At 35.3% G+C, this 98,836-nt stretch carries 78 protein-coding genes, 1 tRNA gene, 1 other RNA gene, 3 pseudogenes, 1 riboswitch and 1 other annotated feature; of the genes and pseudogenes, 52 read left to right on the top strand and 31 right to left on the bottom strand.

Features of this window, described 5'->3' with window-relative positions; all coding sequences use genetic code 11:
• Window positions 1-217 precede the first annotated feature (217 nt).
• Genes WKT09_RS04460 through WKT09_RS04450 form a run of 3 tightly spaced genes read left to right on the top strand, consistent with a single transcriptional unit; the run spans window position 218 to window position 2,278 of the window.
• Window positions 218-1,015: an SDR family NAD(P)-dependent oxidoreductase gene (locus WKT09_RS04460; protein ID WP_340414890.1), complete on the top strand. Its 798-nt coding sequence runs from the start codon at window positions 218-220 to the stop codon at window positions 1,013-1,015.
• A 53-nt stretch (window positions 1,016-1,068) separates the two neighbouring features.
• Window positions 1,069-1,803 carry an SDR family NAD(P)-dependent oxidoreductase gene (locus tag WKT09_RS04455; RefSeq protein ID WP_340414889.1) on the top strand — a complete coding sequence of 245 codons (735 nt, stop codon included), beginning with the start codon at window positions 1,069-1,071 and terminating at the stop codon, window positions 1,801-1,803.
• A 58-nt stretch (window positions 1,804-1,861) separates the two neighbouring features.
• The gene (locus WKT09_RS04450; RefSeq protein ID WP_340414888.1) at window positions 1,862-2,278 is read left to right on the top strand and encodes a MarR family winged helix-turn-helix transcriptional regulator; all 417 of its coding nucleotides are present in this window, start codon (window positions 1,862-1,864) and stop codon (window positions 2,276-2,278) included.
• 43 nt (window positions 2,279-2,321) lie between these two features.
• Here the strand turns inward: WKT09_RS04450 and WKT09_RS04445 are convergent, their stop codons facing one another.
• From WKT09_RS04445 to rbsK, 7 genes and pseudogenes are all read right to left on the bottom strand, one after another.
• On the bottom strand, window positions 2,322-3,290 hold the full coding sequence (locus WKT09_RS04445; RefSeq protein ID WP_340414887.1) for a tRNA dihydrouridine synthase: 969 nt from the start codon (window positions 3,288-3,290) through the stop codon (window positions 2,322-2,324).
• Window positions 3,291-3,509: 219 nt separating this feature from the next.
• Window positions 3,510-4,910 (bottom strand): alanine/glycine:cation symporter family protein, encoded by a 1,401-nt coding sequence (locus WKT09_RS04440; RefSeq protein ID WP_340414886.1) that lies wholly within the window; start codon window positions 4,908-4,910, stop codon window positions 3,510-3,512.
• Window positions 4,911-5,129: 219 nt separating this feature from the next.
• Window positions 5,130-5,384 (bottom strand): LPXTG cell wall anchor domain-containing protein, encoded by a 255-nt coding sequence (locus tag WKT09_RS13775; RefSeq protein WP_445323979.1) that lies wholly within the window; start codon window positions 5,382-5,384, stop codon window positions 5,130-5,132.
• 9 nt (window positions 5,385-5,393) lie between these two features.
• Window positions 5,394-5,558 (bottom strand): annotated as a pseudogene (locus WKT09_RS13770) (hypothetical protein); the annotation flags it as partial.
• Between the two features lie 51 nt (window positions 5,559-5,609).
• A pseudogene (ggt, locus tag WKT09_RS04430) lies at window positions 5,610-7,817 on the bottom strand (gamma-glutamyltransferase); the annotation flags it as partial.
• 179 nt (window positions 7,818-7,996) lie between these two features.
• Window positions 7,997-8,923 carry a nucleoside hydrolase gene (locus WKT09_RS04425; protein WP_340414885.1) on the bottom strand — a complete coding sequence of 309 codons (927 nt, stop codon included), beginning with the start codon at window positions 8,921-8,923 and terminating at the stop codon, window positions 7,997-7,999.
• Window positions 8,924-8,928: 5 nt separating this feature from the next.
• On the bottom strand, window positions 8,929-9,852 hold the full coding sequence (gene rbsK, locus WKT09_RS04420; protein ID WP_340414884.1) for a ribokinase: 924 nt from the start codon (window positions 9,850-9,852) through the stop codon (window positions 8,929-8,931).
• Window positions 9,853-10,207: 355 nt separating this feature from the next.
• Here rbsK and WKT09_RS04415 point away from each other — a divergent pair, with 355 nt between their 5' ends.
• A complete protein-coding gene (locus WKT09_RS04415; RefSeq protein WP_340414883.1) occupies window positions 10,208-11,689 on the top strand; it encodes a malate:quinone oxidoreductase in 1,482 nt (493 codons plus the stop codon).
• 189 nt (window positions 11,690-11,878) lie between these two features.
• Here WKT09_RS04415 and ffs read toward each other — a convergent pair.
• Window positions 11,879-12,145, bottom strand: an RNA gene (gene ffs, locus WKT09_RS04410) — signal recognition particle sRNA large type.
• A gap of 216 nt (window positions 12,146-12,361) precedes the next feature.
• Here ffs and WKT09_RS04405 point away from each other — a divergent pair.
• Window positions 12,362-13,054, top strand: a complete 693-nt coding sequence (locus tag WKT09_RS04405; protein WP_340414882.1) for a hypothetical protein — start codon at window positions 12,362-12,364, stop codon at window positions 13,052-13,054.
• A 3-nt stretch (window positions 13,055-13,057) separates the two neighbouring features.
• Here the strand turns inward: WKT09_RS04405 and tadA are convergent, their stop codons facing one another.
• Window positions 13,058-13,525 carry a tRNA adenosine(34) deaminase TadA gene (gene tadA / locus WKT09_RS04400; RefSeq protein WP_340414881.1) on the bottom strand — a complete coding sequence of 156 codons (468 nt, stop codon included), beginning with the start codon at window positions 13,523-13,525 and terminating at the stop codon, window positions 13,058-13,060.
• Window positions 13,526-13,599: 74 nt separating this feature from the next.
• Between tadA and WKT09_RS04395 the strand changes: the two genes are divergently transcribed.
• Window positions 13,600-14,886, top strand: coding sequence for a glycoside hydrolase family 18 protein (locus WKT09_RS04395; protein ID WP_340414880.1), 1,287 nt, complete (start codon window positions 13,600-13,602; stop codon window positions 14,884-14,886).
• Between the two features lie 33 nt (window positions 14,887-14,919).
• On the opposite strand, the gene proC is transcribed toward WKT09_RS04395, so the two are convergent.
• The 5 genes from proC to WKT09_RS04370 form a co-directional block, all read right to left on the bottom strand.
• Entirely contained in the window at window positions 14,920-15,738 is an 819-nt protein-coding gene (gene proC / locus WKT09_RS04390) for a pyrroline-5-carboxylate reductase (RefSeq protein WP_340414896.1), read from the bottom strand.
• A 310-nt stretch (window positions 15,739-16,048) separates the two neighbouring features.
• Window positions 16,049-16,756, bottom strand: a complete 708-nt coding sequence (locus WKT09_RS04385; protein ID WP_340414879.1) for an ABC transporter permease — start codon at window positions 16,754-16,756, stop codon at window positions 16,049-16,051.
• Window positions 16,753-17,601 carry an ABC transporter ATP-binding protein gene (locus WKT09_RS04380; protein WP_340414878.1) on the bottom strand — a complete coding sequence of 283 codons (849 nt, stop codon included), beginning with the start codon at window positions 17,599-17,601 and terminating at the stop codon, window positions 16,753-16,755. Before WKT09_RS04380 ends, WKT09_RS04385 begins: the two co-directional genes overlap by 4 nt.
• 240 nt (window positions 17,602-17,841) lie before the next feature.
• Complete coding sequence (locus WKT09_RS04375) at window positions 17,842-18,843, bottom strand: LytTR family transcriptional regulator DNA-binding domain-containing protein (protein ID WP_340414877.1); 1,002 nt, start codon at window positions 18,841-18,843, stop codon at window positions 17,842-17,844.
• An 80-nt stretch (window positions 18,844-18,923) separates the two neighbouring features.
• A tRNA-Ser gene (locus WKT09_RS04370) sits at window positions 18,924-19,016 on the bottom strand.
• A 131-nt stretch (window positions 19,017-19,147) separates the two neighbouring features.
• On the opposite strand from WKT09_RS04370, the gene WKT09_RS04365 reads away from it, so the two are divergent.
• Window positions 19,148-21,478, top strand: a complete 2,331-nt coding sequence (locus tag WKT09_RS04365) for a BCCT family transporter (protein ID WP_340414876.1) — start codon at window positions 19,148-19,150, stop codon at window positions 21,476-21,478.
• A 198-nt stretch (window positions 21,479-21,676) separates the two neighbouring features.
• Here the strand turns inward: WKT09_RS04365 and WKT09_RS04360 are convergent, their stop codons facing one another.
• The 12 genes from WKT09_RS04360 to dnaA form a co-directional block, all read right to left on the bottom strand.
• Window positions 21,677-21,904, bottom strand: a complete 228-nt coding sequence (locus tag WKT09_RS04360) for a hypothetical protein (RefSeq protein ID WP_340414875.1) — start codon at window positions 21,902-21,904, stop codon at window positions 21,677-21,679.
• A 134-nt stretch (window positions 21,905-22,038) separates the two neighbouring features.
• Window positions 22,039-23,310, bottom strand: coding sequence for a serine--tRNA ligase (gene serS / locus WKT09_RS04355; protein ID WP_340414874.1), 1,272 nt, complete (start codon window positions 23,308-23,310; stop codon window positions 22,039-22,041).
• Window positions 23,311-23,355: 45 nt separating this feature from the next.
• Window positions 23,356-23,566 (bottom strand) — a binding site (T-box leader).
• 47 nt (window positions 23,567-23,613) lie between these two features.
• On the bottom strand, window positions 23,614-24,462 hold the full coding sequence (pdxS, locus tag WKT09_RS04350; RefSeq protein WP_340414873.1) for a pyridoxal 5'-phosphate synthase lyase subunit PdxS: 849 nt from the start codon (window positions 24,460-24,462) through the stop codon (window positions 23,614-23,616).
• Window positions 24,463-24,478: 16 nt separating this feature from the next.
• Window positions 24,479-25,786, bottom strand: coding sequence for a D-alanyl-D-alanine carboxypeptidase family protein (locus tag WKT09_RS04345; protein ID WP_340414895.1), 1,308 nt, complete (start codon window positions 25,784-25,786; stop codon window positions 24,479-24,481).
• 35 nt (window positions 25,787-25,821) lie between these two features.
• Window positions 25,822-27,288, bottom strand: coding sequence for an IMP dehydrogenase (gene guaB, locus WKT09_RS04340; RefSeq protein ID WP_340414872.1), 1,467 nt, complete (start codon window positions 27,286-27,288; stop codon window positions 25,822-25,824).
• A gap of 216 nt (window positions 27,289-27,504) precedes the next feature.
• Window positions 27,505-29,973, bottom strand: coding sequence for a DNA gyrase subunit A (gene gyrA / locus WKT09_RS04335; protein WP_445323978.1), 2,469 nt, complete (start codon window positions 29,971-29,973; stop codon window positions 27,505-27,507).
• A gap of 186 nt (window positions 29,974-30,159) precedes the next feature.
• The gene (gyrB, locus tag WKT09_RS04330; RefSeq protein ID WP_340414870.1) at window positions 30,160-32,082 is read right to left on the bottom strand and encodes a DNA topoisomerase (ATP-hydrolyzing) subunit B; all 1,923 of its coding nucleotides are present in this window, start codon (window positions 32,080-32,082) and stop codon (window positions 30,160-30,162) included.
• A gap of 38 nt (window positions 32,083-32,120) precedes the next feature.
• Complete coding sequence (gene remB / locus WKT09_RS04325) at window positions 32,121-32,366, bottom strand: extracellular matrix regulator RemB (RefSeq protein WP_340414869.1); 246 nt, start codon at window positions 32,364-32,366, stop codon at window positions 32,121-32,123.
• A gap of 7 nt (window positions 32,367-32,373) precedes the next feature.
• Window positions 32,374-33,507: a DNA replication/repair protein RecF gene (gene recF, locus WKT09_RS04320; RefSeq protein ID WP_340414868.1), complete on the bottom strand. Its 1,134-nt coding sequence runs from the start codon at window positions 33,505-33,507 to the stop codon at window positions 32,374-32,376.
• A gap of 13 nt (window positions 33,508-33,520) precedes the next feature.
• Window positions 33,521-33,745 carry an RNA-binding S4 domain-containing protein gene (locus tag WKT09_RS04315; RefSeq protein WP_340414867.1) on the bottom strand — a complete coding sequence of 75 codons (225 nt, stop codon included), beginning with the start codon at window positions 33,743-33,745 and terminating at the stop codon, window positions 33,521-33,523.
• Between the two features lie 371 nt (window positions 33,746-34,116).
• Window positions 34,117-35,253, bottom strand: a complete 1,137-nt coding sequence (dnaN, locus tag WKT09_RS04310) for a DNA polymerase III subunit beta (protein ID WP_340414866.1) — start codon at window positions 35,251-35,253, stop codon at window positions 34,117-34,119.
• Window positions 35,254-35,431: 178 nt separating this feature from the next.
• Complete coding sequence (gene dnaA / locus WKT09_RS04305) at window positions 35,432-36,784, bottom strand: chromosomal replication initiator protein DnaA (protein ID WP_340414865.1); 1,353 nt, start codon at window positions 36,782-36,784, stop codon at window positions 35,432-35,434.
• Between the two features lie 955 nt (window positions 36,785-37,739).
• Between dnaA and rpmH the strand changes: the two genes are divergently transcribed.
• The 23 genes from rpmH (at window position 37,740) to ribH (ending at window position 58,450) form a co-directional block, all read left to right on the top strand.
• Window positions 37,740-37,874 (top strand): 50S ribosomal protein L34, encoded by a 135-nt coding sequence (gene rpmH, locus WKT09_RS04300; protein ID WP_336267772.1) that lies wholly within the window; start codon window positions 37,740-37,742, stop codon window positions 37,872-37,874.
• 79 nt (window positions 37,875-37,953) lie between these two features.
• Window positions 37,954-38,295: a ribonuclease P protein component gene (gene rnpA / locus WKT09_RS04295; protein ID WP_340414864.1), complete on the top strand. Its 342-nt coding sequence runs from the start codon at window positions 37,954-37,956 to the stop codon at window positions 38,293-38,295.
• Window positions 38,296-38,327: 32 nt separating this feature from the next.
• Window positions 38,328-39,104 carry a YidC family membrane integrase SpoIIIJ gene (gene spoIIIJ, locus WKT09_RS04290; protein WP_340414863.1) on the top strand — a complete coding sequence of 259 codons (777 nt, stop codon included), beginning with the start codon at window positions 38,328-38,330 and terminating at the stop codon, window positions 39,102-39,104.
• Window positions 39,101-39,718, top strand: a complete 618-nt coding sequence (jag, locus tag WKT09_RS04285) for an RNA-binding cell elongation regulator Jag/EloR (RefSeq protein WP_340414862.1) — start codon at window positions 39,101-39,103, stop codon at window positions 39,716-39,718. The genes spoIIIJ and jag overlap by 4 nt, the downstream gene beginning before the upstream one ends.
• Window positions 39,719-40,138: 420 nt before the next feature.
• A complete protein-coding gene (gene mnmE, locus WKT09_RS04280) occupies window positions 40,139-41,512 on the top strand; it encodes a tRNA uridine-5-carboxymethylaminomethyl(34) synthesis GTPase MnmE (RefSeq protein WP_340414861.1) in 1,374 nt (457 codons plus the stop codon).
• Between the two features lie 19 nt (window positions 41,513-41,531).
• Window positions 41,532-43,415, top strand: coding sequence for a tRNA uridine-5-carboxymethylaminomethyl(34) synthesis enzyme MnmG (mnmG, locus tag WKT09_RS04275; RefSeq protein ID WP_340414860.1), 1,884 nt, complete (start codon window positions 41,532-41,534; stop codon window positions 43,413-43,415).
• Window positions 43,416-43,436: 21 nt separating this feature from the next.
• Window positions 43,437-44,153: a 16S rRNA (guanine(527)-N(7))-methyltransferase RsmG gene (rsmG, locus tag WKT09_RS04270; protein WP_340414859.1), complete on the top strand. Its 717-nt coding sequence runs from the start codon at window positions 43,437-43,439 to the stop codon at window positions 44,151-44,153.
• 167 nt (window positions 44,154-44,320) lie between these two features.
• Entirely contained in the window at window positions 44,321-45,175 is an 855-nt protein-coding gene (gene noc / locus WKT09_RS04265; protein WP_340414858.1) for a nucleoid occlusion protein, read from the top strand.
• Window positions 45,176-45,201: 26 nt separating this feature from the next.
• Window positions 45,202-45,975, top strand: a complete 774-nt coding sequence (locus tag WKT09_RS04260) for a ParA family protein (protein ID WP_340414857.1) — start codon at window positions 45,202-45,204, stop codon at window positions 45,973-45,975.
• Window positions 45,956-46,792, top strand: coding sequence for a ParB/RepB/Spo0J family partition protein (locus tag WKT09_RS04255; protein ID WP_340414856.1), 837 nt, complete (start codon window positions 45,956-45,958; stop codon window positions 46,790-46,792). The genes WKT09_RS04260 and WKT09_RS04255 overlap by 20 nt, the downstream gene beginning before the upstream one ends.
• Window positions 46,793-46,885: 93 nt before the next feature.
• Window positions 46,886-47,593, top strand: coding sequence for a DUF554 domain-containing protein (locus tag WKT09_RS04250; RefSeq protein WP_340414894.1), 708 nt, complete (start codon window positions 46,886-46,888; stop codon window positions 47,591-47,593).
• Between the two features lie 35 nt (window positions 47,594-47,628).
• Complete coding sequence (locus WKT09_RS04245) at window positions 47,629-47,829, top strand: DUF951 domain-containing protein (RefSeq protein WP_340414855.1); 201 nt, start codon at window positions 47,629-47,631, stop codon at window positions 47,827-47,829.
• Between the two features lie 171 nt (window positions 47,830-48,000).
• Window positions 48,001-49,101: a redox-regulated ATPase YchF gene (ychF, locus tag WKT09_RS04240; RefSeq protein WP_340414854.1), complete on the top strand. Its 1,101-nt coding sequence runs from the start codon at window positions 48,001-48,003 to the stop codon at window positions 49,099-49,101.
• Between the two features lie 124 nt (window positions 49,102-49,225).
• Window positions 49,226-49,516 (top strand): 30S ribosomal protein S6, encoded by a 291-nt coding sequence (gene rpsF, locus WKT09_RS04235; protein ID WP_340414853.1) that lies wholly within the window; start codon window positions 49,226-49,228, stop codon window positions 49,514-49,516.
• Between the two features lie 16 nt (window positions 49,517-49,532).
• The gene (gene ssb / locus WKT09_RS04230) at window positions 49,533-50,057 is read left to right on the top strand and encodes a single-stranded DNA-binding protein (RefSeq protein WP_340414852.1); all 525 of its coding nucleotides are present in this window, start codon (window positions 49,533-49,535) and stop codon (window positions 50,055-50,057) included.
• Between the two features lie 483 nt (window positions 50,058-50,540).
• A complete protein-coding gene (locus WKT09_RS04225; protein ID WP_340414851.1) occupies window positions 50,541-50,840 on the top strand; it encodes a DUF3784 domain-containing protein in 300 nt (99 codons plus the stop codon).
• Between the two features lie 17 nt (window positions 50,841-50,857).
• Complete coding sequence (locus tag WKT09_RS04220) at window positions 50,858-51,628, top strand: CPBP family intramembrane glutamic endopeptidase (RefSeq protein WP_340414850.1); 771 nt, start codon at window positions 50,858-50,860, stop codon at window positions 51,626-51,628.
• Window positions 51,629-52,077: 449 nt separating this feature from the next.
• The gene (locus WKT09_RS04215; protein WP_340414849.1) at window positions 52,078-53,280 is read left to right on the top strand and encodes a lactate 2-monooxygenase; all 1,203 of its coding nucleotides are present in this window, start codon (window positions 52,078-52,080) and stop codon (window positions 53,278-53,280) included.
• 32 nt (window positions 53,281-53,312) lie between these two features.
• Window positions 53,313-54,278, top strand: a complete 966-nt coding sequence (locus tag WKT09_RS04210) for a 2-hydroxyacid dehydrogenase (RefSeq protein ID WP_340414848.1) — start codon at window positions 53,313-53,315, stop codon at window positions 54,276-54,278.
• Window positions 54,279-54,726: 448 nt separating this feature from the next.
• Window positions 54,727-54,871: riboswitch (FMN riboswitch) on the top strand.
• A 135-nt stretch (window positions 54,872-55,006) separates the two neighbouring features.
• Entirely contained in the window at window positions 55,007-56,122 is a 1,116-nt protein-coding gene (gene ribD / locus WKT09_RS04205) for a bifunctional diaminohydroxyphosphoribosylaminopyrimidine deaminase/5-amino-6-(5-phosphoribosylamino)uracil reductase RibD (RefSeq protein WP_340414893.1), read from the top strand.
• On the top strand, window positions 56,107-56,757 hold the full coding sequence (gene ribE / locus WKT09_RS04200; protein WP_340414847.1) for a riboflavin synthase: 651 nt from the start codon (window positions 56,107-56,109) through the stop codon (window positions 56,755-56,757). The genes ribD and ribE overlap by 16 nt, the downstream gene beginning before the upstream one ends.
• A 21-nt stretch (window positions 56,758-56,778) precedes the next feature.
• Window positions 56,779-57,972, top strand: a complete 1,194-nt coding sequence (locus WKT09_RS04195) for a bifunctional 3,4-dihydroxy-2-butanone-4-phosphate synthase/GTP cyclohydrolase II (protein WP_340414846.1) — start codon at window positions 56,779-56,781, stop codon at window positions 57,970-57,972.
• Between the two features lie 13 nt (window positions 57,973-57,985).
• Entirely contained in the window at window positions 57,986-58,450 is a 465-nt protein-coding gene (ribH, locus tag WKT09_RS04190; protein WP_340414845.1) for a 6,7-dimethyl-8-ribityllumazine synthase, read from the top strand.
• A 201-nt stretch (window positions 58,451-58,651) separates the two neighbouring features.
• On the opposite strand, the pseudogene pdxR reads toward ribH, so the two are convergent.
• A pseudogene (pdxR, locus tag WKT09_RS04185) lies at window positions 58,652-60,064 on the bottom strand (MocR-like pyridoxine biosynthesis transcription factor PdxR).
• Window positions 60,065-60,208: 144 nt separating this feature from the next.
• On the opposite strand from pdxR, the gene WKT09_RS04180 reads away from it, so the two are divergent.
• From WKT09_RS04180 to rpsR, 3 genes are all read left to right on the top strand, one after another.
• Window positions 60,209-61,168: a proline dehydrogenase family protein gene (locus tag WKT09_RS04180; RefSeq protein WP_340414844.1), complete on the top strand. Its 960-nt coding sequence runs from the start codon at window positions 60,209-60,211 to the stop codon at window positions 61,166-61,168.
• A gap of 232 nt (window positions 61,169-61,400) precedes the next feature.
• Window positions 61,401-61,574 (top strand): hypothetical protein, encoded by a 174-nt coding sequence (locus WKT09_RS04175; protein WP_340414843.1) that lies wholly within the window; start codon window positions 61,401-61,403, stop codon window positions 61,572-61,574.
• A 289-nt stretch (window positions 61,575-61,863) separates the two neighbouring features.
• Window positions 61,864-62,088, top strand: a complete 225-nt coding sequence (gene rpsR, locus WKT09_RS04170; protein ID WP_336267751.1) for a 30S ribosomal protein S18 — start codon at window positions 61,864-61,866, stop codon at window positions 62,086-62,088.
• Between the two features lie 71 nt (window positions 62,089-62,159).
• On the opposite strand, the gene WKT09_RS04165 is transcribed toward rpsR, so the two are convergent.
• Entirely contained in the window at window positions 62,160-62,642 is a 483-nt protein-coding gene (locus WKT09_RS04165) for a DUF1189 family protein (protein ID WP_340414842.1), read from the bottom strand.
• Between the two features lie 222 nt (window positions 62,643-62,864).
• Here WKT09_RS04165 and WKT09_RS04160 point away from each other — a divergent pair, with 222 nt between their 5' ends.
• The 5 genes from WKT09_RS04160 (at window position 62,865) to WKT09_RS04140 (ending at window position 69,711) form a co-directional block, all read left to right on the top strand.
• Window positions 62,865-63,815, top strand: coding sequence for a YybS family protein (locus WKT09_RS04160; RefSeq protein WP_340414841.1), 951 nt, complete (start codon window positions 62,865-62,867; stop codon window positions 63,813-63,815).
• Window positions 63,816-63,835: 20 nt separating this feature from the next.
• A complete protein-coding gene (locus WKT09_RS04155) occupies window positions 63,836-65,809 on the top strand; it encodes a DHH family phosphoesterase (RefSeq protein ID WP_340414840.1) in 1,974 nt (657 codons plus the stop codon).
• A 3-nt stretch (window positions 65,810-65,812) separates the two neighbouring features.
• The gene (gene rplI, locus WKT09_RS04150; protein ID WP_336267744.1) at window positions 65,813-66,259 is read left to right on the top strand and encodes a 50S ribosomal protein L9; all 447 of its coding nucleotides are present in this window, start codon (window positions 65,813-65,815) and stop codon (window positions 66,257-66,259) included.
• Window positions 66,260-66,350: 91 nt separating this feature from the next.
• Complete coding sequence (gene dnaB / locus WKT09_RS04145) at window positions 66,351-67,715, top strand: replicative DNA helicase (RefSeq protein ID WP_340414839.1); 1,365 nt, start codon at window positions 66,351-66,353, stop codon at window positions 67,713-67,715.
• A gap of 709 nt (window positions 67,716-68,424) precedes the next feature.
• On the top strand, window positions 68,425-69,711 hold the full coding sequence (locus WKT09_RS04140; RefSeq protein WP_340414838.1) for an adenylosuccinate synthase: 1,287 nt from the start codon (window positions 68,425-68,427) through the stop codon (window positions 69,709-69,711).
• Here WKT09_RS04140 and WKT09_RS04135 read toward each other — a convergent pair.
• Entirely contained in the window at window positions 69,708-69,956 is a 249-nt protein-coding gene (locus tag WKT09_RS04135; protein ID WP_340414837.1) for a hypothetical protein, read from the bottom strand. The genes WKT09_RS04140 and WKT09_RS04135 overlap by 4 nt on opposite strands.
• Window positions 69,957-70,174: 218 nt before the next feature.
• Between WKT09_RS04135 and yycF the strand changes: the two genes are divergently transcribed.
• The 7 genes from yycF to WKT09_RS04100 all read left to right on the top strand — a co-directional run bounded on the left by yycF (window position 70,175) and on the right by WKT09_RS04100 (window position 77,398).
• Window positions 70,175-70,882: a response regulator YycF gene (yycF, locus tag WKT09_RS04130; protein ID WP_340414836.1), complete on the top strand. Its 708-nt coding sequence runs from the start codon at window positions 70,175-70,177 to the stop codon at window positions 70,880-70,882.
• 5 nt (window positions 70,883-70,887) lie between these two features.
• Window positions 70,888-72,720 (top strand): cell wall metabolism sensor histidine kinase WalK, encoded by a 1,833-nt coding sequence (gene walK, locus WKT09_RS04125; protein ID WP_340414835.1) that lies wholly within the window; start codon window positions 70,888-70,890, stop codon window positions 72,718-72,720.
• Window positions 72,717-74,006, top strand: a complete 1,290-nt coding sequence (locus WKT09_RS04120; protein WP_340414834.1) for a YycH family regulatory protein — start codon at window positions 72,717-72,719, stop codon at window positions 74,004-74,006. The genes walK and WKT09_RS04120 overlap by 4 nt, the downstream gene beginning before the upstream one ends.
• Window positions 74,006-74,914, top strand: a complete 909-nt coding sequence (locus WKT09_RS04115) for a two-component system regulatory protein YycI (RefSeq protein WP_340414833.1) — start codon at window positions 74,006-74,008, stop codon at window positions 74,912-74,914. Before WKT09_RS04120 ends, WKT09_RS04115 begins: the two co-directional genes overlap by 1 nt.
• 13 nt (window positions 74,915-74,927) lie before the next feature.
• Window positions 74,928-75,713 (top strand): MBL fold metallo-hydrolase, encoded by a 786-nt coding sequence (locus WKT09_RS04110; RefSeq protein ID WP_340414832.1) that lies wholly within the window; start codon window positions 74,928-74,930, stop codon window positions 75,711-75,713.
• A 78-nt stretch (window positions 75,714-75,791) separates the two neighbouring features.
• Entirely contained in the window at window positions 75,792-77,111 is a 1,320-nt protein-coding gene (locus WKT09_RS04105) for a S1C family serine protease (protein WP_445323976.1), read from the top strand.
• Between the two features lie 65 nt (window positions 77,112-77,176).
• Window positions 77,177-77,398, top strand: a complete 222-nt coding sequence (locus WKT09_RS04100; protein WP_340414831.1) for a cysteine-rich CWC family protein — start codon at window positions 77,177-77,179, stop codon at window positions 77,396-77,398.
• Window positions 77,399-77,496: 98 nt separating this feature from the next.
• On the opposite strand, the gene WKT09_RS04095 is transcribed toward WKT09_RS04100, so the two are convergent.
• Window positions 77,497-78,045 (bottom strand): GNAT family N-acetyltransferase, encoded by a 549-nt coding sequence (locus WKT09_RS04095; RefSeq protein WP_340414830.1) that lies wholly within the window; start codon window positions 78,043-78,045, stop codon window positions 77,497-77,499.
• A 270-nt stretch (window positions 78,046-78,315) separates the two neighbouring features.
• Between WKT09_RS04095 and WKT09_RS04090 the strand changes: the two genes are divergently transcribed.
• The 6 genes from WKT09_RS04090 (at window position 78,316) to WKT09_RS04065 (ending at window position 96,327) form a co-directional block, all read left to right on the top strand.
• Window positions 78,316-85,242 (top strand): collagen binding domain-containing protein, encoded by a 6,927-nt coding sequence (locus WKT09_RS04090; protein ID WP_340414829.1) that lies wholly within the window; start codon window positions 78,316-78,318, stop codon window positions 85,240-85,242.
• A gap of 200 nt (window positions 85,243-85,442) precedes the next feature.
• Entirely contained in the window at window positions 85,443-86,594 is a 1,152-nt protein-coding gene (locus tag WKT09_RS04085; RefSeq protein ID WP_340414828.1) for a response regulator, read from the top strand.
• Window positions 86,595-86,768: 174 nt separating this feature from the next.
• Window positions 86,769-93,848, top strand: a complete 7,080-nt coding sequence (locus tag WKT09_RS04080; protein WP_340414827.1) for a Cna B-type domain-containing protein — start codon at window positions 86,769-86,771, stop codon at window positions 93,846-93,848.
• A gap of 267 nt (window positions 93,849-94,115) precedes the next feature.
• Window positions 94,116-95,153, top strand: coding sequence for a hydroxymethylglutaryl-CoA lyase (locus WKT09_RS04075; RefSeq protein WP_445323975.1), 1,038 nt, complete (start codon window positions 94,116-94,118; stop codon window positions 95,151-95,153).
• Between the two features lie 185 nt (window positions 95,154-95,338).
• The gene (locus WKT09_RS04070; RefSeq protein ID WP_340414891.1) at window positions 95,339-95,908 is read left to right on the top strand and encodes a helix-turn-helix domain-containing protein; all 570 of its coding nucleotides are present in this window, start codon (window positions 95,339-95,341) and stop codon (window positions 95,906-95,908) included.
• A 29-nt stretch (window positions 95,909-95,937) separates the two neighbouring features.
• Window positions 95,938-96,327, top strand: a complete 390-nt coding sequence (locus tag WKT09_RS04065; protein ID WP_340414826.1) for a rhodanese-like domain-containing protein — start codon at window positions 95,938-95,940, stop codon at window positions 96,325-96,327.
• Between the two features lie 62 nt (window positions 96,328-96,389).
• Here WKT09_RS04065 and WKT09_RS04060 read toward each other — a convergent pair whose 3' ends face one another.
• The gene (locus WKT09_RS04060; protein WP_340414825.1) at window positions 96,390-96,863 is read right to left on the bottom strand and encodes an Hsp20/alpha crystallin family protein; all 474 of its coding nucleotides are present in this window, start codon (window positions 96,861-96,863) and stop codon (window positions 96,390-96,392) included.
• A gap of 176 nt (window positions 96,864-97,039) precedes the next feature.
• Between WKT09_RS04060 and WKT09_RS04055 the strand changes: the two genes are divergently transcribed.
• Complete coding sequence (locus tag WKT09_RS04055) at window positions 97,040-98,755, top strand: ABC transporter ATP-binding protein (protein WP_340414824.1); 1,716 nt, start codon at window positions 97,040-97,042, stop codon at window positions 98,753-98,755.
• Window positions 98,756-98,836: the final 81 nt, after the last annotated feature.

Raw genomic sequence — 98,836 nt, 5'->3', positions numbered from 1 at the left:
CTCATTTTTCGTGGTACATAAATACTAAAGGAAATAAAAGACTATTTACATGCACGAATTATCATATTTTTTCACTACATTATCATAATAAGAAGGATGGATACAACAATGTACTAGGCATATTTTTTGAAAAGATAAAGGAACTATCATATCATTAGATTGAGAATAGTTAGATGTCTAATAATTTTTAAATTAAAATATAGGAAAGGTGGTAAATATGGGTAGAGTTGATCAAAAAGTAGCATTATTAACAGGAAGTGCTTCAGGAATTGGGCTCGCTTCTGCAAAATTGTTAGCAAAAGAGGGAGCTAAAGTAGTGCTAGCAGATTTTAATGAAGAAGGAGCTAAAAAAGCCGCAGCAGAAATTAATGCACAAGGTGGAGAGGCAGCAGCAATTTTCTTAGATGCTGGAGATGGCGAATCCATCCAAACAGCCATTGACTTCACGATAAAAACATTCGGTAAGATTAATATTCTTTTTAATAATGTGGGAGTAACAAATATTCAAAAAGATTTGGATGTCGTTCATATCGACTTAGAGGAATGGGACCGTTTGTTAAATGTTAATGTAAAAAGTGTCCTACACGGATGTAAATATGCTATTCCACATATGATAGAAGCTGGTGGTGGTTCCATTATTAACACTGCTTCCATGGCTGCATTTGCAAGTGATGCAATTCGTGTTGCATATGGGGCATCAAAAGCTGCTGTTGTCAATTTAACAAAATATGTTGCCACACAATATGGAAAAGATAATATTCGTTGTAATGCCGTTGCACCAGGGTTAATTTTAACGCCTGCTGCAAAACGAAATATGTCAGAAGAATTATTAAATACATTTGCAAAATATAATGCTCTACCATATCACGGTGAAGCAGATGATGTTGGATATACGGTCTTATTTTTAGCATCAGATGAGGCTAAATTTATTACTGGACAGACCATTCAAGTAGAGGGTGGTCATTATTTAGGTAACCCTACAATCCCAGACTTTAGAGAAATGATGGGTATGTAAATAATTTATATAGAAGTAGTATGATCATTTCAATATGAAAAGGAGCGATTTACATGGGTAAATTAGATGGAAAAGTTGCAATTATAACAGGTGGAGCTTCAGGTATTGGCGCTGGCATGGTCGATGTATTTCGTGCAGAAGGGGCAACCGTCATCGCTGCCGATATTAATGAAGAAGCATTAGCAAAAGCGAGTGAAAAAGAAAATGTTCACGGTATGAAACTAGATGTTTCTTCAGACGAAGCTTGGAAAACATTCGCACATGATATCAAGGAAAAATTCGGATCCATTGATATTTTAGTCAATAATGCTGGTGTTTCCTCCGAAAAGCCGTATACAGATATTGAGAAAGAGGATTGGGATTTTATGATGTCGATTAATGGATTCGGTCCTTTTGCTGGGATGAAACATATCGCACCAATTATGGCGGAACAAGGAAAAGGTTCCATCGTGAACATTTCATCCTATACAGCACAAATTGGACAAGGGTTTAGCCATTATTCTGCATCTAAAGGAGCTGTTCGTGCTATTTCAAAAGCTGCAGCAATACAATTCGGTCGTCAAGGTGTTCGTGTGAATGCATTATTCCCAGGTATTATCGAAACACCGATGACACAAAGCTTAAGTACATCAAAAGATTTATTAAAGCAGCTTATTCAAGCCACTCCTTTACAACGTTTAGGTCAACCAGAAGATATTGCAAAAGCAGCATTGTTTTTAGCTTCTGATGATTCTAGTTATATTACTGGAGCTGAGATTGTCATCGACGGTGGATTTTCTGCACAATAATGTAAATAGAATCAACTTACAAAACTTGCTATAATTAGGTGGTAGAGGAGGGAAGGCATTGCAAGATCAAACGATTTTCAAAATCTTACACAATATGGATAAGTTTACGAACGGTTTAATCATTCAATGGAACAAAACATTTAATGAAGATTTAGGTGTTTCTCACGTTCTTACACTTGGCTACTTATATACCAATGGACAATCACGCCCTTCTCAAATAGCGAGAGAGCTTGGACTTACACCACCAACTGTTACACATTTATGTGAAAAACTAGTAAAACGTGGTTTAGCAGTGCGTTCGTTAGATGATAAGGATCGACGTATTATTTTATTAGATATTACTGAAAAAGGGACAAACTTACTCATACGTGCAAACGAAGAAGGCCATAAATTACGTGAGGAAATGTTTTTAAAATTGACGAAAGAAGAATTAAACCAATTATTAAATATTTATCAAAAATTAAACGAAACATAAAGAGAGAGGTTGCTACCGCTTATTAAAGTGATAGCAACCTCTTTTATATGCCTGCATCCATATATGGTTGTATAATTTGTCGTACTTCCTCTGTAGAGTTGGTGCTCATTAAACGGTGACGCAATTCACTTGCACCATGGAACCCACGTATATAAATTTTGAAAAATCGAAGCAATGGTTTAAATGGTCTCGGTTCAATTTTTTCATATTGATCATGTAAATCAAGTTGTAACATCAATAATTGCAAATGTTCTAATGCCGTATGTTGTTTCGGTTCTTTTTCAAAACAGAATGGATTTGTAAATACGCCACGGCCAATCATTACGCCATCCACACCATACTTTTCCACCAACGCTTGTCCCGTTTGACGATCAGGGATGTCCCCATTAATCGTAAGTAACGTATTTGGTGCAATTTCATCTCTTAATTGTTTTATTTCCGGAATTAATTCCCAATGTGCCGCTACTTTACTCATTTCTTTTCGGGTACGAAGGTGGATAGATAAATTAGCAATATCTTGTTGGAGTATATGGGTTAGCCAAGTACGCCATTCCTCTATTTCCGTATAACCTATACGTGTTTTCACACTTACTGGTAGCCCACCCTCTTTAGTAGCTTGAATAATGTCAGCTGCCCGTTTTGGATGATTAATTAACCCTGCACCACGGCCTTTCGCCGCTACGTTTTGAACTGGGCATCCCATATTAATATCGACACCTTTAAAGCCCATTTCTTTCATTCCGATGCTCATTTCACGAAAATAGTCCGGGTTATCTCCCCAAATATGAGCAACAATTGGTTGCTCGTCTTCGGTAAATAATAAACGACCTCGCACACTTTCTGTACCATCTGGATGGCAATAACTCGTCGTATTTGCAAACTCTGTAAAAAATACATCTGGACGACCTGCCTTCGCTACTACATGACGAAACACTACATCTGTCACATCTTCCATCGGTGCTAATATAAAAAACGGCTTCGGTAAAGCTAGCCAAAAATTGTCCGTACTCATGTTTCAATCTCCTTTAATAAACGTATACCTAGTCGTTTATTATACCGTAAAAGATGTAAGAATACTTGTAAAAAAACTTATCTTCCAAGCATCCGTCTTTCACTCGTACGAATGTTTCCTCCCATCATCGTACCATCAAGCTCATAGACTAAATGATCATCAGCAGCAGTTGTTTCCTGTAAATAGGCTAGTTTGTAAACTAACTTACGTCCCCATTATTTATTTTTTATCTTCCCAACATTCCGCACCTTTTAATCCCGGAATACTTGATGCTTTAAATACTGGGTTTAGTCCTTTTTTACGTTGTACGGTGAAGTCATCTAGCACTTGGGAGGCCACTTTTCCTAACAACATGATCACTGTTAAGTTTATTATTGCCATCAGTCCCATAAATAAATCTGCCATGCTCCATACTACACTTACTTGTGCTAATGCACCAAACATCACCATGACTAATACTAAAACACGATAAACGTTCATCCATGCTTTGTTTGCATTGATAAACTCGATATTCGTTTCACCATAATAGTAATTTCCAATAATCGAACTAAAGGCAAAAAATAGAATGGCAATAGCTACGAAATATGGTGCCCATACTCCTACATGTAATTCCATGGAAGCTTGCGTTAAAAGAATACCATCTTTTTCACCTGTTCCATAAATGTCCGCTAAAATAATAATGAAAGCTGTTGCCGAACAGACGATGATTGTATCAAAAAACACACCTAAACTTTGCACTAATCCTTGTTTGGCAGGGTGTGAAACATTCGCTGTCGCAGCTGCGTTAGGCACACTTCCCATTCCTGCTTCGTTAGAAAATAGCCCACGACGAATTCCTTCCATCATCGCTGCACCAATTCCACCACCGATAAATTCTTTCATTCCAAATGCATGGCTTATGATTAAATTAAAGACAGCGGGAATTTGTGAAATATTCATTACTACGATAAAGAGTGCTATTAAAATATAAAATGTTGCCATGATTGGTACGACTAATTCTGTCACTTTTACAATACGTTTCACTCCACCAAAAATAATAATTCCTGTTAATACGACTAATATTAAACCAATTACCCAATTTGGAATACCGAAGACATCTCCGAATGATTGGCTTATTGTATTCGATTGAACGGAATTAAAAATAAATCCAAATGATAACGTTAACAGAATTGCAAAAACAATTCCAAGTTTACGCATACCTAATGCCTTTTCCATGTAATAAGCTGGTCCACCACGGAATGTGTCACCATCTTTTACTTTGTACACTTGAGCTAATGTACTCTCTATAAATGCGGTTGCCATTCCAATTAAAGCGATAATCCACATCCAAAAAACAGCTCCAGGTCCACCAACCCCAATTGCAAGAGCCACTCCTGTTACATTTCCTGTCCCTACTCGTGAAGCGGCACTAATAGTAAATGCTTGGAAGGGAGAAACTCCATCATCATTTTCTTTCTTCTCCACAATAAGACGAAACATTTCTTTAAACAAACGAATTTGTACAAATTTTGTTCGTACCGTAAAATACACCCCTAAAATTAATAAAACCGCGATAAGTATATAAGTCCATATAAAATCATTTAGTGGACCGACTAACCAATTTAAAAAATCCAATATCATAACGCTTACATTCCTTTCGAGAATTTTTTTGTACATGTTTTTTCATTCTACTAACATTTAAAATAATTATCAATTATTAAGAATTAGAGGGATTTTTCAGAATATTGTTCATTTTATTTGTGTGAAAGTTTACTTTATTCTGTTATATTAAAAAAACCTAAGATAAAGCGTTAGTTATCCATTTCTAACACTTTATCTTAGGTTTAAAATAAATACATCCTATGAAACGTTTCTTTTACGAATCACGAATAAAATTATACCAACTACTAGGAGAACAGCACCAATCAATAATATATTAAACATTGTTGTGCCTGTATTCGGTAGAATTCCACCTTTTTTATTTGAATCATCGTTGTCATTCTTTACAATGGTAGTTTCAGCATTATTTTCATCTGTTATTGGTTCATCGTTATTTAAGTTTGAATCTCCTTTATCTGCTTCCCCATTCGTTTCCTGCTCATCTTTTAGCTTCAATTGTTTTACTGCTTCTTTAAGTGCCGTTAACGCTTCATTTACTTCTTCCTCCGTTGCTTGTTCCTTTTCTAAAACAGTTTGAGCACTTTTTAATACTGTTTGAAATTTTTCCCAGCTATCTTTTGTGTAATCTGATTCATTTAACTCTTCCGCTTGTTTGATTTCTTTTTCTAATGTTGATTTATCTACCTCTTCTACCTCTTCCTGTTTTTTCTCCAGTTCATTCATCGCTTCTTTTACCTTTTCGAATGTTGCATCCACATCTTCTTGTGTTTTTTCTTCATCTGATAAAAGTTTTTCAGCAGATTTTATCGCAGCGTCCAACTTCTCCCAGCTTTCTTTCGTATAATCTGATTCATTTAATTTTTCGATGTCTTTTAATATTTCTTCTAATTTCGTTACATCTATTTCTTCCGCATAGTCTGCTTCTGTAAGGCCAATTGCTACCCCTTCTCTAGTAGAATCTGCTGCCCCATAATACTTATTATCTTTTATTAATAAACTGTTTACATTTCCGATTTCTACATTTTGTTCTTCCCATTCATGGCCCATCTCAACCATTTTTTCCCTTACGTCACTTGGAACACCGTACTCCCAACGTATGGATGGATATGCACTAGAAAACAATCTTGGTTCTTCAATCGCATCTTTCAATTCTTGTTCATACCCAATTACATTTAAAATAACTTGCGCGACAGACGTAATAATGGTCGTTCCTCCTGGTGAGCCAACAGTCATAAATGGTTCGCCATCTTTCAATACAATGGTCGGACTCATACTACTTAATGGGCGTTTATTCGGCTCCACTTGGTTCGCTCCACCTGGTGTTGCATCAAAATCCGTTAATTCATTATTTAACATGACCCCGTATCCCGGAATCATCATACCAGAACCAAATACTTGTTCAATTGTCGTTGTAAAGGAAACCATATTCCCCCACTGATCTGCTACGGTGAAATGTGTTGTTTCTCCTTCCACTCGTCCTTCCTCTTCTTCTTGATTATTTTCAACACTTATTTCACCATTGTTCGTAGCATCTTCCTTTTCTTCTTGATCATTTTCTACTTTTTCTTCCTCTGTTTCATTTGATTCATTTGTTTCATTTGTTTCATTTGACTCATTTGTTTCATTTGTCTCATTCGTTTCCTCTTTTTCATCTTCCTCATTATTCACTTCTGTTTCCTCTGTAGATTTCTTTTCACCTTGTTTCTCTTCATCTACCGAAGCATAATCTGCACATACGTCATCTATTTCATCTGTTTCAAATTCACACGGATTTCCCGGCTCTACATCATCATTTGCTTTCTTCGGATCAATGAGAGAAATGCGTTTTGCAATATATTCCGGATGTATTAATCCATTTTTTGGAACATCGATATAATTTTCATCTCCCATATATTGTCCACGGTCTGCATAAGCTAAATGATACGCTTCAACTAAATGATGATATTTTTCCGTAGAACGAATATCCCACTGTGTTAAATCTAATTGTTCAAACATAGATAATAATTGAATAACGACTAACCCCCCTGAACTTGGCGGAGGCATGGAATAAATATCATATCCTTTATAATTTCCTTTTACTGGTGTTTCCATGTCTGTACTATATTGTTCTAAATCTTCCATATTCATAGAACTACCATTATCTTGCACTTCCTCAACTAACGCCTTTGCAATTTCTCCATTATAAAAAGCATCCGTTCCATTTTCCTTAATTAATTTAAACGTTTTCGCTAAATCCTCTTGTACCAATAAGTCTCCTTCTTTTAAAGGTTGTCCATTAGGTACAAATACCTTTCCTGCTTCTGTTTTAGAAAGTTTTGTTGCATTACTGTCAATCGCATTTGCTAATGCCCAGTTAACCTTATGTCCTTCTTCAGCCAATTCAATTGCTGGGTCAATTAACTCCTCTAATGACATCGTTCCCCACTTTTCTAAACCATCTTCTAAACCTTTTAAAGTTCCAGGTACTCCAACAGATAATCCACTCTCCACTCTTTCAGCAAAAGGAAATGGCTTACCGGTTTCTGGATCCATAAACATATCTTCCGTCGCACCACCTGGTGCCTTCTCTCTACTATTTAAAACAGACACTTCTTTCGTTTCCGCATCATAATACATAATAAATCCTCCACCACCAATACCTGACATTTGTGGTTCAACCACATTTAATGCCAGTTGAATAGCAGCGGCAGCATCCATAGCATTTCCACCTTGTTTTAACACTTCTACCCCTATTTCAGTCGCTTCTGGATGGGCAGTTACGACCATTCCTTTTTCTCCTGTATCTGTTTGTTCCTCTTTAATACCGGGATTATCAGGTGGATCACCTTCCGTATTTGTTTGTGCATACGTTATATTTGGTGAAAAACTGAAAAACAATAACATAATTATTGCAATAATACTCCCTAATTTGTAACCTCGATTTCGCATCATATTCCTCCCTTATGTTGTATACGCTTACATACAGTAGCGTATCATACTTAACCTTTTTCACTCAATAGTACGATTGGCGTATTTTTTCAATTGTTTGAAAATTAGCTGTCTACCTTTCTTTTAACATGTATAAAAAAACAGCAACTTCAAAGAGAAATTGCTGTTAATGTATCTATTTAAAAGTTTATTGTCTGTACAAAATGATCTAAAAATCGATGAACATCTACTTCTAAACTAACAGATGTATTTTTCGTTGATTTTTCTGTTTCAAACGTATTTCCACGTAATGCTTCATCTAAATGGACATCTACATTCATCGCTTTCGTTTGAACGAACGTAGCATCAATTGCTCTGCCAATTGCTAATGGATCGTGTAAGCCACAACCACCAATTCCAGGGGAAAAACTTTCATAAAAATCAATATAATAATTTGTTATGTTAGCAAAAAATTTCGACGCCGCTGAATCTGTTTTTTCCCATTTTTTCACTTCATCACGTGATAACAATGTTTGCATAGTAACATCTAAGCCAACTAAAGTAATTGGCAAATTCGATTGTAAAACGCGTTTTGCTGCTTCAGGGTCAGAAAATATATTTGCTTCCGCATGTGGACGAACGTTTCCAGGCACTGTCACAGCACCACCCATTACAATAATTTCTTTCACGAGCGTTGCAATCTCAGGAGCCTGTTCATATACTTTCGCTAAGTTTGTCAATGGCCCAACAAAAATTAATGTTACTTCATTTGGGTATTTTTTTACTGTATCAATAATAAATGAAATTGCTTCTCCTGTTTTTCTTTCCTCTGTAACGACATCATATGCTTCTAATTGATTCGCTAACCCATCGATACCATGCACTTTTTGTGCCACTGCTAAATATGGTTCTTGTTGATTTAATGGTCTATCCGAACCTTCATAAACAGGAATGTCCTTTTCTAACATTTGTAAAATAAATTGTGTATTTCTTGTAGCATCTTTTACTTGAACATTTCCAAACGTCGTTGTTAATCCTAAAACATCTAAATCTTTTGATTTTGTTGCATAAGCAATTGCTAATGCATCATCAATTCCTGTATCTACATCTAAAATTACCTTTTTCATTTTATTTATGCTCTCTCTTTCATGAAGTTTTCTACCATTTCTTTTGTAGGCATTGCTGCTTGTGCACCAACCTTCGTCACGGTTAATGCACCGACAATATTAGCATAAGAAACACTTTCTTCTACCGTTTTTCCAGCTACAATTTGTGAGATAAAAGCACCGGCAAATGCATCTCCAGCACCTGTCGTATCAACTGCTGTTACTTTTTCACCAGGAATGTATCGTTCATTGTCATTCGAACAAATCACTACACCATCTTTTCCTAATTTTGCAATCACTGTTTTGACACCTTGTGCTAGTAGTTTTTTACTCGCTTCGATCGCCGTTTTTTTATCTTTTACTTCCATATTTGTAATTTGTGCTAACTCTGTTTCATTCGGTAAAATATAATCAACATTTTCTAGTACGTTCTGTGGCAACTCTCTTGCAGGAGCTGGGTCTAAAAAGACTAATACGCCATGTTTTTTCGCTAATGTAACAGACAACTCTACTGTTTCAAATGGTATTTCCAATTGCAGCAGGATTGCTTTTGCATTTTTTATATAAGCCTCATATTCTTCTATAAGTGCTGGAGTTACTTCTCTATTTGCAGCAGGTGCGACGATAATACTATTTTCTCCTTTTTCATCTACCGTAATAAGCGCTACACCTGAAGATTCATTAGGGATTTGTTTGATGCATGTCGTATTTACCCCGACCTTTTCTAAGTTATGTAATAACTGTTCTCCAAAAACGTCCTCTCCAACAGCACTAATCATGGCAATATCTCCACCTAAATTCGCACAAGAATATGCTTGATTAGCACCTTTTCCACCAGGGTTTGTAAATAAACGATCACCTAATACCGTTTCTCCACCAGCTGGACGCTCCTTGACATTAATTACTAAATCCATATTTGTACTACCTATTATGACAATATCATTATACATGACATGATTTCCCTCCACTTTTCCTTCTATTTTCATAAAAAATTAGCCAAAATTGCGTACACATATTGTAACATTTACGCAAATTATGTGCTATTTGTTACTTCTAAAGGTCTATGTTCTACATTTCACATACTTTATATGACAAACTAGTCGAGTTTATTATAAAATAATTATAATAAGGTACATGTTAATGTAAAGTATTTTTGAATTATGTTACACTGTTTATTGGTATAGAGATAGTATTCAAAATTTAAGAGAAATTTGCGACAATTGCGTCCTTTTTATGGAAGTGGCGCTTAATCTTGTGTGCGCAATTTTCTAAAAAAATCTAAAAGATAAGGATATGGTGACGACTATGAGTAATTATGAATCAAAAACTGACGTTATCCTAATCGGCGCTGGAATTATGAGTGCGACGCTTGGAACCCTTTTAAAAGAATTAATTCCTGAATGGGACATTCAAGTGTTCGAAAAGCTCGACAAACCTGGAGAAGAAAGTTCTCATGAATTAAATAACGCTGGAACAGGTCATGCTGCTCTTTGTGAATTAAACTACACAACAGAAAATGAAGATGGCACGATCGATATTTCAAAAGCGATTAATGTAAATGAACAATTCCAAGTTTCATTACAATTTTGGTCTTATTTAGTAAAGAAACAATTAATTAAAAACCCTGAAGATTTTATTATGCCATTACCGCATATGAGTATGGTACAAGGGGAAGAAAATATTGATTATTTAAAACGTCGCTTTAAAGCGATGAAAGAAAATCCATTATTTAAGAGTATGGAATTTGCAGAGGATGCTGAAACATTAAAAGAATGGATTCCATTAATAATGCAAGACCGTGATGTAAATGACCGAATTGCTGCTACAAAGGTAAATAATGGAACAGATGTCAACTTCGGTAATTTAACACGCATGTTAATAGATCATTTAGAAAATCAAGATGTTGCAATGCACTACAATCATACAGTGAACAATGTGAAACGTACTCCTGAAGGACTTTGGGAAGTAAAAGTGAAAAACACACAAACAGGTAAGGTAGAAAAGCACCGTGCCAACTTCGTGTTCATTGGAGCTGGTGGGGGAAGTCTACATTTACTACAAAAGTCTAGTATTCCAGAAAGTAAGCAAATTGGTGGATTCCCTGTCAGTGGTATTTTTATGGTTTGTAAAAACCCTGAAGTGGTGGAACAACACCATGCAAAAGTTTATGGAAAGGCTGCGGTTGGTGCACCACCAATGTCTGTACCACACTTAGATACTCGTTATATTGATAATGAAAAATCATTATTATTCGGACCTTTCGCTGGTTTTTCACCGAAGTTTTTAAAGACTGGTTCAAACATGGATTTAATTACGTCTGTGAAGCCAAATAACGTGTTTACAATGCTTGCTGCTGGTGCAAAAGAAATGTCTTTAACAAAATATTTAATTCAGCAATTATTGTTATCGAAAGAACAACGTATGGAAGAGTTACGCCAATTTATTCCAAACGCTAAAAGCGAAGATTGGGATTTCATTGTAGCTGGACAACGTGTACAAGTAATTAAAGATACAGAAGAAAATGGAAAAGGAACATTACAATTCGGTACAGAAGTCGTATCAAGTATGGATGGATCCATTTCCGCATTATTAGGGGCTTCTCCTGGGGCTTCCACAGCTGTCAAAGTTATGTTGGATGTTATTGAAAAATGTTTCCCAGAAAAAATGCCTCAATGGGAAGATAAAATTAAAGAAATGATTCCTTCTTACGGTAAGAAATTAGTGGATCATCCTGAATTATTAGATGAAGTCGTTGCAGAAGCAGAGAAAAACCTCGGGTTACGTTAAGAATATAAATAAGGAGCTAAGTATATGATCATATGCTTAGCTCTTTTTTTAATTGATTGTACAAAGAATTGTTTCTACTTATCAAATTTCCAACAAAAAAGACTTTCGTATAACATACGAAAGTCTTTTAACATATGTAAAGCTAGGTATCCCTAACTTTTCCTTCGGCTTTTAAATATAAAATAAAAGCCGTGCACCCAACATCGATATGACGTCCCTATGCGTTACTTAAGTGCATAGCTCGGTCTAGGTTGCCCCACGGCACACAAGAATGACCACTTACTGCTGCTTCCTTCCGGACCTGACAGGGTTCATGGGTTCCTGTTGCGTGAGATCTATACGTCAACACTAATTCCTTAAGGCAGACCATAAAGTCACCATACCTAAGAAGGGAATTCAGTCTTGCTATAGCGGATTGCAAGTGATAGGGCACCGCTACCTCCCCACCTAGCACGGCATTTATTATTATACGTGTTTGACAGATAAAATGCAATGAATACAAACATTCCACCTTTTTCCACTTATTTATTCCTATAAAACATACTTGTAAATATCTAATCTATCCTATTATATCTCACACTAAAGTATTATTTTTCACAAAATCTATATTCATAATACGTAATGTTTGTTACACTAAAAAACATCTCGGGAATTTAAAAAGGGGTTACATACATGACAGGACAATTTGCAGAAGCACTCGTAGATTATAGTATTTATTTAATCGGATTTATCGCCTTATTTTTAATTTTTGGTATTTTTGCCTTTTTATCTAAATTTGCTATATTTCAATTCGCTGGTCGTACAATTTTATACGCCATTCAAATTGTTTTCAATATCATTGTAACAGGATTATTAATCGTTATCATTACAGGCGTGTTTATCGGACTTATTCTTTTAGGTTCCTACCAATTTGATCTATTTTTAGTAAATGGAGAAAGCCTCATGTTTGGCGATCAGATGTTAGTTCCAACCGCAGCTATTTTAGCAGCATGTTGTGTCATAGGTGGGGTGTTAGGATCTATTATTTTTTCCATGTTACCATTATCAAGCATTTCATTCATGGCACTCGTTTATGGAGCAAGTGTGTTTTCTTTAGTTGCCATTGGACCAATCTTTTTAAAAGAATATGTACCAGCAGTGGAATTTAGTTCTCTACATTTACTTCTATTAAGTCTTGCCTTACCTGTCGTTATTTTTGTCTATGCCATTGCATCTGGACAAAAACGTAAAGAAGCACTACGTGAAATGAATTATAAGGAACGACAACAATATTTAACAGAAGAAAGAAGAAGAAATGAAAAAAACAAAGGGCTTATTTTCTCTTGGATTACGTATCGAAAAAGAGCTCAGAAAAAAACGTCGTAATCATTAATACGACGTTTTTTTCTTGCGTAATTGTTTAAAAAAATCTTGCAACAAAACACGACAATTTTCCTCTAATACACCTGAGGTGACTTCGACTTGATGATTAAATCTGGATTCATCGAGCAAATTCATTAAAGTACCAGCGCAACCACCTTTTGGATCTATCGCGCCATATACAACTCGTTTCATTCGGGATTGAACAATCGTACCAGCACACATCACACATGGTTCTAATGTGACATATAGTGTACAATCCTCCAAACGCCAACTACCAATTACTTTATTTGCCTGTTCTATTGCTACTAGCTCTGCATGAGATAAAGTTGTTTCACTTTCCTCACGAATATTAGAGCCTCTGGCAATAATTTCATCGTTATAAACGACAACTGCTCCAATTGGTACTTCATTTCGTAAAGCCGCTTTTTTTGCTTCTTCTAATGCTTCTTTCATAAATTTTTCGTCTTTATTCATCTTTTGTCACTTCTTTTTTTTATTCATTTTCATATATTAACAATAGCATATTTTTCAATGAGGGGGAGTTACTTTTGCAAATTCATGTCGTGCAACAAGGTGAAACATTGTTTTCTATTGCAAATTTGTATAGTACTTCTGTTTTTTCTATATCAGAGGCAAATGAATTACCGACACCAAATTTATTAGTCGGGCAAGCACTTGTCATTCCGATTTTTGGGCAATATTATTTTGTCCAGCCGAATGATTCTTTATATACGATTAGTCAACGTTTTCAGTTATCTGTTGAACAATTAGCTCGAATGAATCGAGTACAAATAAATATGCCGCTTCCTATTGGATTTCGCTTATATATTCCACCAAGGGAAAAAAGTGTACTGACATCATTCGGGTATATAGAACCGATAGGAGATACCGTCTCCCAACCTTTAGAAATTGCAGCCGAAAACAATAGTGAGCTTTTAACCTATTTAGCACCATTTAGTTATCGTGCCAATCGTGATGGATCGCTTACGGCACCACCATTAAATCGTTTTATAGACATTGCCAAACAACATCATACAAAACTTGCTTTTGTTGTTTCCAATATTGAAGATGGGGCATTTAGTACAGAACTCGCTCATATTTTGTTAACCGTACAAGCTGTACAGCAAAATTTCATAGACCATATCGTAAACAGTGCCGTAAAAGACGGATTTCAAGATGTACATATGGACTTTGAATTTATTCGTCCAGAAGATCGCGAAGCATATAATAATTTTATGGAAAAACTACAAAGTCGTTTACATGAAAAGGGGATTACACTGTCTGTTGCACTTGCACCTAAAACAAGTTCCACACAGCAAGGTTTATTATATGAAGCACATGATTATCAAAGACAAGGGGAAATAAATGATTTTGTCGTCTTAATGACATATGAATGGGGGTATAGTGCAGGACCACCTCTTCCCGTTTCACCGATTAATGAAGTAGAAAGGGTCCTTCAATATGCCTTAACGGAAATACCGAAAGAGAAAATTTTACTCGGACAAAATTTATACGGATATGATTGGACATTGCCCTTCGTTCAAGGAGAATCATTTGCACGAGCATTAAGTCCCCAACAAGCATTACAAATTGCGTTAGAACATAAAGTACAAATACAATATGATACAACAGCACAAGCACCTTTTTTTGAATATGTAGATGAAAATGGACGGGAACATATTGTTTGGTTTGAAGATGCGCGAAGTATTCAAGCTAAATTTAATTTGATTCGTCACTATGGATTACGAGGAATTGCCTATTGGAAGCTTGGTTTAAGTTTTCCACAAAATTGGTTATTGTTAGGGGATCAATTTATCATTGAAAAAGAAAACTAGCGACCATTTCCTGTTGGAGTCGCTAGTAGAAGTTTATTGTTCTTTTCCTAATTGCTCTGAACGTTCTTTCGCTCGATGTACACAGGCGATGAACCCTTCATCTACTTTATATGCTTGTAATGCTTCTAAACCTGCAGCAGTCGTTCCATTTGGACTTGTAACATTGATGCGTAGTTGACTTGGGGAAAGCTCACTTTGTTGTAACATATTTCCTGCACCAATTAAAGTTTGGGCAATTAATTGTTGGGCCGTTTCTTTCGTTAACCCTGCTTCCATTGCTGCTTTTTCCATCGCTTCAACAATATAATACATGTACGCTGGACCACTACCAGATATCGCTGTTACAATATGCATTTCCTCTTCCTCTACGACGGTAACTGTTCCAATAGAAGCAAATATTTTTTCAGCAATCTGAATATCTTGATCTGTAGCAAACGCTCCTTTTGCAATTGCTGTTGCGGATTGCCCAATCGTTGCGGACGTATTTGGCATAGAACGAATTACTGCTACTTCTTTTCCTAATACTTCCTGTATAAATGATGTCGATTTTCCGGCAATAACAGAAATAAATAATTGATCTGTTTCTACATAATCCTTTATTTCGATTAAGGCATGTTCCATATCATGTGGTTTCATCGCTAAAAATACGATATCCGCATCTTTTATCGCTTCTTTTTTGTTGGTCGTTCCATTGACACCATATTTTTGGCGAATTTCTTCTAAACGTGCCTCATTTTCTTTATTCGATACGTAAATTTGTTGTTTATCGATAAAATTCGTTTGTATTAATCCGGCAAACACCGCTTCTGCCATTGAACCGGCTCCGATAAATGCAATTTTATTCATCTTTATCCTCCAATATAAATTTAAAAACCTCTATAACGTCCTAAAAATATAGGACGGATAGAGGTTGTTTTTTATCCGCGGTACCACCTAAATTGACAAATATGTCCACTTCATTATTTGTTAACGCAATATTTCTTTGCGGTTAGTTTTTCACTAACGACTCCAAGGTAGGGTTCAAAAGATATCTATACCGCAAAATTTTTCAGCCTTTGAATTTTACTCTCTTTGGTCGATATACTTTTTACTCGTCTCTTCATCATCTTTTTTGAATATTTATATCATTTAAAATATATGGTTTTATTCATATTTTGTCAAGTTAATCGACCATTCGTTTTTTATATACAATAACAGTAACAATCATCGCAACGATAGACCAAAGTAAAATAACACCTAACTCAGGTAAGACGTTAACAAAGCCTTTACCAGCTTCTACCTTTAACGCAATATCAATCAATTGAATATTCGGTAAATAATGGGCTATTTTTAACATAGGATATTGTTCTGAAAACAAACGAATGAATGTTCCTACAGTGAATATTCCAATTGCAGGGAAAGAATAAACAGAAGCTTCCATCACTGACTTAGCAAATAATCCAATGAATGTCCCTAATGCAATATAAAACAATGTTGAAAGTAGCATTGCTACGGTAATAATAGATATATTGGCAGGGCGATAATCAATTAAAATGATACATACCATCATCGTAAAAAAAGTAGTACTAAATGTAAATAAGCTTTTTCCTAATAAAATCTCTTGAACATTTGCAGGGGATAGTATTAATGCCCGTAATGTATTTTTTTCCCTTTCTTCGGCAATTAAACAACTTTGTACATATGTCGCGACCATTACGAATGTCATATTAAATATGAAATAATAACTGTCAATCGTATTTTCTCCTACTTTTCCATAAAATAAAGAAAGCAATGGGGTCATTAATATAACGATCGAAATAGACATATTACGTGAAAATTCCTTGTAGTCTTTCATAAAAATTGCTTTCACGCGTTTCATTGAAATATTCATACTAATTCCCTCCCAGTTACATAAACGAAAATATCTCCAATTGTTGGCTCATTCGAATGAATCGTGACGATTTCTTCCTTTTTCATATAATTATATAAAATTTGTGCATCTTTTTTACCTTTACTTAATGTGATACGATTCCCATTTTTTAATTCGATGTCCATTTCATCTTTAGCAAATTGTTTCTTTAAAGCATCCGGTGTATCGAGTAATTGAATTTCCCCGTCATGTAAAAAAGCAATTCGGTCACATAAAGAATCAGCTTCTTCCATATTATGTGTCGTTAAAAAGATAGTGGTTCCACGCTCATTTAACTCGCGTAAACCTTTATAAATAAATTGAGTATTTACAGGATCCAAAGCAGATGTTGGTTCATCCAAAAATAATAATGCTGGTTCATGTAGAAGTGTTCTTGCTAATGTTACTCGTTGACGCATTCCTTTTGATAGTTTTGCTACTCGTTTCTTTTTCTCTTCTCTCAATTGTACCACGTCTAATACTTCATCGACTTTTTTAGTCGGAACATCATATAACTCACAATAAAATAATAAATTATCTTCAACAGATAGTTTGTCATATAAACCACTATTATCTGTTAACACCCCAAAACGTTTTCTATTTTTGGACTTCTTTAATTGCATGACATCTTCGCCAAATACTTGAACAGACCCTCTCGTATAACTCATTTGACCTGTTAAAATTTTGATTGTCGTTGTTTTTCCAGCACCACTCGGTCCTAAAAAACCAAAAATTTCTCCTTTTTTCACATGAAAATTCACATTCGTTAAAGCATGCTCATTTCCAAAAGCTTTTGCTAAGTTTTCGATTTCAATCACATTTCCCATTCATATTTCCTCCTCGGTTGCTTTGCTATATCCAATGTATATGTAAGTCGAATATACCGCATTATATTCTCGATGAAAGGAGTATAAAGAAAGATGAACGAAACCATTTCTTCGACAAATGATCCATAAAAAAAGCATTATTTCCTGGGAAATAATGCAAATACAATGTAAAAGGGTGCCTTCATATATAGGAGAGATGGCTATGAATGACCTATCGTATGACATATCTTCATTACAAACTTACATTCCTAACATTTCTTTCAATGTAGCCATTTTGGACTTTGAAAGTGGGATGGTTGTCTTTTTTTCATCATCTAAGATCAAACTATAACTATTTCTCGTCCATGTAATCACTTCACGAACTTTTTGTAAATTGACAATATAGGACCGATGACAACGGAAAAAACCGAACGGGAATAATTTAATTTCTAGCTCTGCTAATGTAGAGGTAGAAGGAAAAGCATCTCCATTTATATACAAATGTGACACACCGTCATTACTTTCAATATAATCTATTTCAAATGGATCGAATAATATGATTTTGTCGTCAATTTTCGATGGTATTTTTTCTAATGTAATGGGAATTGCTTCATTATTTATTTCCGCTTCTTTTTCTTCGTGCTTCATTTCCACTTCATGTAATCCTTTATCGTCGATTCGAAAAACGATATCTCCATAATTTAGTGCACTTTCCATATTCGTCGTCAACAAACAGATAGTTTTTCCAAGTTCTTTTAAACGTTGCAACACTTTCATTAAAATTTGTTTCGATTCAAGGTCAATATTTTGATCTGGCTCTTCCAGCATCAGCACTTTTGCATCTTGTAATAATAAATAAGCGAATTGCAATCTTTTTCGTTCTGAAAATTGTAACCGATGTACTCGTGTATTTGCCTTTTCTTCTAATGATACGAAAGATAATAATGCATCAATACGTTCTGTTGTATCTATCATTCGATGTAGAAATTGTAGCATTTCCTTCACTGTTAAATGATCATATAACATATCGTGTAAAAAATGAATATAAATTTGACGTTTGTTTTTCTTTGTTAGTGGTGCTCCATCAATGAAAATGTCACCTGAAGAAGGGGAGGTGTTCATCTGTAATAATTGCAATAATTGTTCTCGTATATTTACAGTTGAATAAATGGCATAAATTTGACTTTGTTCCATCGTACACGAGAATGTAGGGAGTAATGTCATATCATTCTTACGCTTTTCTATCTTATGGAATGTCAGCATCATAATCCTCCGTATCCGAATGAATTTTTTCGATTAAAAAAACCAGTATCATGATCGATACTGGTTTTATATGCAATATATGGAGGAGGAAGAGGGATTCGAACCCCCGCGGGCTTTGACACCCCTGTCGGTTTTCAAGACCGATCCCTTCAGCCAGACTTGGGTATTCCTCCATAACAACATTTATTATAATACATGAATTTAAAATGGATGTCAACAGTTATATATATCTTTTTTTAAATGTTTAACTTTTTTTATTCGTGGGTACAGTATAAAATATTAACAACATGAAAGGAAGAATTACATGAGTACGTCGAGTGACGACAATAATAGGAAAAGTGAAAAAAAGTTAGGAGCAGTCTTTTATGTTTCTACAATTATTATCGCATTGTTCGTAATTTGGGGAGCTGCATCACCTAGTTCTCTAAATAGTATAGCTGGTGATGCATTAGAATGGATGATTACAAGTTTCGGTTGGTTTTATATGTTGATTACTGCATTTTTTGTTTTATTCGTAATTGTACTTGCAATCAGCCCATTCGGTAATATTAAATTAGGGAAGGACGATGATGAACCAGAATTTTCTTGGTTATCATGGATTGGAATGCTGTTTGCCGCAGGTATTGGGGTAGGATTCGTCTTTTTCGGGGTAGCAGAACCACTGCTATATTATAATGACCCACCCGTAGGAATTGAACCTGGAACACGTGACGCTGCATTAGCTGGTCTGCGTTATGGAGCATATCACTGGGCATTTCACCCTTGGGCAATTTTCTCCATTGTTGGTTTAACATTGGCATATGTACAATTCAGAAAGGGGAAACCAGCATTAATTAGTTCCGCCTTTTATCCTTTCTTAGGAAATAAAACAGATGGTAAAGTCGGAAAAACAATTGATACTTTAGCAGTACTTGCTACTTGTACTGGTGTCGCAACAACATTCGGTCTTAGTGCAATGCAAATGACAGGTGGATTATCTTATTTAACACCTATACCAAATACGACTTCCGTCCAATTAATTATTATTGCAATTGTAACGGTTTGTTTTATGATTTCTGCTGCATCTGGACTTGATAAAGGGATTAAAATTTTAAGTAATACGAATATCGTGGTTGCTGGAATTTTAATGGTATTTATCATTATCTTTGGTCCAACATTATTTATTGCAGAAAGTTTTGTAACGACATTAGGTGGATATATTTCAAATGTGGTTCCAATGGCTTTAACATTAACACCATTTTCTGAAAGTGATTGGCTGGGGAAAAACACCATTTTCTTCTGGGCATGGCATATTTCATGGGCACCATTTATGGGATTATTCATCGCGCGTATTTCAAAAGGACGTACCGTACGTCAATTTATCTCTGGAGTATTACTCGTTCCAACTGTGATTGCTATCCTATGGTTTAGTGTATTCGGTGGAACAGCATTAAATATTGAAATCAATGGTGCGGGTGGATTAGCGACCATTGTCGATGAAAACGTTGAATTAGCATTATTTGCGATGTTAGAACATTTACCGTTTGGACTAATTACTAGTACAATCGGAATTATTTTAATCTTTATCTTCTTTATCACATCTGCAGACTCTGCAACATATGTATTAAGTTCCATGACATCAAAAGGTTCCCTTACGCCACCAATGAAAATAAAAGTCATTTGGGGATTATTAATTGCAGGAACAGCTAGTATTTTACTCGTCAGTGGTGGTGGCGGATTAGATGCATTACAAACCGCTTCACTCATTGCTGCATTGCCATTTGCGATCGTCATGATCTTTTTAATCGTTAGTATTTTCATTATGTTCAAACGAGATTATTCATTGCAAAAACGACTACAAACCAATGCAGATCGTGAAGAAGTAAAAGAAGAATTTCGTGATGAATTTCTTGAAGAAATAAAAGAAGATGCGTTAGATGCATTAGAAACTCCTTCAGAGGAACAAATGGCAAAGGTAACAGATGAAATGAAAGAACAATTTGTTACAACAGCAAAAGAAGAATGGTATGACGAAGTAAAAGACGAAGTATACGATAAATTTAAAGATGAAGCATATGATGAAGTGAAAGACGATATTTATGACGAAGTGAAAGATAAGGCATATGAAGAAGTAAAAGATGATGTATACGATAAATTTAAAGATGAAGCATATGATGAAGTGAAAGATGATGTGTACGATAAATTTAAAGATGAGGCATATGATGAGGTAAAAGACGATGTATACGAGGAAATAAAAGATAAAGCGTATGAGGAAGTAAAAGACGATGTATACGAAGAATTAAAAGATAAAGCATATGATGAAGTAAAAGACGATGTATATGAGAAATTTAAAGATGAAGCATATGACGAAGTAAAAGACGATGTATATGAGAAATTTAAAGATGAAGCATATGATGAAGTGAAAGATGATATTTTCGAGGAACTGAAAAATAAAGCATATCACGAAGTAAAAGATGATATCTTCGAGGAATTGAAAGATAAAGCATATGAAGAAGTAAAAGATGACATTTTCGAAGAATTAAAAGATAAGGCATATGAGGAAATGAAAGATAATTTATATGACGAAATGAAGGAAGACTTAATCAATGACATCGTTCGTAATATAAATGAAGACGATAAGGAAGATAAGCGATAATAATAGGCCCAAATGGTTGAAGAGATTTCAATCATTTGGGCTATTTTCATCTATTGACATCTTTTTCTAATGATATGTCATCACGTACAGTTTTTAACAATTAGAAGAAAATTATCCAGTTAGGGGACTCGCTCCAACAATAGACACCTTTATAATTCGCGGAGTACCTACAGGGACATTTGGTGAGGAAATAACTTATCAGTTGGATTCTTGCAACTTTGAGTTGCATTCTTGCAACTTTGAGTCGTATTCTTGCAACTTTGAGTCGTATTCTTGCAACTTTGAGTCGTATTCTTGCAACTTCGAGTTGGATTCTTGCAACCTCGAGTCGGATTCTTGCAACTTCGAGTTGGATTCTTGCAACTTCGAGTTGGATTCTTGCAACTTCGGGTTGCATTCTTGCAACTTCGAGTTGGATTCTTGCAATTATCTTATCATGATAAGTGGCATTTTTTATACCACGCAAAAAGCTATCTGGAACCTCTGGCATAGCAAAGAATTTTCAAATGCATAATAAAATGACAAGTAGTGTCGTACAACTACTTGTCATTTATTTTCCTTTATTTAATTACCTCTACGCCACCCATATATGGACGTAATACATCCGGAACTACGACCGATCCATCAGCTTGTTGGTAATTTTCGATGATTGCTGTTACTGTACGGCCTATTGCTAAACCAGATCCATTTAATGTATGCACATATTCTAATTTTCCTTCCTTATTACGGAAACGAATACCTGCACGACGAGCTTGGAATGATTCAAAGTTTGAGCAAGAAGAAATTTCTCGATACGTATTTTGAGCTGGAATCCAAACTTCAATATCATATTTCTTTGCTGCGGTAAACCCTAAATCACCTGTACACATGCTCATCACACGATAAGGTAATCCTAATAATTGTAACACTTTTTCAGCTTGTCCAGTTAACTCTTCTAATGCTTCATAAGAATCCTCTGGTTTAACAAACTGTACTAATTCTACTTTATTGAACTGGTGCTGACGAATTAAACCACGTGTATCGCGCCCAGCAGAACCAGCTTCCGAACGGAAACATGCACTATATGCGACATATTTTGTTGGTAAATTTTCCTCTACTAAAATTTCATCCCGATGAAAATTTGTTACAGGTACTTCTGCAGTAGGAATGAGGAAATAATCTTCTTCTTCAATTAAAAATGCATCTTCTTCAAATTTAGGTAATTGACCTGTTCCTGTCATACTCGTACGGTTTACTAAATATGGCGGTAACATTTCTTCATATCCATGTTCATCGGCATGTAAATCCATCATAAAGCTAATTAATGCACGTTCTAATCGAGCCCCTAACCCTTTATAGAAAACGAAGCGGCTTCCAGCTACTTTTGCTGCACGTTCAAAATCCACAATGCCTAAATTGGTTCCAATATCCCAATGTGCTTGCGGTTCAAATGCAAATGAAGGAATTTCTCCCCAAGTGCGAACCATCACATTATCTTCTTCATCTTCACCAACTGGTACGGAGTGATGTGGAATATTCGGAATAGCCAACATAATAGCTTGTAGTTTTTCTTCTATTTCATTTAATTCTGTATCCAGTGCTTTAATATCTTTTCCAACTTGTTGCATTTCTTCAATGACTGCTGATGCATCTTGTTTTTCCCGTTTCATCGTAGAAATTTGTTTAGATACTTCATTTCTTTTTGCTTTTAATTGCTCTACTTCTGCAATGACTTCACGACGTCGACGATCTAGCTCACCAAAATGTGTTAATTCTGATAAGTCTTCACCTCGTTTTTCTAACTTTTGTACAATTTCATCAAAGTTTTGGCGTAAAAACCTTATATCTAACATACCATTTCCTCCTTTTATCCATAAAAAACTCCCATCCCTAATAAGAATAGGGACGAGAGTATTTTTTCCCGCGTTGCCACCCAAATTGAAGATATATCATCTATCTTCCAGCTTAAATGGATAACGGCCAAGTACCGAACTTATTCCTCATAAGTCTGTTTAAGGATGGATTCATAGCTATTTTTCATCGATTTACACCAACCATCGACTCTCTAAAGAAAACATCACTATTACTATTTCCTATCATTACATTTATATATTACCTATAGATTACCGTTTCAAACGGTAAAAATCAAGTACGAATTATTCACTACGATCTGCCATACGATCGAAACCAGTTAATGTACTCATTTCAATTCCTTTCATGGCAGTTCCTAAATCTTTTGATAACTCCGCGATTAATTTATAATCTGTATAGTTTTCTGTCGCCTGAACAATAGCACGAGCAAATTTTTCAGGGTTGTCCGATTTGAAAATTCCTGAACCAACAAAAACTCCGTCCGCGCCTAATTCCATCATTAATGCCGCATCTGCTGGAGTTGCTACCCCACCTGCAGCATAGTTGATCACTGGTAAACGACCTTTGTCACGAATATCCATTAAAACATCATATGGTGCTTGATTGTCACGTGCAAATACCATTACTTCATCTGCACTCATCGATACTAAACGTTGAATATCTGCATTTACTTGACGTAAATGACGAACCGCTTCGACAATGTTTCCAGTTCCAGGTTCTCCCTTTGTACGTAACATTTGCGCTCCTTCCCCGATTCGACGAGCAGCTTCACCGATGTTACGACATCCACATACAAATGGAACAGAGAAATCTGATTTTTTAATATGAAATACTTCATCTGCCGGTGTTAATACTTCACTTTCATCAATACAATCGATACCCATTGATTCTAATACTCGTGCTTCGATAATGTGCCCGATACGGCCTTTTGCCATTACTGGAATAGAAACAGCATTCATAACTTCCTCTGTAATAGTTGGATCTGCCATTCTAGCAACTCCACCTTCTTTACGAATATCAGAAGGTACTCTTTCTAATGCCATGACTGCTACAGCACCTGCCGCTTCAGCAATTTTCGCTTGTTCTTCATTTACGACGTCCATAATGACGCCGCCTCGTTTAAAATTAATCACTTCGTTATCCCCCTAGTTAGAATAAATCTGTTATTTTTGTAAAGAGACTTGCAAAAAATGAGCCAATACCACTCATTAATAAACTAAACCAATTTTTCTTTTCTACATCTTCTGTTGCAACGATATCTACTGTAAATGTTTTGTCTTCGTTAATATAACCAGGATCATTTTCACCTTCATATATTAATTTAGCTACTCCAACTTTATCGCCTTTTTTAATTGGTGCTTCTAATTGTCCATCTTTGTTCAATAATGATTCATCTATTTCATAGGAAACGTTATAATCTCCCTCAGTTCCTTTTTGAATTGGCGCAGAGATTTTTTCAGCAATTTCAATGCCTACTTTATCTTCTTTTCCTTTCGAAACATCTAATGTTTTTTCTGTTTCTAATTGGTACCCAGCTGGGAATAACTCTGCTTCACCGAATTCTTTGAAACCAAAATCTAATAATTTAGCTGTTTCTTTAAATCTTTCTTCGACACTTTTCGTTCTCATTACAACCGTAATTAAACGTTGTCCATCTTTTTCAGCGGTAGAAGTAAATGCATATCCAGCTAAATCTGTATGACCTGTTTTTAAACCATCTACACCTTCATAATAGAATTGTTTTAAGTTTTGTGAGTCATGTGGCAACATCCAGTTGTAATTTGTAATTTCTAATCCATCGAATGTTGTATTCGTTACACTTGTCGTTTCTAATACTTCCGGATAATCGGATACTAAATGGTAGGCTAATAATGCAGCAGACTTCGCTGATAAAAGGTTTGTGTCATCTGCCTTCGTTCCTTCTGGATGTTTTCCATCTAATAATTTATTATCTAATCCATTAGAGTTAACGAATTTAAAATCAGTTAAACCTAATTTTTCACCTGTTTCATTCATCAGTTCTACAAATTTACCTTCTGTTCCACTAATTAATTCAGCTAATGCAATCGATGTCGCATTATCCGAATAAATAGCCATTGCTTCGTATAATTCTTTTACTGTGTAATCTTTATCTTGGGTTAATCCAACACCAGAGAAGTTATTATTAGCAGAAATTTCATATGCATAATCACTAATCTGTGTTTTATCGTCCCAATTAAGTTCTCCTGAGTTAATCTTATCTAACACGATATACTCAGTCATCATTTTTGTCATACTTGCTGGAGGTAATGCTTCATTTTCATTTTTAGCATACAATATTTTACCTGTTTCCACATCTACAATAATGGCAGATTCTGCCTTTGTTTTCATACTTTTTGCCTCTATCGTATTTGGTGCAACAATAGATAATATCATTGCAAATACAATAAGAGAAAATAATACGGTTCTTTTATACATCTTACTCACTACTTTACCTCCATCACCTATCTACATTAATTAATTGAATAGTTTGGTGCTTCCTTCGTAATTTGGACCTCATGTGGATGGCTTTCTCTTAACCCAGCATTTGTGATACGGATAAACTGTGATTCTTCTCGTAATGCTTGTAAATCTTTTGATCCGCAATAACCCATACCAGCACGTAAACCACCAACTAGTTGATCCATCGTATCTGCTAAAGATCCTTTATAAGCAACTCGTCCTTCGATACCTTCTGGAACAAGTTTTTTCACATCGTTTTCTGCTTGGAAGTAACGGTCCTTTGATCCAGCTTTCATCGAAGCTAATGATCCCATACCACGGTAAACTTTATATTGTCTTCCTTGGTAAATTTCCATTTCTCCCGGGCTTTCAGAAACTCCAGCAAACATACTACCTAACATTACTGCACCTGCACCTGCTGCGATTGCTTTTACAATGTCTCCTGAATATTTAATTCCACCATCTGCGATTACAGGCACACCATGTTTTTTCGCTTCCATCGCACAGTCATGTACAGCTGTAATTTGTGGTACTCCAATTCCAGCAATTACACGTGTCGTACAAATCGAACCAGGTCCAATACCAACTTTTACAATATTTGCTCCTGCTTCAATTAAGTCTCTCGTTGCTTCTGCTGTTGCAACATTACCAGCAATAATATTTAAATCTGGGTAAGTTTCGCGTACTTTACGAACTTGGTCAAGCACACCTTGAGAGTGCCCATGTGCTGTGTCGATTACAATAACATCAACATGTGCTTCTACTAATTTCTCCACACGAGTCATCGTATCAGTTGTGACACCTACAGCTGCTCCAACAATTAAGCGACCATGTTCATCTTTAGCAGAATGAGGATACTCTGCTACTTTTTCAATATCTTTAATCGTTATTAATCCTCGTAAAACGTTATTATCATCTACGAGAGGTAATTTTTCGATTTTATGTTTTTGTAAGATTTTTTGTGCTTCATCAAGTGTTGTACCTACTGAGCTTGTAATTAAATCTTCGCTCGTCATGACATCTTTAATAACAATTGAATAGTCTTCAATAAAGCGTAAATCACGGTTCGTTAAAATACCGACTAATTTTTGCTCTTCGACGTTATTAACGATAGGTACGCCAGAAATTTTATATTTTCCCATTAAATGTTCTGCATCATAAACTTGATGTTCAGGTGTTAAAAAGAATGGGTTTGTTATCACACCACTTTCAGATCGCTTTACACGGTCTACTTGTTCCGCTTGTTCTTCAATCGACATGTTTTTATGAATGACACCAAATCCACCTTGACGTGCCATCGAAACTGCCATATCTGCCTCTGTTACTGTATCCATTCCTGCACTAATTAACGGTGATTTTAATTTTAAAGTAGGGGATAACTCAACCGATATATCTACTTCTCTCGGTAATACTTCCGATTTTGCTGGAACTAATAAAACATCATCAAAGGTTAAACCTTCCTTTGCAAATTTACCCATTATTAAATTTCCTCCTCTAGTTGTTGCTTTTGCTTGAATTGTTAATTAAAATCATAACTCATTTTTTCATAAAGATAAAGAAGATACTGTCGATTTTTCGTTAAGTTTTCATAACGAAATAAAAATAGTATTTTTCATTTCCTTATCTTTCCATAAAAGAAAAAGAACTACATTAAAATTAGCTCTTTTTCTTTTCAAAAATTTTATTACATCATATTATTCTGTTTGATCATCTAATGATTCATCTGTTGCTCCTGAAGTTTCCGGTGTTTCTAAAGCTTCTAGACTTTCTTCATCCTCGATTTCTTCTTCATCAATTTTGGCAACAGTTGCTACTTCTTCACCGTCTTGAACACGGATGAGGCGAACGCCTTGTGTATTACGACCTGTTACAGGGATCCCTTCTACAGGAATACGAATTAAGACACCATCAACCGTCATAACCATTAAATCTTCATCACCGTGGACAACTTTCACTTTTACAACATGGCCAGTATCTTCTGTTAAGCGACAAACATAATAGCCTTTTCCTCCACGATTCGTTTTACGGTATTCAGATTCGATTGTTCGTTTACCAATCCCTTTACTCGTCACATGTAAAATATAACCGTCTTTTTCAACGATTTCCATGGAAACAACTTCATCATCTCCACGTAAGAAAATCCCTCTAACACCTGCGGCAACTCTTCCCATCGAACGGACAACATTTTCGTCGAAACGAATAATATAACCGTTTTTCGTTGCGATAATGACATCTCTTGTTCCATCTGTCGAACGTACCGATATTAATTCATCTTCATCTTTTAAAGTGATAGCAATTAATCCACCACGACGAATATTTGCGAAGTTTTGTAATGGGACACGTTTTGAAATACCTGTTTTTGTCGTAAAGAATAAATATCCTTCTTCTTCAAAGTCTTTTACTGTAATGACTGTATTTATATATTCATCTTGTTCGATTTGTAATAAGTTAATTATCGGAATTCCTTTTGCGGTTCTATTGAACTCAGGGATTTCGTATCCTTTTAGACGGTATACTTTCCCTTTATTCGTAAAGAATAGAACCGTATCATGTGTAGATGTTGTAACTAAATGTTCGACAAAGTCATCATCATTCGTTCCCATTCCTTGTACACCACGTCCACCACGATTTTGTGTACGATATGTCGAAGTAGGGAGACGTTTAATATAGTTTTTATGTGTTAATGTAATAATAATATTTTCTTCAGGAATTAAGTCTTCATCTTCAAAGAAATCTGCGCCACCGACTGTTATTTCAGTACGGCGATCATCCTTAAATTTCTCTTTAATTTCCATTAATTCTTCACGGATTATTTCTAACACTTTTTCTTCATCCGCTAAAATTGCTTTTAATTCTTCGATTAACTTTAAGATTTCCGCATATTCTTCTTCGATTTTTTCACGTTCTAAACCTGTTAAACGTTGTAAACGCATATCTAAAATTGCTTGTGCTTGTTTTTCAGATAACTTAAATCGTTCGATTAATCCTGTACGTGCAATATCCGCTGTTTTTGAATTACGAATGAGTGTAATCACTTCGTCTAAATGATCTAACGCAATTCGTAATCCTTCTAAAATATGTGCACGTGCTTCTGCTTTTTTCAAATCGAATTGTGTACGACGTGTAATAATGTTCATTTGATGTTCTAAATAATGCTCTAAACATTCTTTGATCGTCAATACTTTCGGTGTACCATTTACTAGTGCTAACATATTGATTCCGAATGTTGTTTGTAGGGCCGTATATTTATATAAATTATTTAAAATAACATTCGCATTTACATCTCGACGTAAACGAATAACAATTCTCATCCCATTTCGATCTGATTCATCATTTAATTCCGTAATACCGTCGATTTTTTTATCACGAACAAGTTCCGCAATTTTTTCGATTAATTTTGCCTTGTTTACTTGATATGGAAGTTCTGTCACGATTAATGTTGTCGTTCCATTTTTATTTTCTTCGACATCAATTTTGGCACGTAGCGTAATCGAGCCACGGCCAGTTTCATAAGCTCGACGAATACCGCTTCTTCCCATAATAATTCCCGCAGTAGGGAAGTCTGGACCAGGAATATATTCTTCCATCAATTCATCGATTGTAATATCAGGATTTTTACTTAATGCTAAAACGGCATCGATCGTTTCTCCTAAATTATGTGGGGGAATATTCGTCGCCATTCCTACCGCAATACCTGATGAACCATTTACTAATAAATTTGGAAAACGTGCAGGTAAAAACACCGGTTCTTTTTCAGATCCATCATAGTTATCTTGATAATCAATCGTATCTTTTTGAATATCTCGTAATAATTCCATCGCTAATTTAGACATTCTTGCCTCTGTATAACGCATCGCAGCAGCAGAGTCACCATCTACAGAACCGAAGTTCCCATGTCCATCGACTAATAAATAACGATGACTAAAATCTTGTGCCATACGTACCATTGCTTCATAGATAGAGGAGTCACCGTGTGGGTGGTATTTCCCCATAACATCCCCAACGATACGTGCAGATTTTTTATATGCTTTATCTGCATGCATTCCAGATTCATTCATCGCATATAAAATACGACGGTGAACTGGCTTTAATCCATCACGAACATCTGGAAGGGCACGCGAGACAATAACACTCATCGCATAATCCAAAAAGGATGTTCGCATTTCTTCGCTTATATTAATTTGTTCAATATTTGATTGTTGTGATTCCACTTCATCAAAACCTCCTACATGCATTCAAAATCCTGTGTCTCTAAACATTGTGATAAAAATGTTGTTCATGAAACATGTATTTCCTTTGCAACATCCTTATTTTCACATCATTTCAGACATTATTTACAGTTCATCAAATTAAATATCTAAATTCGCATACTGTGCATTTTCTTCAATGAAATCTCGACGTGGTTCTACTTTATCACCCATTAAAACATTAAAAATTTCATCTGCGTCAATTGCATCTTTTAATTTCACTTGCAACAATGTACGTGATTCAGGATCCATCGTCGTTTCCCATAATTGGTCTGCATTCATTTCCCCTAAACCTTTATAACGTTGAATGGACGGTTTCGGTGTTGCAGGTAAACTCGCTAATTTCTCTTCTAATTGACGATCACTATATACATAATTTAACGATTTTCCTTGTTTAATTTGATATAAAGGAGGTTGTGCAATATAAACATAGCCATGTTCTACTAAAGGTCTCATATAACGATAGAAGAACGTTAATAATAATGTTCGAATATGTGCACCATCTACGTCCGCATCCGTCATAATAATAACTTTATGGTAACGTGCTTTCGTAATATCAAACTCTTCTCCAATCCCTGTACCTAATGCGGTAATCATCGTACGTACTTCATTATTGGACAAAATACGATCTAAACGTGCTTTTTCAACGTTTAAAATTTTACCACGTAACGGTAAAATTGCCTGGAAGTGTCGATCACGGCCAGATTTTGCCGATCCACCTGCCGAATCCCCCTCCACGATAAACAGTTCACTAATTTCAGCATTTTTAGAAGAACAATCCGCTAATTTACCAGGTAAGTTGGAAACTTCTAAACCGCTTTTGCGACGTGTTAATTCACGTGCTTTCCTTGCTGCTAAACGTGCACGTGAAGCCATCATTCCTTTTTCAACGATAATTTTTGCAATCGATGGATTTTCAAAAAGGAATTTAGAAAATGCTTCACTGAATACAGCATCTGTTACAGTACGAGCATCATTATTTCCTAATTTCGTCTTCGTTTGACCTTCGAATTGTGGGTCCGTATGTTTGATAGAAACGATAGCCGTCATTCCTTCACGCACATCTTCACCACTTAAGTTTTCATCATCTTCTTTAAACAATTTACTTTTACGAGCATAATCATTGATGACACGTGTTAGAGCGGTTCTAAATCCAGCCTCATGTGTTCCACCTTCATGTGTATGAATATTGTTCGCAAAAGAAAATAAATTCGTATTATAACCATCATTATACTGAAGCGCTACTTCTACAGAAATATCATTTTGTTCTCCTTCCGCATAAATCGGTTCATGTAATACTTCCTTCGTACGGTTCATAAATTCAACGTACGATCTAATTCCACCTTCATAATAAAAAGATTCACGTTCATTTTTCGTTTCTTCACGTTTATCTTCCAGTGTAATCGTAATTCCGCGATTTAAGAAAGCTAATTCACGTAAACGATTTTTTAATACCGCATAATCATATACTGTCGTATCAGTGAAAATTTCCGGATCTGGTTTGAATTTTATCGTTGTTCCTGTATGATCTGTCTCACCAATCGTCTTAATTTGTCCGATTGCTTCTCCACGTTCAAAACGTAAGAAATGGATTTTTCCATCACGGTGTACATACACTTCTAAAAATGTCGATAAAGCATTTACGACCGCGGCACCAACTCCGTGTAATCCACCAGATACTTTATATCCGCCACCACCGAACTTACCTCCAGCATGTAATACCGTTAAAATAAGCTCTACAGCAGGTTTTCCTGAATCTTCATGAATATCTACCGGAATTCCACGTCCATCATCTTGGACTATAATACTATTATCTTCCTCGATAATGACATCAATCTGGTCACAATACCCAGCTAATGCCTCATCAATACTGTTATCTGTAATTTCCCATACAAGATGGTGTAATCCTTTTTCATTCGTTGAACCAATATACATACTTGGACGTTTTCTTACTGCTTCTAGTCCTTCTAATACTTGTATTTGGTCTGCATCATACGATTGTTCATTGATTAAATTTTCTTCCAAAAAAATCACCTACATTTCATAGTTAAAAATAAAGCTTCTTAAAATGTTTCATATATCTCATCACGATTTTTTAATGTAATCGTTGAAAAGGGGCTATAATAAATTGCATCCATCGTAATTATTATGGCCTTTGCATCCGTTTCTGAACCATAAACTTTTTCGAGTTGCACATGTTTATCAATGACTTCATTCAATCGCCTCGAAGATTCCGTTAATGCATAATCTAAAATCGCGATTATTCGATTGGACTCTACAACTAGTTCATTTCCAATATAAATAAACATCGTATCATCATTCCTTTACATTCGTTAAAGGGGTTAATGTTCCTTGTTCAATCTCATAAATGGAGGCTTTTTTTAATGTATCATGAAAAATTCCATCGACAGTCGTTGTAGAAACGAATGTTTGTACTTTTCCTTGAATCGTACTTAATAAATGTGACTGCCTAAAGTCATCTAATTCACTTAACACATCATCCAATAATAAAATTGGATATTCGCCCATATGCTCATAAATTAAATCTATTTCTGCTAATTTTAAAGATAATGCGGTCGTTCGTTGTTGACCTTGGGAACCAAATAATTTCACATCTTTTTCATTGATAGAAAACATCAAATCATCGCGATGTGGACCGACGAGCGTTGTACCACGGCGGATTTCATTTTTCATCACTTTTTCAAATGCATCCCGGCATTTGTTTTCTATCGTTTCCTCCTCATCTTCTTCCAATACTTCCACAGAAGAAATATAAGAGATTTCTAACTCTTCTAGTTCACGACTTATTTGATAATGAATCGGGATAGCCCATTTTCGTAAACTTTGTAAAAAATGAAATCTTTTCTTTAATATAATCGCTGCATGTGAAATTAATTGTTCGGTTAAAATAGATAAAAATGTCGTATCAGGATCGCGTTCCATTTGTAACTGTTTTAGCATATGGTTCCGTTGTTTTAATATGCGCTGATATTGCCCTAAATGATAAATATATACAGGTTCAATTTGACCTAATTCCATATCAATAAAGCGCCTGCGCACTTGAGGGGATCCTTTTACTAAAGATAAATCTTCTGGTGCGAACATGACGACATTTAAATTACCAATATATTCACTTAATCGTTCTTGTTCTAATCGATTTACTTTTGCTTTTTTACCATCTTTATGAAAAATTAACTCAAGTGGAATTTGTTGGGCATTATTTTTTTCAATCGTTCCTGTTATTTTGGCAAATTCCTCATTCCAAAAGATTAATTCCTTATCATTTGTCGTTCTGTATGATTTTGTAAAAGCTAATATATAAATCGATTCTAATAAATTCGTTTTTCCTTGGGCATTTTCACCAATGATGACATTGACTTTATTATCGAATGTTACGTCTAGTGAGTTGTAATTTCGATAATTTTTCAATTGTAATTGTTTTATAAACATACGTATTCCTCATTTATTGTACTGTAGTAGATTTTACGATAAATGTTTCTCCACTCATTAAACGAATGATATCTCCGTCATATAGTTTTTTTCCACGACGAAATTCTAAGTCGTCATTGACATAAACACCTTCGTTTTGAATATACATTTTAATAAAGCCACCTGATTCAAAAATATTTGTATATTTAAGGAATTGGCTCAATGTAATAAATGGTGAATCAATTTGAATTTCTTCCATGTATAGAACACGATCCTTTTCTTTAAAAATAGTGGGGGACAATAAAAGGAGTGAAAACAATATTTCAACTTTCATACTGATAAAAAGTAGTATCTGCAAAATCTTGTTTTCGTTTATTTTTCCATCTTAAAAAATGTACAGAGCAAAATGACTCATTTTTTCTTTGTCCTAAGTCTATTTTTATGCTTTATGTTTCTTAAAATGCCTTATAACCTATTTTACTATAGTTTTCATCGTTTTGGTAGGATGGACCATTATTTATTCATTTAGACGCTAAAATGTACGTTAAAATCATTTTAAAGCTATAAAAAAATAAAAATAGAGGTTAAAACGAAATGGAAAATTCCATCTGTTTTAACCCCTATATAAAATTAATATGTTCGAACAGGTAAAATAAGTTGTAAAATCTTTTTTTCTTCTGGTGTACGAATGACGAATGGTCGCATTGGTCCCGTAAATTTAATCTGTACACGATCACTATCAATTGCTTTTAATGAATCTAACATATAGCGTGCACTAAATGAAATTTTAATGGATTCCCCTTCGATCGAAATAACATCTAATAATTCTTTTACATTTCCAATTTCAGGAGAATGACCTGAAATCTCAATCATATTATTGTCTAAAGTATCTAAACGAATGACATTATTTTGATCACGACTTGAAAGTAATGCTGCACGTTCGATGGTATGAATTAAATCTTTTGTAAAAATATTTAATGTTGTTTGGCTCTCTGTCGGTATTAAACGGTCTGTTTCTGGATAATTTCCACTTAATAAACGGGATAAGAAGTACGTATTTTCTGTATAGAATAATACTTGGTTCTTTAAAATTGCCATATAAACCGTGTCATCATCATTATCAAAAATTTTATTTAACTCTTGCAAACTTTTTCCTGGAATAACAATATTATTTGCTTCAAAGTTTTTATCATCGATTTTGATGCCACGTAAAGAAAGACGGTGACTATCTGTTGCTGTAAATGTTAATTCTCCATCTTCAATTTTTACATGTACTCCTGTTAAGATTGGACGTGTTTCCATTGGGGAAACAGCAAAAACAGTTTGTTTAATTAATGTTTTTATATCTTTTACTTTTATTGCTAAAGGTTCATCATCTTGATTAAATAGTACTCTTGGATATTCTTCACTGCTCTGACCATAAAGGGTGAACACAGCTTTTCCTGATTTAATGACGGTTTTATAGTTTTCTTCTACCGTTATATCCACGATATCTTCAGGTAATTTACGAATGATATCAGGGAAATGAGGAACAGGTAATACGATAGATCCTTCAGAAATATTTGTAATCACTTCTTCGCCATCATCTGTTGTTGGAATATGTGATTGGATCGTAATATCTGAATTGCTTCCTGTTAAAATAATTTTCTCTGTTGTGACATCTATTTTCATTCCTGACAATATGGGAATAACTGTTCTAGATGAAATAGCATTTGATACTGCTTGAATACTATTTAGTAAATATTTTTTTTGTATTTTAAACTTCATGTTGTCCTCCTTTAATTATATATATTATTAATAATAAAGTAATAATAGTAATAGGGCCTGTGAATTTGTGGATAACGATAATTATCATAGATGTAATGAGAAAGTTAAGATGTTATTAACATGTGCATAACTTTTGTGCAAAGAATTACTTATACACATGTTAAAATCACCACTATTTTTATATTTTATTTTTCAATTCTTCCATGTATGTTTTTACTTCTAATTGTAATTCGTTATCTGTTTCTAATGATTCCTCAATTTTTTTATGGGCGTGAATGACTGTCGTATGATCTCTTCCACCGAACTCTTGTCCAATTTTTGGTAAAGATAAGTCAGTAAGTTCACGACTCATATACATCGCAATTTGTCTTGGATAGGCAATGGATTTTGTTCGTTTTTTCGATAAGATTTCATCGACTGTAATATTGTACTTCTCTGCAATTAGTTCTTGTATTAATTTGACAGTAATTTTTCTTGGACGAGCATTCGGAATAATATCTTTTAATGCTTCTTGTGCTAGCATGACATCTATTTCACTATTAACTAATGAAGCATAGGCAATAACGCGAATAAGTGCACCTTCTAATTCTCGAATGTTCGTATCGATTTGATTTGCGATATAATGCTTTACCTCATTTGATATATCATTTAATCCTTCCGCTTTTGCCTTTTTTGATAAAATCGCTATTCTTGTCTCTAAATCAGGAGGAGATATATCTGTAATTAATCCCCATTCAAAGCGAGATCGTAAGCGATCTTCCAATGTTGGAAGATCACGCGGCGGTCTATCACTCGAAATAATGATTTGTTTATTTTCTTCATGTAACGTATTAAACGTATGGAAAAATTCTTCCTGTGTTTGTTCTTTTCCAGCTAAAAATTGAATATCATCGACGAGTAAAATATCTACATTACGATATTTATTACGGAAACTTTCCGCTTTATTGTCCATGATGGCATTAATAAATTCATTCGTAAATTTTTCAGAAGATAAATAAATAACACGACGATCGGGATGATATTCTTTCACATAATGTGCGATCGCATGCATTAAGTGCGTCTTACCTAATCCAACACCACCATAAATGAATAATGGATTATATGATTTTGCTGGCGCTTCGGCTACAGCAAGTGCTGCAGCATGAGCAAATCTATTTGCTGCACCGACGACAAAAGTATCGAATGTATACTTCGGGTTTAGCATATGTTTTAAGTCATTATTGTTGACGATTTGTTTTTTTGCTTCTTCTATGGCAATTTCTTCTTTTTCTTCGTCTAGCGCTTCATCTTCAATTAGAAATTTAACCGATAGCTCCACACCCGTTTTTTCTAGCAAAATAGTATTAATGACTTTAGTGTAATGCTGATCAAGCCAGGTCTTCGTAAATTCATTTGGCACGAAAACAGATAATTTATTATTTATTAATCGATGTACTTTCGTATGACTGAACCAAGTATCGTAACTAGGTTTACTTAATTTTGTCTGCATTTCCTGCAAAATCGAGTTCCATAGTTCCTCAATATTTTCCAAGCATTCCACCTCTTTACCGTAATCAAATTTTAAGCATAAAAATCCTTTCACTATTCTTGTAATGGAAAATGAGAAAGATAGGAAAGGAATCATATTTATATGTACTATTGGAAATTTTTCAATGTAGAAAATGTAAATTATTTATTCACATGTAGATAGTTATTTCACAGTAGAATAAAAATTGTTAACAAATTATCCACAGAACTGGGGATAAGTTTATAAAATAAAAGTTATTCACAACGTAGAGCATAATATACATTATCAAAAAATGTAATAATATGCAAAGATTTTATGCAGTTATTCATATGTTATTCAGAACGTGAATAAAATTTATCAACAAGTGTAAAAATTGTGGTTAACTTGTCGATAATTGTAGAATAACTTTTTGACAAAAAGTAGAGCTGTTTTTAAAATGTGAATAATTTTACGTGGAAAGAAACAAATATTGTGGATAAAAATGATACGAAAATAAATTTCGAATTAGAAAGAGAAAATGGAAATTTTTTAGCAAGAAGAAAATTAAGAGGAGGGATAAATGAATGATCAAAAATAAAAAGCGAAGGAAAATATAATGCTCCATTTTTCGTGGTGAGAAAAAGAAGTACATATTTTTTGGTGATCGCTGAAAATATTCCCCCTGGATCTGTTTCGCTCCAGGTTGAAATGTAGAAAACAGTAAAAATAATGCTAGGTTCTTTATTTGGACATAAATAATATGGAAAGAAAGAGAAATATGAATTATTTTTGGATGGACGAAGGACTTTTTCGGTGAAAGAGCGAAAATAGTAATATAGATTGTTGACTATTGTTTCGTTATTACGTATAATTATCAAGAAAGTTTTAGGATGGAAACAAGTGAGTAAAAATGTAGGTTTTTTAGAGAGTATTTCCTAAATTTATATGCTTTACGTTTCTATATGATGAAATACATTTCCAGTTGGAGGAGGTGGAAGAAATGAAAAGAACATTTCAACCAAACAATCGTAAACGTAAGAAAAATCACGGATTCCGTGCACGCATGGCAACTAAAAATGGTCGTAAAGTTTTAGCACGTCGTCGTAGTAAAGGAAGAAAAGTATTATCGGCATAGGCCACTGAAAGCATATCAGTGGTCTTTTTAAGTTATGTACTTAACACAGACGTAAGTTGTACAATATTAGGTGATAGATTTGAAAAAAGCGTATCGCATAAAGAAAAATAGCGAGTTTCAACAGATTTTTAAAACAGGAAAATCGTTCGCAAATCGGGAACTCGTTATTTATTATAAGAGGAAAGAAGATCAAGAACATTTCAGAATCGGCATTTCAGTTGGAAAGAAAATAGGAAATGCAGTTACTCGGAATCGTGTAAAACGATGTGTTCGTGAAGCTTTTATTCAGCTTGAACCATCTGTAAAAAACGATGTAGATATCATCATCATTGCAAGAAAACCAGTTGTAAATATGGATTGTAATGATATAAAGCGTAGTATAGAACATTTATTAAGAAAACAACGATTATTTTTAAAATAAATTAATTTTTTATCGTGTTAGGAGGAAGACGATTGCGTAATAGAAAGTTAATAACTGCTCTATTATTAATTGGAGCTGTTGCATTACTTTCTGGATGTACTCAAATTAATGAGCCAATTTCTTCTGAAAGTACAGGATTTTGGAACTCGTACTTCGTGTATCCATTATCATGGGTTATCATTAATTTTGCAGAGATGTTTAGTGGAAATTTTGGATTAGCTATTATCGTTGTAACGATCATTATTCGCTTAGTTTTATTACCATTAAATATTAAGCAATTAAAAAGTACACAAGGAATGCAGGCAATTCAACCAGAATTAAAAGAATTACAGAAAAAATATAGTTCTAAGGACCAACAGACACAACAAAAATTACAACAAGAAACGATGGCATTATTCCAGAAACACGGTGTAAATCCACTTGCTGGGTGTTTCCCGATTTTAATTCAAATGCCTATTTTAATTGCGATGTACCATGCCATTATGCGTACTGATGAAATTAAGCAGTCAGGAGATTTCTTATGGTTTACATTAAGTTCTCCAGACTATATATTACCACTTATTGCTGGTGCGGCGACATTTTTACAACAGAAATTAATGATGGCTGGTAACCAAACAGCTGCTGAAAATCCACAAATGAAGGCAATGCTTTATATGATGCCAATTATGATTACAGTGATTGGATTTTTCTTACCATCTGCATTAGCATTATACTGGGTTGTAGGGAACATCTTTATGGTAGCTCAAACATTATTTATTCGTAAACCGATGATGGATAAAGAAGCAAGTACTGGGGGCGACAAAAAGTGAGAGAAGTAACTGCTAGTGGTCAAACAGTTGATGAAGCGGTGGAGTCAGCTTTAAAGCAGTTAAATATGTCACGAGAAGAAGTCGAAATCGATATAATCGATGAAGGTAAAAAAGGTTTCTTAGGAATATTCGGTTCTTCTCGGGCGGTTGTTAAAGTGAGAGAAGTACAAAATCGCGTAGAAGATGCAAAAAACTATTTAATTAGTATTGCGAAAAACATGGATGTAGACATCGATGTCATCGTAGAAGAAACAGAAAAAGTTGTTACTTTTACGTTGGAAGGCGATAAACTTGGCTTACTCATTGGAAAAAGAGGTCGTACATTGAACTCTTTACAATATTTAACACAGCTCGTTTTAAACAAAGACGGTCATAAATTCCAATCTGTTATCGTAGATGCAGAAGGATATCGAAAACGTCGAGAAGAAACATTAATGGAATTAGCATATAAAATGGCAGAAAAATCGATTCAATTAAATAAGAAAATTTCTTTAGAACCGATGCCAGCATATGAACGCAAAGTCATTCATAGTGCATTACAAGAAACGAATACCATTACAACATTTTCAGAAGGAAGAGAACCACATCGTTATATTGTGATCAAACCATCTTAAAATGTTTCAAGAGCTTGGGTCAAAACCCAGTGAAATGAAAAAGGTAATTTTAGTAAATTGATTTTTACTGAAATTACCTTTTTTTATTTGAATGATTACGTCTTCGCGTTCTGTGGATCTACCTCAACCAACAGAGAAAGCAGTTCGCTTTCTCTAATCGATTTCGGAACAAAAAAAGACGTATAAATGACGTATAATAAGGTAAATTTAGTTGTTTCGGTTATCCACATGTGCATAACTTTTATCGAAGGAATAAAAAAATCACAAAAAGTTCGTCATTCTATGTTGTGGATAACTTCCAATTTGTCCTATTTTGTGCTATTCTATTATATTAGTGACGATTTTTATCTTCACATAAATAGAGAGAAAAATGTTGGACATATATAGATAAATTTTTTTGTATTAGGAGGTGGAATGTGAATGGATTTTGATACAATTACAGCAATTTCGACACCAATAGGAGAAGGTGCCATTTCGATTGTTCGATTAAGTGGGGAAGAAGCTATTGCTATTACAAATAAATTGTTTCAAGGGAAAGACTTAACAAAGGTGGATTCACATACATTGCATTACGGTAAAATGATGGATCCTAAAACAGATACAGTTTTAGATGAAGTCATTGTTTCCATTATGCGTGCACCAAAAACATTCACATGTGAAGATGTAGTAGAAATAAATTGCCACGGTGGTTTAGTTGCTGTACAACGAGTGTTACAATTAGTACTAGATGAAGGGGTACGTCTAGCAGAACCAGGCGAATTTACTAAACGTGCATTTTTAAATGGAAGAATTGATCTTTCTCAAGCGGAAGCGGTAATGGACGTAATTCAATCCAAAACGAATGAAGCGATGAATGTAGCGTTAGGACAATTGGATGGAAAGCTATCAAAGCTTATTAATAAATTACGCCAAGAATTAATTGAAACAATCGCACATGTAGAAGTTAACATCGATTATCCGGAGTATGATGATGTAGAAGAAATGTCGCATGAAATGATGGAAGAGAAAACATCGTACGTAAAGGAGGAAATTGAAAAATTACTCCAAGTTGCTAAACAAGGAAAAATCCTTCGTGAAGGAATAAAAACAGCGATTGTCGGTCGACCAAACGTAGGGAAATCATCCTTAATGAATTCACTCGTTCAAGAGGAAAAGGCGATCGTAACAGATATTCCTGGAACAACCCGTGATGTCATAGAGGAGTATGTGAATGTTCGTGGTATTCCATTACAATTAATCGATACAGCTGGAATTCGTGAAACAGAAGATATTGTCGAAAAAATTGGAGTAGAAAGATCTCACAAAATTTTACAAGAAGCTGATCTCGTTTTATTTATGCTCAATTATAATGAAGCATTATTAGAAGATGACCGTAAAATTTTTGATATGTTAAAAGATATGAATTATATCGTCATTGTAAATAAAACAGACTTGGATCAACGTTTGGATATGGAAGAGATACAACAATTAGCTAAAGGTCAAGTATTAACTACCTCTTTAGTGCATGATGAAGGTGTCGACCAATTAGAAAAAGCTTTATCCGATATTTTCTTCCAAGGAAATATTATGGTCGAAAACAATATGGTCGTGTCTAATGCACGTCATATTCAATTATTAAATCAAGCACAACAGACATTAGAAGACGCTAGAAATGCCTTACAAATGCATTTACCATTAGATATGGTACAAATTGATGTCACGAGAACGTGGGAGTTATTAGGAGAAATAGTTGGAGATACTGCGAGTGAAAGTTTAATCGATCAGTTATTCTCCCAATTTTGTTTAGGAAAATAGAGTAGAAAGGGTGAAAAAAATGACATATTATAATGCAGGACATTATGATGTTATCGTTGTTGGAGCAGGTCATGCAGGATGTGAAGCAGCAGTTGCAGCAGCAAAAATGGGCTCAAAAACATTACTTTTAACATTAAATTTAGATATGATTGCTTTTATGCCTTGTAACCCATCATTAGGCGGACCAGCAAAAGGTATTGTTATTCGTGAAATTGATGCACTTGGAGGTGTGATGGGGAAAGTTATTGATAAAACACATATTCAAATGCGTATGTTAAATACAGGAAAAGGCCCTGCAGTACGTGCATTACGTGCTCAAGCGGATAAACCTTCCTACATCGTTGAAATGAAACGTTTAATTGAAGAACAAGAAAATATTACGTTAATGCAAGCGATGGTAGACGATTTAATCATTGAGGATGGAGTATGTAAAGGAGTTGTGACAGAATCGAAAGCAGCTTATTACGGAGATTCTGTCATCATTACGACTGGAACATTTATGCGAGGAAAAATATTAATCGGTGATGTAGAGTACGAAAGTGGTCCAAATAACCAACGTGTGACAGTGAAACTTGCTGAAAATCTTGAAAAATTAGGATTAGATTTAATTCGTTTCAAAACGGGGACACCACCGCGTGTAAATAGTAATACGATTGATTATGATAAAACAGAAATTCAACCAGGGGACGAAAAGCCACAAGCTTTCTCTTATGAAACGACAGAATATATAACCGATCAAATCCCTTGTTGGTTAACACATACAAGTGAAAAAACACATCAAATTATTAATGATAATTTAACATTATCTGCGATGTATTCTGGCATGAAACGTGGAACAGGACCAAGATATTGTCCTTCTATTGAGGATAAAATCGTCCGTTTTCATGATAAACCACGCCATCAAATTTTCTTAGAGCCAGAAGGAAGAAATACGGAAGAAGTATATGTACAAGGTTTATCGACTTCTTTACCACAGTTTATTCAACATGAATTATTAAAAACAGTTCCTGGACTTGAAAATGCACAAATGATGCGTGCTGGTTATGCAATTGAATATGATTCTGTCATTCCTACACAATTATGGCCTACATTAGAAACGAAACAAGTGGAGGGATTATTTACTGCAGGACAAATTAATGGTACTTCAGGATATGAAGAGGCTGCAGGACAAGGGATCATTGCTGGAATTAATGCAGCATTAAAAGTCCAAGGAAAAGAACCATTTATTTTAGACCGTTCACAAAGTTATATCGGAGTTTTAATTGATGACTTAGTGACAAAAGGGACACGTGAACCTTATCGTTTATTAACATCACGTGCAGAACATCGTTTACTTTTAAGACATGATAATGCTGATATTCGATTAACAGAATTAGGGTATGAATTAGGCCTTATCTCTGAGGAACGTTATGCAGCTTTCCAAGAGAAATTACGCTTAATTGAAGAAGAAAAAGCATTTTTACACGGATTTATCGTAAAAGTATCGGATGATGCACAACGAGCATTAGAAAATGTACATTCAACACCATTAAAGGACGCGATTCGTGCGTTAGAATTATTAAAACGTCCTGAAGTTACATTTGAAACGATTGAAGAAATAGTAGGTGTAAGAAATATTCCTGAAGATGTAAAAGAACAAGTCGAAATCCAAGTGAAATATGAAGGATATATTAAAAAAGCAACAGATCAAGTAAAACGTATGTTAAAAATGGAAAACAAAAAAATCCCGGAAAATATTGATTATGATGCGATCCATAGCTTAGCATTTGAAGCACGAGAGAAATTAAAACAGATTCGTCCTATGTCGATTGGTCAAGCATCACGTATTTCAGGAGTAAACCCAGCAGATATTTCGATTTTACTCGTTTATATCGAACAAGGTAATGTGAAAAAAACTAGTTAGAGAAATAAAGGAGAATAGAACATGAATTTAGATACATTTATTACAGCTTTACAAGAGCATCATATTCATTTAAATGAGACACAAATTGCACAGTTTGAGACTTATTTTGAGGAACTCGTTGCTTGGAATGAAAAAGTTAATTTAACAGCTATTACGGAAAAAGAAGAAGTATATGTCAAACATTTTTATGATTCTATTTCTCCTAGTTTTTATTTTGATTTTAACGAAGTACAAACCATTTGTGATGTTGGGGCAGGGGCTGGTTTCCCTAGTATTCCTTTAAAAATTTGTTTCCCACATTTACAAGTTACGATTGTGGATTCATTAAAAAAGCGAATTAACTTTTTAGAACACTTATCGAATTCATTAAAATTAGAAAATACAACCTTTGTACATGCACGTGCGGAAGATTTTGGTCAACATAAAGATTTCCGTGAATCTTTTGATGTCGTTACAGCAAGAGCAGTAGCGCGAATGTCCGTTCTATCTGAATTATGTTTACCATTAACAAAAGTAAATGGCGTATTTTTAGCATTAAAAGGTGCTAGTGCGGCGGAAGAGTTAGCAGAAGGAAAAAAAGCTATTAAAGTACTCGGTGGGGAAGTAGTAAAAATGGATACATTTTCATTACCAGTAGAAGATAGTGAACGAACTATATATACGATTAAAAAAGTGAAGAATACTCATAAAAAGTATCCACGTAAGGCAGGTACACCTGCAAAAAGTCCAATTTCTTAGAAAATAGGAAGAAACAATACTTTTTCATACTTTTTTATGATAAACTTAACTATATAAGGTTAAGTTTTTTCTTACTTTATGAAAATAATCGCTTCTTTTTTCGGTACAATTTTAAATTGTTCCACGTGAAACATTTTTATTATTATGGTTAAAAAGGTGATGTTAATATGTTGCAGTCTTTTAATCGACTTTTTACTAGTGGGAATAAGACAGATGATAAAATAGTAAATAATCAAGAAGATGTCGTTCAGTTAGATGTTGCACAAGTTGTGCCTAATGAATATCAACCTAGAACGTTATTTGATGATGAGAAAATTAAAGAATTAGCTCAAACTCTTCAAACGCATGGGATGATTCAACCGATTGTGGTGCGCAAAAAAGATGAAGAAACATACGAGGTAATCGCTGGTGAAAGAAGATTAAGAGCAGCAAAATCATTAGGCTGGGGAAAAATATCTGCAATTATCCGTAATTTAAGTGATACAGAGACAGCTTCCATCGCTTTGATTGAAAATATTCAGCGTGAAGAATTATCAGTAATTGAAGAAGCGAAAGCATATGAACAATTGCTTGCAATGCATGAATTAACACAAGAGGCTCTTGCACAACGTCTAGGGAAGAGCCAATCAACCGTTGCGAATCGTATTCGTTTACTTAGTTTACCTGAACGTATTCAAGAAGCGTTAATGGAGCGTGTTATTACAGAAAGACATGCGAGAGCTTTAATGAAATTAAAAGAAGAAGCATTAATTCTAGTTTATTTTGATCAAGTAATTGAAAACCAGTTAAATGTACGGGAAACAGAAGAACTAGTAAATGCCCATTTTGAAACGGATGAAGAAGTAAAACCGAAAAAACGTCGTAAAGCAAAATTTGTTAGTAAAGATATTCGTATTGCGACTAATACGATCAAACAATCATTAAAAATGATTAAAGATACAGGGATTGACGTTGAGTCGGAAGAAGAAGAATTAGACGACTACTATCAAATAACGATACGAGTCAAAAAAGAAAAAAACTAAAATGCTTGCAATAGGTAGGTGCCATCATGGGTAAAATTATAGCAGTGACAAACCAAAAAGGTGGGGTTGGAAAAACAACTTCAACAGTGAATCTAGGCGCAAGTTTAGCACTTTTAGGGCAAAAAGTGCTTTTAGTTGATATAGATCCACAAGGAAATGCAACAAGTGGAGTAGGAATTAATAAAGGTGATATGGATCAATGTGTATACAATATTTTAGTAGATGATATAGATGCTAGAGAAGTATGTGTACCAACAGACGTCGAAAATCTATCTATTATTCCAGCAACTATACAATTAGCAGGGGCAGAAATAGAATTAGTATCTGCAATGTCTAGAGAAGTACAATTAAAGAAATCATTAGAAGATATAAGGGATGATTATGATTATATATTAATTGATTGTCCTCCATCATTAGGATTGTTAACAATTAATGCTTTAACAGCTTCAGATAGTGTCATTATTCCAGTACAATGTGAATATTACGCATTAGAAGGGTTAAGCCAGTTATTAAATACAATCCGACTGATTCAAAAACATTTAAATAAACAGTTAATGATTGAAGGTGTATTATTAACGATGTTAGATGCGAGAACGAATTTAGGTTTACAAGTAATCGAGGAAGTAAAAATGTATTTCCAAGATAAAGTTTATAAATCTATCGTTCCGCGTAATGTACGTTTAGGGGAAGCGCCGAGTCATGGGAAACCAATTACCGTTTATGATCCTAAATCAAAAGGTGCAGAAGTATATCTTGAGTTAGCGAAGGAAGTGATGGAAGTTGGCGAAAAGGTTAGGTAAAGGTTTAGGTGCCTTATTTAATGAAGTAGAGTCAACAGAGGATCATATGGTTGAAATGGTCGCATTAAAAGATATGCGTACAAACCCTTATCAACCAAGAAAGACTTTCGATGCAGATGCGATTGAAGAATTAAAAGTATCGATTTTGGAATACGGCATCATTCAACCTTTAATCGTACGACAAAGTATTAAAGGATATGAAATTATCGCAGGAGAAAGACGTTTTCGTGCAGCAAAAGAGGCTGGTTTGACGGAAGTTCCAGCGATTGTGAAAGAGTACGATGATAAGAAAATGATGGAAATCGCATTGTTAGAAAACTTACAACGCGAGGATTTAACAGTCATTGAAGAAGCAGAAGCATATAAAAACTTAATGGATGAATTAGGACTAACTCAAGAACAATTATCACAGAAATTAGGGAAAAGTCGTTCACATATTGCAAACGTCATGCGTTTACTATCGTTACCTGAAGATATCATCTTGAATATTAGCAATGGAGAGCTATCAATGGGTCATGGACGAGCATTACTAGGATTAAAAAATAAAGAACAACTTTATCCATTAGTAAACAAAATATTAACGAATAATTTAAATGTCCGTCAAGTTGAAATGATGATTACAGAGCTAAATAAGGCGAAGAAAAAAGAGAAACAAAAGAAAAAATCTGACCCATTTTTAGAATCACAAGCAACGAAATTACGTGATGTATTAGGGACAAACGTAAAAATACAGAAAAATAAACATAAAGGTAAAATAGAAATTGAATTTTATAACGATGATGATTTAGAAAGATTAATTACGTTATTGCAAAAGTAAAATTCAGTAGACTGACACGGTGAACGAATGTAGTCAGTCTTTTTATTTGAAGTAATGTTCCACGTGGAACAATTGGGAAGAGTTGGTGGCATAATGGTGTTGTTTGGAACACTTGTTAATGTGTTATGTATCGTTGTTGGGAGTGTATTCGGGTTGTTTTTGACGAATATACAAGAAAAATATAAAGAAACAGTCATGCAAGGGATTGCATTAGTCGTTATTTTAATAGGCTTGCAAATGGTATTTCAAGCTGAATCGATTATTACCGTTCTAATTAGTATGTTAATAGGTGGATTTATTGGTGAATTTTTAAAATTAGAAGCTGGTTTGAATAAGTTAGGGTATTTCATTGGAAGTAAATTTAGAACGAAACAAGGGGAAGATAATAATATTGCACAAGCATTTGTGACAGCCTCTCTCATATTTGCTGTTGGTGCGATGGCGATACTAGGTGCTTTAGATAGTGGAATAAGAGGGGACCATGAAGTGCTTGTGACAAAAGGAATGCTTGATGGTTTTACAGCATTCGTTTTAACGACTAGTCTAGGCATAGGAGTTGCCTTTTCAAGTATTCCCGTCTTGTTATGGCAAGGAACGATTGCATTACTCGCCACACAAATCGATCGCATCATACCAGATGCATTATTTCAAAGCTTTATTACAGAAATAACTGCGGTCGGTGGGTTGTTAATCGTAGCAATTGGGTTAAATATATTAAAAGTAACCAATATACGTGTGACAAACCTTCTACCAGCAATTGTAATGGTAGGTATTGTCATTTGGGTCCAACAATTATTTTAAAAATATGATGATAAATGAAAAGAGGGGGATGACGTATGAGTGATAAAGAATTTGGTTTAAATGATATTGTAGAAATGAAAAAACAGCATCCTTGTGGTGAAAATCGTTGGAGAATTATTCGTATGGGGATGGACATCCGAATTAAATGTTTAGGGTGTGGTCGTAGTATTATGATTCCGAGAACAGAATTTACGAAAAAACTCAAAAAAGTAATAGAAAAGGCAGAATTAGACTAGTTTTTTGGGGATATTCGTAGTTTTGGCTAGAAAAATAGATGGAAAATGCAGTTTTTCATGAATATGAGGTCAAATAGTAGTACATTTGTGAAGTTGTATAAATATTGAATAACGTTTATAATACATATGATTATGATGTGAACGTTATATAAAAAGAGAGGAAATGAAGAAATGTCATTAACAGCAGGAATTGTAGGATTACCGAACGTTGGGAAATCAACATTATTTAATGCAATAACAAAAGCAGGTGCAGAAGCCGCAAACTACCCGTTCTGTACGATTGATCCAAACGTAGGAATTGTTGAAGTACCAGATGAACGTTTATTGAAGTTAACGGAGGTTGTACAACCAAAAAAGACGATTCCAACAGCATTTGAATTTACGGATATTGCTGGGATTGTAAAAGGTGCGAACAAAGGGGAAGGGTTAGGAAACCAGTTCCTATCGCATATTCGTCAAGTAGACGCTATTTGTCAAGTTGTTCGTTGTTTTGAAGATGAGAATATTACACACGTTTCAGGTAAAATCGATCCAATCGATGATATTGAAACAATAAATTTAGAATTAATTTTAGCCGACTTAGAAACAGTAACGAAACGATATGAACGTACAGAAAAATTAGCACGTCAGAAAGAAAAAACAGCTGTACAAGAATTTAATGTGATGAAAAAACTAAAAGAAGCATTAGAAGCTGAACAACCAGCAAGAACGGTTGAGTTTTCAGAAGAAGATCAAAAAATTGCAAATCAATTACATTTATTAACGGCAAAGCCAATTTTATATGTAGCAAATGTTGGGGAAGATGAGATTGCGGATGTAGACTCGAATGAGTATGTAAATAAAGTAAAAGAATTTGCACAAAATGATGGAGCGGAAGTAATCATCGTAAGCGCAAAGATTGAAGAGGAAATTGCTCAATTAGACCAGGAAGAAAAAGAAATGTTTTTAGAAGAATTAGGGATTGAAGAATCTGGTTTAGACCAATTAATTAAAGCATCATATGATTTATTAGGTTTAGCTACTTATTTTACTGCTGGGGAGCAAGAGGTTCGTGCTTGGACATTTAAAAAAGGAATGAAAGCACCACAATGTGCTGGAATTATCCATACAGACTTTGAGCGTGGGTTTATACGTGCGGAAACCGTATCTTATGATGATTTAATGGATGCTGGATCAATGGTACAAGCACGTGAAAATGGGAAAGTCCGATTAGAAGGAAAAGAATATATCGTCCAAGATGGAGATGTTATCCACTTTAGATTTAATGTATAATGTAATGAGGCTTGAAAGTTCTATTTTAAAGTGTTATAATTTTTAGATGTGAGTAATTTATTTTAATTGCTCCTTGCTCTATTGTTTCAATAGGGCCGCATAGACCAAAAGGAGGTGTTCAAGAATGAGAAAATACGAAATTATGTATATCATTCGTCCGAACATTGAAGAGGAAGCTCGTAAAGAGGTTGTTGAGAAGTTCGACAACATTTTAACTTCAAATGGCGCGACGATTGAAAAAACAGAAGAATTAGGTTCAAAACGTTTAGCGTATGAAATTAACGATTTCCGTGATGGATACTACGTATTAATCAACTTCGAAGGAAACGAAGACGCTGTAAACGAGTTTGATCGTCAAGCGAAATTCAGTGAAGATATTATTCGTCACATCGTAATTCGTGTAGATGAACAATAATTAGGGAGTGATGTTGATGTTGAATCGTGTCGTTATCGTAGGAAGACTAACGAGAGATCCCGATTTACGTTATACACCGAGTGGAGTAGCTGTTGCCAACTTTACGGTTGCAGCAAATCGTCCGTTTAGAAATCAGCAAGGCGAACAAGAAGCAGATTTTATTAATTGTGTTTCTTGGCGTAAACAAGCTGAGAACTTGGCGAATTATATGAAAAAAGGTAGTTTAATTGGTGTCGATGGTCGTATACAGACACGCTCATATGAAGGGCAAGATGGTAAGATGGTTTATGTGACAGAAGTGTTAGCTGAAAACATTCAGTTTTTAGAGCCACGTTCTTCACAGCAACAAAGACCTTCTGGTTATAATCAGAATGACCCTTATCAACATCAGGCACAAACCCAAAACTATGCTCCACCACAACAGCAACAGTATCAACAAGGTGCTCAGCAACAAGACCATCAAGGTCAACAATCGTCGAGCAACCCTTTTGAAAGTGATGGACAGCAAATTAATATTTCAGATGATGACTTGCCGTTTTAGAGAAAAGTTAGTGTGTAGCTTTTAACTAATGGCGTTCGATCCCAAATAAGGGGATGTATAAATAAAAGTTTATTTATGTGTGTAATAAAAACCGTTTTTATCATTGCTAGTGTGTGGCGATGATAGAAACGGTTTTTCGTTTATGCCCTGAGTACTCTAAGGGACACCAACACTATTTGATAAAAAGTCGTAAATTAATGCTATAACGGGATAATTAATACATAGTGTATAAAAGACTAATATTAAAACAAATGTAGTCATTTTAAAATGAAAGTGATTATATGAATCCAAATCAATAAGATACTTGAAATTAATTAACTATAGTAATACGGTATTGAATATAAGTTAGTTTTTATCATTAACGGTTATATTATCTACAATAATTAACTATAGTGAAATCAGGGTCATTTATAAAACAGAGTAGATTTTTAAAGTGTTTTATGAAAGGCCTTTCCTATATAAAAAGGAGGGATATAAATATTATTGGAATTAATAATTGGTTTTGTGTTAGGACTATTATTGATTTTGGCTGGTTATTTTGTCCAGACTCAAAAGGCATTTGTTTTCCTTGCTGGTTTTGGGGATACGTGGGAACCGGTAAATAAAGACAGGTTAGGGAAAAGAGTAGGATTTCTTTTATCTACCCTTGGGATAATTGCTATCCTCACATCAATTTTTACAATATGGTTTGGATCAACAGCAGGGAAAGTTTCTGCAATTTTAGCTGTTGTTGATATTATTTTTATATTAGCTGCTATTGTTTTAGATAGAATTGGTTTTTAATAAAGGAGAATATTTAATTGGGAAAATGGAGATTAAAGTTAGTCTTACTCTTAACATTATTAAATATTATAGGAATTCTTACTATAATTCCCTATGAATATGCTTTAATGAGCAAAGAGTCAACTCCGGGTAATATACCGAATTATTTAATAATTGTTATTAACTCGATTACACAAGTTATCTATATGTTTTTAATGATATTGATCGGTCTAAGGCTTCAAAAACGAACAGGATTAAATACATCTATCTTAAATGGTCTTGTTTATCCTGAATATAAAGTACATATTTCAAAAAAAGGTTTAATAAATAGTATTGGTGTAGCACTTATGGGGAGTTTAATTGTAGTTCTTCTTGATGTCTTTATATTTAGTCCCTTAATAGGAGATCCTATAAAACAACTACCATCCCCTAATTGGTGGCAAGGATTACTTGCTTCAATTTATGGCGGGATAACGGAAGAAATTTTGCTTCGATTATTTGGTATGACTTTAATTGTTTGGTTACTAGCTCGAATCACCAAAAAGAAAGGTGATAGTATTCCAAATAGTTTTTATTGGATAGCGATTTTGTTTACAAGTTTACTCTTTGGAATAGGTCATTTACCCGCTGCAGCACAAGTATTTGATGGTTTATCAGGAATGATTGTTATCAGAACATTGGTGTTAAATGGCATTCTAGGTTTATGGTTTGGTTATGTGTATTGGAAAAGAGGTCTAGAATACGCAATCATTGCACATATGTCAGCTGATATCTTTATTCACGCTTTAATAACTCCATTATTTTATTAGCGAGACTTTTATTTATAGATACCTTTATCATCAGTTGTATGAAACCCGCTATAGGGAGGTTACAAGATATAATTATAAGATGTTAATCAATACAGATCATTATTAAGTGTCGCTTAAGCGAAAGTAAAAACGGGTTCTCGCTCTAGCAAGCGAAAACCTTAATAATCCAATCAATGGAAAGAAGTATATTTTTCTTACCTCTGTTTTTAATACAATGATTTGGTCAGATTGTAAAGATGAATATTTAATAAGGTTCTCTTTTTGTTTATACTTTTTAAAAGAAGAAACATGTTGAATCCATGGCAGTGAATTCGACATGTTATTTTTTTGGGTGTTATTAAAGTTTTTCCCCAGCCTCTTTTCTTATTTTATACTATTACACGTATTGACGAAACAGTCAGAAAAGTATACACTACTTTGAAAGCGGTTACTTTAGAGGGGGATAGGTAATGAATAATATTGGTAATATGATTCAGTTTCAAATTTATCAAGAAATGTTAAGTCCGGAACCTAATCCAAACAAACTTCCAGTTGTGTATGAAGAGTGGGGAGAAAAGGCACGAGAAGTATTAAAGGATGGTCCATATTATTATGTAGCAGGAGGGGCTGGTAGTGAAAGGACGATGGATGCAAATTTGGAAGCGTTCAACCGTTGGAAATTAGTACCCAAAATGTTTCGCAATGTGGAGAATAGGAATCTATCAGTAACTTTATTCGGACATACAATTCCATACCCTGTATTATCTGCTCCCATTGGCGTACAGTCAATTATCCATAAGGATGGGGAGTTAGCCTCCGCTCGAGCATCTGCAGAATTAGGTGTACCTTATATAACGAGTTCAGCTTCTACCATTCCAATGGAAAAAATAGCCGAGGCGATGGGTGATGCACCTAGATGGTTTCAACTTTATTGGAGTAAGGATCCTGATATAGCAAAAAGCTTTGTACAAAGAGCGGAAGCATCGGGATATTCTGCAATTGTTGTTACATTAGATACACCAATGATGGCTTGGCGCGAATATGATTTGAAAAATGCGTATTTACCGTTTTTAGCAGGAGAAGGTGTTGGAAATTATTTTACAGATCCAGCATTTTGTGCCAAGCTTGACCAATCTCCAGAGGAAGATCCGTTGTCAGCAATTATGCATTGGACACAAGTGTTTGGCAATGCTAGTTTGACGTGGGATGATCTAGCTTTTTTACGTAAACATACGAAACTACCAATCATATTGAAAGGGATTTTACAACCAGATGATGCAAAACTTGCGCTTGAACATGGAGTAGATGGTATCATCGTATCCAATCATGGTGGTCGTCAAGTAGATGGAGCAATCGCAGCACTTGATGCACTTCCACTTGTGTGTGAAGTAATACAAGACCAGATTCCAGTATTGATGGACAGTGGAATCCGCCGTGGTTCAGATATTATAAAGGCAATGGCACTTGGAGCAAAAGCTGTACTTGTCGGACGTCCTTGTATGTACGGTCTTGCTGTTGCAGGAGAGCAAGGTGTCAAGGAAGTTTTGCAAAATATGATTGCTGATTTGGATATTACAATCGGACTTTCCGGTGTAAGTTCTGTACAAGATTTGGATGAATCGATATTAACGAAAGAGGACGATAAGAGGATATTGCGTCCGTCACAAATTTAATAAGTGCTAAGAAGGGATGATTATGATGGGAGATGGTTATTGCCTACATCTATTTGCCAGAGCTTATTATTAGTCAGATAGAAGAATATTGTGAGGTTGTTTCGTTTCATTCGATTCAGATTGAGAAGGAAAGGTTTTTAAATGAATTAAAGGATTGTGAAGGTCTCATTGGTGCAGAACTTCCAATTACGGAGGAACTTTTACAAAAAGCACCGAAACTTAAAATTGTGAGCAATATATCGGTTGGCTATGACAATTTTGATTTAGAATCCATGACGAGGCATGGAGTTATGGGGACAAATACACCTGGTGTTACGGAAACAACTGCAGATGCGATGATGGTGCTTTTGCTTGCTGCTGCGAGAAGGATTCCCGAGCTTGATCAATTTGTCAAAGAAAAGAAATGGACGAATTTAATTGGGATGGAGCATTATGGGATTGATGTTCATAACCGTACACTCGGTATTATTGGTATGGGGAAAATTGGTTTTGCTGTGGCAAAGCGCGCTCATTTCGGTTTTGATATGAACATTTTGTATCATAACAGAAGCCAAAATAAAGAACGAGAAGAAGCGGTTCATGCAACATATTGTGAGCTTAATGAATTGTTAAGAAAATCGGACTTTGTTTTAATGATGGCTTCTGCAAATGAGGGGACTAGACATCTTATTGGAGAAGAACAATTTTCGCTTATGCAACCAAATGCGATATTCATAAATGGATCACGTGGGCAAAATGTAGATGAAGTTGCACTTGTGCAGGCCTTAAAGAAAGGACATATTTATGGTGCGGCATTGGATGTATTTGAAACAGAACCAATTTCGCCAGATCATGAACTCTTACAGTTGAAAAATGTTGTAACTGTGCCACATATTGGTTCTGCTACATTTGAAACACGACAACGAATGGTTCAGATGGCGATTAGTAATTTAATACAAGGTATTAAAAGTGAAACTCCAACTAATTTACTTAATCAGGAGGTATTAAAAACGCACTAACGTATAATTCTAATTATTGTTGTTTAGATGTGCTTACACTATAATAGTTACACATATATAAAAGCCTCATCCAAATTCGGTTGGATGAGGTTTTTATCGTTGATTTGAACATCCATCGCTAATGATATAATCTCTCTATCAATTTCACACTCTAGAAACCATTGAAAAATAGGCAATACTTTGATCATAAACTCCTAAAAGGATTGCCGTTAACAAACATAACCAACTATTTTCACTCGTCTTATCTCTAGAACTTTCTTTTATTTGTTGAAGTCCATATGCTTCCACTTATAACATAAATATAAACTTTTACGATAACGGATAAAGATGGTGATGATAGCTTTAAAGCCATGTTTGTTTACTGAAAGATTCTTCCATCACAGATCCATTTTTAGCGAATGATTGTACAAAGAAAAAATCTTTGTTATAATCATAAGTAATTCAATAGGGTTTTCTTCGGGGTCGGGTGAAATTCCCAGCCGGCGGTGATGAGGTAAGCCTCTCAGTCCGCAACCCGTTTTATGAAGCATAAAACGGTGGATTTGGTGCAAGTCCAAAGCCGACAGTGAAAGTCTGGATGGGAGAAGAAACATAGTTCGTTAAAAAAGCTATTTTTATAGCTGTTTTTAGCGTTTATTTGAAATGCCTTTTTCTCCCTTGCTATGTATAGTAAGGGAGTTTTTTGTTGTAATGGAGAATAATTTATGGAAGGAGTGCATGTCTTTTATATGGATGATCACACATATATGAATATAGCGCTTTCATTAGCAAAAAGTACAGTTGGTCAAACGAGTCCTAATCCACATGTCGCAGCAGTAATCGTCAAGGATGGGCAAATCTTAGGAACGGGTGTGCATACGAAAGCAGGAACACCACATGCGGAGGTGCATGCGATAAATCATGCTAAAGGGGCTACGGAAGATGCGACAATGTATGTCACATTAGAACCGTGTAGCCATCAAGGCAAGACTGGCCCTTGTACAACAAAGATTATTGAAAGTGGTATTAAAAAAGTAAACGTAGCAATGTTAGACCCAAACCCACTCGTTGCAGGGAAAGGTGTAGCCAAATTACGAGAAGCTGGAATTGAAGTGGTTGTCGGGTTAGGTGAAACAGAAGCAAGAACATTAAATGAAAAATACATTCATTTTATGAAAACAAATACTCCATTTATAACGATAAAAGCAGGAATTTCATTAGACGGAAAAATAGCAACGAAAACCGGTGATAGTAAGTGGATCACCTCTATTCAATCACGACAAGATGCACATCAACTTCGTCATGAACATGATGGCATTTTAGTTGGAATTAATACAATCTTACAAGATAATCCCCTTTTAACTACCAGAAGCCCCCTTGGTGGAAGGAACCCCATTCGAATTATATTAGACACGAATTTAACTATTCCGTTGTCTGCAAAAGTCATTCAAGACAAATCTTCAAAAACAATTATATTTACAGGAAAGAACATTTCAAATGATAAAAAACTAGCCATTGAAAAGCTAGGTGTAACAGTCATAAGTCAAACAGAGGAAAAGCTTTGTTTACAAAGTGTGCTACATCATTTAGGGACATTACATATTATGTCTGTACTTGTAGAAGGTGGTGCTCAGATACACGCATCGTTTATAGAAGCAAATGCTTTTCAACAAATTATTGCGTATGTCGCACCGAAAATAATCGGTGGGAAAGAAGCCATTTCGTTTATTGGTGGAAATGGTACAAATGATGTGATAGATGGAAAAACATTACATTTTACTGAAATAAAACAAATTGGTCCAGATATAAAAATAACGGCAAAATGTATCCAAGAAGAGGAAGGTGTTTTATGTTTACAGGAATAGTCGAAGAGTTAGGGACATTACAATCTGTCAAACATGCAGGGAACACATTACAATTATCGATTGCTGCAAAAAAAGTGCTAGAAGATATTAGCTTAGGCGATAGTATTGCAGTCAATGGTGTTTGTTTAACGGTAACGAGTTTTTCAAAGGAAACTTTTTCTGTAGATGTGATGCCCGAAACATTTCATAGTACGTCATTGCATGAGCTGGCAAAAGGCTCTTACGTTAATTTAGAAAGAGCGATGAGCGCTAATGGACGTTTCGGAGGTCATTTTGTAACAGGACATGTAGATACAGTTGGGGAAATTATTCAAAAGGAATATAAAGAAAATGCTATTTATGTGAAGATTGCATTTTCTGAAAATGAGATGCATGTATTACTTCATAAAGGTTCTATTACAGTGGATGGTGTTTCTTTAACGGTTTTTGGAGTAGAGGATGGGCTTGTTACGATATCAATTATTCCTCATACAGCAAAAGAGACCGTTCTTGGTATAAAGGAAGTTGGCGAAAAGGTTAATTTAGAGTTTGATATGCTTGGAAAATATGTTCATACATTTTTACGTTCACAACAAGAAGGTCGTGAACAAGACCAGCTTTCCGTAGAATTTTTACAAGAAAATGGATTTTTATAAAATGAAAAGGAGTTTTCATCTATGTTCCATACGATTGAAGAAGCGGTAGAAGATTTAAAGCAAGGGAAGGTCATTATCGTTTGTGATGATGAAGATCGGGAAAATGAAGGTGATCTTGTTGGTTTAGGACAGTTTGCGACACCTGAGATGATTAATTTTATGGCAACAGTCGGTAGAGGACTTATATGTACACCTGTATCTCCTGAAGTCGCACATACATGTCAGTTAAGGCCAATGGTAGACAAAAATACAGACCCGTATGAAACAGCGTTTACGATTAGTATTGATCATAAAGATACGACTACAGGTATCAGTGCTTTTGAACGGTCTTTTACCATTCAAAAATTATTAGAATTAGACGTATCTATCGATGATTTCAAACAACCGGGACATGTTTTTCCGCTTGTATCAAAGGCAGGTGGGGTATTGGAACGTCCTGGACATACAGAAGCGACGATTGATTTAGCACGGTTAGCTGATGCAAAACAAGTTGGTGTCATTTGTGAAATTATGAAAGAAGATGGAACGATGGCACGTGTCGATGATTTAAAGAAACTTTCTGAAACGTATAATTTAAAGATGATTACCATTAAAGATTTAATTGCTTATCGGATGCAACATGAATCTTTTATTAAAAGAGAAGTAGAAATCAGTTTACCGACAGAATATGGGCAGTTTAAGGCAATTGGTTTTACAAGTTTATCAGATGGCAAAGAACATATAGCACTTGTAAAAGGTGATATACAAGACGAGATGCCTGTTTTAGTCCGAATTCATTCCGAATGTTTAACAGGAGATGTATTTGGCTCTAATCGATGTGACTGTGGTCCACAACTACATAAGGCGTTGGCGCAAATAGAGCAAGCTGGAAAAGGTGTTTTATTGTATATGCGTCAAGAAGGAAGAGGAATTGGGTTAATGAATAAATTAAAATCATATAAACTCCAAGAAGAGGGCCTTGATACGGTGGAAGCAAACAATGAATTAGGCTTTGCAGACGATTTACGTGATTATACGATTAGCGCACAAATTTTACGTAATTTAGGTGTGGATCAAGTTCGTTTATTAACGAATAATCCAAGAAAAATTTATGGTTTACAAGATGCGGGCATTGATGTCACAGAACGTGTTGCACTCGAAATGCCGATCAAAAAAGACAATGAACGATATTTAAAAACAAAACAAGAAAAACTAGGACATTTATTAACTTTTTAAAGGAGAGAGAATCATGAAGAAAGTATTGGAAGGGCATTTAGTTGGAAATGATTTGAAAATAGGAATAGTTGTAGGACGGTTTAATGAATTTATTACGAGCAAATTATTAGGTGGGGCAGAAGATGCGTTAAGAAGGCATGGGGTAGAAGATGAAAATATTACGATTGTTTGGGTACCAGGTGCATTTGAAATTCCTTTAGCGACAAAAAAATTAGCAGATAAAGGAGAGTTTGATGCAATTATTACGTTAGGAACAGTCATAAGAGGATCTACCCCACATTTTGATTATGTATGTAATGAGGCCGCAAAGGGCATTTCGAAAGTTGGAATGGATGCTAATATTCCGGTTATTTTCGGTGTGTTAACTACAGATACGATCGAACAAGCAATTGAGCGTGCAGGAACAAAAGCTGGCAATAAAGGATACGATGCAGCAGTAAGCGCAATTGAAATGGGTAATTTATATAAAAGTTTCTAGAATGTCATAATGTATGATGAAGTGGCAAAATAAATACGGTTTTAATCATTTGAAACGAATATGGAGATTTTTCCAAAAGGGTATTTTAGCGGAATGAAAAAGTGCTTTGCAGCGGTCATAAACCGACAACTGCAAAGCACTTTTTACGTATATATAACTATCCGAAATCATATGAAAATTTTTCGATATATTTTTACGTATTCAGTCGATATGATGAATGATGCCTTGTTTGAATCTATCAATACCTTCTTCTATCTCTTTGAAAGTTAAATTTCCGTAACCTAATATTATTTTATGTTTATGTTTCCCTTTTTCGATAGTATGCAGTTCTACTGGATATACTTGCACATTATATTTTTGGGATAGTTCTTGAATGATTTGTGTTGAAAACTATACTTTTTGAAATTCAGCTACTAAATGTAATCCTGTGGAGTCACCTAAAATGTTTACGTTCCTTCCAAATTCTTTTGTTAAACATTTTTTAATATGATCTCGACGGCTTTTATAAACTTTCTTCATTTTTCTAATATGACGTTCTAAATGTCCTTCATCTATGAACCGTGCAATAGTTAGTTGTTGTAATGTTGGTGTATGAAGATCCATGAACCATTTTAAGTTTCTACAACTTTTTGCTAAAGATGGAGGGAGAATTAAGTACCCTAATCTAAGTGCGGGTGATAATATCTTACTAAATGTTCCAATATAAATTACTTTATCTGGGTCGAGTCCTTGTAATGAATGGATGGGACTTCCTTGGTACCGAAATTCACTGTCATAATCGTCTTCCACAATAAAACAGTCTGCTTTTCTAGCATATTGAATTAGCTGAATTCTCCTTTGAATCGATAAAGTTCCTCCAATAGGGAATTGGTGTGACGGTGTTACAAAAATGAAGCTAGGTTTTTTCTTTGATGGAAGAGAATCAGTTTTCATTCCATGTTCATCTACTGGTATAGGGCATAATGTTGATCCGGGAGTAGTAAAAATGGTTTGAATTTCATGTGTGATAGGGTCTTCAATTAGTACTTCGTCGCCTTCAGATAGCAATAAGTCGGCGATAAGTGATAAGGCTTGGGTTGCGCCAGAAGTAATCACTAATTGATCGGGATGACAGTGAACTCCTCTTGTCCTTTTTACATAACGGGAAAGTATGTGACGTAACTCTACTCTTCCTTCTGGACAATCATAACCGAATACAGAGTTGGAAGTTTCTTCACAAATTTGTTTGGAAATTTTCCCCCATATTTTTCTCGGAAACATATCTAATGAAGGGATACCTGGGCGAAAATCAATAAGATCCGTCGTTTCTTCCTTAGCTTCATGCATGTCCGAAAAAGACGGTGTGTGAGATTTCTCCGTTAAATGTAAGGTTGCTCCTTCTGCCACATACGTACCTGAACCTTGTTTTCCTTCTATATAACCTTCTGTAAATAGTTGTTCATATGCTTCTAATATGACATTTCTGGATATTCCTAAGTTAGAAGATAGTTCACGTGTAGACGGTAGACGTTCACCGGCTGTAAGTTCTCCTTGTAATATGCGCTTACGAATTTGTTCATACACTTGATGAATGAGAGGCATTTCTATCGTTTTATCAATTTGTATCCACAAGATGATTTTCTCCTTTTTTCAAAGTGGTACTATAAAATTATGTGATAAATGGTCCTTATAAAAACCATTTTATCATGGTAGATTGTGAATATACATATAATCTTTATGTTGTAGTACATCATATTAAAATGAAATGGTGGGGTTCAAATGATAACAAAAGAAGAGAAACAATTCGCTGAAGCATTGAAATCCGTATCAAGAAATTTAAAAATTAAAGAATATATCCAGCAATCTCCTGAACTTTATCCTTTGTTTCAAAGGGCAGCGAAACGATTTGTAGCGGGAGAGGCAAAAAAAGATGGAATCGCTATTGGACAGAAGCTTACGGATTTGGGATACCGTATTTCTCTGGAGTTTATTGGTGAAAATACGATGAGCAGGGAAGCGTGTATACAAGCAAAGGATGAATTTTTAAGATTAATTCAAGCATGTGGAAAACAAGGATTACATACACGTATTTCTTTTGATTTATCGCATATTGGTTTAGTCATTGATCCGGAGTTTGCTTTGCAAAACTTATTAGAAATGGCGAAAGAAGCAAATAAATATGGTTTATCACTCATGATTAGTGCTGAGGAGTCTAATAAAGTCGAACGAGTGTTATCCGTCTATAAAAAAGCTGTATCTCAACATGAACATATCGGTGTAACCATTCAGGCGCAATTATATCGCTCCTTAGAAGATCTTAAGGAATTGCTAAACTATCCTGGCACCATTCGTTTAGTGAAAGGTGCGTTTCAAGAACCAGCAGATATTTGTATACCACGTTCTGATACTTTAAATGAACGGTATCTTGAATTGGTGGCTCTATGTGTACAAGCGAATCATGCTGTTTCCATTGCTACACACGACGAAACAATATATAAAAGAATAATAGAACAGGATTATTTTACAAAGCCATATGTAGAAGCGGAAATGCTCTATGGTGTACGCCCAGATCTTTGTAACCAGCTAAAAAGCGAAAAACGGCCAGTCCGAGTTTATGTAACATATGGAAGTGAATGGTATTTGTATTTCACCCATAGAATTGCAGAATATCCCCCGAACATGTATGTTGCAGTGAGAGATATGATTGAAGGGGCGGAAAATACTTTTGAATATTACTAAACATAGTGTTTGTGGTTATTTTGCAAATGAATGAACAGTATCATGCGTTTTTTATGTTAAACTATATGTAATAATATTTAGCAAATAGCAAATTAAATTGACGGAATCTTCAAACTAAGAGTGTTTGAAATGAATGGTTATGGATAAATGAGATGAAAAAAGTCGCGATAATAACAACATAATTTAAATTGTTTTTGAGGAACATAATTGGGGGAGAGAGGAGGAAAAGGGTATGATTCAAAAGTGGTTGTATCGTATTTTATCTATGATAGTTTTTATGGCATTATTTTTAGTTGATATAGTGGTGGTTGCTCCGTTTGCGACAAACGAGATAGTTGCTTCAGCTCTTGTGTTTGTGTTTTATCTGTATCTTATATATCTTATTAGTTTTCGTAAAGTTTTTTAGGAGGATTCGTTTTGAGCTCGGAATAATACAATTATTATTCCGTTTATTTTATTTCAATATAATCGTGAAAAATCTACTTTTATTATTGACAAAAAAATGTTTGTTTTATATGATAGAGGTTGCACATAAATAACATAAAATACACACATTTAGAATATTATCGTATGTTACACACACTTATAAGTATGATAATGTATTCTAAAACATTCGATTTTAAATGAGCAGACCACATTTGTGCGAAATAATGTGGCGATATAAAAATAAAATATAGTGCAAAGGAGAGATATTCATGAGACGTGGTCGTCCTAGACGTCGTAAAGTGTGTTATTTCACAGCAAACGGAATCACACATATCGACTATAAAGATGTGGAGTTATTAAAGAAATTTATTTCTGAACGTGGTAAAATTTTACCTCGTCGTGTAACTGGTACATCTGCTAAATACCAAAGAAAATTAACTATCGCAATTAAGCGTGCACGCGCTATGGCTTTACTTCCATACGTGAGCGAATAATAAAGAAACGGTTGCCTATTCATGTAGGACAACCGTTTTTTGTTCTTCTAACAATATTAATGAAATGTAATTTATTTTCTCCTCTTTGGATAAATCAGTATAATTTTTATCATGACAAACGTCATATAAACGAGTGCTAAAAAGACAAATAGAAACGTTAATGGATAAAAAAACGACAAAATAGTGAATACAAATACTGGAATAGTAATCGCAAAAGCAGACATCTTCCACATAATTGCATATGTTAACTTACGATCTAATAAACGTGCCGTAATCGTCATAATATAAGCAAATACAGATAATCCACTAAAAACAAGCACGACCAGTACTAAATAATAGAAAATAAAAAAGTAAATAAGTTTAAAAAATAACTGAATTTGTACACCATAGTCTGCCATCGTAATTTGGTCGATTAAGGCAGGTATAGATGCAATCGCTAATATAATAAATAGATAGATAACGGTTATATCCATTCCGATTCGGTTTAGTGCAAATGTATCTTTTTTCTTTGGTAACTTCAAACTATGATTACAAGCTTTTATAAATACATTCATCTATATTCTTCCTTTATGAAAAGTTATTCGTAAAATACTATATCACGTATTATACTTTACATACAGAAATAGCTCCCCCGTTGCATACTTCCAAAAAGAAAAACATGTCAAAATCTGCTATGATATTAGGTAGTGATGATGTCTAAATTGCTATATAAAATATAAAAATATGGCTTGGATATCGTCAAGGAAAGTTTTTGGATAAAAATGAAGAGGTGTTATATGAATAAATCAAATAAATTAACAGAAGGAGCATTATTGACGGCGGTATATATCGTCATCTTATTGTTTTTTGTTTTCGTACCGATCGTTGGACCAATTGGTATCTTTTTGTTACCAATTCCATTTGTCTTATATACAGAACGATATGGAGCGAAATCAGGCTTTTTCATGCTTATTGGTGCATTAATTTTAAGTGTGATATTTGCAACGATTATTGCACTTCCGATTACGTTGTTTATAGGTATTGGTGGTATCGTCATTGGATCTGCGATGAAACGAGGATTAAGACCATATGAGATATGGGCTCAAGGAACATTAGGCTTTATTATCGGCATTCTATTATTGTTTGCTTTTGCAGAAGTCGTTTTAAATATAAATATATATGAACAATTTGATGCAGCGCAAAAAGATTCCCTTCAAATGATGCAATCCATGGCTAATCAATTTGGAATTGTCGGTAATGATCTACAAATCGTGTTAGATCAGACGAAGGAACAACTAAATATGATGAAAGATTTAATTCCTGCGATGATTGCGATTATGGCTATCTTTTTAGCTCTTATTACACAATGGTTATCGTATAAAGTAATGAATCGATTACGTAGGGGAACATATCATTTCCCACCATTTCATCAATTTAATTTACCGACAGTCATTTTATGGTTTTATTTATTATCACTTATCGTTAGTCTTTTAGTAGAACAAAGCAGTTCCTTAGGGATTATTACGTTTAATATGATTACGTTAGGTTCTGTCTTACTAACGATTCAAGGAATATCGTTCATCTTCTTTTTCGCCAATATAAAGAAATTCTCCAAAGTAGCACCGGTTATTGTTGTTATTTTGACAGTTATTTTACCTTTTATCATGATGTTTATCATGCGATTTATTGGTATACTTGATTTAGGATTGTCGATGAAAAAGAGAATGGCGGAATCGAATAAAAAGTGAACGTATAGGGGTTGAACGAATTGAAGCGTTTTGAATTAAAAGATAAAATACGTCACTCGATGTGGGCGATTTTAGTTTTTACAATAATCATCTTACTGATTCTCTTTTATTATAATTGGGTCATTGGAATTGTGATGACGGTGTTCGCTGCTATCGTTTATTTTATGGCGAAAAGAGAACAAGAACAGTTGGATCAATTATATCGATCACATATGAATCAGTTAAGTTATCAAGTAGAGCAATCTGGAAAAGCAACCTTTTTACAAATGCCAATCGGAATCGTTATTTATAATGATGATTTCGATATAAAATGGGCGAATCCTTATATGGAAACATTATGTAAAGAGGAAGACTTAATTGGAAAGTCATTGTATATTTTTGGAGAGTCCCTTATTCATAAAATAAATCAAAAAGAAATGGAGACGATGCTAACCATTGATCCGTATGAAGTACATGTAAAAATTGCATCGGAAGGGCAAACATTGTACTTCTTTGATCGTACAGAGGAAAAAGCGTTAGAAAGGCGTTACGATGATGGATTGTTAGTACTCGCAAATATCTATTTAGATAATTATGAAGAAATCTCTCGTAATATGGATGATAGTTTAAAAAGTCGCCTAAATTCACTTATAACCGAAACGTTAAACCGCTGGGCTGCGAAACATAAATTTTATATAAAGCGAACATCTCAAGAACGTTTTATTGCAGTATTAACGAAAAAAGGTTTGCATGAGTTAGAAGAAACAAATTTTGATATATTAGATGAAATTCGTGAAGTGCGTGCAGAGGAAGGGCAGCAAAATCCAATTACAATTAGTATTGGAGTTGGAACCGGACATATGCTTATTCCTGAATTAGCACGTCTTGCACAATCGAGTTTAGATCTAGCTTTAGGTCGTGGTGGGGACCAAGTTGCGGTTCGTGATGAGTCTGGAAAAGTCCGTTTTTATGGCGGGAAAACGAATCCAATGGAAAAACGCACACGAGTGAGGGCACGCGTTGTTTCTCACGCATTGAAGGACCTTGTGGAACAAAGTAATAATGTCATCATTATGGGACATAAATCACCTGATATGGATTCATTAGGAGCAACGATAGGTGTTTTAAATATCGCACAGTCTAATGGTGTACCTGGTTATATTGTGTACGATGAAAATGATGTTACGACAGGGATTGAAAAAGTAGTAGATGAAGTAAAGAAAGAAGAAAATTTATGGAAGTTTTTCATTGGACCGGAAGAGGCAGAAGCAATTTGTACCGATAAAAGTTTAGTCGTCGTTGTAGATACACATAGGCCATCGTTAACAGCTCATGAAAAACTACTTCGTATGGCACATTATATTGTCGTTATAGACCACCATAGGCGTGGAGAGGAGTTTGTAGATCAACCGACTCTCGTCTATATGGAACCATATGCGTCATCGACTGCGGAGCTTGTAACAGAGTTAATTGAATATCAACCGAAAAAGAAAAAGTTGACAGCACTTGAAGCAACAGCGATGCTTGCTGGAATTATTGTCGATACAAAAAGCTTTGCCCTTCGAACAGGTTCACGTACATTCGATGCGGCATCGTATTTACGTTCAAAAGGAGCAGATCCTGTATTAATTCAACGGTTCTTAAAGGAAGATTTAGCAACTTTACGAAAACGAAATGAGTTAATTGAAAAGGCAACCGTGATTCATGATACAATAGCAATAAGTAAAGCAGATGCTGAAAAAACATATGGACAGATCGTTATCGCACAAGCTGCAGATACACTTTTAACCGTAGATAGTGTGACAGCATCATTTGTTATTGCACGCATTAACGAAGATACGATTGCCATTAGTGCACGTTCGTTAGGGGATGTGAATGTACAGCTAGTGATGGAAGCGATGGACGGTGGTGGACATTTAACAAATGCCGCTACTCAACTTGAAGGAATGTCCATTGATGAAGTAGAAGAGAAATTATTAGCCGTAATAAATGATCATATGGAAGGGAGAACATAAACGATGAAGGTAATTTTCTTACAAGACGTAAAAGGTAAAGGAAAAAAAGGCGAAGTGAAGGATGTACCAGTAGGGTATGCGAATAACTTCCTATTAAAAAATAAATTAGCAGAAGAGGCTACACCGGGAAATTTAAAGAAATTAAAAGCACAGGAAAATAAAAAGGCACAAATCGAAGCAGAAGAAAAACAAGAAGCAGAACAATTAAAAGCAACATTAGAAAAAGTAACAGTGGTCATTAAAGCAAAAGCAGGAGACGGTGGCCGTTTATTCGGATCGATTACGAGCAAACAAATAGCAGAAGCATTAAAGAAGGATCATAAAATTACAGTAGATCGTAGAAAAATCGATTTACAAGATCCAATTCGTGCTTTAGGACATACGAATGTACCGGTGAAGTTACATAGTGATGTAACAGGTACCATTCAAGTACATGTACAAGAACAATAGATGATGGCAAATAGGGACATAATAAAGTGATTATATGAAAAACTACTCACATTATGTCCCGATTTTTTTGTAAAGAGAGGTGGACAAAGTGATGGAACAACATGGTAGAACCCCACCACATAATATAGAAGCAGAACAAGCAGTAATAGGTGCTGTTTTTTTAGAGGCGGAGGCTTTTTCAACAGCTGCTGAGCGACTTACATCGAAGGACTTTTTTCGAGCGAGTCACCAAGTTATTTTTCAAGCGATGTATGAATTGTTTGAAAAGGGAGAACCAATTGATTTAGTTTCGGTGACAATTTTGCTTACAAACAAAGGAGAAATCGATGTTGCAGGTGGAGCGGTTTACTTAACAGAAATCGCAGAGTCTGTTCCGACAGCTGCGAATATTGATTATTATGCTCGTATCGTTGAAGAGAAGGCATTATTACGTCGTTTAATAAAAACAGCGACAGATATTGTGACGGAGAGTTTTGATAAGGAAGATTCGGTCGAAGCGGTATTGGATACTGCGGAAAAGAGTATTTTAGAAGTTGCGAACAAAAAGAATACGGGTGCGTTTAAACCGATTAAAGATGTCCTTATTAATGTATATGAAAATATTGAACAATTACACCATCAAGAAGATGAAGTTACAGGAATTCCTACAGGGTTTAAGGATTTAGATCGAATGACAGCGGGATTCCAACGAAATGATTTAATTATCGTAGCTGCTCGTCCATCTGTTGGGAAGACGGCATTCGCTTTAAATATTGCTCAAAATGTGGCCGTTCGCGCGAATGAAAATGTGGCGATTTTTAGTTTAGAGATGGGTGCAGAACAGCTTGTCCAACGTATGTTATGTGCAGAAGGGAATATTGATTCACAACGTTTACGAACTGGGAAGTTAGAGCAAGAAGATTGGGGAAAACTAACGATGGCGATGGGGAGTTTGTCCCATGCAGGTATATATATTGATGACACACCAGGCGTACGTGTGACAGATATTCGTTCCAAATGTCGTAGGTTAAAACAGGAACATGGTTTAGGCATGATTATCATCGATTATTTACAATTAATCCAAGGTAGTGAAGGTTCTCAAGAAAACAGGCAACAAGAAGTATCGGAAATTTCTCGTTCCTTAAAAGGACTTGCTAGAGAACTAGAGGTTCCACTTATTGCATTGTCACAGTTATCCCGTGGAGTAGAATCACGTCAAGATAAACGTCCGATGATGTCCGACTTACGTGAATCGGGAAGTATTGAGCAAGATGCGGATATCGTTGGTTTCTTATACCGTGATGATTATTATGATAAAGAGTCTGAACAACAAAATATTATCGAGATCATTTTAGCAAAGCAACGTAATGGTCCAACAGGAACGGTAGAACTTGCTTTCGTAAAGGAATATAATAAGTTCGTTGACTTAGATCGACGGTATGATGAAAGCAGTGTACCGCCGCCAATTCCTGTCTAAAGTTCAACTTTTCGTTTATTAGGTAGCTATTTTCATCAAATAGTTGAACAACCGCGAAAACAGATGCAATAATCAAGATTTGGATGCAACAACCGTGAAAACAGATGCAATAATCAAAATTCAGATGCAACAACCGCGAAAACAGATGCAATAAACAAAATTTAGATGCAATAAACGTGAAAACAGATGCAATAATCAAAATTGAGATGCAACAACCGCGAAAACAGATGCAATAATCAAAATTCAGATGCAACAACCGTGAAAACAGATGCAATAATCAAAATATGGATGCAACAACCGTGAAAACAGATGCAATAATCAAAATATGGATGCAACAACTGCGAAAACAGATGCAATAATCAAAATTCAGATGCAACAACCGTGAAAACAGATGCAATAATCAAAATTGAGATGCAACAACCGTGAAAACAGATGCAATAATCAAAATTGAGATGCAACAACCGCGAAAACAGATGCAATAATCAAAATTGAGATGCAACAACCGCGAAGACAGATGCAATAAACAAAATTGAGATGCAACAACCGCGAAAACAGATGCAATAATCAAAATTCAAATCCGAACAATTACAATAAAAATGCTATAAATGTTCGACTTTTTATTGACTTGTTATAGAAATATTGATAAACTTACAGATGGATTTAATAGAAAAATTAAAATGAAATTATAAATTATTAGCGGAGGTGCACGATGTCCTCAGTAGTTGTAGTTGGTACGCAGTGGGGCGATGAAGGGAAAGGGAAAATTACAGATTACCTTTCACAAAACGCAGAAGTAGTTGCTCGTTATCAAGGTGGAAATAACGCAGGTCATACGATTGTATTTGGTGGGGTAACATACAAGTTACACTTAATCCCATCTGGAATTTTTTTCTCTGACAAAGTTAGTGTATTAGGGAATGGAATGGTTATTGATCCGAAAGCTTTCATGGAAGAAATTAAATATCTTCATGATAAAGGTGTTTCTACTGATAACTTAAAAGTAAGCAATCGTGCTCATGTTATTTTGCCATATCATTTAAAATTAGATATTTTACAAGAAGAAGATAAAGGTGCAAACAAAATCGGTACGACGAAAAAAGGTATCGGTCCAGCATATATGGATAAAGCTGCACGTAGCGGTATTCGTATCGCAGATTTATTAGATAAAGAAGTGTTCCGTGCTAAATTGGAGCAAAACTTAGCGGAGAAAAACCGTTTATTTGAGAAGTTTTATGAAGTTGATCCAATTGATGTTGAAGACATTTTTGAAGAGTATTATGAATATGGTCAACAAATGGAAAAATATGTTTGTGATACATCTGTCGTGTTAAACGATGCATTAGATAATGGAAAGCGAGTGCTTTTCGAAGGTGCGCAAGGTGTTATGTTAGATATTGACCAAGGAACATATCCATTCGTTACATCTTCTAACCCAGTTGCGGGTGGAGTGACGATTGGTTCTGGTGTTGGCCCATCCAAAATTTCTACGGTTGTAGGAGTTTCAAAGGCTTATACGACACGTGTTGGGGATGGTCCTTTCCCAACGGAATTAACAGATGAGATTGGGGATCAAATTCGTGAAGTAGGTCGCGAATATGGTACGACAACAGGCCGTCCACGTCGTGTGGGTTGGTTTGATAGTGTGGTTGTTCGCCACGCTCGTCGTGTAAGTGGTATTACAGATTTATCTTTAAACTCACTAGATGTTTTAACTGGTATTGAAACATTAAAAATTTGTGTTGCGTACAAATACAAAGGTGAGATTATGGATGAATTCCCTGCTAGCTTACATGTGTTAGCAGAATGTGAACCTGTATATGAAGAATTACCAGGTTGGACAGAAGATATTACAGGAGTACGTTCTATCCATGATTTACCGACGAATGCGCGTAATTATTTAGAGCGAGTTGCTCAGTTATCTGAAATTCCTTTATCTATTTTCTCTGTCGGTCCTGACCGTACGCAAACAAATGTAGTACGTAGCGTATATCGTTAATATATTTTACGGTGGTATTTATCTATTAAGATAAATACCACCTTTTTTATGCTGTAAGTTGCAAGAATATGATGTGAAGTTGCAAGAATACCGGGTGAAGTTGCAAGAATCCCGGCCAAAGTTGCAAGAATACCGGTTAAAGTTGCAAGAATACAGGTTAAAGTTGCAAGAATACAGGTTGAAGTTGCAAGAATACAGGTTGAAGTTGCAAGAACCCAACTCCAAATCCACAAGAACGCAATCATCCCCCCCAATCGCCAACTTCACAAAAGGTAATTTGAATTTGTGTTGCATGTATTCCATCTATTTCCAAATGTTTTTGTGTAAATTGTTTTATTCATAACTTTATAAGTAGGAATAAAGACAATTCCCTTAAAATACGTTAAAATATAAGGATAGATAAAAATAAAAAGACTCATATTAATGTGGATATAAATAAAAACCTTTAAAGGAGTGGCTCATAGTGGCTTTAAAAATATTAGTTGTAGATGATGAAAAACCAATTGCTGATATATTGAAATTTAATTTAGTGAAGGAAGGATATGAAGTAGTCCTTGCGCATGATGGAGATACGGCGATTGAATTAGCGGAAACAGAGGATCCAGATTTAATCTTACTCGATATTATGTTACCAGGAAAAGATGGAAACGAAGTGTGTCGTGAAATAAGAAAAACGAAGACGATGCCGATTATTATGTTAACAGCGAAAGATTCCGAAATTGATAAAGTACTTGGCCTTGAATTAGGCGCAGATGACTATGTGACAAAACCTTTCAGTAACCGCGAATTAATCGCCCGTGTGAAGGCGAACTTACGTAGACAACAAGCCGTGCAAGAAGATGCACAAGTGCAACAGAAAAAAGATATTGAAATAGGTAACTTAAAAATCCATCCAGATGCATATAGTGTGTCACGTAATGGAGAACATGTGGATTTAACACATCGTGAATTTGAACTGTTTTATTATTTAGCAAGACATATCGGTCAAGTGATGACGAGAGAACACCTTCTCGAAACAGTATGGGGATATGATTATTTTGGGGACGTAAGAACAGTGGACGTTACAATTAGACGATTACGGGAGAAAATTGAAGAAGATCCGAGTAATCCGAATTGGATTGTCACAAGAAGAGGAGTAGGCTATTATTTACGCAACCCTGAAGAGGAGTAAATGATATGAAAAAAGTCGGTTTTTTTCGATCGATTCAATTAAAATTTATAATTATTTATATTTTGTTGTTAGTGATCGCTGTACAAGTGATTGGTTCTTATGTTGCTCGTGAACTAGAAGCAGAATTACTCGATAACTTTAAAGAAGCAACAAATGACCGTATCGATTTGCTTAGCTATAATGTAGAGCAAGCTTTTAATAAACAACGTACAGATGATCCTGAGGAACCGACATTACAAGAGGAAATTCAGGAAATTACGATTGATGTCGATCGAACTGGTGCGATGGTTCAAGTGATGAATAACCAAGGTCGTGTACTCGGGACGAATGATTATACTAATACAGAAATTATTGGTAAAAAGATTACGGAGGATACCGTACAACGTGCAATAAAGTTTAATACATCGATCGATAATACGTCTTTAAACGTAAATACGGGGGAACGGGTACTCGTGCGAGTAGAGCCTGTTGTCGATGATAATAACAATGTGCAAGGGGTTATTTATTTAGAGACGTCACTTGAAAGTGTATATGATCAGTTACAAAAAATAAATGACATTTTTCTAAAAGGGTCTGTTATTGCATTAATCGTCTCTGTTTTACTTGGAATCTTAGTAGCACGTGCCATAACGAAACCAATTTTAGAAATGCGTCAGCAAGCACAGACGATGGCTCGTGGAGATTTCTCACAAAAAGTAGAAGTGTATGGGTCAGACGAAATTAGTCAGTTAGCTGTCACATTTAATCACTTAAATGACCGTTTAAAACATTATATGGGTCAAATTGAAAATGAACAGCGTAAATTAGAGTCTGTACTCGAAAATATGACGGATGGTGTCATTGCAACAGATAGTAAAGGAGAAATTACGTTAATAAACGAAGCTGCTGGACGATTATTTAATGAAAATCCGATGCATTTATTAAATAAAGATTTATTAGCTTTATTAGAGTTAGAAGAAAAGGTAGAAGATATCATCCAACTACAGCAAAGTGGGACGCTCGTTCTCGATTATAGTCATGAAGAGGAAACACATTATGTTCGAGCGAATTTCTCGACACTTTATGATGACAATAGTGAAAAGGCTACAGGAATCATTACCGTATTAAGTGATGTAACGGAAGAGGAAAAAATTGAACAAGAACGCCGGGAATTCGTATCAAACGTCTCACATGAATTACGTACACCATTAACGACATTGCGCAGTTATTTAGAAGCTTTAACAGATGGTGCGTGGGAAGATCCTGATATTGCGCCGAAATTTTTAGAAGTAATTCAAAATGAAACCGAACGAATGATTCGAATGGTGAATAGTTTGTTACAGTTATCAAAAATTGATAGCAAAGAACAGCCATTAATGCGTGAAGTGGTTGATTTTCCAAAGTTTTTCCATCATATTATTGATCGTTTTGAAATGAATGTAAAAGATGGAAATATTACGTTTAAACGAATTATTCCAGATGAATCTTATTTCGTGTATATTGATAAAGATAAAATGACACAAGTGTTAGATAATATTATTTCTAATGCAGTGAAATATTCACCAGATGGTGGGTGTATTACGTGCCGCGTACAGAAAGATATCCGTCAAATTATCGTTAGTATACAAGATGAAGGAATTGGAATTGAATACGAAAAATTAGATAAAATTTTCGATCGTTTTTACCGTGTCGATAAGGCTCGTACACGTCAACTTGGTGGAACAGGCTTAGGATTAGCTATTACACGTGAATTAGTCGAATCACATTATGGACGAATTTGGGCAAGTAGTAAAGAAGGAAAAGGAACGACCATTCACTTTACATTACCGCTCAACAATAAGCGGAGGAGACAACAATGAGTTACGAAACAGTTAAATCATTTATTTTAGTCGTCTTAATCGCTATTAGCTTTTTGTTATCTTTCATCTTATGGAGTTATCAGCCAAATTATGATTATTTATATAGTGCGGATTATGTCAACGAGGTGGACATCGGTGGAGATGAGAGAGGAAAAAATGAATTATTAATCCCAAATAAAATCATTCTTCGAGAGGGAGAAAAAGCGACTGGATTTTATGATATGTTGGAACAACAGGAATTATTCCAGTCCATTAAATCTTGGGAGCTTTCTGATTATACATTAAAAGAAGTGGAAGGACGACCAAATGATAAAAATTATGTAGAGCTTGTCTTTCCACCGAAAACGCCAGTGGAACTCGTTTCAACGATTTTAACTTTTCGCGAAACACCAGAGTTACCGAACTGGACTTTTTCAAGAATGTTTTTACGAATGAACGAAGAATCAAATACATTACAATTGGCCATTTTATCTGATGATAATACGAAGATGATAGAAGCAACCGTGGATAAAACAGATGCTTACGATATTGTTCAATCACATTACTCTAACAAAGAAGCATTAGCGCCATATGTAACATTAGAAGAAGGAGATCATGTCATTTATGTAAAGTCAGGTCCCGTACAATTAAAAGAAAAAACATTTGTCGCAAGTAGAATTAAACCTGATTTATTCATTAATGCGTTATTTACCAACCCGAATTTAGTGACACAAAATATGAAAGAAGCATATTTTACAGATGGACAAAGAGGGATGCGAATCGTTCAAGACGGGAGATTATTGCAGTTCATTAATCCATTGCAAGAAAAATTCGAGCATTCCAGTGCATTAGAATTACTCGATAAAAGTGTGAATAATATTAATGAACATAAAGGATGGACGAATAATTACTATATAGAAAGTATTCGACCTGATGTTTCAAATATTCGTTATCGTCTGCATTATGCTGGATATCCTGTGTACCATTATGGCAATTTAACTATTATCGAACAATCATGGCGGGAGCAAGACTTACATGAATACAATCGCCCGCTCATTCGTATCGGTAACTTATTAAATGCCCGTGATATTGAACTGATCTCCGGGGAAGAATTGATTGCCTATTTACAAACGGATCATGATATGGAACTAGATAAAATAGAAGACATAGAACTTGGTTATATGTTAAATTTTTTAGAGGATGATCATAGTTTAACATTGGAACCACAATGGTCTGTTTATTATGAAGGACAGTGGACAAGGTTTAATGTAGCTGAATATGAACGACAAAGAGGAGGGGATTTATAATGCATTGGGGACAAATTAAGACGTTATTAATCCTCAGCTTCCTCCTGTTAGATATTTACTTATTTACGCAATTTTTAGAGAAAAAAGAGGTCGCAGATATTGGCGTTATCGAGCATGAACCATCAACGATTGAAGAACAGTTGAACGCAGAATCGATTACGATCAAAGAATTGCCAGATCAGGAATATGAAGAAACATATATTTCACTGAAACAGCATTTATTTACGAAAGATGAGTTAAAGGATGTATCAAATGTACCAAAACAAGAGTCATTTATATTGAATCAAAATATGGTCGTTTCCATCTTGGATAAAGAGGTCGCATTACCAAGTAAGAAAACAGATGCGAATATGAATGACTTCTTAGCATCGTTTGCGTACTATGGAGAAGAGTATACATTTTGGGAAAGAAATGAAGAAAAAAATGTCCTCATTTATTTTCAAAATAAATTAGATCGTACCATTTATTATAATGATAAAGGGATTATTTTAGTCTTTTTAAATGATGATAATGAAGCGACGCATTATATTCAAACGATGTTAGGGGAAGAAGAAACAGTCGCTGAAAAGCGCGAGCTTATTACGCCAATGCGTGCAATTGAAACATTGTATAATGCCAATGCGTTATTTGCTGGAGATGAAATTACCCGTGTAAACATTGGATTCCATACGAGGGTCCCATTTGAAAGTGATGTACAAGTATTCGTGCCGATTTGGAAAATTACGGTCAATGACGATCATAATTACTTTGTGAACGCTATTGAAGGATTTATTTTCTCCACAGATGAAGAAGAGTTTTTTGATGAAGTGACGACAACGATGATGAAAAGACTGGATATTCAAAAAGGACAAAACAAAAAACTAAAAGAAATTTTGCAAGATATTGAGGAAAGAAAAGGAATACGATGAGGTGAATAGAGAGATGACATTACGCTTTAGCGTACTCGCATCAGGTAGTACAGGAAATGCCTTTTATATTGAATCAAGTAAAACGAGATTGCTGATCGATGCAGGGTTAAGTGGGAAACAAATTGATCGTTTGTTCCACGAAGCAGATTTAGACCCGAACAAATTAGATGGCATTTTAGTGACGCATGAACATAATGATCATATAAAAGGATTAGGAATTGTCGCGCGAAAATATAATTTACCAATTTACGCAAATGAAAAAACATGGAATGCGATGGAACACCAACTCGGAAAGTTAACGACAGACCAGAAATTTCATTTTGCAGCAAATAGTGTGAAAACATTTGCAGATATGGACGTTGAGTCATTTTCAGTTTCACATGATGCGGCAGATCCGATGTTTTTTACATTCCGTCATAACGATAAAAAGGTCGCACTAGTGACAGATTTAGGGTACGTATCTGAAAGAATTAAAGATACGATTAAAGGTGCAGATGCCTATGTGTTTGAGTCGAATCATGATGTGAGTATGTTACAGATGGGGAGCTATCCATGGAGTGTTAAACAACGTATTTTAGGTGATTCCGGACACGTAAGCAATGAAGATTGTGGATTGGCATTATGTGATGTAATTGATCATAATACGAAACGTGTATACTTAGCCCATTTAAGTAAAGATAATAATATGAAAGACTTGGCAAGAATGTCGGTAGATCAAGTGTTGCGTGAACGTGGCATTGAAATGAATTTATTTGATACGGATCCAAACTTCCCAACACCAGTCTATGAAGTAATTTAAATAATTTAGACATATGTTTTCATTATTTGTAAAACATATAAAGATATAGCTTCTATTAGAATGAGAGGAGTTATTCAAATGAATGAAGACAATGAGAAGCATATGGTAGATGAGCAGGAGCACGATAAAACAGAACAGGATAGAAATGATACAGCACAAACGCCACCAGAGCAGAAACAAGAGGAAGAAGTTTGTGTTGCAAAGATGGAACCAGAAAATCCGCCCAAGACAAAGGCAAACGGTTGGCTCATGCCGATTTTAATCGGTTTAGGGGTAGGGATTTTATTATTGCTCGTCATTTATCCGAATTTTACAGGTGAAAATCGAGATATTAATGATGGCATATTAAATGAAGATAGTGAAGGAAACGAAGCACCCTCTACACCAAGCAAGGTAGAAAAAGTAAATGTGGATGTGACTACACAAGTGACAGACATTGTTGAAAATGTCTCCCATGCAGTTGTCGGTGTAACAAATTTACAGTCACGAATGGATTTTTGGGAAGAAGCAGAATCAGATGAAGCTGGAACTGGTTCAGGTGTTATTTTTAAAAAAGATAAAAAATATGCTTATATTGTAACGAACCACCATGTCGTCGAAGGTGCCGACACGGTGGAGGTCGTTTTAAATGATGAATCAACAATAGAAGCAAAGCTCCTCGGAACGGATTTGTTTACAGATTTGGCAGTCCTACGTGTCCATGCAGATGAGGTAGGAGAACCGATTGAATTAGGTGTGTCCGAAAATGTAAAGGTTGGTGAACCTGTCATCGCTATAGGAAATCCATTAGGCCTCATGTTTGCTGGATCTGTCACACAAGGGATTATTAGTGGGAAACAACGAACGATTCCACAAGATTTTAACCAAGATGGGCAACCAGATTGGCAAGCTGAAGTACTTCAAACAGATGCTGCGATTAACCCTGGAAACAGTGGTGGTGCTCTTATTAATATGTCAGGTCAACTGATTGGCATTAACTCGATGAAAATTAGCCAAAATATTGCACAAGGAATTGGATTTGCCATTCCAATCGATATTGCAGAACCAATCATGTCTGAATTAGAAACAGATGGAACGGTAACGCGTGCATATTTAGGAGTAGAAATATATTCCTTAGAAGAAGTACCACGATCTGAGTGGACATCGACATTACAACTTCCAGATAATATAGAAGGTGGAATTTATATTTGGAGTATTGAACCACTCTCACCAGCGGATAAAGCAGGTTTAAAACGATTAGACGTCATTACAGAATTCAATGGTGAAAAGGTGTTAAACACACTTGATTTAAGACGTATACTATACAATGAATTAGAGATCGGTGATGAAGTTTCGATTGTTTATTACCGTGATGGAGAAAAACATAAAGCAAATATTACATTAACAGAGCAACCATAAACAAAGTTTAAGCTGGTATGTCCATTTTGGCGATGCCAGCTTTTTTCTATAGGAGGAATGAAACGATGCAAGAAATTTGTCCACTATGTGCAAAACAAAATAAATGTGAAGCGGAATTATCCACATGTTGGTGTATGCATATAACATTGTCTGAAAAAGTAAAAAAGGCTTTACAATCAATCTCTATTGAAGAGGGTTGTATTTGTAAAGCGTGTTTAAAGCAATTATCGTATGAGGAAAAGTTATCCACAATTTATTCGAATTATTCACAAACGGTGGATAAGTGATACGAACATTCGTTTTCACCACATTATATAGTATAAAAATGGAAAAAGTGAACTACATATACGCATTTTTGTGCATATGTGTATAAGTTTGTGGATATTCATTTTTTCTCGTCCCATTCTCTCGCTAACATACTGTATAAAACATGGTCAACATAAGTACCGTAAAGTTTTTCTGCCTCACGAATAATACCTTCTTTTGTAAAACCTAATCTTTCGGGAATTGCCCGGCTTCGCTTATTTTCCGTCGCTACTCTAATTTCGATTCGATTAAATGCTAAATGTTTAAACCCATATTGGATAAAGGCAGAAACAGATTGTGTTACGATTCCTTTGCCTTGCATCGATTCAGCAAGCCAATATCCAATGGATGCGATTTTATTGATCTGGTCAATTCGGTTAAATCCGATTACTCCGACTAGACTTCCTTCATAAAAAATACCTGCAACAATTTCTTTAAAATCAATATATGCTTCAAGTGAATTTCGTATAAAAGTTAGCGAATCTTCCTCCGACTGAATGTGATCTAACCATGGTAACCATTCCTTTAAATATTCTCTAGAACTATTTGTAATGTTATATAAATCTCCCGCATCTCTTGCAGAAAGAGTTTGAAGGGAGATTTTTTCATTTATTTGTAATTGGAGCATTTATATCACCTCATTTTTTGATATATTTTCATAATTGTAACAAATTTTCGATAAAATTGTGAATCCTCACAAAACAGTATTTTAGAACTATTTACTTTTTTGGATAAAATATCCAATTTTATAATTTGTTTAGTAGCTGTTTGTTAAATTATTAAGAGTGTATATGATGAAAGTTTATCATATCACTGTTAATAGTGGAAAAAGCTACAAGAGAATTATTTTTCTGTGATGTTTTGTAGCTCTTTAATAAAAATAATGGGAGGGTTAGTAATGTTTAAAAAGCTAAATTTATTTGTTCTCATTCTTTTAATCGTTGGACAAACAATCTTGGCTCCAATTTCAGGCATATCAGTTATTGGTGCTACAAGTAATGAAAACGAAGAAGAAGTAAATAATGAGAACGAAATAGTCATAGATGAGGTAGATAAAACTGAATTGGAAACCTTGTTGGAAGACTATGAAGCATTAGAATTAGAAGAGTTTACAGAAGTTTCTGTCGCTTCATTATTAAAAGTTGTGGAGGAAGCAGAGAAGATTTTCGAAGCTGACGAAGCAACAGAGCAAGAGGTTGAAGAAATTGCGGAGAATTTAGAAAAAGCAATTGAAAACTTAGAAATGGAAGAAGTGACAGAGGAATCAAAAGCTGATGAAAATAACTCTGTTGAAGAAGATATAGAGAAAGAAGTTTCATCAGGACAAAAAAGTTTTTCATATGAAAATCAAGCAAACGAAGAGGAAGAAGTAAAAGAAAGAGATACTGTGGAAGAACCTAAAGTATCTACGTTTGCAAATGATGATAGCATTACAACGGCTTCAGAAAAAAATGGGTTTCATTTCTCATTAAGTAAACTATTAGACTACAATCAGCAAGAAGTAAATGAAGAAAACCCATTAGAAATATCAAGTGAAAGTCAATTTTTTGTAGAATATGAGTGGAGATTTGATAATGACCACGGGTATGAAGCAGGAGATTCAGTATCATTCAATTTACCACCACAATTAAAAGTTGAACAAGAGATAACGGGAGAAATTGAATTTGAAGGTACAAAAATGGCAGAATATGTAGTCGGAACGGATGGGACGATTACATTAACATTTACTTCATTAGTTACAGAGTTATCAGAAGTAAGTGGAACGTTTTTTGTACTTTCTAAATTAGACGAATCGGAAGTCGTAATTGAAGATGGCGAAATTGTTATTGGGCCGATGGAAGATGGGCAAGAAATTAAAGTGCCAGTAAAAACAGAAAACCAAGAAGCAACGATTTCAAAACAAGGTGTACCAATTCCACCATTTAGTCCGGATGAAATTAAATGGACCATTGAAGTGAATACACAACAAACGAAACATACAGATGGTGTCATCCGAGATGTATTACCGGAAGGATTGTCGTATAAAACTGGAACATTAACGATTGATGGGGAAGAAGCAGAAGATCCGACTGTAAATGGTCAAGAGTTATCAATCAATGTTGGGGAATTTACAGGAAAGAAAACGATTGAATTTATTGCGGAAATTAAGGATGAAGATGCTGGAAATTATGTAAACAACGCTTATTTTGAAAGTAATCAAACAGATGAAATCGATGCATCAGCATCCGTTGATATTAAACGTGGAAAGCCGTTAGAAAAAAAGGCTGGTCATTATGATCCTGTAAAGCGTACGATTGAATGGACAGTTAATCTGAACTTCGATAATAAAGAAATAGATGCACAAGAGTTAGTGGACTCATGGGATGTAGACATGACGTTAGTCGAAGATTCTTTGACATTAACGAAAGTGACTTTAGATGAGCACGGAAACCCACAACCAACAGAAGATACGGCGGACGTTTCAATTGTTGAATCCTCTAATACTGGTTTTAAGGCAAGCATTCCAGCATTAGAAGGTCCGTATCAGTTAAAGTATAAAACGAAATTAGCTGAACGTGTTGTTGGCGAGAATGTAAAAGTGAGTAATACAGTAGGTTGGAACGGGGAAGAAGAGCCAGCAGAAAAAGAAGTGCAACCTAGTGTAGGATATAAAGGTTATAATGTTGACTATAGCAACCAAACGATTACGTGGACTGTTGGATACAATACAGATAAGCAAAAAATGACGAATACGAAGATTACCGATACGATTCAACAAGGGATGGAACTTATCGGTGGAGTAGAGGGTATTAAAGTAATCAATCTGGATAATAACGGTGAAGTTGTTGCAAATGCAGAAATTGCATATGATGAATCAACTAAAACAATTACGGTAAATATTCCAGGAGAAATCGATTATGCATTTCAGGTAGTGTATACAGTGTCATATGATTACCGTGCATTAGATGGATTAGACGAGAAGAAGTTTTCAAATATAGCATATATCGATTGGGAGGAAAACCCTGGAGATAAACCGGATGAAAAACCAAGTGATTTTGGGCCAAATCCTGAAACACAAAATGATGGGTCAAAATCAGGTTCGTACGATCCAGAAACAAAAGAAATAACGTGGACGATCATTACGAACTATCAACAAAATGAATATGAAAGTTTATTCGTTAGAGATGTATTAGAAGGAAATCAAAAATTAATAAACGATTCCATTACTGTATCTGAAGTCGAAATAGAAGCATGGGGAGCGATTGGACCAGAGAAAAAACGAGAAGATATCACTCCAGAAATTACAGAAGATGGATTTACCGTTGATTTAGGTCCAACATCTAAAACGTATAAAATTGAATATAAAACATCATTAGAAGGGTTATCCGATATTGCAAAGCAGTATAAAAACACTGCATATGTAACGAGTGATGATAGTGAGGTTACGGAATTACCAGCGACTGTAGATATTACACATGGTGGTAATTATGTAAATAAAACAGGGGCTCAAAATGGTAGTTTAATTGATTGGTCTGTTACGGTGAATGCGACGCAAGCAACATTACAAGATGTAACATTAACAGATACATTAAATAACGACCAAGAATTCATTGAAAATAGTGTAAAAGTGTATGCTACTAATCCAGGAACGACTGAAAAGGCGGATGAATTATCAAAAGATAAGTATGAAGTTGATATTGATACTGCTGGAGAAGATACACAAACGTTAACTATTTCATTTAATGAGCAAATTGATCGTACGTACATTGTAGAATATTCTACGATTTACTTTGCAGGACACCAAGAAGAAGTAGAGAATAGTGTAAAAGTGACAGCTTCAAATGTAACAGAAGAGAACGGGTATGAAGATAGTAGTAAGGTAGAAATAGTCCAATCTGGCGGAGGAACTGGATCAGGTAAAGTTGGATATTTAAAAGTAGAAAAGGTATCTGATGATGGTGAGCCGTTAGAAGGGGTTACATTTAAATTATTAGATAAAACTGGTCAAGAATTACGTGTTGGTACTTCTGATGAAGACGGGATTATTGACTTTAAACGTTTACGTTATGGAAAATATGATTTAGTCGAAGTGGAAACCGTAGAAGGATTTATCCAATTAGAGGAACCAATTGAAATAGAAATTAATCAACCATATGATGCGGAAAATCCAGATACAATTCAAACAGTAGAAGTTGTAAATGAAAGAGAATCCAAAGAACCAGAGCTATGTGAAGAATTCGAAATCCGTGCTGAAGATGAAGCAGGAAAAGAAATTACTTCTATCGTAGTGAAAGATGCAGACGGAGAAGTAATTGCAGAGTCAGAAACAGATTCTATTATTCTAGAACGTGAAAAAGTGGAAGAAGGTACGTACACAGTAGAAGTAACGACAGAAGATGGCCGCTCTATTTCAGAAGAAATTGAAGTAGTATATGAAGAAGAGTGTAAAGACGCAGTCGTTCTAACAGTACCGGCACCAGAACTATGTGAGGAATTTGAAATCCGTGGTGAAGACGAAGCAGGAAAAGAAATTACTTCAATCGTTGTCACAGACAAAGATGGTAATGAAGTAGCGAAATCTGACACAGATTCAATTACTTTAGATCGTGAAAAAGTAGAAGAAGGCACATACACAGTAGAAGTAACGACAGAAGACGGTCGCTCTATTTCAGAAGAAATTGAAGTAGTGTTTGAAGAAGAGTGTAAAGACGCAGTCGTTCTAACAGTACCGGCACCAGAACTATGTGAGGAATTTGAAATCCGTGGTGAAGACGAAGCAGGAAAAGAAATTACTTCAATCGTTGTCACAGACAAAGATGGTAATGAAGTAGCGAAATCTGACACAGATTCAATTACTTTAGATCGTGAAAAAGTAGAAGAAGGCACATACACAGTAGAAGTAACGACAGAAGACGGTCGCTCTATTTCAGAAGAAATTGAAGTAGTGTTTGAAGAAGAGTGTAAAGACGCAGTCGTTCTAACTGTACCAGCACCAGAACTATGTGAAGCATTCGAAATTCGTGCTGAAGATGAAGCAGGAAAAGAAATTACTTCTATCGTAGTGAAAGATGCAGACGGAGAAGTAATTGCAGAGTCAGAAACAGATTCAATTATTTTAGATCGTGAAAAAGTAGAAGAAGGTACGTACACAGTCGAAGTAACGACAGAAGACGGTCGCTCTATTTCAGAAGAAATTGAAGTAGTGTATGAAGAAGAGTGTAAAGACGCAGTCGTGATCACTGTACCAGCACCAGAACTATGTGAAGAATTTGAAATTCGTGGTGAAGACGAAGCAGGAAAAGAAATTACTTCTATCGTAGTGAAAGATGCAGACGGAGAAGTAATTGCAGAGTCAGAAACAGATTCAATTATTTTAGACCGTGAAAAAGTAGAAGAAGGTACGTACACAGTCGAAGTAACGACAGAAGACGGTCGCTCTATTTCAGAAGAAATTGAAGTAGTGTTTGAAGAAGAGTGTAAAGACGCAGTCGTTCTAACTGTACCAGCACCAGAACTATGTGAAGAATTTGAAATCCGCGCTGAAGATGAAGCTGGAAAAGAAATAACTTCAATTGTTATCACAGACAAAGATGGTAATGAAGTAGCGAAATCTGACACAGATTCAATTATTTTAGATCGCGAAAAAGTAGAAGAAGGCACGTACACAGTCGAAGTAACGACAGAAGACGGTCGCTCTATTTTAGAAGAAATTGAAGTAGTGTTTGAAGAAGAGTGTAAAGACGCAGTCGTATTAACTGTACCAGCACTAGAACTATGTGAAGAATTTGAAATCCGTGCTGAAGATGAAGCAGGAAAAGAGATTACTTCAATCGTTGTCACAGACAAAGATGGTAATGAAGTAGCGAAATCTGACACAGATTCAATTATTTTAGATCGCGAAAAAGTAGAAGAAGGCACGTACACAGTCGAAGTAACGACAGAAGACGGTCGCTCTATTTCAGAAGAAATTGAAGTAGTGTATGAAGAAGAGTGTAAAGACGCAGTCGTTCTAACTGTACCAGCACCAGAACTATGTGAAGAATTTGAAATCCGTGCTGAAGACGAAGCAGGAAAAGAAATTACTTCAATCGTAGTGAAAGATGCAGACGGAGAAGTAATTGCAGAGTCAGAAACAGATTCAATTATTTTAGAACGTGAAAAAGTAGAAGAAGGCACATATACAGTCGAAGTAACGACAGAAGATGGCCGCTCTATTTCAGAAGAAATTGAAGTAGTGTATGAAGAAGAGTGTAAAGACGCAGTCGTTCTAACTGTACCAGCACCAGAGTTATGTGAAGAATTTGAAATCCGTGGTGAAGATGAAGCAGGAAAAGAGATTACTTCAATTGTTGTCACAGACAAAGATGGTAATGAAGTAGCAAAATCTGACACAGATTCAATTACTTTAGATCGTGAAAAAGTAGAAGAAGGCACATACACAGTCGAAGTAACGACAGAAGATGGCCGCACTGTAACAGAAGAAATTGAAGTAGTGTATGAAGAAGAGTGTAAAGACGCAGTCGTTCTAACAGTCCCAGCACCAGAACTATGTGAAGCATTCGAAATTCGTGCTGAAGACGAAGCAGGAAAAGAAATTACTTCTATCGTAGTCACAGACAAAGACGGTAATGAAGTAGCGAAATCTGACACAGATTCAATTACTTTAGATCGTGAAAAAGTAGAAGAAGGTACGTACACAGTCGAAGTAACGACAGAAGACGGTCGCTCTATTTCAGAAGAAATTGAAGTAGTGTTTGAAGAAGAGTGTAAAGATGCAGTCGTGATTACAGTTCCAGCACCAGAACTATGTGAGGAATTCGAAATTCGTGGTGAAGACGAAGCAGGAAAAGAAATTACTTCAATCGTTGTCACAGACAAAGACGGTAATGAAGTAGCGAAATCTGATACAGATAAGCTAGTCTTAGATCGCGAAAAAGTAGAAGAAGGCACATATACAGTAGAAGTAACGACAGAAGATGGTCGCTCTATTTCAGAAGAAATCGAAGTAGTATACGAAGAAGAGTGTAAAGACGCAATCGTGATTACAGTTCCAGCACCAGAACTATGTGAGGAATTCGAAATTCGTGGTGAAGACGAAGCAGGAAAAGAAATTACCTCAATTGTTGTTACAGACAAAGATGGTAATGAAGTAGCAAAATCAGACACAGATAAGCTAGTCTTAGATCGTGAAAAAGTAGAAGAAGGCACATATACAGTAAAAGTAACGACAGAAGATGGTCGCACTGTAACAGAAGAAATCGAAGTAGTGTATGAAGAAGAATGTAAAGATGCAGTCGTGATCACAGTTCCAAAAGAAGCAGCAGATATTTGTGAAGATGTTGATATTACGATTACAAAAGATGGTAAACCATCTAAAGAGAAAGAATATACCTTTACATCTGAAGACGGAAAAATCAAAGTAACTATAAAAACAGATGAAAATGGTAAAGCGAAGGTAGACCGAGATAAGTTACCGAATGGAAAATACGTTGTAACGGACGTAGATGGAAATGAGGTAGGTACAGTCGAAATTACAGATGATTGTATCGTCAAATTAGACATTACGGCACCTTCTAATGATGAACCAGTAAAAGATAAAGATACCGACACACCAACAAAGACAACAGATAAAGAAAAAGATGAAGAGATTGTTCCTGGAGAGGATCCAGCTAAACCGGGTACTTCTACTTCGCAACCAACGGTAGATCCAGAAACACCTGAAAAACCTGGTGACAAGTTACCTAACACAGCAACACAAGTGTTTAATCTTCTCGCAATTGGATTAGGTATTTTATTAGCGGGACTATCAATATTCTTTATCGCAAGGAGAGGAAAACAAGCATGATCAAGAAACTACCATAAGCTCACATTAGCTTATGGTAGTTTTTTTTATAGGCAAAATGATTCTATTTTCGATGAACTTTTTCTGAAAATATAAAACTTATTTTTACAAATTTTAATAAAAATGGATTTTCAAAGTTATTTTCATGGTATAATGAACCATATTATTCCAAAGATTCGGTTTGTATTAAAGGGGGAAAACTTTTGATTAAGGCAATGATTGTGGATGATGAACCATTAGCATTAGATTATGCGAAAAAGGTATTAAGTGGACATAGTGAAGTAGAAGTAATAGGTAGCTTTACAGATCCGATTGCTTGTTTAGAGGCTGCTGAAAAGAAAGCACCACATATTGCATTTTTAGACATTCAAATGCCTGAAATAAATGGGTTAGAAGTTGCTGAACGGTTATTAGAAATAAACCCTAATATGTATATTGTATTTCTGACAGCATATGATGTTTTTGCGGTGGAAGCATTTGAATTAGCCGCATTAGATTATATTATTAAACCTTTAAAAGAAGATCGACTTGAAAAGACAATAAGTCGTTATCAGAAAAATGTAATGGCTTATGGAGATAAGGAGAGTCATAAGGAAGAAGTACTTCGTATACAAATTGGTGAATATTTATCTTTTGAAATAGAAGACAATAAGTTTAGCCCAATTGTATGGCGTACAGCAAAGGCACAAGAGTTATTTATCTATTTACTACAAAATCATGGAAATTATGTAGAAAAAGAAACATTAATGGAATTATTATGGGAAGATAAAAATTTAGAAAGTAGTGCGTCGCTACTTTATACGAATGTTTATAACGTACGTAAAGCTTTAAAACAATTTGAAGAACATTTCGTTTTAAAAAATCGTCTTGACGGATATGTATTAGAATTAAACAATGTAGAAGTGAACGTACTAGATTGGGAACAAAAATCGAGTCATCTTCCTCCAATTTCACCAACAAATATTGCAGAATATGAACAGATGATATTATCGTTTGAAAACAAGTATTTTATGAAACACGATTATGTTTGGCTAGAACCAAAACGCCATATATTAACAAAATTATGGAAATCACTAATTGAAGATGTCGTTCAATATTATACAGAACGTAATGAATTTGAGGAGGCTATTCAATTATTAGAGAAGCTAGTCGAAGAATATACAGAAGATGAACAAATTTATTTTGAATTAATGAAGCTATATAACCATATTGGCGATATCGATGCCATTGCAGCTAAATATCGCTTGCTCATTCAACATTTACGACGAGAATTAGATGCTCCTCCAAGTTCAGAAATACAAGAATGGTATAAAGTAAATGTTATAAAAAAATTAAAATTAAATATTGAGAAATAAAAAGAAATAAACAAAACAGCTCTTTAGACCTATGTTACGAGAGCTGTTTTTTGCGTTTTGTTCAAAATATGTTTTGAAATAAATGATACGATTACGTAGTGATTAAGTTTGTATTTGTTGTAAAAGTTGGAATTAGAATACAATTTATTTTTTTAAAAAAAGGGAGGAAAGTACATGGGAAAACGATTTAATTTGCTCGTTCTTGCAATATTACTAGTATTTCAGACAATTTTAACACCGATTACATCTGTTCATACCATTTTTGCAGAACCTAACAATGAAGAGCAAACTAATGAACAATCTGCTTCGAATGAAGTGGAAACACTACCAGATTTAACGGAACTGGAACGTATTTTAGAAGATTTTAAAGAGTTAGATGCGGAGGAATTTACGGAAGCATCATATAAAGCTTTGGAAGACGAAGTGAAAGAAGCTGAGAAACTCCTTGAAGTAGAAGGATCTACACAAGAGGAAGTGGATAAAGCGGTAAAAGAAATGGAAGAAGCATTAAAAGGTTTAGAAAAAGTAAAAGAAGTAGACCAATCTGAAAAAGATGCTTCTACCGAAAAAGATGCAACATCAGAAAAAGATGATGCAACATCAGAGAACGACGATGCAACATCAGAGGACGATAAAGAATCGGAAGAAAAAGCAAAAAAGCCTGAGAAAGATGCTTCACAAAAGAAAAAGGCAACATCAACGAAACAAAGTGTTCGTCCTGCAGCCGAAATGGACAGTGAATACTTCAACTTCAAGATTTCAGAAGTGAAGGATTTACAAGGGAATCCATATAGTGAAGACAATCCATTAAAGCCAGATGATGAGTTTTTTGTCAAGGTCGATTGGGAACTTTTGAATGGACATAGTTATCAAAATGGTGACACGATAACTTTCACATTACCAGAAGAACTTGCATTACGAGATGGCGATAATGGGGAATTAAAAGATAGTTTAGGAAATTTAGTGGCGACGTATGAAATTACCCAAACAGGTGAAGTGACATTAACGTTTACAGAGTTTGTTGAAACCAATAGTCAAGTTACTGGGTGGCTTCAAATTCGTGCGGAATTAGATCAAAATGTCGTACAAGAAGAAGATGGCAATATTGTTATTGGCTCTATTGAAGATGAAGGGGAGCAAGTAATCCCGATTGATCGCTCACCGATTAATAAAACCGTTGAAAAGCAAGGAAAACCGAACAAGTCTTATAACGCAGATGAGATCGAATGGACAGTAACGATCAATAAAAATGCGAACTCTTTAAAAGATGTTACGTTAGAAGATGTATTACCAGAAGGAACGGAATATGTCGAAGGATCACTCACAGCAGTGAAACAAGCAGCAACATTAAATGGAACACCTGTAGGAGAGAAAACAGAAGTTTCTGTTACACCTTCAGTCACTGATGGTAAATTATCCATTCCATTAGGGGATATTGATGAAGTGTATACACTGACATATACAACGAAAGTGACAGATATGGAAGTGACAAACTTTCAAAATAACGTTACGTTTAAAGACGCTGACTTAGACGATACAAGTGCAAATGCGACCGTAACGATTAACCGTGGGGAACCTTTGAAAAAAGGTGTGTTGAAAGATTATGATCCAAAAACAGGGATTATCGAATGGGAATTAGAGTTCAACTATGACCAAAAATCATTGGAAGGTGTTACGTTAGCAGACAATTGGAAACCGGAAGGAAAAATTGAGTTAGTCGACGGATCACTAACATTCCAAGAAGTTGAGATTGATGAAAATGGAAATGGACAACCAGTTGGGGAGCCAATGGATCCAAGTGATATTGGAAGCTTTTCGAAAGTAGATGATGGGTTTGAAGTATCAGGTATTACAACAGATAAGCCATATCGTGTAGTCTATCAAACAAAAGTAATAGACCGAGAATTAGAAGGGTTCCGTATGGAAAACCTTGCATCGTTTGACGGGAATGAAGATGGCAAAGGCTATGATATCGGTCAACATGTTGGAAAGAAAGAAGCAGTCAATATTGATTACGCCAAAAAAGAAATGGAGTGGAAGATTCGTGTAAACATGGATCATCGTCAAATGAATGATGTTATCATTACGGATACATTGGGTGACGGATTGACGTTAATAGAGGATTCCATTTCTATCACAATTGGTGGGGAACCAATGACTGATTTCACATTAGAAAGTGGCAATCCATTCAAACTATCAAATATTGGCGATACGGATAAAGAAATTATTGTGACATACAAAACGACGTATGACCCAAATAAGTTACCAGAAGATTATCATGCGAACAATACGGCAGATATTAGCTGGATTCCAGAAGGATCATCTGACCGTATATCACGTGAAGTGGACGCAAAACAACCGGTAAACAAAGAAACAGTTGATAGTTCATGGAAAAATGCGAACTATAACCCAGATACAAAAGAAATCACATGGGAAATTATCGCAAACTACCGTGAAAATGCGTATGACGATTTTCATATTGTAGATACACCACAAGGGAATCAACAATTAATTGAAGAATCGATTAAAGTACAGGAATTGAAAGTAAATGCAAATGGTACAACAGAAGTTGTTGGAGATGCAAATGCAAACGTAACAACTGATGGAAATGAGATTCATATCGAAATCGGTAAAACAAATAAAGCATATAAAGTGACATATAAAACATCTGTTGCTGGTTTAGATGACCTTGCGAAGGAATATACAAACAAAGCACAAGTGAAAGATGGCGATGAAGAACTATCTGATCTTGAAGCAAAAGCGTCTGTTTACGGAGATCGTAAGTATGGAAACAAACGTGGAAGTCAAGATGGTCGTCGTGTAAACTGGTCGATTGATGTAAACTTAGCACAAGAAAAAATAGTAAATCTTAAATTAGTAGATACGATTTCTGATAATCAAGCGTATATTGAAGAATCGATTAAAGTGTATCATGCGAAATTAAACACAAATGGTACGGTATCTAAAACGGAATTAGCTGATCCGTCAACGTATGAATTAACCGTAGATGAGACAGAGTTTACGATTGATTGGAATGAAACGATTGAACGTCCATACATCGTTGAATATTCAACATTATTCTTCGCGAAAGAAGGAGAAAATGTACGCAACGATTATAAAATTTCAGGGGATAATATTTCTGAAGAAGAGGAAGACGCGTCAGACGGATACAGTTTAGCTATTAGACAAACTTCAGGTGGTGGCGCGGAAGGAACAGCAGGTTATCTACTCGTCCATAAAATAGATACAACATATGGCCAAGTGGAGAAGCCAATAGAAGGGATTCAATTTGAATTAATTGATACATCGAATGATAGCGTCTTGAAAACTGTCACGACAGATGCGGAAGGATATGCAGATTTTGGTCGCTTATTATTCGGAGAGTATATCCTGCGTGAAGTGAATACACCTGATGGTTATGTAGGTTTTGATGAGCAAACGATTACCATTGATGAGGAGTTTGTTGTTGGTGAAAGTGAACCGCTCGATTACAAACTAGAAATTGAAAACTACAAAGTAAACGGTGGTATTGAAATAGTTAAACGTGATGAAGAAGGCAACCGTTTAGAAGGTGTCGAATTTACGTTATTTACAGCCGACGGTATAGCGGTCGATACACAAACGACCAACGAGGCTGGAGAAATTTCCTTTGAGGAACAAGAGCCTGGACAATATTATGTACAAGAAACGAAATCTTTACATGGATTTGTGCCAGATGATACGAAATATGAAGTGGAGTTAACAGATACACAACGTGATGCGATTCAATTAGAAATTGAAAACGAACGTAAATGGACATCTGTAACATTAGAAAAAGAATGGCAAGATGAAGCAAATACAGAAATGCGTCCAGATGAAATAAGTGTCAACTTATTCCGTAATGGTGATTATGTAGACACGTACACAATAAAAGAAGTAGACGGATGGACGTTAACGGTAGATGGTTTACATGCAGAAGACGATAATGGCGAGCCGTATGAATACACGATAACAGAACAAGAAGTTCCAGGGTATACACCATCATACGATGATTCAGGCTTAAAAGTAACGAATACACGTGCAGAAGAACGTGATTTTACAATTACGAAAACGTGGTATGACGATGATAACAAAGATGGCGATCGTCCTGAGGAAGTAACGGTTGAATTATTCAGATCTGTAGAGGGTGGCGACGAAGAATTAGTCGATACGTACACATTAACAGCTACAGATGATTGGACACTTACAACAGATACGCTTCCAATGTTTGATAATGCTGGTAAGCCATACAATTATGTCGTGAAAGAACAACCAGTGGAAGGATATGAATCCAAAGTAGATGGTTTCGATATTACGAACACACGTGTAGGAAAAACAGAAGTGCAAGGTGAGAAATTCTGGAAAGATGATCAGGATGTAGAGCGTCGTCCAGAGTCGATTACCGTACATTTAGTACAAAATGGCGAGCGCATTGATTCACAAGAAGTAACACCAAATGATGAGGGTAAATGGTTATATCGCTTTGCAGACTTAGAGAAGTATGATGAACAAGGTGTTGAATATAACTATTCGATAGTGGAAGACTCGGTATTTGGTTATCAAGAAACGTATTGGTCGACAACACCAGGTATCATCAATATAGATAATATTCGTGTTGGTAGTACAGAATTGTCTGGTACAAAAACATGGATAGATGGGGACAATGCGGAAGAAACCCGTCCAGCATCTATAACAATTGAATTGTTGCGAAATGGTGAAGTCGTTGCAGAGCAAGAAGTAACTGAGCGTAGCGATTGGACATATGTATTTGATCGTTTACCAGCATATGACGAAAATGGTATTGCTTATGAATACACCGTACAAGAAGTGCCAGTAGATAACTATGAATCTACGACTAATGGCAACGACATAACGAACACACTTGTCGGTGAAACAGAAGTAGCCGTAACGAAAGCATGGAAAGGTGAAGCGGCAGAAAGGGTAGACGTTCAATTACTTGCAAATGGCGAGGTAGAAGAGACAGCGACGTTAACAGCAGCAAAAGATTGGACACATGTATTTGCGAATTTACCGAAGTATGATGACAAAGGCGTTGCGATTGATTACACAGTAGAAGAAGTTGCAATGGAAAATTACCAATCCGAAGTTACTGGTGATGCAGAAAAAGGATTTACCATTACGAACACACGTACAGGTAAAACAGAAGTATCGGTTGAAAAAGTGTGGCAAGGGTCTGAAGAAGAGAGTGCAACGATTACACTTCTAGCTAATGGGAAAGAAGTTGATGCGGTTGAATTAACGGCAGAAAATAATTGGGCACATACTTTTACCAATTTAGAAGCATTTGATAAAGACGGTCAACCAATCGATTATACTGTGGATGAAGTGGCAATGGATGGTTATAACGCTGCCATTACTGGTGATGCAGAAGAAGGATTTACGGTAACAAATACACGTACAGGTAAAACGGAAGTGACCGTTACAAAATCTTGGAAAGATGACGGTGAAGAGAAATCTAATCGTCCAGATTCGATTACAGTTAACTTACTTGCGAATGGTGTCGTTGTAAGTGAACATGAAGTAACAGCGGAGAATGACTGGTCATTAACGATTACAGACTTAGAGAAGTATGATAATGTTGGAGAAGAAATTGATTATACTATTACAGAGCATGACGTAGCCGGTTATGAATCTGTAGTAGATGGCTTCGACATAACGAATACACGTGTTGATGAAAAGTCCATTACCATCCATAAAGCATGGGATGAAAAGAATGATAAGTATCGTCCAGAAAGTATTGAAGTAGAGCTATTCCGTTCGGTTGAAGGTGGAGACAAGGAATCGGTTGACACATATGAAGTAACAGCAGAAAACGATTGGTCACTGACAATTGATCAACTACCAGCATTTGATGCAGACGGAAAAGCATACAAATATGAAATCGAAGAAGACAGTGTGACTGAATACCATTCAGAAGTAAGTGGCTTCAACATTACAAATACACAAAAAACATATGCAATCGGTGATTATACTTGGATTGACCGAAATAAAGATGGCATTCAAGATGATAATGAAGAGCCACTAGAAGGTGTAACAGTTGAGCTGTTCGATGAAGATGGCGAAAAAATCGGTGAAACAAAAACAGATGAAAATGGTCGCTATATCTTTGATGAATTACCAGCAGGAAAATACAAGGTGAAATTCACGTTAACAGAAGACCAAGCGAAAAAATACAAGTTTACGAAGCAAAATTCTGGTGACAATACAATCAATGATTCTGATGCAAATGAAAATGGTTGGACGACGGATATTACGTTAAATGAAAAGAATGAACAGTTAACGAAAGCGTATGAAGACCAAACAGTAAAGGCATCAGAAGGGATCGATCCAACGTGGGATGCAGGGGTCATTGAACTGGTAGACATAGTTGGTACGAAAACGTGGAAAGACAATGATAGTGAAGATCGTCCAAACTCTATTATCGTTACACTTTTTGCAAATAATGAAGAGGTTGATACGGTAGAAGTGAAAGGGCCAAAATGGAACTTTAGTTTTGAAGGTGTGGACAAATACGACGAAAATGGGGAAGAAATCACATATACGATTGATGAAGTTGCTGTTGAAGGATACGAAGCCAGCATCGAAGGTTTCGATATTACAAATGTTCGTACAGCAGAAACATCTGTAGATATAAACAAAGTATGGAAAGAGGATGATGAATCCGTTCGTCCAGACACTATTACAGTGGACCTACTTCAAAATGATGAAATAATAGAGACAATTGACATCACAGCTAAAGATGATTGGAAATATAACTTCACAGAACTTGATACATTTGATTCAGAAGGTGTTGCATACAAATATACAGTTCAAGAGCATGATATAGAAGGATATAAATCATCGATCACGGAAACGAAAAATGGATTTGAGATAACCAATACATTTATTCCGGAAGAGACACCAGAAGATTCAGATAAAGAAGATCCAACAAAGCCAGAAGATAAGGAAAATAAAGAAGATCCAACAAAGCCAGAAGATAAAGAAGATAAAGAAGATCCAACAAAGCCTAAAGATGAAGAAGGGGATAAGGATGAAGATGAAGGTCCTCTAAATTCAACGACCAAGGATGAGGACGATGATGAAAAAGGTTCGCCAGCATTTGGTGGTAATTTGCCAAACACAGCGTCCACTATTTTTACAATCGGATTCATCGGTGCATTGTTATTGTTATCAGGTGTAGCAATGTATCTTGGACGTAAAAGAAAAAATGCATAAAAAGTAAAAAATCTTGCTACGAATTATTTCGTGGCAAGATTTTTTTATGCACATCTAAATCTAACACTACATACCTTATCATAAGCATGGCAATTTTTCGTGCATAAGAGAAGGAGTATTAGGGTACAGATAAGGAAGGAAAAGAGTATTGGTAAACAATTCAGACAATTTGACGATTACTTGATTTATCGGTATAATAGATTCAACAAAGTTGAATGAAATTAAACGAAGGTTTAATTTTCGGTTATTTTGAAGGAGGGGAAATGTATGCGTTGGCCAAAAAATGTTCAAATAAAAGAAGTAGGACCTCGTGATGGTTTGCAAAATGAGAAAATATGGGTACCGACAGAAGACAAAATTGCATGGATTAACATGCTATCTGAATCAGGTATAAAGGAAATTGAATATTCCTCATTTGTTCATCCGAAATGGATTCCGGCTTTAAGTGATGCAGTGGAAGTTGGAAAAGGAATTAAACGAAACCCTAATGTGACGTACTCTGCACTTGTACCGAATGAAAAAGGATTAGAAAATGCACTCGAAGCAGGCATTGATATGGCGTCTGTTTTCATGTCGGCAAGTGAATCGCATAATAAGTCGAATATTAATAAGTCGATTGAAGAGACGTATCCCATTTTGAAAAATGTCATTGAAGGTGCCAAACAAGAAGAAAAACGTGTTACAGGTTATGTATCGACGGTGTTTGATTGTCCATTTGAAGGAAAAATGAATGTCGATGATGTATTACGTGTTTGTGAACGATTATTTGAATTAGGTGTCGATGATTTATCGCTCGGTGACACGATTGGTACAGCAGTCCCTTCCCAGGTGGAAGATTTACTCGAAGCGGTCATTGATCGTTTTCCAAATCGTAGTATTATTATGCATTTCCACGATACACATGGGATGGCCATTGCCAACATCGTAACAGCAATGCAATATGGTATTACTCGGTTTGATACATCTTTAGGTGGATTAGGTGGTTGTCCATATGCACCAGGTGCTACAGGTAATGTCGCAACGAATGATGTGCTTTACCTATTGCAAGGATTAGGCATTCAGACAGGCATCGATAGTGCTCGATTGCAAGAGGCGACAAAGTTTATCCAAAGTACTTTAAATAAAAAGTTACCAAGCCGAACATTTACATCCAAACTAAGTGAAGAAAAACAAAAAGAACGTTACGAAAAATATGAACAGGATGTTGCGCCAGAACCAAATGAAGCATATCCACAACGTAAACGTGAAATGATTTATTTCTTCATCAAAAATCAATATGATCGTTTTCGGAGTAAGGCGGAATAACAGACTAGAGCGACAGTGATCGCTCTAGTTTTTTTGTGGTGGGCAAATTGTTACAATAGGCAAAAATCTTTCGGTGTAAGCATAAACTCCATGACAGAGTTCTACCATCATACCTCCCTCTTTTTTAAGTTTTTATATAATGTATGTTAAAATAATAGGTAGGTCTTTGAAGGGAGCGAACTTCGATAAGTATTGATCATATTGGTAAAAGAATTAAACAATTACGTTTGCGACAGAAAAAAACGCAACAACAAATTGCGGATGAATGCAATATATCCAAAAGCTTATTATCAAAAATTGAAAATGGACAAACATCATCAGCTATAGCGACATTGTCGAAGATTTCTAATGTACTTGATGTACCATTAACATGGCTTTTAGAAGACGATGATGAAAAGAATCTCGTTTTATTAAAAAAAGGAGACCGTCAATCAAAGGTCGGCGATGAACATATGGGATATTCATTCGAATTATTAGCCAATCGTTCGCCGTATACGGGAGTAGAACCGACCATTGTCCATGTCACCCCGAAAGATGCGAATTTACGGGAAGAAATGTACACACATTCGGATGATGAATTTATATACATTTTAAAAGGAACGATCAAACTAGCGTACGATGGTGATGAATATATAATGGAACAAGGAGATACAGCTTATTTCACAGGGACAAAGCCACATTTATTTATTCCTGTAGATAATGAAGGGGCAGAAGTACTTACATTGTTCATTGAAACAGAAATGAGTGTAGATTAAAGAAAACGACGATAAAGGAGTGACTCTGTATGTGGTTTGATGTTGTAACGATTGTCATTACATTATTATTTGTCGGATTTGTTTTTAAGAAAATATTACCTGCACGTGGGGTGGAACAAATTACGGTAAATGAGTTGCGACCATTATTAAAAGATGAAAATGTTCAACTGATTGATGTACGTCCTGCAGCGAAATATCAGGAGTTTCACGTGTACGGGTTTAAAAATATTCCATTAAAAGAAATTCGTAAAGCAGCGAAAACATTGGATAAAGATAAAAAGACTGTTTTAATTTGCCGAACAGGTGCTTTAGGGAATGAAGCATCTAAAAGATTAAAAAATCGTGGTTTTACAAATTTAGCAAATGTTCGTGGCGGTTTAAGTACGTGGGATCCAGAATATGTTGATCGTACGAAATAAGAAGAAAGCAAAAGGTGGATGTATCCCCTTTTGCTTTCTTCTTTTTAAATCCTAATCTTGTTTTATTCTTCTGTATTAATTTGAATACGACGTGCTTTTGCCTCTTTGTTTTTTGGTAAATGGATGAATAATACTCCATCTTTGTTATCTGCGTGTATTGCTTCTACATCAACGTTTTCAGGTAATGTAAAAGAACGGAAAAAAGAGCCGTAATGATGTTCTATTGAATGAAAAGTGATTTCATTATCATCCACATCTGTATCTTCAAATTTTTCGCTTTTTTCCCCTTTTATTTTTAAAATTTGTCCATCCAGTTCAATGTCAATATGGTGAGGGTCAACTCCAGGAATTGCAACTTCGATTGTATAACGGTCTTTTTTCTCAATAATATTGCAAGCTGGTATGAAACCATCTTTAGGGTCTAACAACTTACTAGAGAAAAATGGGTCTTCAAAAAAACGCTGAAACATTGTGTCCACTTCATCTTTCAATTTTTTAATTGGCTGTTCATCTGTAATACGTTTAATCGGGTTCATTCCTATTACCTCCTACAATTTTTATTCAATGTATATATTTCCTATTATACAAAATATAAACGTAACCATACGTAGTTTAAATAATTTGTCACAAATTACTTGTCGCTTCTATTTTTGCACTTCTATTTAGAACACTCTATAATTGCAAGTAAGAATGGAAAGGAGTATACAAAACGATGCTACGTCGATTTTTTGCTTATTATAAGCCACATAAACGGTTATTTATCATCGATTTTACAAGTGCGGTCTTCGTTGCTATTTTAGAATTAGCATTTCCGGTAGCTGTACAATGGTTTATCGATGATTTATTACCAGGAAATGATTGGGATCTTATTTGGAAAGTAGGCATTGGCCTACTCCTTATTTATGGTATAAGTTCTGTCTTACAATATGTTGTCACCTATTGGGGACATAAACTCGGTTTAAATATTGAAACAGATATGCGAGAAGATTTATTTCACCATGTACAAAAACAATCCTTTCGCTTTTTTGATAATACGAAAACCGGACATATTATGAGTCGGATTACGAATGATTTATTTGAAATCGGCGAGCTTGCGCACCACGGTCCAGAGGATTTATTTATCGCATGTATGACGTTTATCGGTGCATTTTGGATTATGTTAACAATTAACGTGCAGTTAGCACTTGTTATTTTATTTATCGTTCCTCTACTTATTTTCTTTATGACGTATAGCAATATAAAAATGAGTAAAGCATGGCGAAATATGTATGAAGATATTGCAGGAGTAAATGCTCGGATTGATGATGCAGTTTCAGGTTCACGTGTCGTACAATCATTTACAAATGAGCCATATGAAATGGAGCGTTTTCAGGAAAATAACGAGTTATTCCGAAAGTCCAAATTAGGTGCCTATAAAGTAATGGCAATCGTGACCTCGAATATATACTTATTAATGCGTTTTATGACATTAGTCGTGCTCGTTTTTGGCGCTTGGCTTAGTTATACAGGACAGCTTACATATGGAGAGCTTGTTGCTTTCGTTTTATACGTCAATGTATTAGTTAAACCAATTGAGAAAATTAGTGCCTTATTAGAATTATATCCAAAAGGAATGGCTGGGTTTAAACGTTTTACAGATTTACTAGATGAAGCGCCTGATATCCAAGATGAAAAAGATGCCAAGGTCGTCCATGATTTACAAGGAAATATTGCTTTTCATGATGTCACTTTCACGTACGAAAAGACGCAAGCACCTGTACTGAATGATTTAAGTTTTCAGGTGAAAAGTGGAGAGACGGTTGCATTTGTTGGTCCATCTGGTGCAGGGAAAACAACGATTTGTTCCCTTATTCCTCGTTTTTATGATGTGGACGAAGGTGCGATTACGATTGATGGGATGGATATTCGAAGTATGACAATGCGCAGTTTACGGAAACATATCGGGATTGTACAACAAGATGTGTTTTTATTTACTGGTACATTAAAGGAAAATATTGCATACGGAAAGCTGGATGCAACAGATGAAGAAATAGAACATGCGGCAAAATTAGCGCATATGGAAGCGTTCATCGCAAACTTACCAAATGGATATGACACACAGGTGGGAGAACGCGGATTGAAGTTATCAGGGGGTCAAAAACAACGAATTGCCATTGCACGAATGTTTTTAAAGGATCCTCCGATTTTAATTTTGGATGAGGCGACATCCGCACTGGATACGGAAACAGAAGCAATTATTCAACAAGCCTTAATGGATTTAGCAAAAGATCGTACGACATTAATTATTGCTCACCGACTTGCGACGATTAAACATGCAGATCGAATATTAGTCGTCACAAAAGATGGTATCCAAGAGGAAGGGAGTCACGATGAATTAATTGCACAAGGTGGCATGTTTGCGCACTTGCATGACATTCAGTTAAGATAGCCGGGTGTGTATAGTCTATTTTCTATTCCTAGCTGAATTAGATTATCGATACAAAAAAGCTTGAGAAATGGAACACATCGT

Origin of the sequence: Pseudogracilibacillus sp. ICA-222130 (genome assembly GCF_037892545.1) — a bacterium.
GTDB lineage: Bacteria > Bacillota > Bacilli > Bacillales > Amphibacillaceae > Pseudogracilibacillus.
This window is presented reverse-complemented; position numbering and strand designations above follow the sequence as displayed.

Coding starts and splice junctions, on each gene's coding strand:
- WKT09_RS04455 (WP_340414889.1), top strand. CDS start 1,069: ATGGGTAAATTAGATGGAAAAGTTGCAATTATAACAGGTGGAGCTTCA.
- WKT09_RS04135 (WP_340414837.1), bottom strand. CDS start 69,956: ATGATTGCGTTCTTGTGGATTTGGAGTTGGGTTCTTGCAACTTCAACC.
- WKT09_RS04105 (WP_445323976.1), top strand. CDS start 75,792: ATGAATGAAGACAATGAGAAGCATATGGTAGATGAGCAGGAGCACGAT.
- walK (WP_340414835.1), top strand. CDS start 70,888: ATGAAAAAAGTCGGTTTTTTTCGATCGATTCAATTAAAATTTATAATT.
- WKT09_RS04180 (WP_340414844.1), top strand. CDS start 60,209: ATGATAACAAAAGAAGAGAAACAATTCGCTGAAGCATTGAAATCCGTA.
- WKT09_RS04065 (WP_340414826.1), top strand. CDS start 95,938: ATGTGGTTTGATGTTGTAACGATTGTCATTACATTATTATTTGTCGGA.
- WKT09_RS04405 (WP_340414882.1), top strand. CDS start 12,362: ATGACAGGACAATTTGCAGAAGCACTCGTAGATTATAGTATTTATTTA.
- ssb (WP_340414852.1), top strand. CDS start 49,533: ATGTTGAATCGTGTCGTTATCGTAGGAAGACTAACGAGAGATCCCGAT.
- WKT09_RS04345 (WP_340414895.1), bottom strand. CDS start 25,786: ATGTATAAAAGAACCGTATTATTTTCTCTTATTGTATTTGCAATGATA.
- WKT09_RS04115 (WP_340414833.1), top strand. CDS start 74,006: ATGCATTGGGGACAAATTAAGACGTTATTAATCCTCAGCTTCCTCCTG.
- ribE (WP_340414847.1), top strand. CDS start 56,107: ATGTTTACAGGAATAGTCGAAGAGTTAGGGACATTACAATCTGTCAAA.
- WKT09_RS04075 (WP_445323975.1), top strand. CDS start 94,116: ATGCGTTGGCCAAAAAATGTTCAAATAAAAGAAGTAGGACCTCGTGAT.
- noc (WP_340414858.1), top strand. CDS start 44,321: ATGTTGCAGTCTTTTAATCGACTTTTTACTAGTGGGAATAAGACAGAT.
- WKT09_RS04110 (WP_340414832.1), top strand. CDS start 74,928: ATGACATTACGCTTTAGCGTACTCGCATCAGGTAGTACAGGAAATGCC.
- tadA (WP_340414881.1), bottom strand. CDS start 13,525: ATGAATAAAGACGAAAAATTTATGAAAGAAGCATTAGAAGAAGCAAAA.
- dnaN (WP_340414866.1), bottom strand. CDS start 35,253: ATGAAGTTTAAAATACAAAAAAAATATTTACTAAATAGTATTCAAGCA.
- rpsF (WP_340414853.1), top strand. CDS start 49,226: ATGAGAAAATACGAAATTATGTATATCATTCGTCCGAACATTGAAGAG.
- WKT09_RS04095 (WP_340414830.1), bottom strand. CDS start 78,045: ATGCTCCAATTACAAATAAATGAAAAAATCTCCCTTCAAACTCTTTCT.
- WKT09_RS04210 (WP_340414848.1), top strand. CDS start 53,313: ATGGTTATTGCCTACATCTATTTGCCAGAGCTTATTATTAGTCAGATA.
- WKT09_RS04415 (WP_340414883.1), top strand. CDS start 10,208: ATGAGTAATTATGAATCAAAAACTGACGTTATCCTAATCGGCGCTGGA.
- WKT09_RS04090 (WP_340414829.1), top strand. CDS start 78,316: ATGTTTAAAAAGCTAAATTTATTTGTTCTCATTCTTTTAATCGTTGGA.
- WKT09_RS04195 (WP_340414846.1), top strand. CDS start 56,779: ATGTTCCATACGATTGAAGAAGCGGTAGAAGATTTAAAGCAAGGGAAG.
- WKT09_RS04385 (WP_340414879.1), bottom strand. CDS start 16,756: ATGAATATTTCAATGAAACGCGTGAAAGCAATTTTTATGAAAGACTAC.
- WKT09_RS04165 (WP_340414842.1), bottom strand. CDS start 62,642: ATGAATGTATTTATAAAAGCTTGTAATCATAGTTTGAAGTTACCAAAG.
- WKT09_RS04425 (WP_340414885.1), bottom strand. CDS start 8,923: ATGAAAAAGGTAATTTTAGATGTAGATACAGGAATTGATGATGCATTA.
- WKT09_RS04140 (WP_340414838.1), top strand. CDS start 68,425: ATGTCCTCAGTAGTTGTAGTTGGTACGCAGTGGGGCGATGAAGGGAAA.
- mnmG (WP_340414860.1), top strand. CDS start 41,532: ATGACATATTATAATGCAGGACATTATGATGTTATCGTTGTTGGAGCA.
- WKT09_RS04245 (WP_340414855.1), top strand. CDS start 47,629: ATGAGTGATAAAGAATTTGGTTTAAATGATATTGTAGAAATGAAAAAA.
- WKT09_RS04460 (WP_340414890.1), top strand. CDS start 218: ATGGGTAGAGTTGATCAAAAAGTAGCATTATTAACAGGAAGTGCTTCA.
- ribD (WP_340414893.1), top strand. CDS start 55,007: ATGGATGATCACACATATATGAATATAGCGCTTTCATTAGCAAAAAGT.
- WKT09_RS04365 (WP_340414876.1), top strand. CDS start 19,148: ATGAGTACGTCGAGTGACGACAATAATAGGAAAAGTGAAAAAAAGTTA.
- WKT09_RS04060 (WP_340414825.1), bottom strand. CDS start 96,863: ATGAACCCGATTAAACGTATTACAGATGAACAGCCAATTAAAAAATTG.
- WKT09_RS04375 (WP_340414877.1), bottom strand. CDS start 18,843: ATGCTGACATTCCATAAGATAGAAAAGCGTAAGAATGATATGACATTA.
- WKT09_RS04445 (WP_340414887.1), bottom strand. CDS start 3,290: ATGAGTACGGACAATTTTTGGCTAGCTTTACCGAAGCCGTTTTTTATA.
- WKT09_RS04080 (WP_340414827.1), top strand. CDS start 86,769: ATGGGAAAACGATTTAATTTGCTCGTTCTTGCAATATTACTAGTATTT.
- ychF (WP_340414854.1), top strand. CDS start 48,001: ATGTCATTAACAGCAGGAATTGTAGGATTACCGAACGTTGGGAAATCA.
- gyrA (WP_445323978.1), bottom strand. CDS start 29,973: ATGCGAACATCCTTTTTGGATTATGCGATGAGTGTTATTGTCTCGCGT.
- WKT09_RS04260 (WP_340414857.1), top strand. CDS start 45,202: ATGGGTAAAATTATAGCAGTGACAAACCAAAAAGGTGGGGTTGGAAAA.
- rplI (WP_336267744.1), top strand. CDS start 65,813: ATGAAGGTAATTTTCTTACAAGACGTAAAAGGTAAAGGAAAAAAAGGC.
- WKT09_RS04380 (WP_340414878.1), bottom strand. CDS start 17,601: ATGGGAAATGTGATTGAAATCGAAAACTTAGCAAAAGCTTTTGGAAAT.
- WKT09_RS04100 (WP_340414831.1), top strand. CDS start 77,177: ATGCAAGAAATTTGTCCACTATGTGCAAAACAAAATAAATGTGAAGCG.
- WKT09_RS04120 (WP_340414834.1), top strand. CDS start 72,717: ATGAGTTACGAAACAGTTAAATCATTTATTTTAGTCGTCTTAATCGCT.
- rsmG (WP_340414859.1), top strand. CDS start 43,437: ATGAATTTAGATACATTTATTACAGCTTTACAAGAGCATCATATTCAT.
- recF (WP_340414868.1), bottom strand. CDS start 33,507: ATGTTTATAAAACAATTACAATTGAAAAATTATCGAAATTACAACTCA.
- rbsK (WP_340414884.1), bottom strand. CDS start 9,852: ATGTATAATGATATTGTCATAATAGGTAGTACAAATATGGATTTAGTA.
- WKT09_RS04160 (WP_340414841.1), top strand. CDS start 62,865: ATGAATAAATCAAATAAATTAACAGAAGGAGCATTATTGACGGCGGTA.
- serS (WP_340414874.1), bottom strand. CDS start 23,310: ATGTTAGATATAAGGTTTTTACGCCAAAACTTTGATGAAATTGTACAA.
- guaB (WP_340414872.1), bottom strand. CDS start 27,288: ATGGGTAAATTTGCAAAGGAAGGTTTAACCTTTGATGATGTTTTATTA.
- WKT09_RS04055 (WP_340414824.1), top strand. CDS start 97,040: ATGCTACGTCGATTTTTTGCTTATTATAAGCCACATAAACGGTTATTT.
- rpmH (WP_336267772.1), top strand. CDS start 37,740: ATGAAAAGAACATTTCAACCAAACAATCGTAAACGTAAGAAAAATCAC.
- rpsR (WP_336267751.1), top strand. CDS start 61,864: ATGAGACGTGGTCGTCCTAGACGTCGTAAAGTGTGTTATTTCACAGCA.
- WKT09_RS04175 (WP_340414843.1), top strand. CDS start 61,401: ATGATTCAAAAGTGGTTGTATCGTATTTTATCTATGATAGTTTTTATG.
- mnmE (WP_340414861.1), top strand. CDS start 40,139: ATGGATTTTGATACAATTACAGCAATTTCGACACCAATAGGAGAAGGT.
- WKT09_RS04215 (WP_340414849.1), top strand. CDS start 52,078: ATGAATAATATTGGTAATATGATTCAGTTTCAAATTTATCAAGAAATG.
- WKT09_RS04250 (WP_340414894.1), top strand. CDS start 46,886: ATGGTGTTGTTTGGAACACTTGTTAATGTGTTATGTATCGTTGTTGGG.
- WKT09_RS04315 (WP_340414867.1), bottom strand. CDS start 33,745: ATGGAAGAAATTCAAATTGATTCACCATTTATTACATTGAGCCAATTC.
- dnaB (WP_340414839.1), top strand. CDS start 66,351: ATGGAACAACATGGTAGAACCCCACCACATAATATAGAAGCAGAACAA.
- ribH (WP_340414845.1), top strand. CDS start 57,986: ATGAAGAAAGTATTGGAAGGGCATTTAGTTGGAAATGATTTGAAAATA.
- WKT09_RS04440 (WP_340414886.1), bottom strand. CDS start 4,910: ATGATATTGGATTTTTTAAATTGGTTAGTCGGTCCACTAAATGATTTT.
- remB (WP_340414869.1), bottom strand. CDS start 32,366: ATGTTTATTTATATTGGAAATGAACTAGTTGTAGAGTCCAATCGAATA.